Annotated in this window: 79 protein-coding genes and 2 riboswitches (1 of these 81 cut by a window edge); of the genes, 27 read left to right on the forward strand and 52 right to left on the reverse strand. The window is 72.4% G+C overall.

The genetic code is table 11. The features are described 5' to 3' along the window. Nucleotides 1–97, reverse strand: partial view of an urease subunit gamma gene (gene ureA / locus AC07FV_RS29910; protein WP_479090538.1) — the start only. The gene continues 611 nt to the left of window position 1, outside the view; the window shows 97 of its 708 coding nt (coding positions 1–97); its start codon is at nt 95–97; its stop codon lies off the left edge, out of view. Between the two features lie 146 nt (nt 98–243). On the opposite strand from ureA, the gene AC07FV_RS29915 reads away from it, so the two are divergent. Beyond that, complete coding sequence (locus AC07FV_RS29915; RefSeq protein WP_479090539.1) at nt 244–1,704, forward strand: cytosine permease; 1,461 nt, start codon at nt 244–246, stop codon at nt 1,702–1,704. 275 nt (nt 1,705–1,979) lie between these two features. Here AC07FV_RS29915 and AC07FV_RS29920 read toward each other — a convergent pair whose 3' ends face one another. From AC07FV_RS29920 to AC07FV_RS29945, 6 genes are all read right to left on the reverse strand, one after another. Continuing rightward, nucleotides 1,980–3,068, reverse strand: coding sequence for a branched-chain amino acid aminotransferase (locus AC07FV_RS29920; protein ID WP_479090541.1), 1,089 nt, complete (start codon nt 3,066–3,068; stop codon nt 1,980–1,982). Between the two features lie 261 nt (nt 3,069–3,329). After that, nucleotides 3,330–4,382, reverse strand: coding sequence for a 3-isopropylmalate dehydrogenase (locus AC07FV_RS29925; RefSeq protein ID WP_479090542.1), 1,053 nt, complete (start codon nt 4,380–4,382; stop codon nt 3,330–3,332). Between the two features lie 97 nt (nt 4,383–4,479). Continuing rightward, complete coding sequence (locus AC07FV_RS29930) at nt 4,480–4,611, reverse strand: hypothetical protein (protein WP_079030417.1); 132 nt, start codon at nt 4,609–4,611, stop codon at nt 4,480–4,482. Between the two features lie 257 nt (nt 4,612–4,868). Further along, nucleotides 4,869–5,417 carry a GNAT family N-acetyltransferase gene (locus AC07FV_RS29935; protein WP_479090544.1) on the reverse strand — a complete coding sequence of 183 codons (549 nt, stop codon included), beginning with the start codon at nt 5,415–5,417 and terminating at the stop codon, nt 4,869–4,871. A gap of 78 nt (nt 5,418–5,495) precedes the next feature. Beyond that, nucleotides 5,496–7,136 carry an L-glutamate gamma-semialdehyde dehydrogenase gene (pruA, locus tag AC07FV_RS29940; protein WP_479090545.1) on the reverse strand — a complete coding sequence of 547 codons (1,641 nt, stop codon included), beginning with the start codon at nt 7,134–7,136 and terminating at the stop codon, nt 5,496–5,498. 49 nt (nt 7,137–7,185) lie between these two features. Further along, a complete protein-coding gene (locus AC07FV_RS29945; protein WP_479090547.1) occupies nt 7,186–8,112 on the reverse strand; it encodes a proline dehydrogenase family protein in 927 nt (308 codons plus the stop codon). Nucleotides 8,113–8,276: 164 nt separating this feature from the next. Between AC07FV_RS29945 and AC07FV_RS29950 the strand changes: the two genes are divergently transcribed. Continuing rightward, nucleotides 8,277–9,503: a PucR family transcriptional regulator gene (locus tag AC07FV_RS29950; RefSeq protein WP_479090549.1), complete on the forward strand. Its 1,227-nt coding sequence runs from the start codon at nt 8,277–8,279 to the stop codon at nt 9,501–9,503. Here AC07FV_RS29950 and AC07FV_RS29955 read toward each other — a convergent pair. Continuing rightward, on the reverse strand, nt 9,484–10,074 hold the full coding sequence (locus AC07FV_RS29955; protein ID WP_479090551.1) for a TetR/AcrR family transcriptional regulator: 591 nt from the start codon (nt 10,072–10,074) through the stop codon (nt 9,484–9,486). The two genes, AC07FV_RS29950 and AC07FV_RS29955, sit on opposite strands and share 20 nt — an antisense overlap. Nucleotides 10,075–10,171: 97 nt before the next feature. Here AC07FV_RS29955 and AC07FV_RS29960 point away from each other — a divergent pair, with 97 nt between their 5' ends. Next, nucleotides 10,172–11,719 carry an MFS transporter gene (locus AC07FV_RS29960; protein ID WP_479090553.1) on the forward strand — a complete coding sequence of 516 codons (1,548 nt, stop codon included), beginning with the start codon at nt 10,172–10,174 and terminating at the stop codon, nt 11,717–11,719. Nucleotides 11,720–11,778: 59 nt separating this feature from the next. Here the strand turns inward: AC07FV_RS29960 and serA are convergent, their stop codons facing one another. The 6 genes from serA to AC07FV_RS29990 all read right to left on the reverse strand — a co-directional run bounded on the left by serA (nt 11,779) and on the right by AC07FV_RS29990 (nt 21,799). Further along, a complete protein-coding gene (gene serA, locus AC07FV_RS29965; RefSeq protein WP_479090555.1) occupies nt 11,779–13,368 on the reverse strand; it encodes a phosphoglycerate dehydrogenase in 1,590 nt (529 codons plus the stop codon). A 267-nt stretch (nt 13,369–13,635) separates the two neighbouring features. Further along, complete coding sequence (gene ilvC / locus AC07FV_RS29970; protein WP_383645899.1) at nt 13,636–14,634, reverse strand: ketol-acid reductoisomerase; 999 nt, start codon at nt 14,632–14,634, stop codon at nt 13,636–13,638. 118 nt (nt 14,635–14,752) lie between these two features. Beyond that, entirely contained in the window at nt 14,753–15,277 is a 525-nt protein-coding gene (gene ilvN, locus AC07FV_RS29975) for an acetolactate synthase small subunit (RefSeq protein WP_053137484.1), read from the reverse strand. A gap of 21 nt (nt 15,278–15,298) precedes the next feature. Next, nucleotides 15,299–17,149, reverse strand: coding sequence for an acetolactate synthase large subunit (locus AC07FV_RS29980; RefSeq protein ID WP_479090557.1), 1,851 nt, complete (start codon nt 17,147–17,149; stop codon nt 15,299–15,301). A gap of 249 nt (nt 17,150–17,398) precedes the next feature. Next, nucleotides 17,399–20,446 (reverse strand): putative bifunctional diguanylate cyclase/phosphodiesterase, encoded by a 3,048-nt coding sequence (locus AC07FV_RS29985; RefSeq protein WP_479090559.1) that lies wholly within the window; start codon nt 20,444–20,446, stop codon nt 17,399–17,401. A 399-nt stretch (nt 20,447–20,845) separates the two neighbouring features. Next, a complete protein-coding gene (locus AC07FV_RS29990; protein ID WP_479090560.1) occupies nt 20,846–21,799 on the reverse strand; it encodes a 2-hydroxyacid dehydrogenase in 954 nt (317 codons plus the stop codon). A gap of 76 nt (nt 21,800–21,875) precedes the next feature. Here AC07FV_RS29990 and AC07FV_RS29995 point away from each other — a divergent pair, with 76 nt between their 5' ends. Both AC07FV_RS29995 and AC07FV_RS30000 read left to right on the forward strand, forming a co-directional pair. Further along, nucleotides 21,876–22,874 (forward strand): aldo/keto reductase, encoded by a 999-nt coding sequence (locus tag AC07FV_RS29995; protein ID WP_356610506.1) that lies wholly within the window; start codon nt 21,876–21,878, stop codon nt 22,872–22,874. A gap of 75 nt (nt 22,875–22,949) precedes the next feature. Next, nucleotides 22,950–24,152, forward strand: coding sequence for a PQQ-dependent sugar dehydrogenase (locus AC07FV_RS30000; protein WP_479090561.1), 1,203 nt, complete (start codon nt 22,950–22,952; stop codon nt 24,150–24,152). Nucleotides 24,153–24,161: 9 nt separating this feature from the next. Here the strand turns inward: AC07FV_RS30000 and AC07FV_RS30005 are convergent, their stop codons facing one another. The 15 genes from AC07FV_RS30005 to AC07FV_RS30075 form a co-directional block, all read right to left on the reverse strand. Next, nucleotides 24,162–24,362: a DUF6191 domain-containing protein gene (locus AC07FV_RS30005; RefSeq protein WP_479090562.1), complete on the reverse strand. Its 201-nt coding sequence runs from the start codon at nt 24,360–24,362 to the stop codon at nt 24,162–24,164. Nucleotides 24,363–24,399: 37 nt separating this feature from the next. Further along, nucleotides 24,400–27,495 carry a helix-turn-helix transcriptional regulator gene (locus AC07FV_RS30010; protein WP_479090563.1) on the reverse strand — a complete coding sequence of 1,032 codons (3,096 nt, stop codon included), beginning with the start codon at nt 27,493–27,495 and terminating at the stop codon, nt 24,400–24,402. A 104-nt stretch (nt 27,496–27,599) separates the two neighbouring features. Beyond that, complete coding sequence (locus tag AC07FV_RS30015; protein ID WP_479090565.1) at nt 27,600–27,785, reverse strand: hypothetical protein; 186 nt, start codon at nt 27,783–27,785, stop codon at nt 27,600–27,602. A gap of 197 nt (nt 27,786–27,982) precedes the next feature. Next, nucleotides 27,983–28,615 carry a hypothetical protein gene (locus AC07FV_RS30020; RefSeq protein WP_479090566.1) on the reverse strand — a complete coding sequence of 211 codons (633 nt, stop codon included), beginning with the start codon at nt 28,613–28,615 and terminating at the stop codon, nt 27,983–27,985. Between the two features lie 35 nt (nt 28,616–28,650). Next, nucleotides 28,651–29,235 carry a GNAT family N-acetyltransferase gene (locus AC07FV_RS30025; protein ID WP_479090568.1) on the reverse strand — a complete coding sequence of 195 codons (585 nt, stop codon included), beginning with the start codon at nt 29,233–29,235 and terminating at the stop codon, nt 28,651–28,653. After that, the gene (locus tag AC07FV_RS30030) at nt 29,213–31,459 is read right to left on the reverse strand and encodes an MMPL family transporter (RefSeq protein ID WP_479090569.1); all 2,247 of its coding nucleotides are present in this window, start codon (nt 31,457–31,459) and stop codon (nt 29,213–29,215) included. The genes AC07FV_RS30025 and AC07FV_RS30030 overlap by 23 nt, the downstream gene beginning before the upstream one ends. A gap of 217 nt (nt 31,460–31,676) precedes the next feature. Beyond that, nucleotides 31,677–33,188, reverse strand: coding sequence for an Asp-tRNA(Asn)/Glu-tRNA(Gln) amidotransferase subunit GatB (gene gatB, locus AC07FV_RS30035; RefSeq protein WP_479090571.1), 1,512 nt, complete (start codon nt 33,186–33,188; stop codon nt 31,677–31,679). Nucleotides 33,189–33,203: 15 nt separating this feature from the next. Then, nucleotides 33,204–33,446 carry a hypothetical protein gene (locus AC07FV_RS30040; RefSeq protein WP_479090572.1) on the reverse strand — a complete coding sequence of 81 codons (243 nt, stop codon included), beginning with the start codon at nt 33,444–33,446 and terminating at the stop codon, nt 33,204–33,206. Then, a complete protein-coding gene (gene gatA, locus AC07FV_RS30045; RefSeq protein WP_479090574.1) occupies nt 33,443–34,936 on the reverse strand; it encodes an Asp-tRNA(Asn)/Glu-tRNA(Gln) amidotransferase subunit GatA in 1,494 nt (497 codons plus the stop codon). Before gatA ends, AC07FV_RS30040 begins: the two co-directional genes overlap by 4 nt. Nucleotides 34,937–34,941: 5 nt before the next feature. After that, on the reverse strand, nt 34,942–35,238 hold the full coding sequence (gene gatC / locus AC07FV_RS30050; protein WP_003973500.1) for an Asp-tRNA(Asn)/Glu-tRNA(Gln) amidotransferase subunit GatC: 297 nt from the start codon (nt 35,236–35,238) through the stop codon (nt 34,942–34,944). A 268-nt stretch (nt 35,239–35,506) separates the two neighbouring features. After that, the gene (locus tag AC07FV_RS30055) at nt 35,507–37,741 is read right to left on the reverse strand and encodes a putative bifunctional diguanylate cyclase/phosphodiesterase (protein WP_479090576.1); all 2,235 of its coding nucleotides are present in this window, start codon (nt 37,739–37,741) and stop codon (nt 35,507–35,509) included. 259 nt (nt 37,742–38,000) lie between these two features. Beyond that, complete coding sequence (gene ligA / locus AC07FV_RS30060) at nt 38,001–40,196, reverse strand: NAD-dependent DNA ligase LigA (protein ID WP_479090578.1); 2,196 nt, start codon at nt 40,194–40,196, stop codon at nt 38,001–38,003. A 15-nt stretch (nt 40,197–40,211) separates the two neighbouring features. After that, nucleotides 40,212–41,219: a methionine synthase gene (locus AC07FV_RS30065; RefSeq protein ID WP_479090580.1), complete on the reverse strand. Its 1,008-nt coding sequence runs from the start codon at nt 41,217–41,219 to the stop codon at nt 40,212–40,214. A 51-nt stretch (nt 41,220–41,270) separates the two neighbouring features. Further along, nucleotides 41,271–41,969: an SDR family oxidoreductase gene (locus AC07FV_RS30070; RefSeq protein WP_479090582.1), complete on the reverse strand. Its 699-nt coding sequence runs from the start codon at nt 41,967–41,969 to the stop codon at nt 41,271–41,273. 18 nt (nt 41,970–41,987) lie between these two features. Then, nucleotides 41,988–42,527 (reverse strand): LOG family protein, encoded by a 540-nt coding sequence (locus tag AC07FV_RS30075; protein ID WP_479090584.1) that lies wholly within the window; start codon nt 42,525–42,527, stop codon nt 41,988–41,990. 93 nt (nt 42,528–42,620) lie between these two features. Here AC07FV_RS30075 and AC07FV_RS30080 point away from each other — a divergent pair, with 93 nt between their 5' ends. Both AC07FV_RS30080 and AC07FV_RS30085 read left to right on the forward strand, forming a co-directional pair. After that, a complete protein-coding gene (locus AC07FV_RS30080; RefSeq protein ID WP_479090586.1) occupies nt 42,621–42,944 on the forward strand; it encodes a DUF427 domain-containing protein in 324 nt (107 codons plus the stop codon). 53 nt (nt 42,945–42,997) lie between these two features. Further along, nucleotides 42,998–43,774 carry an alpha/beta fold hydrolase gene (locus AC07FV_RS30085; RefSeq protein WP_479090587.1) on the forward strand — a complete coding sequence of 259 codons (777 nt, stop codon included), beginning with the start codon at nt 42,998–43,000 and terminating at the stop codon, nt 43,772–43,774. Between the two features lie 24 nt (nt 43,775–43,798). Here AC07FV_RS30085 and mnmA read toward each other — a convergent pair whose 3' ends face one another. Next, nucleotides 43,799–44,929, reverse strand: a complete 1,131-nt coding sequence (gene mnmA / locus AC07FV_RS30090) for a tRNA 2-thiouridine(34) synthase MnmA (RefSeq protein ID WP_479090589.1) — start codon at nt 44,927–44,929, stop codon at nt 43,799–43,801. A gap of 60 nt (nt 44,930–44,989) precedes the next feature. On the opposite strand from mnmA, the gene AC07FV_RS30095 reads away from it, so the two are divergent. Further along, nucleotides 44,990–45,727, forward strand: a complete 738-nt coding sequence (locus AC07FV_RS30095; RefSeq protein ID WP_479090591.1) for an N-acetylmuramoyl-L-alanine amidase — start codon at nt 44,990–44,992, stop codon at nt 45,725–45,727. Nucleotides 45,728–45,752: 25 nt separating this feature from the next. On the opposite strand, the gene AC07FV_RS30100 is transcribed toward AC07FV_RS30095, so the two are convergent. The 3 genes from AC07FV_RS30100 to AC07FV_RS30110 all read right to left on the reverse strand — a co-directional run bounded on the left by AC07FV_RS30100 (nt 45,753) and on the right by AC07FV_RS30110 (nt 47,478). Beyond that, a complete protein-coding gene (locus tag AC07FV_RS30100) occupies nt 45,753–46,922 on the reverse strand; it encodes a cysteine desulfurase family protein (RefSeq protein ID WP_479090593.1) in 1,170 nt (389 codons plus the stop codon). A 65-nt stretch (nt 46,923–46,987) separates the two neighbouring features. Next, entirely contained in the window at nt 46,988–47,254 is a 267-nt protein-coding gene (locus AC07FV_RS30105; RefSeq protein WP_479090594.1) for a DUF4190 domain-containing protein, read from the reverse strand. Nucleotides 47,255–47,310: 56 nt separating this feature from the next. Continuing rightward, the gene (locus AC07FV_RS30110) at nt 47,311–47,478 is read right to left on the reverse strand and encodes a hypothetical protein (protein ID WP_479090596.1); all 168 of its coding nucleotides are present in this window, start codon (nt 47,476–47,478) and stop codon (nt 47,311–47,313) included. A 115-nt stretch (nt 47,479–47,593) separates the two neighbouring features. Here AC07FV_RS30110 and AC07FV_RS30115 point away from each other — a divergent pair, with 115 nt between their 5' ends. Beyond that, nucleotides 47,594–48,229: a TetR family transcriptional regulator gene (locus AC07FV_RS30115; protein WP_479090597.1), complete on the forward strand. Its 636-nt coding sequence runs from the start codon at nt 47,594–47,596 to the stop codon at nt 48,227–48,229. 69 nt (nt 48,230–48,298) lie between these two features. Here AC07FV_RS30115 and AC07FV_RS30120 read toward each other — a convergent pair whose 3' ends face one another. Both AC07FV_RS30120 and AC07FV_RS30125 read right to left on the reverse strand, forming a co-directional pair. Beyond that, the gene (locus AC07FV_RS30120) at nt 48,299–49,159 is read right to left on the reverse strand and encodes a thioesterase family protein (RefSeq protein ID WP_479090598.1); all 861 of its coding nucleotides are present in this window, start codon (nt 49,157–49,159) and stop codon (nt 48,299–48,301) included. Nucleotides 49,160–49,185: 26 nt separating this feature from the next. Beyond that, a complete protein-coding gene (locus tag AC07FV_RS30125; protein WP_479090599.1) occupies nt 49,186–49,971 on the reverse strand; it encodes a TioE family transcriptional regulator in 786 nt (261 codons plus the stop codon). A 58-nt stretch (nt 49,972–50,029) separates the two neighbouring features. Here AC07FV_RS30125 and AC07FV_RS30130 point away from each other — a divergent pair, with 58 nt between their 5' ends. Beyond that, nucleotides 50,030–51,235: an erythromycin esterase family protein gene (locus AC07FV_RS30130; RefSeq protein ID WP_479090601.1), complete on the forward strand. Its 1,206-nt coding sequence runs from the start codon at nt 50,030–50,032 to the stop codon at nt 51,233–51,235. Nucleotides 51,236–51,280: 45 nt separating this feature from the next. Here the strand turns inward: AC07FV_RS30130 and AC07FV_RS30135 are convergent, their stop codons facing one another. The 9 genes from AC07FV_RS30135 to AC07FV_RS30175 form a co-directional block, all read right to left on the reverse strand. Continuing rightward, on the reverse strand, nt 51,281–51,940 hold the full coding sequence (locus AC07FV_RS30135; protein ID WP_479090602.1) for a trimeric intracellular cation channel family protein: 660 nt from the start codon (nt 51,938–51,940) through the stop codon (nt 51,281–51,283). A gap of 70 nt (nt 51,941–52,010) precedes the next feature. Next, the gene (locus AC07FV_RS30140; protein WP_479090603.1) at nt 52,011–53,426 is read right to left on the reverse strand and encodes an ABC transporter ATP-binding protein; all 1,416 of its coding nucleotides are present in this window, start codon (nt 53,424–53,426) and stop codon (nt 52,011–52,013) included. Between the two features lie 23 nt (nt 53,427–53,449). Continuing rightward, the gene (locus tag AC07FV_RS30145; RefSeq protein WP_479090604.1) at nt 53,450–54,547 is read right to left on the reverse strand and encodes an ABC transporter ATP-binding protein; all 1,098 of its coding nucleotides are present in this window, start codon (nt 54,545–54,547) and stop codon (nt 53,450–53,452) included. Continuing rightward, nucleotides 54,544–55,542, reverse strand: coding sequence for an ABC transporter permease (locus tag AC07FV_RS30150; RefSeq protein ID WP_356610477.1), 999 nt, complete (start codon nt 55,540–55,542; stop codon nt 54,544–54,546). The genes AC07FV_RS30145 and AC07FV_RS30150 overlap by 4 nt, the downstream gene beginning before the upstream one ends. A gap of 108 nt (nt 55,543–55,650) precedes the next feature. Continuing rightward, the gene (locus AC07FV_RS30155) at nt 55,651–57,441 is read right to left on the reverse strand and encodes an ABC transporter substrate-binding protein (protein WP_384703560.1); all 1,791 of its coding nucleotides are present in this window, start codon (nt 57,439–57,441) and stop codon (nt 55,651–55,653) included. Nucleotides 57,442–57,511: 70 nt separating this feature from the next. Beyond that, nucleotides 57,512–58,519 carry an ABC transporter permease gene (locus tag AC07FV_RS30160; RefSeq protein WP_356610475.1) on the reverse strand — a complete coding sequence of 336 codons (1,008 nt, stop codon included), beginning with the start codon at nt 58,517–58,519 and terminating at the stop codon, nt 57,512–57,514. 315 nt (nt 58,520–58,834) lie between these two features. Then, nucleotides 58,835–59,632 (reverse strand): enhanced serine sensitivity protein SseB C-terminal domain-containing protein, encoded by a 798-nt coding sequence (locus tag AC07FV_RS30165; RefSeq protein WP_479090606.1) that lies wholly within the window; start codon nt 59,630–59,632, stop codon nt 58,835–58,837. 125 nt (nt 59,633–59,757) lie between these two features. Beyond that, nucleotides 59,758–60,561: an enhanced serine sensitivity protein SseB gene (locus tag AC07FV_RS30170; protein WP_479090608.1), complete on the reverse strand. Its 804-nt coding sequence runs from the start codon at nt 60,559–60,561 to the stop codon at nt 59,758–59,760. A gap of 75 nt (nt 60,562–60,636) precedes the next feature. Next, entirely contained in the window at nt 60,637–61,305 is a 669-nt protein-coding gene (locus AC07FV_RS30175) for an AAA family ATPase (protein ID WP_479090610.1), read from the reverse strand. A 179-nt stretch (nt 61,306–61,484) separates the two neighbouring features. Continuing rightward, nucleotides 61,485–61,579, forward strand: a riboswitch (glycine riboswitch). Next, nucleotides 61,580–61,696: riboswitch (glycine riboswitch) on the forward strand. A 39-nt stretch (nt 61,697–61,735) separates the two neighbouring features. On the opposite strand from AC07FV_RS30175, the gene gcvT reads away from it, so the two are divergent. From gcvT to AC07FV_RS30205, 6 genes are all read left to right on the forward strand, one after another. Continuing rightward, nucleotides 61,736–62,869 (forward strand): glycine cleavage system aminomethyltransferase GcvT, encoded by a 1,134-nt coding sequence (gcvT, locus tag AC07FV_RS30180; protein ID WP_479090612.1) that lies wholly within the window; start codon nt 61,736–61,738, stop codon nt 62,867–62,869. 131 nt (nt 62,870–63,000) lie between these two features. Further along, a complete protein-coding gene (gene gcvH, locus AC07FV_RS30185) occupies nt 63,001–63,378 on the forward strand; it encodes a glycine cleavage system protein GcvH (protein ID WP_479090614.1) in 378 nt (125 codons plus the stop codon). A 15-nt stretch (nt 63,379–63,393) separates the two neighbouring features. Then, the gene (gene glyA, locus AC07FV_RS30190) at nt 63,394–64,671 is read left to right on the forward strand and encodes a serine hydroxymethyltransferase (protein ID WP_479090616.1); all 1,278 of its coding nucleotides are present in this window, start codon (nt 63,394–63,396) and stop codon (nt 64,669–64,671) included. A gap of 94 nt (nt 64,672–64,765) precedes the next feature. Next, nucleotides 64,766–66,133: an L-serine ammonia-lyase gene (locus AC07FV_RS30195; RefSeq protein ID WP_479090617.1), complete on the forward strand. Its 1,368-nt coding sequence runs from the start codon at nt 64,766–64,768 to the stop codon at nt 66,131–66,133. A 122-nt stretch (nt 66,134–66,255) separates the two neighbouring features. Further along, a complete protein-coding gene (locus tag AC07FV_RS30200; protein ID WP_479090618.1) occupies nt 66,256–67,665 on the forward strand; it encodes an MFS transporter in 1,410 nt (469 codons plus the stop codon). Between the two features lie 128 nt (nt 67,666–67,793). Then, nucleotides 67,794–68,351 carry a glycoside hydrolase family 25 protein gene (locus tag AC07FV_RS30205; RefSeq protein ID WP_479090620.1) on the forward strand — a complete coding sequence of 186 codons (558 nt, stop codon included), beginning with the start codon at nt 67,794–67,796 and terminating at the stop codon, nt 68,349–68,351. 4 nt (nt 68,352–68,355) lie between these two features. Here AC07FV_RS30205 and AC07FV_RS30210 read toward each other — a convergent pair whose 3' ends face one another. Together AC07FV_RS30210 and AC07FV_RS30215 are read right to left on the reverse strand one after the other, a co-directional pair. Further along, nucleotides 68,356–69,093: an endonuclease domain-containing protein gene (locus AC07FV_RS30210; protein ID WP_479090621.1), complete on the reverse strand. Its 738-nt coding sequence runs from the start codon at nt 69,091–69,093 to the stop codon at nt 68,356–68,358. Nucleotides 69,094–69,261: 168 nt separating this feature from the next. Beyond that, on the reverse strand, nt 69,262–69,474 hold the full coding sequence (locus tag AC07FV_RS30215; RefSeq protein ID WP_053137345.1) for an EF-hand domain-containing protein: 213 nt from the start codon (nt 69,472–69,474) through the stop codon (nt 69,262–69,264). A gap of 140 nt (nt 69,475–69,614) precedes the next feature. Here AC07FV_RS30215 and AC07FV_RS30220 point away from each other — a divergent pair, with 140 nt between their 5' ends. Next, nucleotides 69,615–70,253, forward strand: a complete 639-nt coding sequence (locus AC07FV_RS30220) for an N-acetyltransferase family protein (RefSeq protein WP_479090623.1) — start codon at nt 69,615–69,617, stop codon at nt 70,251–70,253. A 31-nt stretch (nt 70,254–70,284) separates the two neighbouring features. On the opposite strand, the gene AC07FV_RS30225 is transcribed toward AC07FV_RS30220, so the two are convergent. From AC07FV_RS30225 to AC07FV_RS30245, 5 genes are all read right to left on the reverse strand, one after another. After that, nucleotides 70,285–70,893, reverse strand: a complete 609-nt coding sequence (locus AC07FV_RS30225; RefSeq protein WP_356610464.1) for an ADP-ribosyltransferase — start codon at nt 70,891–70,893, stop codon at nt 70,285–70,287. 97 nt (nt 70,894–70,990) lie between these two features. Then, entirely contained in the window at nt 70,991–71,494 is a 504-nt protein-coding gene (locus AC07FV_RS30230; RefSeq protein WP_479090625.1) for an ATP-binding protein, read from the reverse strand. Nucleotides 71,495–71,792: 298 nt separating this feature from the next. Then, the gene (locus AC07FV_RS30235; RefSeq protein ID WP_479090627.1) at nt 71,793–72,560 is read right to left on the reverse strand and encodes an enoyl-CoA hydratase/isomerase family protein; all 768 of its coding nucleotides are present in this window, start codon (nt 72,558–72,560) and stop codon (nt 71,793–71,795) included. A gap of 89 nt (nt 72,561–72,649) precedes the next feature. Continuing rightward, a complete protein-coding gene (locus tag AC07FV_RS30240) occupies nt 72,650–73,912 on the reverse strand; it encodes a L,D-transpeptidase (protein ID WP_479090629.1) in 1,263 nt (420 codons plus the stop codon). A 144-nt stretch (nt 73,913–74,056) separates the two neighbouring features. Beyond that, nucleotides 74,057–75,283 (reverse strand): L,D-transpeptidase, encoded by a 1,227-nt coding sequence (locus AC07FV_RS30245; protein ID WP_479090631.1) that lies wholly within the window; start codon nt 75,281–75,283, stop codon nt 74,057–74,059. Nucleotides 75,284–75,445: 162 nt separating this feature from the next. On the opposite strand from AC07FV_RS30245, the gene glgX reads away from it, so the two are divergent. The 9 genes from glgX to AC07FV_RS30290 all read left to right on the forward strand — a co-directional run bounded on the left by glgX (nt 75,446) and on the right by AC07FV_RS30290 (nt 89,980). Then, nucleotides 75,446–77,707 (forward strand): glycogen debranching protein GlgX, encoded by a 2,262-nt coding sequence (glgX, locus tag AC07FV_RS30250; protein ID WP_479090633.1) that lies wholly within the window; start codon nt 75,446–75,448, stop codon nt 77,705–77,707. 76 nt (nt 77,708–77,783) lie between these two features. Further along, entirely contained in the window at nt 77,784–77,879 is a 96-nt protein-coding gene (locus AC07FV_RS30255; protein ID WP_356610459.1) for a putative leader peptide, read from the forward strand. 69 nt (nt 77,880–77,948) lie between these two features. Next, entirely contained in the window at nt 77,949–79,355 is a 1,407-nt protein-coding gene (locus AC07FV_RS30260; RefSeq protein WP_479090635.1) for a sulfatase family protein, read from the forward strand. A 141-nt stretch (nt 79,356–79,496) separates the two neighbouring features. Next, a complete protein-coding gene (locus AC07FV_RS30265; RefSeq protein ID WP_479090637.1) occupies nt 79,497–81,377 on the forward strand; it encodes an ABC transporter ATP-binding protein in 1,881 nt (626 codons plus the stop codon). Next, nucleotides 81,374–83,251 carry an ABC transporter ATP-binding protein gene (locus tag AC07FV_RS30270; protein WP_479090639.1) on the forward strand — a complete coding sequence of 626 codons (1,878 nt, stop codon included), beginning with the start codon at nt 81,374–81,376 and terminating at the stop codon, nt 83,249–83,251. The genes AC07FV_RS30265 and AC07FV_RS30270 overlap by 4 nt, the downstream gene beginning before the upstream one ends. 76 nt (nt 83,252–83,327) lie before the next feature. Continuing rightward, complete coding sequence (locus AC07FV_RS30275; protein ID WP_479090641.1) at nt 83,328–85,136, forward strand: ABC transporter transmembrane domain-containing protein; 1,809 nt, start codon at nt 83,328–83,330, stop codon at nt 85,134–85,136. Continuing rightward, on the forward strand, nt 85,133–87,019 hold the full coding sequence (locus tag AC07FV_RS30280; RefSeq protein WP_479090643.1) for an ABC transporter ATP-binding protein: 1,887 nt from the start codon (nt 85,133–85,135) through the stop codon (nt 87,017–87,019). Before AC07FV_RS30275 ends, AC07FV_RS30280 begins: the two co-directional genes overlap by 4 nt. A 305-nt stretch (nt 87,020–87,324) precedes the next feature. Then, the gene (locus tag AC07FV_RS30285) at nt 87,325–89,367 is read left to right on the forward strand and encodes a M4 family metallopeptidase (protein ID WP_479090645.1); all 2,043 of its coding nucleotides are present in this window, start codon (nt 87,325–87,327) and stop codon (nt 89,365–89,367) included. A gap of 103 nt (nt 89,368–89,470) precedes the next feature. Then, complete coding sequence (locus AC07FV_RS30290; protein WP_479090647.1) at nt 89,471–89,980, forward strand: DUF1990 family protein; 510 nt, start codon at nt 89,471–89,473, stop codon at nt 89,978–89,980. Nucleotides 89,981–90,010: 30 nt separating this feature from the next. On the opposite strand, the gene AC07FV_RS30295 is transcribed toward AC07FV_RS30290, so the two are convergent. Continuing rightward, nucleotides 90,011–92,629 carry a glycosyltransferase family 1 protein gene (locus AC07FV_RS30295; RefSeq protein WP_479090649.1) on the reverse strand — a complete coding sequence of 873 codons (2,619 nt, stop codon included), beginning with the start codon at nt 92,627–92,629 and terminating at the stop codon, nt 90,011–90,013. Between the two features lie 310 nt (nt 92,630–92,939). On the opposite strand from AC07FV_RS30295, the gene AC07FV_RS30300 reads away from it, so the two are divergent. Continuing rightward, the coding region (locus AC07FV_RS30300; RefSeq protein WP_479090650.1) for a maltotransferase domain-containing protein at nt 92,940–93,656 on the forward strand (717 nt) is incomplete at its 3' end.

Genomic DNA, 93,656 nt, shown 5'->3' on the forward strand with positions numbered 1-93,656 from the left:
GCACGTTCAGCCTGAGCCCCCGGGCCCGGCGGGCCCGGGCCAGCTCGGCCGCCCCGAAGAGCAGCAGCCGGTCACGTTCCGTGGGAGTCAGTCTCACGACGCGGCACCTCCTTGCCTTCCGCAGATTAGAGCAACACTCTAAAGGTCGAAAACGTGCAACGGAACCGTTGACGAGCACGGGAGCCAGGCGTCACATTGAACGTCGCTCTAACCGCCCCGGGCAGCCGTCGAAGGAGACCAGCCATGCCGATGGAACAGCACGGAGTCGACACCATCCCCGAGGAGGAACGCACCAGCGGGCCGCGGGACCTCGTCTCGATCCTGCTCGGCTCCAACCTCTGCCTCGGCGTGATCGTCTTCGGCTGGCTCCCGCCCTCCTTCGGCCTGGGCTGGTGGGCGTCGGTCGGTGCCGTGCTGGCGGGCACGGTCGTCGGCACCGTGTTCACCGCCCCGCTGGCCCTGGTCTCCCTGCGGACCGGCACCAACCTGTCGACGTCGTCGGGCGCCCAGTTCGGGGTGCGCGGGCGCCTGGTCGGCTCGGTGGTCGGCCTGCTCCTCGCCCTCGGCTACACGGCGCTGACCGTGTGGATCGGCGGGGACGTGATGACGGGCGTCCTCGGCCGGCTCTTCGGCCTGCCGCAGGGCGGGGCCGCGTACGCCGTCGTGTACGGGCTGCTCGCCGCGGCCACGGTGGCGGGCGCGGTCTACGGCTACCGGGTGCTGCTCGCGATGTCCAAGGTGCTGGCGTACGGCATGACCGCCCTGCTGGTGCTGGGCGTGATCGCCTACGCCCCCGGCTTCACCACCGCCGCGCTGCCGGAGGCGGGCGGCTACCTGCTGGGCGGGTTCTGGCCGACGTGGCTGCTCGCGGTCGTGGCCGCCGGGCTGTCCGGGCCGATCGCCTTCATCACGCTGCTCGGCGACTACACCCGCTACATCTCGCCGGCCCGCTTCACCTCCCGCCGCGTGCTGCACGCGACCTGGCTCGGGCTGATGCTGGGGCTGCTGGTGCCGCAGCTCTTCGGCACCTTCACCTCGTACGCGGCCCGCGCGGCGCTGGACTACGCCGGGCCGCTGGTCGACGCCGCGCCCACCTGGTACCTGGTCCCGCTGCTGCTGGCCGCCTCCGCCGGCTCGGTCGGCAACGCGGGCCTGATGCTGTACTCCATGGGCCTCGACCTGGACGCCATCCTGCCGCGCGCCTCCCGCGCCCGGGCGACCTGCGCCGTCGCCGTCGTCGCCACGGCGTGTGTCTTCGCCGGGCACTACGCCTGGGACGCGCAGTCGGCGATGACGTCGTTCGTGCTGCTGCTGACGGCGATCGGCACCCCGTGGGCGGTGATCACGATGATCGGCTTCGTCCGCTGCGGCGGGCGGTACGACGCCGACGCGCTCCAGGTCTTCAACCGCCGGGCCCGGGGCGGCGCCTACTGGTACCGCGCGGGCTGGAACGTCCCGGCCGCGGCGGCCTGGGCGGCGGGCGCGGTCGTCGGTGTGCTGGCGGTGTCGCTGCCGTCGTACGAGGGCCCGCTGCTGTCGCTGACCGGCGGGGTGGATTGCAGCTTCCTGCTGTCGGGGCTGGTGGGCGGGGTGGTGTACCTGCTCGCCACCCCGGGCGCCGGCGTGGCGTCGGTACCGGTGGCCGAGGGCGCGGGGGCCGCGGCCACAGGACCGGCGGCCGGTCCGGGAGGCGGGCCCGCCTAGGGCCTGTCCGGCAGTTCCCGTCGTCGCCCGGAGGGCGGCCTCGCGGCGTCAGGTGCGTGCTCTGGGGGTCCCCCCGGCCGGAAGCTGGGGGAGTGCCGGGCGCCGAGCCTCGTACTGGATGTACTTGGCTCTGCGCCCGGTGCGGCGAGAGTGCGTGCATGGCGTCGCGAGGCAGGCGGGCATCGTCGGACAGGCCCTGGCGCCCCGGGGGCGGGGGCGCCCCTACGAGCCGGCGCGTCCCGCCTTCGTCACCTCTTACGGTGCCGGCACCGGCGTCAGGCCAGGCGGTGCATCCAGCCGTGCTTGTCCTCCGCGGTACCCCGCTGGATGTCCAGCAGGGCGTCCCGCAGCCGCTGCGTGACCGCACCGGTCTCGCCCCCGCTCTGCTGCCACTGCGCACCGGCGCGCTTGACCGTGCCGACCGGCGTGATCACGGCCGCCGTACCGCAGGCGAAGACCTCGGTGAGGGAGCCGTTCTCCGAGTCGCGCTGCCACTGCTCGACCGAGACGCGGCCCTCCTCGGCCTCGTACCCCAGGTCGCGGGCGACGGTGAGCAGGGAGTCGCGGGTGACGCCCTCCAGGATGGAGCCGGTGAGGGACGGGGTGACGATCCTGTCCCCGTACACGAAGTACAGGTTCATGCCGCCGAGCTCCTCGACCCACTGGTGCTCGACCGCGTCCAGGTAGCAGACCTGGTCGCAGCCCTTGGTGGCGGCCTCGGCCTGGGCGAGCAGGGACGCGGCGTAGTTGCCGCCGGTCTTGGCGTCGCCCATGCCGCCGGGGACGGCGCGGACGCGGTCCTCGGACACCCAGATGGAGACGGGCTTGACGCCGCCCGGGAAGTACGCGCCGGCCGGGGAGGCGATGACCAGGAACAGGTACTCGTTGGCCGGCTTCACGCCCAGGCCGACCTCGGTCGCGATCATGAAGGGGCGCAGGTAGAGGGACTCCTCGCCGCCGTGCGCCGGCACCCACTTCTCGTCCTGCCGCACCAGCGCGTCGCACGCCTCGATGAAGGTCTCCACCGGCAGCTCCGGCATGCCCAGGCGGCGCGAGGAGGCCTGGAAGCGCTGCGCGTTCTTCTCCGGCCGGAAGGTGGCGACGGAACCGTCGGGGCGGCGGTAGGCCTTCAGTCCCTCGAAGATCTCCTGCGCGTAGTGCAGGACCATGGTGGCCGGGTCGAGGGCGAGCGGGCCGTACGGGACGAGCTGCCCGTCGTGCCAGCCGCGGCCCTCGGTCCACTTGATCGTCACCATGTGGTCGGTGAAGTGGCGGCCGAACCCGGGGGCGGTCAGGATCGCCGCGCGCTCGGCGTCGGAGAGCGGGGTGGCGGAGGGCTTGAGCTCGATCGTGGGCGTCGTCATGGGTTGATGTCCTTCACCGGTTTGATTGTGACGGGCCGCTGTCACGCCCGTACGGCCGGTGGCCGGTGCTAGGACGTCCGAGCATTCCCTCAGGTCGCGGCTTCGCGTTCGATTATCGCGCGCGAGCGGCGACGGGTGAAACGGGGTGAATGCGGCCCAGGGCTCGATGGTCGCACCTGGCGGACGCAGGAGAAAGCCGCCGGGTGCCTTGTTTCTGGACCCGGCGGCTTCGAAAGGGTTTCGATCGAGTGGCGCGGCGGGTCAGCCGGCTACTCGTACGGCGAGCGCGTCGCCGATCTCCGAGGTGGAGCGGGCGGGCTTGCCGGCGCGCTCGCCGAGGTCGGCGGAGACCGCCTCCTCGATGCGGGTCGCCTCGGCCTCGTGGCCGAGGTGGCGCAGCAGCAGGGCGACGGACAGGACCGTGGCGGTGGGGTCGGCCTTGCCCTGGCCGGCGATGTCGGGCGCGGAGCCGTGGACCGGCTCGAACATCGAGGGGAAGTCGCCCGAGGGGTTGATGTTCCCGCTCGCGGCGACGCCGATGCCGCCGGAGACGGCCGCGGCGAGGTCGGTGATGATGTCACCGAACAGGTTGTCGGTGACGATGACGTCGAAGCGGCCGGGGTCGGTGACGAGGTAGATCGTCGCGGCGTCGACGTGGATGTAGTCGGTGGTGACCTGGGGGTACTCCTCGGCCACCTTGTTGAAGACGTTCGTCCACAGGTGGCCGGCGAAGGTCAGCACGTTGTTCTTGTGGACCAGCGTGAGCTTCTTGCGGGGGCGGGCCTGGGCGCGGGCGAAGGCGTCGCGGACGACGCGCTCGACACCGAAGGCGGTGTTGACGGAGACCTCGGTGGCGACCTCGTGCTCGGTGCCCTTGCGGATGGTGCCGCCGTTGCCCGTGTACGGGCCTTCGGTGCCCTCGCGGACGACGACGAAGTCGATCTCCGGCTGGCCGGCGAGCGGGGTGGCGACACCCGGCAGCAGCTTGGAGGGCCGCAGGTTGACGTGGTGGTCGAAGGCGAAGCGGAGCTTGAGCAGGAAACCGCGCTCCAGCACGCCCGACGGCACCGAGGGGTCGCCGATCGCGCCGAGGAGGATCGCGTCGTGGCCCTTGAGGGCGTCGAGGTCGGCGTCGGTGAGGGTCTCACCGGTGGCGTGGTAGCGCCGGGCGCCGAAGTCGAACTCCTTGGTCTCCAGCTTCACATCCTGCGGGAGGACGGCGGAGAGGACCTTGAGACCCTCGGCCACGACCTCCTGGCCGATGCCGTCACCGGGAATCACTGCGAGATTGAGGATGCGAGAGCTAGCCGACATGCGCAGCACCCTACTCCCCGTCCCACGGGATGACATGCGGCGTCCGGCATGCGGACACCCCCTGCCGTCGGGCCCGTCGGGCTCCCGCCGCGCCCGCTCAGTGGCCGGTGGAGCCGCCGTTGTCCCGGCGGTCGAGGGCGCGCTGGAGGGCGGCCGCTGCGTTCTTGCGGTCGGAGTCGGCGGTACGGGAGAGGTGGCGGACTCGGCGGCGGACGGTGGTCTCGGCCATGGGAATCGACTCCTTCGGCACAGCACACACGGGTGCGGAGAGAGGGGGGATCGCGAGAGGCCGGAAGGGGCGGGGAGCACGGTCCGCAGGGGTTGCCTGCACGGGGCCCGGCTCACGACCGCCATCCGCTCGATCGAGCGGGACGTTCGGCTCCTACCAAGCTAAGGGAGCGCTGAGCGTCTGTCTCCACAATTACTCGGACTTCCTACTATCTGAGACGGTGGAGTGGATCACACCCCCCCCACCTGCGGTGATGTCTACAGCACCGCTCCGTCCCGCCAGTCGAAGAGCAGTCCGTGCGCGGGGTCGAGGGGGCCGGCGAGGGCAGGCCGGACGTAGATGCCGCCCTCCTCCTCCGGCAGGTGCACGGCACCCTCCGGGCCGAGGGCCGAGACCCGGCCGGTCCACTGCCGCCGGCCCCGGCCGGTGTGGAGGCGGACCCCTTCGTCACTCGCGGAGAGCATTCCGGCGTCGTACGCCCCCTCGACGATGCGCTCCAGCTCGGCCGTCACCCGCCCGCCGAGCCCGGTGCGGCGGACGTCGGGGCGCACGGCGACGGCCTCCACGTAGCCGACGCGCAGCCAGCGGTGGCGGTGCCGCACCCGGCGCATGACGACCGCCCCGTGCGCGGCGAGCCCGGCGCCGTCGAGGACGAGCGCGTGCATGCCGCCGAGGGCGTGCTCCCAGTCCTCGTCCGCGAAGTCGCCGTCGAAGGCGAGGTCCAGGAGGGCGCGGGCGGCGCGCAGTTCCCCGGGCGTGAGGTCGGCGGTGTGGGCGCTGCGCAGGAGGGGGCCGGGAGCGGTCATGGGCCCAGTCTCCGGCGGCCGGACACGCGGACGGGCCAGGTCCGGGGAGGACCTGGCCCGTGCGGCGCGGGGCGGGCGTCAGCCCATGTGCGGGTACGCGTAGTCGGTCGGGGCGACCAGCGTCTCCTTGATGGCGCGGGTCAGGGTCCAGCGCATCAGGTTCTGCGGGGCGCCGGCCTTGTCGTTGGTGCCGGAGGCGCGACCGCCGCCGAAGGGCTGCTGGCCGACCACGGCACCGGTCGACTTGTCGTTGATGTAGAAGTTGCCGGCCGCGTAGCGCAGCTTCTCCATCGTGTACGCCGCCGCCGCGCGGTCGTTCGAGATGACCGAACCGGTGAGGGCGTAGTCCGAGACCGCCTCCATCTGGGTCAGCATCTCGTCGTACGCGTCGTCGGTGCTGTCGTCGTACACGTGGACGGCGAGGAACGGGCCGAAGTACTCGGTGCGGAAGACCTCGTTCTCCGGGTCGGTGCACTCGACGACGGTCGGGCGGACGAAGTAGCCGACCGAGTCGTCGTAGGAGCCGCCCGCGACGATCGTGCAGGTGTCGTCGGCCTTGGCGCGGTCGATGGCGGCCTTGTTCTTGGCGAAGGACCGCTCGTCGATGACGGCGCCCATGAAGTTCGACAGGTCGGTGACGTCACCCATGGTGAGGTAGTCGACCTCGGCGGCGAACTCCTCCTTGAAGCCGTCGTTCCAGATGGACGCCGGGATGTAGGCGCGGGAGGTGGCGCTGCACTTCTGGCCCTGGTACTCGAAGGCGCCGCGGGTCAGGGCGGTCTTGAGGACGGCGCGGTCGGCCGAGGGGTGGGCGACCAGGAAGTCCTTGCCGCCGGTCTCGCCGACCAGGCGCGGGTAGGTGCGGTACTTCGCGATGTTGTTGCCGACCGTCTTCCACAGGTGCTGGAAGGTGGGGGTCGAGCCGGTGAAGTGGATGCCCGCGAGATCGCGGTGCTCCAGGGCGACCTCGGAGACCGCGATGCCGTCGCCGGTGACGAGGTTGATGACGCCCTTGGGCAGCCCGGCCTCCTCCAGCAGCTGCATCAGCAGCACGGCGGCGTGGGTCTGCGTCGGGGACGGCTTCCAGACCACCACGTTGCCCATGAGGGCGGGGGCGGTGGGCAGGTTGGCCGCGATGGCGCTGAAGTTGAAGGGCGTGATCGCGTAGACGAAGCCCTCCAGCGGACGGTGGTCCATGCGGTTCCACACGCCCGGGGAGTTGGCCGGGGGCTGCTCGGCCAGGATGTTCCGGGCGTAGTGCACGTTGAAGCGCCAGAAGTCGACCAGCTCGCAGGGGCTGTCGATCTCGGCCTGCTGGGCCGTCTTGGACTGGCCGAGCATGGTGGAGGCGGCGATGGTCTCGCGCCACGGGCCGGACAGCAGCTCGGCGGCGCGCAGGATGATCGCCGCGCGGTCGTCGAAGGACATCGCGCGCCACGCCGGGGCGGCGGCCAGGGCGGCGTCGATCGCGTCCTGGGCGTCCTGCTGGGTGGCGTTCGCGTAGGTGCCCAGGCGGGCCTTGTGGTTGTGCGGCTGCACGACGTCGAAGCGGTCGCCGCCGCCCATCCGCTTCTCGCCGCCGATGGTGCAGGGCAGGTCGATCGGGTTGTCGGCCAGCTCGCGGAGCTTGGCCTCCAGACGGGCGCGCTCGGGCGAACCGGGGGCGTAGCCGTGCACCGGCTCGTTGACGGGCGTGGGGACCTGGGTCACAGCGTCCATGGGTTCCGTAACTCCTTGACTTCAGCGGGTTGTGCGAGCGGGTGCGGGCTCAGCCCTTGGTGACCATCGAGCGGGCGAAGAACCGGAGGTTGGCCGGCTTCTCCGCGAGACGGCGCATGAAGTAGCCGTACCAGTCGGTGCCGTAGGCGGTGTACACGCGCATGCGGTGGCCCTCGGCGGCGAGCCGCAGGTGCTCGTCACCGCGGATGCCGTAGAGCATCTGGAACTCGTACTCGTCGAGCTTTCGCCCGGCGGTACGGGCCAGCTCCTGGGCGATGGAGATCAGGCGCGGGTCGTGGGACCCGATCATCGGGTAGCCCGCGCCCTCCATCAGGGTCCGCAGGATGCGCACGTACGCCTTGTCGATCTCGTGACGCTGCTGGTAGGCGACTTCGGCGGGCTCCTTGTAGGCGCCCTTCACCAACCGTACGCGAGAGCCGCTGTCGGCGAGCCGGCGCGCGTCGGCCTCGGTGCGGAAGAGGTAGGCCTGGATGACGCAGCCGGTCTGCGGGAAGTCCTTCCGCAGCTCGTCGTGGATCGCGAACATCGAGTCGAGGGTGGTGTGGTCCTCGGCGTCGAGGGTGACCGTGGTGCCGATCTCGGCGGCGGCCTCGACGACCGGTCGGACGTTCTTCAGCGCCAGCTCGTGGCCGCCGTCCAGCGCTTGGCCGAACATCGACAGCTTCACCGACATCTCGGCGCGGGTGCCCAGCTCCAGCGGCTTCAGCCGGTCGATCAGCTCCAGGTAGGCGTCACGGGCGGCCTCGGCCTGTGCGGGAGTGGTGATGTCCTCGCCGACGACGTCCATCGTCAGTTCCAGGCCCTGGTCGGTGAGGTCCCGGACGATCGGCACGATCTCGTCGACCGTCTCGCCGGGGATGAACCGGTCGACGACCGGCTTGGTCACCGGCGCGGCCGAGACCAGACGACGCATCCGGTCGCTGCGCGACGCGGCGAGAATCACGGGACCCAGCACGGGGCACCTCCACTTACCAACCAACACGAGGCCGCTGCCCGACGAACGGGGGACGGCACGGAGAACCACCGTGAAATCTAAGGATCCCCCCGATCGTCGGCCATCGACAGCTGTCACGCATCCGTGCCACGGATCTCAGACAGATGTATGAAGGGCGCGCGCAAATGCGGCAGAATGCCCGGGTGACGTCGGATTCCAGAGGTTCGGGAGGTACCAGTGGTGACTACCAGGAGCTGGTCGACGAGATCTCCGAGCTGCTGGGCGCGCCGGCGACCCTGGAGAACCGCGACTTCGAACTGATCGCCTTCGGCGCGTACGACAGCGAGGGCGACCTCGATCCGTCCGCCCTGGACCCGGTGCGCACCCGCTCGATCCTGACCAGGCGCTCCACCGCGGCCGTCCGGGCCTGGTTCGAGGGCTTCGGCATCACCCGCGCGACCGGGCCGGTCCACATCCCGCCGACACCGGAGGCGGGGGTCAACCGGGGGCGCACCTGCCTCCCGGTACGCCATCGGGGCGTCGTCCTCGGCTACGTCTGGCTCCTGGACACCGAACCGGGCCCGACCGCGACGCAGCTGGCGGCCGCCATGGCGGTCACCACCCGGATCGGCGCGCTGCTCGCCGACGAGGCGCAGCACGGCGCGGACCTGAGCCGGGAGCTGCGGGCGGTGCTGACCGCCGAGCGCGACTGGCAGCGGGACATGGCCGTGGCCGAGCTGCGCACCGCTCTGGGTGACCGCGCGCACCCTCCGCACGCGGTGGTGTGCGTGGCCCCCTGGCCCTCGGCCGATCCCGACGACGCGCCCTCGGTCCGCACGGTGCCGGGGGCGACGGCGCTGTGCACGGTGCCGTGGGGGGCGTCGGGCCAGTCACTGGCGCTGCTGGTGCGGCTGCGCTCGGTGGACGTGCCGACCCCGGCGACCTCGGCTGCGGGCCGCCTGCTGGAGCGGGCGCGGGGCGCGGGTGCGACCGGCGCCGCGAAGGCTGCCGCGGGGGTCTCCGCGCCGCGCACCGGGCTGGCCGAACTGGGCGCCGCCTGGCGCGAGGCGTCGGCCGCGGCGCGGGCGGCACGCGCCGAGGGCCGGTTCGGGCCGGTCGCCGAGTGGACCTCCATCGGCGCGTTCCGCCTGCTGACCGCGCTGCCCGAGCACGCGGCGCAGGACCCCGCCGTACGGGTGCTGCTGGCCCCCGCCCACGGCGAACTGGCCCGCACCGCCGAGGTCTACCTCGACTGCGCGGGGCAGGCCGGCCGCACCGCCGCCGAGCTGGGCATCCACCGCCAGACCCTGTACTACCGCCTGTCCCGCGTGGAGCAGCTCACGGGCCTGGACCTGGACGACGGGGAGGACCGGCTGCTGCTGCACATGGCGCTCAAGGCATACCGCCTGTAGCGGCCTCGATCACCCGGCGCAGGCCCTCGGTGAGCTGCTCCGCCTCGGGGGCGGACCGCGGATCGAAGGTCCACTGCGCGATGAGCCCCGTCATCAGGGTCACGTAGAACGCCCCGAGGGTGTCCGCCACCTCGTCCGAGACGTCCTCCTCCCGTCCCCCCATGAGCGAGGGGACGAGCCCGCGCCCGGCCTCCCGCTGGGCCCGCGCCAGATGGTCGCGCACCTCGGGCATCCGGTCACCCATGACCAGGATCTCCATGCTGAGGTGCCAGATCGACCCCGGGTCCCGCATGGTCCGGATGATGTTGGTCCACACCATCTGGAACCGCTCCGTCGAGCCGGGCGCGGTCCGGTCCAGGGCGGCCCGGTCGCCCTCGAAGGCGTCGCCCATCCCCTCGACCAGCGAGACGTAGGCCTGGGCGAGCAGCGCGTCCTTCGAGCCGTAGTGGTAGCCGATGGACGCCAGGTTGGTCCCCGACTCCTTGACGACGTCCCGCGCGGTCGTGCGCGCGAAGCCCTTCTCCAGCAGGCAGCGCTTGGCGCCTTCCAGCAGATCCTCGCGGTGTCCCATGGCGCCACCCTACCCGCCGATCCATACGAGCGTCCCATACAGACGTCCCATACAAACGTACTAGACACGCGTATAAGACGTCCGTACAGTCGCTGGCATGACAACGACCCCGCCCCGCGCCGGCCGCCGCGAATGGACCGCGCTGACCGTCCTGATGCTTCCGCTCCTCCTGGTCTCGATGGACGTCTCCGTCCTCTACTTCGCGATCCCGCAGATCAGCGCCGACCTGGAGCCGAGCGGCACCCAACAGCTGTGGATCTTCGACATCTACGGCTTCGTCCTGGCCGGCCTGCTGATGACGATGGGCGCCCTGGGCGACCGCGTCGGCCGCCGCAGGCTGCTGCTCGTCGGCGCGGCGGCCTTCGGCGCCGCCTCGCTCCTGGCGGCCTACGCGCACACCGCCGAGACCCTGATCGCGGCCCGCGCGGTCCTCGGCATCGGCGGCGCCACGCTGATGCCGACCACGATGGCGCTGGTACGCACGATGTTCACCGACCCCGCCCAGCGGGCCAGGGCGATCGGCCTGTGGTCCGGGGTGATGACGGCGGGGATCGCCCTCGGCTCGGTGATGAGCGGCGTGCTCGTCGAGCACTTCTGGTGGGGCTCGGTCTTCCTGGTCAACCTGCCCGCGATGGCCCTGCTCCTGGTCCTCGGCCCGATGCTGCTCCCCGAGTCGAGGAACCCCTCCCCCGGCCGCTTCGACCTGCTGAGCGTCCCCCTGTCGCTGGCCGCGGTCCTGCCCGTGATCTACGGCCTCAAGGAACTGGCCGCCGAGGGCTGGAACGTCCGCTACGTCGCCTCGCTCACCGTGGGCCTGCTGTTCGCGGCGCTCTTCGTGCGGCGGCAGCGCACCTCGGCCTCGCCGATGATCTCCCCGGCCCTCTTCCGCGGGCACGGCTTCACCCCGGCGCTCGTCCTCAACACCGTGTCGGCCCTCGGCATGATGGGCTCGGCGTTCTTCACCACCCAGTACCTCCAGTCGGTCCTCGGCAAGAGTCCGCTGGAGTCCGCGCTGTGGAGCCTGCTGCCGTCGGTCCTCATCGGCGCCGCCGCGCCGGTAGCCGCGCACCTGGTCCAGCGGGGCGTCGAGCGCGCGTACGTGGTGACGTCCGGCTTCCTGGTCGCGGCGACCGGTTACGGACTGCTGGCCCTGGCCGGCACGGACTCGCTGTGGCTGGTGCTGGCGGCGTGCGGTGTCCTGGCGGCGGGCATCGTCATCGTGATGTCCCAGCTCACCGACCTGGCCCTGAGTTCGGCCCCGGTCGAGAGGGCCGGGTCCGCGTCCTCGCTGCTGGAGACCGGCACCGAGTTCGGCGGCGCCCTGGGCATGGCGGCCCTCGGTTCCATCGGTACGGCCCTGTACCGCCACGGCATGCCGGCCGACGCACCGGCTCCGGCGCGGGAGACCCTGGGCGGCGCCCTGGCCGTCGCGGCCGAGACGCCGGGGCGCGCGGGAGACGCCCTGGCCACGGCGGCGCGCGAGGCGTTCACCGACGGGATGCGCGGCGCCGCGCTCGCGGCGGGGCTGCTGCTCCTGGCGGCGGCGGGGCTGGCCGCGCGGGGCCTGCGGCACATCCGGGTGCGCCCGGAAGCGGCAACGGAGAACGCCGGACGGGCTGAGTCGCTCAGCCCGTCCGGCGTGTGAGGACGAGTCCGTTCGGGGCGAACGGGGCTCCGGCGGCGTCAGCCCCCGGGCGCGGTCCCTCAGACCAGGTTCACCGACCGGGCGGACGTCGCGCCGATCTCCGCCGCGACCTCGGCCAGCACCCCGGTGGGCACCGTGTCGTCGACGGTCAGGACGGCCAGCGCCTCGCCGCCCACCGTGGCGCGGGCGACCTGCATGCCGGCGATGTTGATGCCGGCCTCGCCGATCACGCGGCCGACGGTGCCGACGACGCCGGGACGGTCCTCGTAGCGCAGGACCAGCATGTGGTCGGCGAGGGCGAGGTCCACGTCGTACTCGCCGACGGCGACGATCTTCTGGAGGTGCTTCGGGCCGGCCAGCGTGCCGGAGACCGACACCTCCTCGCCGTCCGAGAGGGTGCCGCGGACCGTGACGACGTTGCGGTGCTCCGGGGACTCCGAGCTGGTGGTCAGCCGGACCTCGACACCGCGCTCCTGGGCGAAGAGCGGGGCGTTGACGTAGGAGACGGTCTCGTCGACGACATCCTCGAAGACACCCTTGAGGGCGGAGAGCTCCAGCACCTTGACGTCGTGCTGGGTGATCTCGCCGTAGACCTCGACGTCGAGGCGGACGGCGACCTCGCCGGCGAGCGCGGTGAAGATGCGGCCGAGGCGCTCGGCGAGCGGCAGGCCGGGCTTGACGTCCTCGGCGATGACCCCGCCCTGCACGTTCACCGCGTCGGGGACCAGCTCGCCGGCGAGGGCGAGGCGGACCGACTTGGCGACGGCGATGCCGGCCTTCTCCTGGGCCTCGTCGGTGGAGGCGCCGAGGTGCGGGGTGGCGACGACCTGGTCGAACTCGAAGAGCGGCGAGTCGGTGCAGGGCTCCTTGGCGTACACGTCGAGGCCGGCGCCGGCGACGCGGCCCTCCTTGAGCGCCGCGTACAGCGCCTCCTCGTCGACGATGCCGCCGCGCGCGGCGTTGACGATGCGGACGCTCGGCTTGACCTTGCGCAGCGCCTCGTCGCCGATCAGGCCGAGGGTCTCGGGGGTCTTCGGGAGGTGGACGGTGATGAAGTCGGAGACCTCGAGCAGCTCGTCCAGCGTCAGGACCTTCACGCCCATCTGCGCGGCCCGCGCGGGCTGCACGTAGGGGTCGTAGGCGACGACCTTCATGCCGAAGGCCGACATGCGCTGCGCGACCAGGGCGCCGATGCGGCCCAGGCCCACGACACCGAGGGTCTTCTCGGCCAGCTCGACACCCGTGTACTTGCTGCGCTTCCACTCGCCGTTCTTCAGCGCGGCGTTGGCCTGCGGGATGTTGCGGGCGGTGGCGACGAGGAGGCCGCAGGCCAGCTCGGCGGCGGTCACGATGTTGGAGGTCGGGGCGTTGACCACCATCACGCCGGCCTTGGTGGCGGCGGAGACGTCCACGTTGTCCAGACCGACCCCGGCGCGGGCGACGACCTTGAGCTTCTTGGCGGCGGCGATGGCCTCGGCGTCGACCTTGGTCGCGGAGCGGACCAGGATCGCGTCCACGTCGGCGATGGCGGGGAGCAGTTCGGCCCGGTCCGCGCCGTTGCACTGGCGGATCTCGAAGTCGGGGCCAAGCGCGTCCACGGTCGCGGGCGACAGCTCTTCAGCGATGAGTACGACGGGTTTCGAGCTCACGTGAGTCCTCACAAGTCCAATGCGGACGGCCGTCCCGACGGCCGCAGGCGGTGGAGGTTGGCTACCGCGTGGAAGACGCACGACGCTGTGGGCCTGACGCGTATGTTGGGCAGCAGTCTAGTGGCGTGACGGGGGTCGTCCTGCGCCTCTTCGGAAGGATCACCCGTCCGTGGCTGGACGGGTTGGACAACGCCGTCGTGGACGACGTTACCCCGGGTTCGCCGAAGGGGCCGGAGCGGGATGCTCCGGCCCCTTCGGGCGGGCGGCTTACGCCTCCTCGTCGACCCAGCTCATCAGCTTGCGCAGCTGCTTGCCGGTGGTCTCCAGCAGGTGCTCGGAGTCCTGCTGCTTGTACTCGTTGTACTTCTTCAGGCCGCCGTGGTACTCGTCCATCCACTGCTGGGCGAAGGTGCCGTCCTGGATCTCGGCGAGGACCTTCTTCATCTCGGCCTTGGTGGCGTCGGTGATGATCCGCGGGCCGGTGACGTAGTCGCCCCACTCGGCGGTCTCGGAGATCGACCAGCGCATCTTCTCCAGGCCGCCCTCGTACATGAGGTCCACGATGAGCTTCAGCTCGTGCAGGCACTCGAAGTAGGCGATCTCCGGCTGGTAACCGGCCTCGGTGAGCGTCTCGAAGCCCGCCTTCACCAGCGCGGCGGTGCCGCCGCACAGCACGGCCTGCTCGCCGAAGAGGTCGGTCTCGGTCTCCTCGGTGAAGGTCGTCTTGATGACGCCGGCGCGGGTGCCGCCGATGCCCTTCGCGTACGACAGGGCCAGCGCGAAGGCGTTGCCCGAGGCGTCCTGCTCGACGGCGGCGATACAGGGAACGCCGCGGCCCTCCTCGTACTGCCGGCGCACCAGGTGGCCCGGGCCCTTGGGGGCGACCATGCAGACGTCCACGCCGGCCGGGGGCTTGATGAAGCCGAAGCGGATGTTCAGGCCGTGGCCGAAGAACAGCGCGTCGCCGTCCTTCAGGTTGTCCTTGATGTGCTCCTCGTAGACCTGGGCCTGGATCGGGTCCGGGACGAGGATCATGATGACGTCGGCCTCGGCGGCGGCCTCGGACGGGCTCACCACGCGCAGGCCCTGCTCCTCGGCCTTGGCCTTGGACTTGGAGCCCTCGTGCAGACCGACGCGCACGTCGACGCCGGAGTCGCGCAGCGACAGGGCGTGGGCGTGGCCCTGGCTGCCGTAGCCGATGACCGCGACCTTGCGGCCCTGGATGATGGACAGGTCGGCGTCGGCGTCGTAGAACAGCTCGGCCACTGGGTTCACTCCTTGTGTGCGGGTGTTGCGTCCCACCGTATGCCGGTGGGGGGAAGGGAAGTTTCGGGGTCTCGGCATGCGGGCGGCCGGTGGTGTCCGTGGCCGCCCGTTTCCGTCGTTATGCGGACCGGTCGAGTGCGCGCAGCGAGCGGTCCGTGATCGAACGGGCGCCGCGGCCGATGGCGATCGTGCCGGACTGGACGAGCTCCTTGATGCCGTACGGTTCCAGCATCCTGAGCATCGCGGACAGCTTGTCGCTGCTGCCGGTGGCCTCGATGGTGACGGCCTCCGGGGAGACGTCGACGGTCTTGGCGCGGAAGAGCTGCACGATCTCGACGATCTGGGAGCGCGTCTCGTTGTCGGAGCGCACCTTCACCAGGACGAGTTCACGCTGGACGGCGTGGGCCGGCTCCAGCTCGACGATCTTCAACACCTCGACCAGCTTGTTGAGCTGCTTGGTGACCTGCTCCAGCGGCAGCTCCTCCACGCCCACGACGATGGTGATGCGGGAGATGTCGGGGTGCTCGGTGACGCCCACCGCGAGCGAGTCGATGTTGAAGCCGCGGCGGGAGAAGAGGGCGGCGATCCGGGCGAGGATGCCCGGCTTGTTCTCCACCAGGACGGAGAGCGTGTGCTTGGACATGGGCTGCTTCCTTTACGGCTCTCAGTCGTCTTCGTTGTCGCCGAAGTCGGGGCGGACGTCCCGGGCGGCCAGGATCTCGTCGTTGGAGGTGCCGGCGGCGACCATCGGCCAGACCATCGCGTCCTCGTGGACGATGAAGTCGACGACGACGGGACGGTCGTTGACGGAGTTCGCCTCCTCGATGACCTTGTCGAGGTCGGCGGGGTCCTCGCAGCGGATGGCGTAGCAGCCCATGGCCTCCGACAGCTTCACGAAGTCGGGGATGCGGGTGCCGCGCGCCGCCGGGTCGACGTCCGCGGGGCCGGAGTGCAGGACCGTGTTGGAGTAGCGCTGGTTGTAGAACAGGGTCTGCCACTGGCGGACCATCCCGAGGGCGCCGTTGTTGATGATGGCGACCTTGATCGGGATGTTGTTCAGGGCGCAGGTGGCCAGTTCCTGATTGGTCATCTGGAAGCAGCCGTCACCGTCGATCGCCCAGACGGTCTGCCCGGGTGCGCCGGCCTTGGCGCCCATGGCGGCGGGGACGGCGTAGCCCATGGTCCCGGCGCCGCCGGAGTTGAGCCAGGTGGCGGGCTTGTCGTACTGGATGAAGTGCGCGGCCCACATCTGGTGCTGGCCGACGCCCGCGGTGAAGACGGTGTTCTCGGGGGCCAGCTGCCCGATCCGCTCGATGACCTGCTGCGGGGAGAGCGAACCGTCCTCGGGCTGCTCGTAGCCGAGGGGGTAGGTGTCGCGCCAGCGGCTGAGGTCCTTCCACCAGGCGCTGTAGTCGCCCCGGACGCCCTCGGCGTGCTCCTTCTGCACGGCCTGGATCAGGTCGGCGATGACCTCGCGGGCGTCGCCCACGATCGGCACGTCGGCGGCGCGGTTCTTGCCGATCTCGGCCGGGTCGATGTCGGCGTGGACGATCTTGGCGTGCGGGGCGAAGCTGTCCAGCTTGCCGGTGACGCGGTCGTCGAAGCGGGCGCCGAGGGCGACGATCAGGTCGGCCTTCTGCAACGCGGTGACGGCGGTGACCGCACCGTGCATGCCCGGCATCCCCACGTGCAGCGGGTGGCTGTCGGGGAACGCGCCGAGCGCCATCAGGGTGGTGGTGACGGGCGCGCCGGTGAGTTCGGCGAGGACCTTCAGCTCGGTGGTGGCCCGGGCCTTGAGGACGCCGCCGCCGACGTAGAGGACCGGCCGCTTGGCGGCGGTGATCAGCTTGGCGGCCTCGCGGATCTGCTTGGCGTGCGGCTTGGTCACCGGGCGGTAGCCGGGCAGGTCCATGACCGGCGGCCAGGAGAACGTCGTCTTCGCCTGGAGGGCGTCCTTGGCGATGTCGACGAGGACCGGGCCGGGGCGGCCGGTGGAGGCGATGTGGAACGCCTGCGCGATGACCCGGGGGATGTCGTCGGCCTTGGTGACCAGGAAGTTGTGCTTGGTGATCGGCATGCTGATGCCGACGATGTCCGCCTCCTGGAAGGCGTCCGTGCCGATGGCCGAGGACGCCACCTGACCGGTGATGGCGACCATCGGCACCGAGTCCATGTGGGCGTCGGCGAGCGGGGTGACCAGGTTGGTGGCGCCGGGGCCGGAGGTCGCCATGCAGACGCCGACCTTTCCGGTGGCCTGGGCGTACCCCTCGGCCGCGTGGCCGGCGCCCTGCTCGTGCCGGACCAGGACGTGGCGGACCTTGGTGGAGTCCATCAGCGGGTCGTACGCCGGGAGGATGCAACCGCCGGGAATGCCGAATACCGTGTCGGCGCCCACCTCCTCGAGCGAGCGGATGAGGGACTGCGCACCCGTGACGTGCTCGGGGGCGGACTGTCCTCCGGAACGGGGCCGCGGCTGCGGGTGAGGGGCCCCGGTGGCCTGCTCGGTCATCGGCATTCTCTTCTCGATGCTGAGGGTGGTGATGCTGGGGTTCTGCGGTGTTTCGGGCGGTGCGTGACTGCCGCCCGGCGGCACTGGTGCAACAAAAAACCCCTCGTGCCATAAGGCAAGCGAGGGGAGCGCGCCGGGTGTGGGTCGCTGGGAGTCCGGGTCGGTCCGGACATCACCAGCTCAGCCGACGCGCTTTCCAAGTACGAGAATTCGGGTGCGCATGGCACAGACCCTCCCCCCGGCACGCACCCACTGTCAAGTGGGTGGGACGGGAGTCTCATCATGTGAACGGAGGGTCGTGCCACCACCCAGAACGGCCGGCAGGCCCGCCGTGACCCCGCCCGCGAAGGCCGGCTCGGCCGGCCCGTGCGGTACCGAGTAGTGGCCGGTGCCGAGCGCCCTGCGCAGCCGGTACTCGTCCAGTGGCCCGGAGAACGCCATGCCCTGCCCGTGGGTGCAGCCCATCGCGCGCAGGGCGACGATCTGCTCGGGCAGGTCCACCCCGTCGGCCACGGACTTCAGTCCGAGGTCGGTGGCGATGCGCAGCAGACCACTGGTGATCTTGTGCAGCCGGGCCGACTCGACCACGCCCTCGACCAGGCCCCGGTCGAGCTTGAGGACGTCCACGGGGAGGCGCCGGAGCGCGGTGATCGCCGCGTACCCGCTGCCGAAGCCGTCCAGGGCGATGCGCACCCCCACCCGCCGCAGGGCGTTCAGCCTGCGGTCCAGCTCGTCCATGCCGACCCGTGGATCAATGTCCGACAGCTCGATCACAAGAGAGCCCGGAGGCAGCCCGTGCCGGGTCAGCAGGGCTTCCACGGAGCCGAGCGGCAGGGAGCGGTCCAGCAGCCGGCGGGCACCGATGCGTATGGCCACCGCCACCGGGAGGCCGGCGGCCGCGCGGTCGGCGGCCTGCTCCACCGCCTCCTGGAGCACCCAGCGGTCCAGTTCGGCCGTCTTGTCGCCCTCGTCGGCCACCCGCAGGAACTCGGCGGGGGTGAACAGCACCCCCTGCGAGGAGCGCCAGCGCGCCTGGGCGCAGACCGAGGAGATCCGGCCGTCCGTCAGGGAGACCACCGGCTGGTGCAGCAGCGCGAACTCGCCGTCGTGCAGCGCGGCCCGCAGGCGGGTGGCCAGCTCGGCCTTGCGCACGACGTCCTGCTGCATCTGCGGCCGGTACAGCTCGACGCGTCCCTTGCCGCCCGCCTTGGCGCGGTACATCGCGAGGTCGGCGTTGCGCAGCAGCTCCCCCGCGCCGAGGCCCGGCTCGGCGAAGGCGACACCGATGGAGGCGTTGACACGGACATCGTTGCCGTCGATGAGATAGGGCTGCGAGAGGGTGAGCCGCAGCCGGTCGGCTAGTTCCATGATGTGACCCTCGCGTGCGGTGCGGTCCCGGGCGCCGTCACCGACGATCAGGGCCGCGAACTCGTCGCCGCCGAGCCGGGAGGCGGTGTCCCCCTTGCGGACGGCCTCGTGGAGTCTGCGGGCCGCCTGGACGAGCAGCTCGTCCCCGGCCTGGTGCCCGATGGTGTCGTTGACGGCCTTGAAGCCGTCGAGGTCGATGAAGAGGACCGCCGTACCGCGCAGGGCGGCACCCCGGTCCGAGGCGCGGCGGCCGGACAGGGCCTGCTGGACGCGCCGGGTGAACAGGGCGCGGTTGGGCAGGTCGGTCAGCGGGTCGTGCTCGGCGTTGTGCTGGAGCTGCGCCTGGAGGCGCACCCTCTCCGTGACGTCCCGGCTGTTGAAGATGAGGCCGCCGTGGTGGCGGTTGACGGTGGACTCGACGTTGAGCCAGCCGCCGTCGCCGGAGCGGAAGCAGCACTCGATGCGCGTGGTGGGTTCCTCGACCGGGTTGGCGGCCAGGAAGCGGCGTACCTCGTGCACCACGCAGCCGAGGTCCTCCGGGTGGATGAGCCCGGCCAGTTCGCCGCCCACCAGCTCTTCCGCGGGGCGTCCGTAGACCCCGGCGGCGGCCGGCGAGACGTAGCGGAGGATGCCGTTGGGTGCGGCGATCATGATGACGTCGCTGGAGCCCTGCACCAGGGAGCGGAAGTGGTTCTCCTTCTGGGCCAGTTCCTGGGTGAGGGTGATGTTGTCGAGCAGCATGATGCCCTGGCGCACGACGAGCGCGAGCACCACGGTGCCGCCGGTCAGCAGCACCACGCGGTCGACGCTGCGCCCGTTGAGCACGTTGTAGAGGATGCCCAGGGTGCAGACCGCGGCGGCGAGGTACGGCGTGAGCGCGGCGAGGGAGCCCGCGATGGGCCGGGCCGTCGGATAGCGGCCGCGCTCCCCCGCGGACGGCGAGGGCAGGGACGTCGCCCCGGGCAGGGGCGCGGGCGGCTGGTGCGCGGCGGAGCGGGGGTGGTGCCCGGTGTCACGCTGGCCGGGCACGTGCTCGCGCACCACGCGGGTGTGGCCGCCGGACCCCTCGTCGCCCGTGGTCCGTCCGCGCCGGGACGCGGCCCAGGGGGCGTACGCGAGCAGCAGGGACCCCGCGAACCAGCCCGCGTCGAGCAACTGGCCGGACCGGTAGCTGCTCTGCATCAGCGGCGAGGTGAACAGGGCGTCGCACATCACGGTGAGCGCGAGCGCGCCGATGGCGGTGTTGATGGCCGACCTGCCGACCGGCGAACGCCTGAAGTGCAGGGCGAGCACCATGCTGACGAGGGCGATGTCGAGCAGGGGGTACGCCACCGAGAGCGCGCCGTGCGCCACGCTGGAATCGCCCCCGGCCTTCGCCGCCTGGGCGAGCGCCAGGCTCCACGCCAGCGTCAGCAGGGAGCCGCCGATCAGCCAGGCGTCCAGTCCCAGGCAGATCCAGCCGGCCTTGGTCACCGGCCGCTTGGCCAACACCAGCAGCCCCACGATGGCGGGCGGCGCGAAGCAGAGGAAGAACAGGTCGGCGTAGCTGGGGCTGGGGACGGGCTGCCGCAGGACGACCTCGTACCACCCCCACACCAGGTTGCCCAGGGACGCCATCGCCGAGGAGAGGGCGAACAGCAGCCACGCGGGCCGGAAGCGGACGCGGCGCCCGCGCGCGTAGAGGAAGCAGGAGACGGCGGCGGCGCCCGCCGCGGCGCTCAGCCCGAAGTCGCCCATGATCTTGGCGACGTGGTCCGAGCCCCAGCCGAGCGCGGACCCGACGGCGTAGGCCGCGCAGACCAGGGCCAGCACGAGCTGGCGGACGAGGGCCGGCCGGCCGACGGTGGCGGACGGCCGGGGCGGCAGCAGGCCGGGCGGGGGCTGCGTCCGCAGCCGTCCGTCCAGCGTGGGCATGGGGGACGGCGGCGGGCTCACGTCGGCCCCCCGGTCCGCGCCGCTTCCGTGGTGCGCGGGCTGTGGACCGGCCGGGTCCGGCTCCCGCGGCCCGGCCGATGCGGGTGAGGGTCGCGTGGACCGTCGGGGCCGCCGTGGTGGCCGGGGCGGCCGCGTCTGCGCGCCGTCGTGGTCGTGCGCCAGGGTCGTCGGCGGCGGCTCCGCCGCGTCGGGTCGTTCGTCCATAGGCCGTGCATCGCCCGTCGCCCCCCTCACAGTTGAGATGTTCGTCCCCGGCGCCGAACTGTCCCGGCGCGTCCCCTGTCGGACGATACACCAGGATCGTCACTCAGGGACATAGGTTCTCTACGCTCCGTGACGACCAGGGAATATGCGGGTACCCACCGCGCTCGAAAGGTTGCGGAGGGTACCGGGACCGGATCAGGCGCCTGTCGTCAGGATCACGTTGCGCAGCGGCTCCTGGTTCACGAACCGGGTCAACTGGTCCACCAGCAACCGCTTCGCGCGCGGCAGGAACGCGGAGGTCGGCCCTCCGGCGTGCGGGCTGACGAGTACGCCGGGAGCCTGCCACAGGGGATGGCCCGGCGGCAGCGGTTCGGGGTCGGTCACGTCGAGAGCGGCGGTCAGCCGCCCGCTCTCCAGTTCGGCGAGCAACGCCTTCGTGTCGACGACGGGGCCCCGGGCGACGTTGACGAGCAGGGCTCCGTCCTTCATCCGGGCCAGGAACTCCGCGTCGGCCAGACCCCGGGTGGCCTCGGTGAGCGGCGTGGAGAGGATCACGACGTCCGCGTCCGGGAGGAGGGCCGGGAGGTCGGTGAGCGGGTGCACCGGGCCGCGCGCCGTGGTGCGGGCGGAGCGCGCGACGCGCACCACCGGCGCGACCTCGAACGGCACGAGCCGGTCCTCGATCGCGGCGCCGATCGACCCGTAGCCGACGATGAGCACCTTCCGGTCGGCGAGTGCGGGCCGGAAGCCGCCGAGCCACTCGCCCCGGTCCTGGGCCCGGACGAAGTCGGGCACGCCCCGCAGCGATGCCAGTATCAGGGTCAGGGTGAGTTCCGCGGTGCTGGCCTCGTGCACTCCGCGCGCGTTGCACAGCCGTACGCCCGCGGGCAGGTGCTTCAGGCCGGGCTCCACGTGGTCGATCCCGGCGGAGAGGGTCTGGACGACCTGGACGGAGCGCATCCCGGGCAGCGGACGCACGCCGACCCCGCTGGGCTTCATGTAGGGGACGACGTAGTACGCGCAGTCGGCCGGGTCCGCGGGGAAGGCCTCCTCGCCGTTCCAGAAGCGGTAGGCGAAGCGGTAGGCGGGGCCCTCGGGGAGGCCCTCGATCTCGTCCGGCGGGATGGGCAGCCACACGTCAGCAGTCATGGTCAGGAGGCTATGTCAGGGGCGCGAAAGGCCAGAGGTTAGGTTGGGTGGCCTGACGAGGGAGGGTCACGACCAGGTGGAGCGCAGGACGATCGGCGCGACGGCGCTCGCGGTGGGGGCCGTCGGACTGGGATGCATGCCGATGAGCTGGGCCTACAGCGCGTCGCGGCAGCGGGGGGACCAGTCGATCAGGGCGGTGCACCGGGCCCTGGACCTGGGCGTCTCCCTGCTGGACACCGCGGACATGTACGGCCCGTTCACCAACGAGCTGCTGCTGGGGCGGGTGCTGAAGGAGCGGCGGTCCGACGCCTTCGTGTCGACCAAGGTCGGTCTGCTCGTGGGCGACCAGCACATCGTGGCCAACGGCCGCCCGGGGTATGTGCGGCGCGCCTGCGACGCCTCGCTGCGCCGGTTGCAGACGGACGTCATCGACCTCTACCAACTGCACCGCGCCGACCCCGAGATACCCGTCGAGGAGACCTGGGGCGCCATGGCGGAGCTGGTGCGGGCCGGCAAGGTGCGGGCGCTCGGGCTCTGCGCGGTCGGCGCGCGGTCGGCCCGGCGCCCGGGGGCGCGGCTGCACGACGCGACGGTCCGGCAGTTGGAGCGGGTGCAGCAGGTCTTCCCGGTGAGCGCGGTCGAGGCCGAGCTGTCGGTGTGGTCGCCGGAGGCGCTGCGGACGCTGCTGCCGTGGTGCGTCTCGCGCGGTGTCGGCTTCCTCGCCGCGATGCCGCTGGGCAACGGCTTCCTGACCGGCACGCTCACTCCCGGTCAGGGCTTCGAGCCGGAGGACCTGCGGGCCCGGCACCCCCGTTTCACCGCCGAGATGATGGCCGCCAACCAGCCGATCGTGGCCGGACTGCGCCGGATCGCCGCCCGGCACGGCGACGGGGTGACGCCGGCCCAGGTGGCGCTGGCCTGGGTGCTGGCGCAGGGGCGGCACGTGGTGCCGGTGCCGGGGACCAAGCGTGATCACTGGGTGACCGAGAACGCGGGGGCCGCGGAGCTGCTGCTGACCGAGCAGGATCTCGCCGAGGTGGGCCGGCTGCCCGCGGCCCAGGGGTCGTGGGAGTGAGGCGCACGGTCGTGCGGTGCCGGGCCGGCGGGTTCGGACTTCGCCGATCGGGAACTCGACGGGCGCGTCGGGGGTATGACAGGGAGAACCCGCCCCGTCGAAGGGAACAAGATCGTGCCACGTCGAGCCTTGCCGACCGCACTGGCCACCGCCGCCCTGCTGTTGGCGGCCGGTTGCTCCTCCGACGACGGGGAGGCGTCGGGCACCGAGGGCGCTTCCTCGCCCAGCAGTACGACGGCGCAGTCCTCGCCCTCGGGCTCGGCCACCGAGGAGACCCCACCCGCGAAGGGCTCTGTGAAGGTGACCCGCACGGTCGCCACGGGGCTGCGCAGCCCCTGGGGTCTGGCTCCGCTGCCGGGCGGTGGACTGCTGGTCTCCTCCCGCGACGACGCCACACTCACGCGGGTGGACGAGAAGACGGGCGAGAAGACCGAGCTGGGCGAGGTGCCCGGGGTCTCCGCGTCCGGCGAGGGCGGCCTCCTCGGCATCGCCCTCTCCCCCGACTACGCCTCGGACCGGATGGTCTACGCGTACTTCACCTCGGCCTCGGACAACCGCATCGTGCGCATGCGGTACGACGAGAAGAAACCGGCCGGTGAGCAGCTGAGCGCGCCGGACACGGTCTTCCGGGGCATCCCCAAGGGCGTCATCCACAACGGCGGCCGGATCGCCTTCGGCCCCGACAAGATGCTCTACGCGGGCACGGGCGAGAGCGGCGACACCGGCCTGTCCCAGGACAAGGAGTCGCTGGGCGGCAAGATCCTCCGGATGACGCCGGACGGCGAACCGGCGCCCGGCAACCCCTTCCCCGACTCCACGGTGTACTCGTACGGGCACCGGAACGTGCAGGGGCTGGCCTGGGACGACAAGCAGCGGCTCTTCGCCGCCGAGTTCGGCCAGGACACCTGGGACGAGCTGAACGCGATCAGTCCGGGCGCCAACTACGGCTGGCCCGAGGCCGAGGGCGAGGGCGGCGGCTCCGGCTTCCGCGACCCGCTCGCCCAGTGGAGCACCGACGAGGCCTCGCCCAGCGGTGTCGCGTACGCCGAGGGGTCCGCCTGGATGGCCGGGCTGCGCGGTGAGCGGCTGTGGCGCGTGCCGCTGAAGGGCACGGAGGCCGCGGCCGACCCGCAGGCCTTCCTCGACGGCGAGTACGGCCGGCTGCGCACGGTGGCGCCCGCGGGTGGTGGCAGGTTGTGGCTGGTGACCAGCAACACGGACGGCCGGGGCGACGCCAAGGGCGACGACGACCGGATCCTGGAGCTGGAGGTGCGGTGACCGCGCCGCTCAGTGCTCGTCGCCCTCGGTGTGGCCTGCGGTGTCCGCGGGCCGCGGCGGGTGGACGACGACCTTGCCCGAGGTGAGGTCTATCGGGCCGTGGCCGGGGTCGCCGTCGCCGACGTCCTCGCGGGTCAGTTCGAGCCGGTTCTGCTCGTCGCGGGTGTGCTTGCGGCCCGGGGAGAACAGTTCCTCGAATGCGTTGAACACCAAGCCTCCGTCGGTCGGCGTCCCTCCAGCGTAGACCTCACGGCGCGGAAGGGGACGTGAGCCGCCGCGCGGGGAAGAGCGCCAGCCGGTGGGCCACGGCCGCCGCCTCGCCGCGCCCGGAGACGCCGAGCTTGGCCAGGATGTTGGAGACGTGGACGCTGGCCGTCTTCGGGGAGATGAAGAGTTCCTCCGCTATCTGGCGGTTGGTGCGCCCCTCGGAGACCAGGCGCAGGACGTCGCGCTCCCGGCCGGTGAGTCCGAGGGCCTCGGCCGGGTCGGCGGGGGCGGCGGGGCCGGTCGCGCGGCCGAGGGTGAGGCGGGCGCGCTGGGCGAGCAGGCCGACCGCGTCGGCGAGGGGACGGGCCCCGAGGTGTTCGGCGACGGCGCGGGCCAGGCGGAGCAGTTCCACGGCGCGGGAGCGCTCGTCCTCGCCGCCGGAGTCCAGCAGGGCGGCGGCCAGCCGGTGCCGGACGCGGGCGAGCTCGTAGGGCCGCTCCAGTCGTTCGAAGGCGGTGACCGCCTCCGCCCACGTGTCGGGGGTGTCCCGGCCCTCGGCACGGCGGAGTTCGGCGCGGACCCACTTGTCGTGGGCGAGCCAGGTGGGGGCGCCGGTGGTGAGTGACGTGGCGGCCCGGGCGATGCGGTCGAGGACCTCGCCGCGCCCCTCCCGGGCGGCCGGCAGTGCGCGGGCGTCGGCCTCGGCCTCGGCGGCGGACAGCAGCAGGGGCCAGCCGTAGCGCTGGGTGCCGGGCGGGAAGCCGGCGCCCAGCCCCGGGTCCAGCTCCGTCCGGGCGTCGAGGACGCGGCCCTCGGCGGCGGCGAGGCCGAGCGTGAGGGTGGCCAGCGGCAGACGGTACTGCGGCATGGTGTCGTGGGTGCCGTACGCGGCGCGGGCCTCGGCGAGCTGCCGGGCGGTCTCGGCCGTCTCGCCCCGGGCGAGCGCGACGGCGGCCCGGCGGAGGGCGGCACCGGCGCGCGGTGCGGCGCCGCGGCCCGGGGCCCCGGAGATCACGGCGGCCTCGACCGCCTCGTCCCAGCGGCCCAGGGAGATGAGCGTCTCGGCGAGATTGCCCCACACGTAGGCCTCGGACTCCAGCAGGCCCATCCGGCGGGTCAGTTCGATGCCCTCGCGCAGGATGCCGAGCGCCTCCCCGGAGCGGCCGATGCTCTCCAGGACGGAGGGCAGGTTGATGTGGCTGCGGGCCACCACGGCGGCCCGGCCCTGCGCCACGACCAGGTCTCTCACCTGGTACATCTCAGCGAGGCCCGCGTCGACGTGCCCCGCGTCGACCATCAGGCCGCCGAGCGTGAGCCGGGCGTTCAGCTCGATGTCGTCGGCACCCACCATGCGCGCGTACTCGACGGCCCGCTCCGCGGCGGTCACGGCGTCGGGGCCGGGGGCGTGGAGCATCGACCAGCTGGCGGCCATGGACAGCACCTCGGCGTGCACCTTGGACGGCGGCAGGCCCCGGACCAGATCCTGGGCGATGCCCAGCTCCCGCCATCCGTCGCCGCGGCCCTGCGCCTGGACCAGCAGGGAACGCTGCGTCCAGAACCAGGCGGCGCGCTGGGGATCGCGCGTGCTCGCCCCGGCGCCCGTGTCCTGCTCGTCCTCCAGCAGACGCAGGGCCCGCTTGGCGATCTTCATGGCGCGTTCGCGCTCCCCGCACAGCCGTCCGGCGACCGCGGCCTCGGCCATCAGGTCCAGGTAGCGCAGCGGCTTGGTGGCCGGGTCGCAGCCGCAGGGAGGGTAGACCTCGGTGTAGTCGACGGGGCGCAGTGTGGCGCGTACGGCGTCGGGGGCGGAGTCCCACAGCTCCATCGCCCGCTCCAGCAGCCGCAGTTGTTCGGCGTAGGCGTGCCGGCGGCGGGCCTCGACGGAGGCGTCCAGTACGGCGGGCAGGGCCTTGGCGGGGTCGTGGGCGTGGTACCAGTAGCTCGCCAGGCGCATCACGCGTTCGGCGGCGGGGACCAGGGTGGGGTCGGCGTCGAGGGCCTCGGCGTAGCGGCGGTTGAGGCGGGAGCGTTCGCCGGGGAGCAGGTCGTCGGCGACGGCCTCGCGGACCAGGGAGTGGCGGAAGCGGTAGCCGTCGCCGTCGGGGGCCGGGAGCAGCAGGTGTGCGTTGACGGCGGCGCGCAGTGCCTCGATGAGGTCGTCCTCGGCGAGCCGGGCGACGGCGGCGAGCAGCCGGTACTCCACGGTGGAGCCGCCCTCGGCGACGATCCGGGCGACCCGCTGGGCGCTCTCGGGGAGCGCTTCGACCCGCACCAGGAGCAGGTCGCGCAGGGAGTCGGTGAGGCCGGCGCAGCAGCCCTCGTGGGCCGCGACGGCGAGTTCCTCGACGAAGAAGGCGTTGCCGTCGGAGCGGTCGAAGATCTCGTCGACCTGGAGCGGATCGGGTTCCCGGTCGAGGATGCCGGCGACCTGGCGGCCCACCTCCTCCCGTGTGAAGCGGCCGAGTTCGACGCGGCGGACGGTGCGCAGCCGGTCGAGTTCGGCGAGCAGGGGACGCAGGGGGTGCCGGCGGTGGATGTCGTCGGAGCGGTAGGTGGCCAGGACGACGAGGCGGCCGGTCCGCAGGGTGCGGACGAGGTAGGCGATCAGGTGGCGGGTGGAGGCGTCGGCCCAGTGCAGGTCCTCCAGGACGAGGACGACGGTGTGCCGGGCGGCGACGCGCTCCAGCAGGCGCGCGGTGAGCTCGAAGAGGCGGGCCGTGCTCTCCTCGTCGTGCCGGCCGCCACCGGTGTTCGGGGCGCTCTCGCCCAGTTCGGGCAGCAGCCGGGCCAGCTCCTCCTCCTGCCCGGCCGCCGCCGCGGCCAGCTCCGCGGGCAGGGCGCGGCGCAGGGCGCGCAGCGCGGTGGAGAAGGGCGCGAAGGGGAGTCCGTCCGCTCCTATCTCGACGCAACCGCCCAGCGCGACCACGGCGTCCTGCCGGCGGGCGGCGGCGGCGAACTCCTCGACGAGGCGGGTCTTGCCCACCCCCGCCTCACCGCCGAGCAGCAGCGCCTGCGGCTCTCCCCCGGCGTCGGCCCCGCCGCGGGCGCGGGTGAGCGCGTCGTTCAACGTGTCCAGTTCGCCGGCGCGGCCGACGAACACGGGACTGACGGACCTGGTCTCCACGGACCCGAGCATCGCACGCGGGTACGACAGCGCGGCGGGCTTTTCCGGGAGGGGGGCGACGGACGGAACGACGGCGGGGAGGGCGGCCGTGCGGCCGCCCTCCCCGGTCCCCCCGTTCACGCGGCCCGGGTGAACCCGGGCCGGCGCAGCCGCGGCGTATGGCTCTCCACCGGCGCGGCGTCGCGGCGGGCTGCCCGGCGGGCGGCGCGGCGGGCGCGGACGGCCTCGCGGACCAGCCGGGCCTCGTCGGCGCGGCGGATCAGTTCGGCGGAACGGGCCTGCTGGATCTCGTACTCGAACATGGTGTGCCCCTCGGTCGTTTCGGTGTCCGCATCGCTTGCTGCGATGGCTCAACCTTCGTCTCCAAGGGGGGCCCGCCGCATCGGGCAAGTTCCGCATCTTCGGGCGGGGGGCGGGGCCTTAGACGTGCGTGAGGGGTCTTAGGGCACCGGCGTGCGCGCACGCCGGTGCCCTAAGACCCCTCGGGGCCCGCGGGGGGTCAGCCCACGGACGGCACGCTCAGCATGACGTCGGTGTACTTGAGCACGGCCAGGATCAGGCCGATCACGCCCAGCGCGACGCCGGCCCAGGAGACCGACTTGATCCACGCGGCCTGCGGCCTGCCGGGCACGCCGAACGCGGGCCGGACCAGCACCACGACGCCGACGATCAGCGCGATCAGCGCGAACACGCCGCCCCAGAGCGCGGTGGCCTGCCAGGCCTCGCCGTAGCCCTTCTCCAGCATGGTCTGGACGTTCGAGGACGAGGTCGTCTCCAGCTGCCCGAAGACCGACTCGCGGGCGGAGGCGACGGTGCCGACCCAGCTGCCGGTCAGCGACACGATGCCGAGGCCCGCGGAGACCACGGCTCCCGCGCCCTGGCCGACGCCGGTGGCGCCCTGGTCGACCGCCGCACCGGGGGCGGCGGCGTCCGCGGCGTCGAGGTCCGCGTCGTCGGTGCCCTCAGCGGTGCCCTCGGAGCCGTCAGCGTCCGCGGCGTCCGCGGTGTCGTTCCGGGCGGCGGCGCCGTCGGCCGCGGTCTCGGGCCCGGTGGTCTCGGGAGACTCCGTGGCCTCGCCCGTCTTGTCCTTGTCGGTCTTCACGCCGGTCTCGTCCACTGTCTTCGTTCCCATGCCTCGCACCGTACGGACGCTGTCTGAGAGGTCCCTTAATGATCCTTGTGAGCGGCACGCGCGCGTGCCTCACGTGCCGCACGCCACTCGGGTGCGAGCACCGCCCACACCTCCATGTCCTGGCGGGCACCCCGGTAGGGGAAGCTCTCGCGCAACACGCCCTCCCGCATCATGCCGAGTCGCCGGGCGGCGTTGACACTCGGGGTGTTGGCCGAGGACGCGTGCCACTCGACGCGGTGCATGCCGCGCTCGTCGAAGGCCCAGTCGATCAGGACCCGGGCCCCGCGGGTCACCAGGCCCCGGCCCGTTCCGGCGGGCTCCAGCCAGCAGCCGATCTCGCAGACGCCGGTGGCGGCGTCGAAGACGCGGTAGAGCAGCCCTCCGACGAGCTTGCCGTCCAGCCACAGACCGTGCAGGAAGCCGCTGTCGGCGGCGTGCCGGTCGGCGTAGGACTGGAGGATCTCCCGGGCGGAGTCGACGTCGGTGGCCTTCGCCCCGAAGGGGATGTGCTCCGTGATGAACTCACGACCCCGCTCCAGGTGGGCCAGGAACTCCTCGGCGTGCCAGGTCTCCAGGGGGCGCAGCTCGGCTCCGTCGTCACCCAGTGGTATCGCGTACATCCCGCTGCCGTTCCTCCTCCGCAAGGACGACCGCCACTTCGGCGTCCGTCGCCGCGGCCAGCCTCTCATGGGCGGTGCGGGCCTCGGGCGGCTCGATGCTGATCCGCGGCAGGAAGCGGTCCACCCGGCGCGGCAGCCACCAGTTGGCGCTGCCCAGCAGGTGCATCAGGGCGGGCACCAGGAGCGTGCGCAGGACGAAGGCGTCCAGGGCGACGGCGGCGGCGAGCGCGATGCCGAACATGGCGATCACCCGGTCGCCGCTGAGCACGAAGGCGAGGAACACCGAGATCATGATGACCGCGGCCGAGTTGATCACCCGGCCGGTCTCGGCGAGGCCGACCCGGACGGCCCGGCGGTTGTCGCCGGTCTCCAGCCACTCCTCGTACATCCGGCTGACCAGGAAGACCTGGTAGTCCATCGAGAGCCCGAACAGCACCGACACCATGATGACGGGCAGGAAGGGTTCGATCGGGCCGGCGCTGCCGAGGCCCAGCAGCTCGCTCCCCCAGCCCCACTGGAAGATCGCGACGACGACGCCGAAGGAGGCGGCGACGGCGGCGACGTTCATAACGGCGGCCTTGACCGGGATGCCCACGGAGCGGAAGGCCAGCAGGAGCAGCAGGCAGCCGAGGCCCACGACGACGCCGACGAAGAGGGGAAGCTTGCCCACGATGATGCCGGCGAAGTCGTCGTAGCCGGCCGTCACCCCGCCGACGTGCACGTCGAGGGCGGTGCCGGCCTCGGCCCGCGGCAGCACCTCGTCGCGCAGCCGCTCGACGAGGTCGCTGGTCCGCTGGGACTGCGGTGCCGACTCGGGTACGAGGGTGAGGAACGCGGTGTCACCGGCCGAGTCGTACGCCACGGGTGTCACCGAGGAGACGCCCTCGGTGGTGCGCAGCGAGGCGTCGAGGTTGTCCAGGGCGAGCCGGTCCTCGGCTCCGCCGACCTCGGTGACCAGTGTGAGGGGGCCGTTCACACCGGGCCCGAAGCCCTCGGCGAGGAGGTCGTAGGCCTGTCGGGTGGTGGTGCCCTTGGGGTCGTTGCCCTGGTCGGAGGTGCCCAGGCGCAGGTCGAGGGTGGGCAGTGCGAGGACGGTGATGACGACCAGGGCGACGGCGCCGAGCAGCTTGGGCCGGCGTTCGACCAGCGCCGACCAGCGCGCGGCGAAACCGGTCGGTGGCTCGGGCTGCGGCCCGTGCTCGGCGAGGCGCCGTCGCTCGCGCCGGTTGAGGGCGCGCGGGCCGATGTACGACAGCAGCGCCGGGAGCAGGGTGACGGAGGCCGCGACGGTGAGGAGGACGGTCAGCGAGGCGGCGACGGCCACGCCGTTGAGGAAGCTGAGCCGCAGGATCAGCATGCCCAGCAGGGCGATGCAAACGGTGGCACCCGCGAAGACGACCGCGCGTCCCGTGGTAGCGACGGCGTTCTCGGCGGCCTCGGCCACCGACAGGCCCCGCTTCAGCCCGCGCCGGTGCCTGGTGACGATGAAGAGCGCGTAGTCGATGCCGACGCCGAGTCCGATGAGGGTGCCCAGCATGGGTGCGAAGTCGGCGACGGTCATGACGTGCCCGAGCAGGGTGATCCCCGCGTAGGCGGTGCCGACGGAGATCAACGCGGTCGCGATGGGCAGTACGGACGCGGCCAGGGAGCCGAAGGCGAGGAAGAGGACGACCGCCGCGACGGCCACTCCTACGGCCTCGGCGAGGTGGCCCCGCGGCGCCTCGGTGAGCGCGACGGCGCCGCCGCCGACCTCGACCTGGAGGCCGTCGGTCCCCGCTGCCCGCGCGGCGTCGACCACGGCCCGGGCCTCGGCCGCGTCGACGTCCCGGGAGGCGTCGGCGAAGGTGACGGAGGCGTACGCGGTGTCGTCGTCCTCGCTGATCAGGGGCGAGTCGGGGTCGTCGTACGGGTTGGTGACCGAGGCCACCGAGGGGAGGTCCGCTATGCGGTCCAGGGTGCGGGTCATGGTCTGTTCGACGTCGGCGGCGCGCACGGTGCCGGTCGTCGTGTGCCAGACGATCGTGTCCCGCTCGCCGTCGAGGCCGGGGAAGCCGGAGGCGAGCAGCCGGGAGGCGCGGTCGGAGTCGGTGCCGGGGACCGAGTAGTCGTTGGAGTACGCGGAACCCGTGAGCACGGCGGCCGTGGCGGTCCCGAGGAAGGCGACGAGCCAGAGCAGGACGGCGACGAGGCGGCGTCGGACACACCAGCGTGCAAGGGCTGCCACGAACGTGCTCCCAGGTGTTCTGATGGTGGATCTTTGACCGGGAACAGTCGTTCATGGAGGAACGGCCCGCAAAGAACGCATGAGCAATGCGATGTCACTCTTTCAGGCAGAAGTGATCGTTTGCGGAGTTCGTGGGCTTATTCACATGGCGGGCATGCCGAAGGGGGATGCATCGGCGACGATGCATCCCCCTTCGGTGCGCCTCGGCTTGCGGGTGTCAGCCCTCGACGCCCAGCTTCTGCAGGATCAGTTCCTTGACGCGGGCCGCGTCGGCCTGACCCCGGGTCGCCTTCATGACCGCGCCGACCAGGGCGCCGGCCGCGGCCACCTTGCCGCCGCGGATCTTGTCCGCGACGCCCGGGTTGCCGGCGATGGCCTCGTCCACGGCGGTGGTCAGCGCGCCCTCGTCGGAGACGACCTTGAGGCCGCGCTTGTCGACGACCTCGTCCGGCGTGCCCTCACCGGCGAGGACGCCCAGGATGACCTGGCGGGCGAGCTTGTCGTTCAGGTCGCCCTTGTTCACCAGCTCGGCGACCCGGGCCACCTGCTCCGGCGTGATCGCCAGCTCGTCCAGGGACTTCTGGGACTCGTTGGCGCTGCGGGCCAGCTCGCCCATCCACCACTTGCGGGCGGACGCCGCGTCCGCGCCGGCGTCGATCGTGGCGACGATCGGGTCCAGCGCGCCGGCGTTGAGGATCGACTGCATGTCGGTGCCGGAGATCCCCCACTCCTCGCGGAGCCGGTTGCGGCGCACCAGCGGCAGCTCGGGCAGGGCGGAGCGGATCTCCTCGACCCACTCGCGCGCGGGGGCCACCGGCACCAGGTCGGGCTCCGGGAAGTACCGGTAGTCCTCGGCCTCCTCCTTCACGCGGCCCGAGGTCGTGGACCCGGTGTCCTCGTGGAAGTGGCGGGTCTCCTGGATGATCGTGCCGCCGTCGTTCAGCACGGCGGCGTGCCGCTGGATCTCGAAGCGGGCCGCGCGCTCGACGGACCGCAGCGAGTTCACGTTCTTCGTCTCGGAGCGGGTGCCGAACTTGTCCCGGCCGTGCGGGCGCAGCGACAGGTTCACGTCGCAGCGCATCTGGCCCATCTCCATGCGGGCCTCGGACACACCGAGGGCACGGATGAGTTCGCGCAGCTCGCGGACGTAGGCCCGCGCGACCTCGGGGGCGCGCTCGCCCGCGCCCTCGATCGGCTTGGTGACGATCTCGATGAGCGGGATGCCGGCGCGGTTGTAGTCGAGGAGGGAGTGCGAGGCGCCGTGGATACGGCCCGTCGCGCCACCGACGTGCGTCGACTTGCCGGTGTCCTCCTCCATGTGGGCGCGCTCGATCTGCACCCGGAAGGTCTCCCCGTCCTCCAGCTGCACGTCGAGGTAGCCGTCGAAGGCGATCGGCTCGTCGTACTGGGAGGTCTGGAAGTTCTTCGGCATGTCCGGATAGAAGTAGTTCTTCCGGGCGAAGCGGCACCATTCGGCGATCTCGCAGTTCAGCGCGAGGCCGATCCGGATCGCGGACTCGACGCCGGTCGCGTTGACGACCGGCAGCGCGCCGGGCATGCCGAGGCAGACCGGGCAGGTCTGCGTGTTCGGGTCGGCGCCCAGCGCGGTCGAGCAGCCGCAGAACATCTTGGTCTTGGTGCCGAGTTCGACATGGACCTCGAGGCCCATGACGGGGTCGTACGACGCCAGAGCGTCCTCGTACGACACCAGGTCGGTCGTGGTGGTCACGGTGAAACTTCCCTCTCAGCCCAGCAGGACGTCGTCGTCGCCCAGCCGCTTCAGCTCGCGGTAGAGGATGGCGAGGCCGGTGGCGATGGCGGCGGCGGACACGGCGGCGTCGACCAGACGGAGCGTGTCGCTCTCGGTGCGGGCCAGCTTCGCCTGCTTGGCGACGCTGAACGCGCCGAACGCGGTGGTGGCCATGGACAGGTACAGGCCGTTCTTGGACTTCTTGAAGCCCTTGGCCTTCGACATTGCCTTGCTCACAGCGACGGTGCCTCCTCGATCAGCGGGTGACCCCACTTTTCCACGAAGGCGGCCTCGACGGCGGCGCCGACCTTGTACAGCCGGTCGTCCTTCATGGCGGGGGCGATGATCTGCAGACCCACCGGCAGGTTGTCCTCGGGGGCGAGGCCGCAGGGCAGCGACATGGCCGCGTTGCCCGCCAGGTTGGTGGGGATGGTGCACAGGTCGGCCAGGTACATCGCCATCGGGTCGTCGGCGCGCTCGCCGATCGCGAAGGCGGTGGTCGGGGTCGTCGGGGAGACGATCACGTCGACCTGCTCGAAGGACCGCTCGAACTCCTGCTTGATGAGGGTGCGGACCTTCTGGGCGCTGCCGTAGTACGCGTCGTAGTAGCCGCTCGACAGGGCGTACGTGCCGAGCATGATGCGCCGCTTGACCTCGGGGCCGAAGCCGGCCTCGCGGGTCAGGGAGGTGACCTCCTCCGCGGAGTGCGTGCCGTCGTCGCCGACGCGCGCGCCGTAGCGCAGGCCGTCGAAGCGGGCGAGGTTGGAGGAGCACTCCGAGGGGGCGATCAGGTAGTACGCGGAGAGCGCGAGGTCGAAGGACGGGCAGTCCAGCTCGACGATCTCGGCGCCCAGCTCCTTCAGCAGCGCGACGGACTCGTCGAAGCGCTGGATGACGCCGGCCTGGTAGCCCTCGCCGCGGAACTGCTTGACGACGCCCACGCGCATCCCGGCGACGCTGCCGTTGCGGGCGGCCTCGACGACGGCGGGGACCGGGGCGTCGATGGAGGTGGAGTCCATCGGGTCGTGTCCGGCGATCACCTCGTGCAGCAGGGCCGCGTCCAGGACCGTGCGGGCGCAGGGGCCGCCCTGGTCGAGGGAGGAGGAGAAGGCCACCATGCCGTAGCGGGAGACGCCGCCGTACGTCGGCTTGACGCCGACGGTGCCGGTGACGGCCGCGGGCTGGCGGATGGAGCCGCCGGTGTCGGTGCCGATGGCGAGCGGCGCCTGGAAGGCGGCCAGGGCCGCGGAGGAGCCGCCGCCGGAGCCGCCGGGGATCCTGGTGAGGTCCCAGGGGTTGCCGGTCGGGCCGTACGCGCTGTTCTCGGTGCTCGACCCCATGGCGAACTCGTCCATGTTGGTCTTGCCGAGGATGACGACGTCGGCGGCCTTGAGGCGCCGGGTGACGGTCGCGTCGTACGGCGGGATCCAGCCCTCGAGGATCTTCGAGCCGACGGTCGTCGGGACGCCCTCGGTGGTGAAGATGTCCTTCAGCGCGAGCGGCACGCCGGCCAGCGGGCCGAGCTTCTCGCCGCGCTCGCGCTTGGCGTCCACGGCACGGGCCTGGGCGAGCGCGCCCTCCCGGTCGACGTGCAGGAAGGCGTGCACCTTCTCGTCGACGGCCTCGATGCGGGCCAGGTGGGCCTCGGTGACCTCGACGGCGGTCAGCTCGCCGGAGGCGATCTTCGCGGCGATCTCGGCCGCGGTGAGCTTGATGATGTCGCTCATGGCGGTTACTCCTCCCCCAGGATCTGCGGCACCTTGAAACGCTGCTGCTCCTGGGCCGGGGCGCCGGAGAGCGCCTGCTCGGGCGTGAGCGACGGACGGACCTCGTCCGGCCGCATGACGTTCGTCAGCGGGAGCGGGTGCGAGGTCGGCGGTACGTCTTGGTCGGCGACCTCGCTGACGCGGGCGACCGCGCCGATGATGTCGTCCAGCTGTCCCGCGAAGTGCTCGAGCTCTTCGGGCTTCAGCTCCAGACGCGCCAGCCGGGCGAGGTGGGCGACCTCCTCGCGCGTGATGCCAGGCATGCAGCGTTCCTCTGGGGTGAGTGTGTGCGGTTCGGGCCAATCGGCTCGTGCCCAATCCTATGGGGCGCGGTGCCGTGGCCGTTAAACGGTTTCGCCGGGGTGCCTTCCGGGACGACGCGCCCCGGGCCGGGCGGGCCCTCGGGCGGGCTGGCGCCGGAGCCGGACGGAAGTCGCGGCCCGGGCCCTGTCGCGGCCCGGGGTCCGCCACCAGGCGCGACGGCGCGACGGCGCCTCGCCGGGGGGGCGGCCCCTCCCGGCGGGCGGCCGGTCACTCGTCGGTCGCCGCCACGGGCAGCGCGGCGGCCGGCCGCACCCAGCCGCGTGAGCCCCGCGCGCGCAGCCATGCCGTCGTCTCCTCCGGCGGCATCGCGGCCGCGACCAGCCAGCCCTGTACGGCGTCGCAGCCCAGGTCGCGCAGGCGTTCCCAGGTCTCGTCGTCCTCCACGCCCTCGGCGACGACGAGCAGGCCGAGGGAGTGGGCGAGGTCGACGGTGCAGCGCACGATCTCGGCGTCCTCGGTGTCGATGGCCAGCCGGGCCACGAACGAGCGGTCGATCTTCAGCTCGCTGACCGGGAGCCTGCGCAGGTGGACGAGGGAGGAGTAGCCGGTCCCGAAGTCGTCCAGGGACATCTTCACGCCGTGCCCGGTCAGCGCGTTCAGGGTGTCGGCGGCGCGCTGCGGGTCCTCCAGAAGGACGTGCTCCGTGATCTCGAGCTGGAGCGCTCCCGCCGGGACCCCGTGCCGGGCCAGCCGGGCGGCCACCGCGCCCGCGAAGCCGGGGGTGTGCACGTCGCGCGGGGAGACGTTCACCGCGACCGGCACGAACAGGCCCTGGGAGCGCCAGCGGGCGACCTGGGCCAGCGCCGTCTCCAGGACGTACTCGGTGAGGTGGGGCATGAGCCCGGAGGACTCGGCGATGGCTATGAACTCGTCCGGCGGCACCTTGCCGCGCTCGGGGTGCACCCAGCGGACCAGCGCCTCCAGGCCCGCGACCTGCCCGTCGAAGCGGACCTTGGGCTGGTAGTGCAGCTGGACCTCGTGCGCGTCCAGCGCCCGGCGCAGGTCGCCCAGGAGCCCGAGCCGGTCCGGGGTGTTGGAGTCCCGCTTGGACTCGTAGACCTCGACGCCCGTACGGTCCCGCTTCGCCTGGTACATCGCCACGTCCGCGCGGCGCAGCAGCCCCTCCGCGTCCAGCGCGTGGTCGGGGAAGACGGCGACCCCGGCGCTGGCCTCCAGGACGAGGGTGAGTCCGTCCAGGTCCAGCGGGGAGCTGAGCGCGGCCACCAGGCCCCGGGTGATCCGGGTCGCCGACGTGGTGGAGTCGGCGACGGGAAGTAAGACGGCGAACTCGTCGCCGCCGAGCCGCGCGGCCTCCGCCCCGCGCGGCAGCGCCTGCCGCAGCCGGTCGGCGGTCTGGAGCAGCAGCCGGTCGCCGGCCAGATGCCCGAGCGTGTCGTTGACCGACCGGAACCGGTCGAGGTCGATCAGCAGCAGGGCGGAGCGGGCGCCGATGCGCTCGGCGTCGTCCAGCGCGGCCCACGTCCGCTCCAGCAGCCACTGCCGGTTGGGCAGCCCGGTGAGCGGGTCGCGCAGCTGCTCCTCGGCCCGGGCGCGGGCGATCCACAGCGTGGAGTCCAGGGCGATCAGCGGGATGGAGAACAGCGGCAGCAGCAGCGGCTTGGCGACGGCGACCACGCAGATCAGCGGGGCGATGCCGAGCAGCGCGACGGCGACCAGTCCGTGTCTGACCAGGGCGCTGCGGGCGACGGTGGGCAGGCCGGCGCGCGGCGTCTGCAAGTACCACAGCAGGGCGCGGGTGACGGCGAGGTAGGCGACCGCCACGAGCACCACCTTGGGCACCGCGTACACCCCCCAGGTGTTCGGGTCCCAGGGGTGCTCCACGGACGGCACGGAGCCGCACACACCCAGCAGCAGGGCTCCGGCGGCGATGCCGAGGATGTCCACCGCGCCGTGCAGGACGCCCTGCCGCCAGCGGCCCCGGCGGGCCACACCGACCAGGACCACGACCGTGAGGCTGACCATGCCGGCCGGGACCCACCCGTAGAGCAGCAGCACGGAGAGGGTGAGGGCGGCGCCCGAGCCGGTGCCGCCCCACCAGCGGGAGCGGCCGAGCATGACCAGGTGGCCCACGACGATGCCGGTCAGCACGGCCAGCGACCAGCCGGCGACGCCGGACGGGAAGAGGGCCTGGCCGTCGGTGAAGGCCCGGTAGAAGCCGGCGCCCAGCACGAAGGCGGCGGCCGCGACGACCACCGAGGGCAACGCGGGCCAGGCCAGGTGCCGTTCGCCGTGGGGGTCGGCGGCGGTGTCGGACAGGGCGGAGGGGTGGTGGGCGGCGGGCGGCGCGGAGGTGCGGGCGTCCGCCGCGGGATGCGGTGCGCCACCACCGTGCTGCCCGAGCCACCGGCTCACGCGCCACGCGCCCACCCTGTGGCGCACGCGCGGCCGTGAGGCCGCGGCGGCGCTCTCGGTCGGTTCCATTCCCGTCCCTCTCACAGCCGGCGGTGCCCACGCCACGCGGCCCCCGCCTCGACCACCATCAACGGCTCCGTGTCGGACAACCCTTCCCCCTGTCCCTGCGGGGCAGGTGAATGCCCCGACCGCAGCTGGGCACGGCAGGCGCACATCTCAACAGTAGGCCGCGGAGGGCTTCCTGGGGCACCGGTCGCCGACGGTTGCCCGAATGCGACCCGGCCACCCGTATGCATCTGGTATGCGCCGAACGGGTGGCCTTCAACCGCTATTCCTCGGCCGAAAGCGCCGCTCCCGCCGCGGCGTCGGGCCCCTGTTCGAGCAGGACGGTGAAACCGTCCTCGTCCAGGACCGGCACCTTCAGTTGCATCGCCTTGTCGTACTTCGACCCGGGGCTGTCGCCGACCACGACGAACGAGGTCTTCTTGGAGACCGATCCGGTCACCTTGGCGCCCCTGCTCTGCAGGGCGTCCTTGGCTCCGTCCCGGGTGAAGTTCTCCAGGGTGCCGGTGACGACGACGGTGAGCCCTTCGAGCGGGCGCGGGCCCTCGTCCTCGCCGGTGGACCGGTCCTCCAGCGGGACTCCGGCCGCCTTCCACTTGCGGACGATCTCGCGGTGCCACTCCTCGGCGAACCACTCCTTGACGGCGGTGGCGATGGTGCCGCCCACCCCGTCCGTGGCCGCCAGCTCCGCTTCCGTCGCCTGCTCGATGCGGTCCATGGACCGGAACTCCCGGGCCAGCGCCTGCGCGGCGACAGGGCCCACGTACCGGATGGACAGGCCGTTGATGAAGCGCGCGAGGGGGCGGGTCCTGGCTTCCTCGATGTGCTTCAGCAGGGCGAGGGTGTTCTTCTTGGGCTCGCCCTCCTTGTTGGCGAAGACCGTGGCGATCTTCTCCTCGCCCGTCTTCGGGTCGCGCTTGGGCAGCCCGCTGTCCGGGTCGAGGACGTAGGCTCTGATGGGCAGCAGCTTCTCGACGGTGAGGTCGAAGACGTCGCCCTCGTCCACCAGCGGCGGGTCGGCCGGCTCCAGCGGCGCGGTCAGCGCGGCGGCCACCACGTCGCCGAAGTGCTCGATGTCCAGGCACTCGCGACCGGCGAGGTAGGAGAGGCGGCCGCGCAACTGGGCCGGGCACTTCTGGGCGTTGGGGCAGCGGAGGTCGATGTCGCCCTCCTTCATGGCCTTCAGCGGCGTCCCGCACTCGGGGCACTCGGCCGGCATCACGAACTCCCGCTCGCTGCCGTCCCTCAGGTCGGCGACCGGTCCGAGGATCTCCGGGATCACGTCACCGGCCTTGCGCAGCACGACGGTGTCGCCGATGAGCACGCCCTTGGCCTTGACGACCTCCTGGTTGTGCAGCGTGGCGAACTCCACCTCGCTGCCGGCCACGGTGACCGGCTCGACCTGCGCGTACGGCGTGACGCGGCCGGTGCGGCCGACGCCCACCTTGATGTCGACGAGCTTGGTGTTGACCTCCTCCGGCGCGTACTTGTAGGCGATGGCCCAGCGCGGTGCGCGCGCGGTCGAGCCGAGCCGCCCCTGGAGGCGGATCTCGTCGAGTTTGACGACGACGCCGTCGATCTCGTGCGCCACGGAGTGGCGGTTCTCGCCGTAGTACGCGATGAACTCGCGTACGCCGTCGAGGCCGTCGACCACCCGGTTGTGCGGGGAGGTGGGCAGGCCCCAGGTCTTGAGCAGGTCGTAGCCCTGGGAGAGGCGGGTCATGCCCCGGTAGCCCTCCAGGACGCCGATGCCGTGGACCACCATGTGCAGCGGGCGGGTGGCGGTGACGCGCGGGTCCTTCTGGCGCAGCGAACCGGCCGCCGCGTTGCGCGGGTTGGCGAAGGGCTTGTCCCCCGCCTCGTTCAACCGGGCGTTGAGTTCCTGGAACTTCTCCATCGGGAAGTAGACCTCGCCGCGGACCTCCACCAGGTCGGGGACCTCGTCGCCCCGCAGGCGCTCGGGGATGCCGGCGATGGTCCGGACGTTGGGCGTGATGTCCTCGCCGGTGCGGCCGTCGCCGCGGGTGGCCGCGCGCACCAGGCGGCCGCGCTCGTAGGTGAGGTTGACGGCGAGTCCGTCGACCTTCAGCTCGCACAGGAAGTGGTACTCCTGCTCGCCCAGCTCCTTGGCGATGCGCTCGGTCCAGGCGGCGAGCTCCTCGTCGTTGAAGGTGTTGTCGAGGGAGAGCATGCGGGAGCGGTGCTCCACTGCCGTGAACTCGGTCGCGTAGGACCCGGCGACCTTCTGGGTCGGGGAGTCCGGGGTGCGCAGCTCCGGGTACTCCTCCTCCAGCTCCTCCAGGGAGCGCAGCAGCCGGTCGAAGTCCGCGTCGCTGACGACGGGGGCGTCCTTCACGTAGTACCGGAAGCGGTGCTCCTCGATCTGCTCAGCGAGCTGCACGTGCTTCTCGCGCGCCTCGGCGGGCACGCTCGTCGTCTCCGCTTGCTTGTCGCCGGCCACCGTGTGGTCCTCCCGTTACTCTGGGTTGTCCGCGAGGGATCTCGCCGCCCGGACGCAGTGGGCGAGCGCCCGGCGGGCGTACTCGGGGGACGCACCCGCGAGTCCGCACGACGAGGTGACCGTCACCGCCTCCGCGAGCAGCCCCGGATGCAGCCCCAGCCTGCGCCACAGCGTCCTGACACCCATGACGCTACCGGCAGGGTCTGACAATGCGGTGTCCGTGCCGGGCACGACACCGGCGAACAGTCGGGTGCCTCCTTCGACCGCCTCGCCGATCGCCTCGTCGTCACGCTCGGTGAGGAGCGAGAAGTCGAAGGAGACGCCCGCGACGCCCGCCCGGCGCAGCAGGGCGAACGGCACGTCCGGTGCGCAGGAGTGGATCACGACGGGGCCGTCGCCGTGCACGGCGGCGGTGTCGCGCAGGGCGGCCTCGACGACCTGCCGGTCGACGGCCCGGTGGGTGCGGTAGCCGCTGGCGCTGCGCACCCGGCCGCTCAGGACGGCGGTGAGGGACGGCTCGTCGAGCTGGAGCACGGGCCGGGCGCCCGGGATGCGGCGGCGGACCTCGGCGAGGTGCTGGCGCAGTCCCTCGGCGAGCGAGGCGGCGAGGTCGCGGCAGGCACCGGGGTCGGAGAGGACGGCCTCGCCGTTCCTGAGTTCCAGTGCGGCGGCGAGCGTCCAGGGGCCCACCGCCTGGACCTTGACCGGCCCCTCGTAGCCCTGGGTGAACTCCTCCAGGGCGTCGAGGTCCTCCCCGAGCCAGGCACGGGCCCGTTTGGTGTCCCGGCCCGGCCGGTCGCCGAGCCGCCAGCCGCTGGGCTCCACGCGCGCGTACAGCTCGACGAGCATTCCGGCGGTGCGGCCGATCATGTCGGCGCCGGGGCCGCGGGCGGGCAGTTCGGGGAGGAACGGGAAGTCCTCGAAGGTGCCGGTGGCGGTCTTCACGGCCTCGCGGGCGTCCTGACCCGGCAGGGAGCCGATGCCGGTGGCGGGGCCGAAGGCGGGCTGGCTGTTTTCACTCACCGCAGCAGCCTACGGAGTCACCGCGGCAGCCTGCCGAACGGCCCGGCACCGTCACCGCCCCGGCCGCACCGTCAGGTCGTTGACCTCCGCGTCCCGGGGCAGGTCCAGGGCCATGAGGATGGTCGTGGCCACGGACTCGGGGTCGATCCACTTCGAGGGGTCGTACTCCTTGCCCTCCTGCTGGTGCACCTTGGCCTGCATGGGGCTGGCGGTGCGGCCGGGGTAGACCGAGGTGACGCGCACACCGTTCGCGTGCTCCTCCTGGCGCAGGGAGTCGGCCAGCGCCTTCAGGCCGTGCTTGGAGGCGGCGTAGGCGGACCAGCCGGCGTGCGCGTTGAGGCCGGAACCGGAGTTGACGAAGAGCACCCGGCCCTGGGCGACGCGCAGTTGCGGCAGGAAGAGGCGGGTCAGCTCGGCGGGGGCGACCAGGTTGACGTTGAGCTGGTGGCGCCACGTCTTGGGGGTGAGGTCGCCGACCGGACCGAGGTCGACGACCCCGGCGATGTGCAGCAGCGAGTCCACCCGCTCGGGCAGCGTCTGGTGCGAGAAGGCCCAGGAGAGCTTGTCGGGGTCCGCGAGGTCGCCGACCAGCGTCTTCGCACCGGGGAACGCGGCGGCCAGCTCCTTGGCGCGGCCCGCGTCGCGCGCGTGGAGCACGACCTCGTCGCCGCGCTCGTGGAGGCGGCGGGTGACGGCCGCGCCGATGCCGGAGCCCGCTCCGGTGATCACATGTGTAGCCATGTCCGCCATGCTCGCATCACCGCGGGCTCACTCGATGCCCTGGCTCTCCTCCAGGTAGGCCAGCGCCCCGACCGGCTCCTCGGCGAAGAACACCAGCTCGGTGAGGGGGCGCGGCAGGAAACCCTCGTCCTCCATGCGGCGGAACTGCTCCCTGAGTCCGTCGTAGAAGCCCGCCGTGTTGAGCAGGACGACCGGCTTGTCGGTGTGGCCGTGCTTCTTCAGCTCCAGGATCTCCGTCGCCTCGTCCAGGGTGCCGGTGCCGCCCACCATGATCACCACGGCGTCCGCCTTCTCCAGCAGCAGCCGCTTGCGCTCGGCGAGGTCCTTGGCGATCACCATCTCGTCGGCGCCCTGACGCGCCGTGGCCGCCAGGAAGTCGACCGAGACGCCGAGCAGCCGCCCTCCGGCCTCCTGCACGCCGTCGGCGACCACCTTCATCAGCCCGACGTCGGAGCCGCCCCAGACCAGGGTGTGGCCGCCCTTCCCGAGCAGTTCGGCGAACTCCCTCGCGGGGCGCGTGTAGCGCTCGTCGAGGTCGGCGGCGGAGAGGAAGACGCAGATGTTCATGGGGCCACGGTACGTTCGGCGCTCCGCCGGGAAGAACCCGGCTTCCGGGCGCGCTGTAGCGACCGGGGGCCACCGCCGACCGAGGAGGACGTCGTGACCAAGGGACACCGCATCACCGTCGAGCCGAGCGACCGACATGTACGCGCCGTCCACGGCGACCAGGTCCTGGCGGAGAGCGACGGGGCGCTGGTCCTGCGCGAGACGGGCTGTCCCGACCGCTACTACATCCCGGCCGACGACGTACGGTTCGACCTGCTGACGCCGTCCGCCACCCGCACCCACTGCCCGTTCAAGGGCGACGCGACCTACTGGTCGCTGCCGGACGCGGCGGATCTGGTCTGGGCGTACCCGGACCCGAAGCAGGACGTGGCGGAGATCAAGGACCACCTCTGCTTCTACGACGTCGAGGTGTCCTGACCGCCTCGTGTCCTGAGCGGTGAACCGCGTCCCGTAGGGCAGTCTGCTCAGGCATGGAGCACACTTCTTCGCGCGACGGCACGCGCATCGCGTACGCGCGCACCGGGCAGGGGCCCGCGGTCGTCCTGGTCAGCGGCGCGATGTCCACGGGAGCCACGGTCGCGCCGCTGGCCGCCGAGCTGGCGGACCGCTTCGACGTCACCGTGTACGACCGCCGGGGTCGCGGGGAGAGCGGCGACACGCGGCCCTATGCGGTGGAGCGCGAGGTCGAGGATCTGGCGGCGTTGATCGAGGCGGTGGGCGGCGAGGCCTCGCTGTACGGCGTCTCGTCGGGCGGCGCGCTGGTGCTCCGCGCGGCGGCGAGCGGCCTGCCGGTGCGCCGGGTCGCCGTGTACGAGGTGCCGTACGCCATGGACGACGAGGCCGCGCGGGCCGGGGCCGAGTACACCGAGCGGCTGACCGAGGCGCTGGGGCGGGGGCGGCGCGGGGAGGCGGTGGAGCTGTTCCTGCGCCTCACGGGCCTCGGCGAGGAGATGATCCGCAGCGCCCGCCAGTCCCCCATGTGGGCCGGCATGGAGTCGGTCGCGCCGAGTCTGGCGTACGACGACGCGGTGATGGGCGACCACCGGGCCCCCCGGTCCGTGCTCGCGTCGGTCACCGCGCCCGTGCTGTCGCTGGCGGGCGGCGCGAGCGCGGAGTGGATGCGCGAGGCCGCGAGGACGGTCGCCGAGGCGGCCGAGCGGGGCACGTGCCGCACGCTGGAGGGCCAGTCCCACATGGTGGAGCCGGGCGTGCTGGCGCCGGTCCTCGCGGAGTTCTTCGCGGGGTGAGCGGGGCGGGGGCGCCGCTCCGGCTCAGGCCACGCCGGCCGTCGCGCGCGTGGTGGACGCGATCGTCGCCGACCCCACCACGCGCGTGCCGTCGTAGAGCACGATCGCCTGGCCGGGGGCGACGCCGCGCACCGGCTCCGCGAACGTCACCTCCAGGGTCCCGCCCACCAGTTCCGCCCGCACCTCGGTCTCGCCGCCGTGGGCGCGGAGCTGGGCCGTGTAGGTGCCGGGGCCGGTCGGGGCGGCGCCGCACCAGCGGGGCTTGATCGCCCGCAGTCCGCTGACGTCCAGGGCGTCGGCCGGGCCCACCGTCACCGTGTTGGTCACCGGCGAGATGTCCAGGACGTAGCGCGGCTTGCCGTCGGGGGCCGGGGTGCCGATCCTGAGCCCCTTGCGCTGGCCGATGGTGTAGCCGTAGGCGCCCTCGTGGGTGCCGAGCCGGTTGCCCGCCTCGTCGACGATGTCGCCCTCGGCCTTTCCGAGCCGGTCGGCGAGGAAGCCCTGGGTGTCGCCGTCGGCGATGAAGCAGATGTCGTGCGAGTCGGGCTTCTTGGCCACCGCGAGTCCCCTGCGCTCGGCCTCCGCGCGGATCTCGTCCTTGGTGGTGAGGGTGTCGCCGAGCGGGAACAGGGCGTGGGCGAGCTGCCGGTCGTCGAGCACACCGAGGACGTAGCTCTGGTCCTTGGCCATGTCGGAGGCGCGGTGCAGCTCGCGGGTGCCGTCCTCGCGCAGGATCACCTTGGCGTAGTGGCCGGTGCACACGGCGTCGAAGCCGAGCGCCAGGGCCTTGTCGAGCAGCGCGGCGAACTTGATCTTCTCGTTGCAGCGCAGGCAGGGGTTGGGGGTGCGGCCGGCCTCGTACTCGGCGACGAAGTCCTCGACCACGTCCTCCCGGAAGCGGTCGGCGAGGTCCCACACGTAGAACGGGATGCCGATGACGTCGGCCGCGCGGCGGGCGTCCCGCGAGTCCTCGATGGTGCAACAGCCCCGGGCGCCCGTGCGGAAGGACTGCGGGTTCGCGGAGAGCGCGAGATGGACGCCGGTCACGTCGTGCCCCGCCTCGGCCGCACGGGCGGCGGCGACGGCGGAGTCGACTCCGCCCGACATGGCGGCGAGGACGCGGAGGGGACGGGTGCGCTGCGGGGTGTGAGTCATAACCCCTCCAGAGTACGGGGAGGCGGGAACCGGAGCCCGCGAGTATGCGTTGAAGATCGTATGGGGGCCAAGCACGAATCCAGTAGCCCGTCCGCGGGTGGACCCACCCGTGGACCCGCCGGCGCGTCCAAGGACGCCGACCGGCGCATCGGCCGGCGGGCGCTGCTCGTCGGCGGCACGGCGGCGGCCGTGGGCACCGCCGTGCTGGCGCGCGACGAGCTGGCCCGCCTGTGGTGGCGCGCTCCTGGGGTGGAGAAGCCCCGCGAGGAGGGCGCGGTCGACTACGCGGCGGCCCGCTGGGTGGCGGCGTCGGACGCGAACTGGCGGCGTGCCGACCGGCCCGACGACTTCGGCGTCGACATGGTGATCGTCCACGTCACGCAGGGCAGTTTCGCCAGCGCGGTGAAGGCGTTCCAGGACCCGGACCACCAGGCGGCCACGCATTACATCGTCGGGCAGGACGGCCGCGTCACCCAGATGATCCGCGAGCTGGACGTCGCCTACCACGCGGGCAACCGCGACTACAACGAACGCAGTGTCGGCATCGAGCACGAGGGCTTCGTGGACCGCCCGCAGGACTTCACCGACGCGATGTACGCGGCCTCCGCGCGGCTCACGGCCGGGATCTGCGCGCGGTACGACATACCCCTGGACCGCGAGCACATCCTCGGCCATGTCGAGGTGCCGGGCACCGACCACACCGATCCGGGGCCGCACTGGGACTGGGACCGGTACATGAAGCTGGTCCGGCGGGCGGCGACGAGCACCCCCTCCCCCGGCGCCTCGAAGAGCGCCTGACCGTCCGGCTCCCGCCGGGGCGGCCCTACGTCAGCCCGGCCGCCCGTGCCCGTTCCACCGCCGGGCCGATGGCCTCGGCCAGCGCCTCGACGTCGGCCTGCGTGGAGGTGTGGCCGAGGGAGAAGCGCAGGGTGCCGCGGGCCAGGTCCGGGTCGGTGCCGGTGGCCAGGAGGACGTGGCTGGGCTGGGCGACGCCCGCGGTGCAGGCGGAGCCGGTGGAGCACTCGATGCCCTGGGCGTCGAGGAGGAGCAGCAGGGAGTCGCCCTCGCAGCCGGGGAAGGTGAAGTGGGCGTTGGCCGGGAGGCGGCCCTCCGGTGCGGGATCGCCGCCGAGGATCGCGTCCGGGACCGCCGCGCGGACCGCTTCGACGAGGTCGTCGCGCAGGGCGCCGATCTCGCGGGCGAACCACTCGCGCTGCTCGGCGGCGAGGCGTCCGGCGACCGCGAAGGAGGCCACGGCGGGCACGTCGAGGGTGCCGGAGCGCACGTGGCGTTCCTGGCCGCCGCCGTGCAGGACCGGTACGGGGCTGTACTCGCGGCCGAGGAGCAGCGCGCCGATGCCGTAGGGGCCGCCGATCTTGTGTCCGGAGACCGTCATGGCGGCGAGCCCGGAGGCGGCGAAGTCGACCGGCAGCTGGCCGACGGCCTGGACCGCGTCGGAGTGCAACGGGACGTCGAACTCGGCGGCGACGTCGGCGAGTTCACGGATCGGCATGATCGTGCCGATCTCGTTGTTGGCCCACATGACGGTGGCGAGGGCCACGTCGGCGGGGTCGCGGGCGATGGCCTCGCGCAGCGCCTCGGGGTGGACGCGGCCGTGGGCGTCCACCGGCAGGTACTCGACCGTCGCGCCCTCGTGCTCGCCGAGCCAGTGGACCGCGTCGAGGACCGCGTGGTGCTCGACGGGGCCGGCCAGGACCCGGGTGCGGGCCGGGTCGGCGTCACGGCGGGCCCAGTACAGGCCCTTGACGGCGAGGTTGTCGGCCTCGGTGCCGCCGGAGGTGAACACCACCTCGCTGGGCCGGGCACCGAGGGCCTCGGCGAGGGTCTCGCGGGCCTCCTCGACGGTGCGCCGTGCGCGGCGGCCGGACGCGTGCAGGGAGGAGGCGTTGCCGGTGACGCTCAGGTGCGCGGTGAGTGCCTCGACTGCCTCGGGAAGCATCGGGGTGGTCGCGGCGTGGTCGAGGTAAGCCATGGTGACGCCGATTCTACGGGGCGGCCCCATCCGGCCTCGGACCAGAGCCGGTCCGACCCCTCGCCTCACAGGCTCCAGGACATCGTGCCGTCCGCGGCCATGAAGGCCACCAGGACCAGGAGGTCGGCGACGCCCAGGCCGAGGCCGAGGAGGGCCCGGCCGCGGCGGGCGGTGCCGCGCCACAGGGCGACGCTCGCCAGGGCGATGGCGATCGGGCCGAGGAAGACGTTGAGGACGAGCAGGCCGAGCAGACCGAGGACGAAGGCGGCGACGGCCATGCCGTCCGTGTCCCGGATTCCGGTCCGGCGGGTGGCCGGTGCGGTGAGCTGCATGGTGATCTCCCTACTGTGCTGCGGGTCCGTGCGTCACTGTGCTGCGGGTCCGTGCGTCAGGGGGCGGAGGTGCTCCGCCGGCGGCCGTGCCGCTCACGGAGCGCGAAGATGCCGAGCCAGACGGCGATGACCGCGCCGACGGCGACGGAGAAGGTGAGCGGCGCGTGAACGACGGTGCCCAGCATCACTCCGAGGAGCAGGAGGGTGGCGACGAGAAACAGCATGGAGCGGATCCCCCAACCTTCGGTGAACGGTTGTAGTTACAGTTGTTCACTGACTACCCAGTCTAACGCGTGCCACGACTTCCCCTTGACAGAGAACAGTTGTTAACTGCATGGCATGAGTCACATCTCCGGCGTCCGGCAGGCCCAGAAGCAGAAGACCCGGCAGGCGCTCCTGGACGCGGCTCTCGGACTGCTGGAGGAGCAGAGCCTGAGCAGTCTCGGTCTGCGGGAGGTCACCCGTGCCGTGGGCGTCGCCCCGACCGCCTTCTACCGGCACTTCCGTTCCACGGCCGACCTCGGTGTGGCGCTGGTCGAGGAGGCGCTGGGCAGCCTGCACCCGATGATCCGGACGACGGTGTCACCGGCCGAGGACAGCGACGAGCGCATCGCCCGCGCGATCGGGCTGATCGCCGGCCATGTGGCGGCGCACCCGGCCCACGTCCGCTTCATCGCCCGCGAGCGGCACGGCGGGGTGCAGCCGGTACGGGAGGCCATACGGGGGCAGCTGGCGCGGTTCGCCGAGGAGGTGCGGGCGGAGCTGGCCAAGGACCCCGCCTCGGCCCGGTGGAGCGACGCCGACCTGCGGATGCTGGCCGGCCTGTACGTCGACCAGATGCTGATCACGGCGTCGCTGTTCCTGGAGGCGCTGGAGGCACCGGAGGATCCGGAGGAGGAACGCCGGCGCGCCACCGACACGGCGACCCGCCAGATGCGGCTCATCAGCGCGGGCCGGCGGCACTGGCTCGACTGACGCGGCCCCCGGCGACCGGGGGCGGCAGGCGCACGCCGCCGCGACGCGGGACGGCGCGGCGACGGCGGGTCAGCCGAGCCGGACGCGGGCCAGCTGGCGGGACTGGGCCACCAGGCGGTCGGCGCTGTCCCAGACCTCGGCGTCCTCCTCCAGGAAGCCGCCGGCGAGGTTGCGCGTGGTGATGGCGACGCGCAGCGGGCCCGGCGCCGGACGGCACCGCACGTGCACGGTCAGCTCGACCGTCGGCACCCAGCCCTTGAGCCCCAGCTCGAAGGCGGTCGGGGGCAGCGCGTCCACCGCGAGGAGCAGTGACAACGGGTCGGCGTCGCGGCCGTCGGCGAGCCCGAACCAGGACCGCATCTCGCCCCTGCCCGAGGGCTGCCCGAGCGCCCAGCCCAGCGTGGCGGGGTCCAGCTTGAGCATCAGCCGGTCGGTGATGGCGGAGCTGCCGTCGACGGGGGCGGGGCCGTCCTCCGGACCGAAGCACTGGTCGGGCGGCGGGATCGCGGGCGGCTTCGCCGAGGTGCGGACGTCGTCGGGCAGCGCGCCGAGGTCGCCGTAGGAGGCGAGGACGCGGATGCGCTCGACCTCGTTGCCCTCGTCGTCGTACTGGAACAGCGAGGCCTGCCCCGTCGAGAGGGTGCGTCCCGCGCGGACGGTCTCGGTGCGCACGACAGCCGGGCCCGGCTGCGAGGCGGTGAGGTAGTGCGCCGAGACGGTGAAGGGGTCGGGGTGCGGAAGCGCGTCCGCGAGGGCGCGGCCCAGCACGGCCAGCAGATAGCCGCCGTTGACGGCGCTGATGATCGTCCAGCCGGCGGACAGGTCGATGTCGTAGACGCCCGGGGCGCGCCGGGAGAGGGCGGTGTCCCGGTCGAACTCGCTGTCGCCGATGGTGGCACGCGTGGCCGTTGCGGAGGCTGCTTCTGGCATGGCTGCACGGTACAACAGAGAGGCTACTAAGCGGTAGCTTTTGGCGACTCCGGCGACGGGACGTCGTCTTCCTCACGCTCGCGGAGGTACGCCGCCAGTTCGGCCGCCCCGGCCAGCATCGCCCGCCCGCGGGCGGAGACCCGGCCGTGCCAGTCGCCCAGGGTGGCCTCCAGGGCCTCGGGGCCGCCGGCCGTCCGCACCCGGTCGAGTACGGGCGCGATCCGGTCCAGCAGGTACCCGCCCCGTCTGAGCAGGTGGACCAGGCGGGCGTCCCGCACGTCGGCCTCGGCGTAGACGCGGTATCCGGTCAGCGGGTCCCGGCGCGGGCGCACCAGTCCGGCGCGTTCCCAGGTACGCAGCGTCGCGGGCCGGATGCCCAGCTCGGCCGCCAGCGCCCCGACGAAGGTGTGGCCCGCCCCGGTGCCGGGGGCCGGCGCGGGTGCCGCGCCGGGCTCCACGGCGGACGCCAGGTCGTGCAGCGCGTCCGCCACGGCCCGCAGGGTCCGCCGGTCGTCCAGGAGCCGGGCGTGGCTCTCGTCGACGAGCCGGAGCGCCTCGTCCGTGGCGCCCCGGTTCACGGCCCGCATGATCGACGCCGCGGACCGGTGGCCGTGTCCGGGCACCAGGGCGAGGAACGCCGCCAGCGCCCGCGCGTGCACCGGGGTGTAGGTCCGGTAGCCGTGGGCCGTGCGGCCGGCGGCGGGGAGGATGCCGTCCTCCTCGTAGTTCCTGACGGCCTGGGTGGACAGTCCGTGCCGACGCGCCAGGTCGATCGGCCGCATAGGGACCTCGCTTTGAAGGTTCGGGGCCATCAGCCCCATGGCATTCGGCGAAAGTCTCCACCGAAACTTCAACGATACCTTTGAAGGCATGGCTACCGACTTCATGGACGGCACCCAGGCCGTCGAGGCCTCCGCCGTCGTGGGACTGCTCCCGGCGCGGCCCCGCGTCCTCGCCCTGGGTGAGCCCACCCACGGCGAGGACGATCTGCTCGCCCTGCGCAACGACCTGTTCCGGCGGCTCGTCGAGGAGGAGGGCTACCGGACGATCGCCGTCGAGAGCGACTGCCTCAGGGGCCTGGTGGTGGACGCCCACGTCACGTCGGGCACGGGCACCCTCGACGAGGTCATGGAACGCGGCTTCAGCCACGAGTGGGGCGCGTACCCCGGCAACCGTGAACTGGTGCGGTGGATGCGCGCGTACAACGACGGCCGGCCGGCCGCCGACCGGCTCCGCTTCGCCGGGATCGACGGTCCGCTGGAGATCACCGGCGCCGAGAGCCCGCGGCGGGCCCTCACCGCGCTCCACGGCTGCCTCGCGGCCCGGGTCGACGCACACCTGCTGCCCTGCACCGCGGAGACGCTGGACCGCCTGCTGGGCCCCGACGAGCGGTGGACCGAGCCCGCCGCGATGACGGACCCGGCCCGGTCCTTCGGGCGGTCCGCCGAGGCCGCGGAGCTGCGGCTGCTCGCCGATGACCTGGTGTCGCTGCTCGAAGAGCAGGCACCGCGGCTGCTCGCGCCCGGTCCGCGGGACGACTGGGAGCGGGCCCGCCTGCACGGGCGCACGGCGACCGGCCTGCTCCGCTACCACCACTGGATGGCCGACGCCTCGCCCGCCCGCATGAACAGGCTGCTGAGCGTGCGGGACCACATGATGGCCGGCAACCTCCTCGCGCTCGCCGCCCGCGGCCCGGTGCTCGTCCACGCCCACAACTCCCACCTCCAGCGGGAGAAGAGCTCGATGCGGATGTGGCAGGGACCGGTGGAGTGGTGGAGCGCCGGTGCGCTGGTGAGCGCCCGGCTCGGCGAGGAGTACGCCTTCCTGGCCACCGCCCTCGGCACGCTCCGGCACCGGGGCGTGGACGCGCCGCCGCCGGACACCCTCGAAGGGCTGCTGTACGCGCTCCCGGAGGACCGCCGCCTCGTCGACCCCCGCCGGCTGGCCGACGCCCTGGGCGCACCGCGGCCCGCGCCCCGCGTCTCCCCCTGGTTCGGCTACGCCCCGCTCGACCCGGACCATCTGGCGGCCGTCGACGGGATCGTGTTCGTCAAGGACGTCACGCGGAACGGCTGAGGGGAACGCCCGGGGAGAGCGCCGGGGAGGTGCGCTGCCGGGCCCTCAGTCTCCTTCCACCACCGTCGACCGCCGGTTCCAGGCGCGCGGTGCCCGCCAGTGGAAACGCAGGGCGAGCAGGCGCAGGACGAAGGCGGTGACCACCGCGAGACCACTGGTGAACGGGGTGAGGGCCTCGTAGCGGATGCACAGGGCGACCATGGTGGCGCCGACGATGGCCGGGACGGCGTACAGGTCGCGGTCCCAGCGCAGCAGCGAGGGCACCTCGTTGGCGAGGACGTCCCGGAGCACGCCGCCGCCCACCGCGGTGGCCAGGCCCAGACAGGCGGAGGCGGTGAGGCCGAGGCCGTAGTCGTACGCCTTGGTGGTACCGGCGACGCAGAACAGGCCGAGGCCGGCCGCGTCGAAGACGTTCACGCCGGTCTGGAGGCGCTCCACGTGCGGGTGGAGGAAGAAGACCAGCACGGTGGCGAGCAGCGGCGTGACGAAGTACCCGAGGTCGGTGAAGGCCGCGGGCGGTACGGCCCCGATGACCAGGTCCCGGAACAGCCCGCCGCCCAGCGCGGTGACCTCGGCGAGGACGGCGATGCCGAAGACGTCGAAGTTCTTGCGTACGGCCAGCAGCGCGCCGGAGATGGCGAAGACGAAGATGCCGACCAGGTCGAGCGTGTGCTGGACGGTGGGGGTGAAGAGTTGCTCGTACACCCCGCCATTCTCACCTGACACCGAGCCCCCGCCTTCCGAACGAAGGCGGGGGCTCGGCGACGAGGCGGAATCACTTCTCCTTGGCGGGAGACTCCTCGTCGTCGCCCTTCGCGGGCTCGGCACCCTTCGCGACGGGCTCGGCGGCCTCGGCGCTCTCGCCGGCCGGCTCCGCGGCCTCTGCGACGGGTTCCGCGGTCTCCGCGACCGGCTCGGCAGCCTCCGCCACCGGCTCCGCAGACTTCGCGACCGGCTCGGCAGCCTCCGCCACCGGCTCCGCAGCCTCCGCCTCCGGCGCCTTCCCGGCGTGCTCGGCGATGGCCTCGACCTCCGCGGCCACCGCCGCCGAGGTCGCCGCGGACTCGGCCAGGGCCTCCTCCGACACCAGCTCCGCCGCCTCCTTGGCCGCGGTCAGCAGGACGACATCCTGCGGGGCCTGGTCCTCGAAGTTCTCCGGGTGGTGGCAGGCCACCTGCTGGCCCGGCCGCAGTTCCTTCAGCGGCGGCTCGGTGGTCGTGCAGATCTGCGTCGCCTTCCAGCACCGGGTGTGGAAGCGGCATCCGCTCGGCGGCGAGATCGGCGAGGGCACGTCACCCTTGAGCAGGATGCGCTCGCTCTTGGCCGACTTGCGGGACGGGTCCGGGATCGGCACCGCCGACAGCAGGGCCTTGGTGTACGGGTGCATCGGCGACTTGTAGAGCTGGTCGCGGTCGGCCAGCTCCATGATCTTGCCGAGGTACATCACCGCGATCCGGTCCGAGACGTGCCGGACGACGGACAGGTCGTGCGCGATGATCACGTACGTCAGGCCCAGCTCCTGCTGGAGGTCGTCGAGGAGGTTGACGACCTGGGCCTGGATCGAGACGTCGAGCGCGGAGACCGGCTCGTCGGCCACGACCAGCTTCGGGTTGAGCGCGAGCGCGCGGGCGATGCCGATGCGCTGGCGCTGGCCGCCGGAGAACTCGTGCGGGTAGCGGTTGTAGTGCTCGGGGTTGAGACCGACCACCGACAGCAGCCGCTGCACCTCCTTCTTGACCCCGCCCTCGGGCTCGACGCCCTGGAGCTTGAAGGGGGCGCTGATGATCGTGCCGATGGTGTGGCGCGGGTTCAGCGAGGAGTACGGGTCCTGGAAGATCATCTGCACGTCGCGGCGCAGCGGACGCATCCCGCCGACCCCGAGGTGGGTGATGTCCTTGCCCTCGAACTCGACCTTGCCTGCGGTCGGTTCGAGGAGCCGGGTGATCAGCCGGCCCATGGTCGACTTGCCGCAGCCCGACTCGCCCACGACGCCGAGGGTCTCGCCGGACCTGACCTCGAAGTCGATGCCGTCGACGGCGCGGACGGCGCCGACCTGGCGCTGCAGCAGGCCCTTCTTGATCGGGAAGTGCTTCTGCAGCCCGGTCACCTTCAGCAGGGTCTCGCCGGGGGCGGGGTCCTTGGTGAGGGTGGCGGCGCCCTCTGCGCTGCCGGTCTGTGCGGGGATCGTCACCGCTTTGTCCTCTGCCTTGTCGCTCACAGCTTCGGCGCAATCTCTTCGGTCCAGATACGCTCCCGCTGCTCCTGCGACATGTGGCAGGCGGCCCAGTGCTTGCTGCCGACCTCGGTCAGCTCGGGGCGGACCGTGCGGGTGACGTCGTCCTTGGGCACGTCGGCGTACGGGCAGCGCGGGTTGAAGGCGCAGCCGGACGGGAGGTTGATCAGGGAGGGCGGGGAGCCCTTGACCGGGATGAGGCGCTCCTGCTGGTCGCGGTCGAGCCGCGGCATCGAGCCGAGCAGGCCCCAGGTGTAGGGGTGCCGGGGCTCGTAGAACACCTTCTCCGCCGGGCCGCGCTCGACGCACCGGCCGCCGTACATCACCAGGAGGTCGTCGGCCAGCTCGGCGACGACGCCCAGGTCGTGGGTGATGACGATGACCGCGGAGCCGAACTCCTTCTGAAGGTCGCGGATGAGGTCGAGGATCTGCGCCTGGACGGTCACGTCCAGCGCGGTGGTCGGCTCGTCCGCGATGAGCAGCTCGGGGTTGTTGACCAGCGACATCGCGATCATCGCGCGCTGGCGCATACCGCCGGAGAACTCGTGCGGGTAGCTGTCCACGCGCTTGTCCGGCTGCGGGATGCCGACGCGGTCGAGCATCTCCACGGCACGGCGCTTGGCGGTCTTCTTGTCCACGTCGTGGTGGATGCGGTACGCCTCCACGATCTGCTGCCCGATCGTGTAGTACGGGTGCAGCGCGGACAGCGGGTCCTGGAAGATCATCGCCATCTGCCGGCCGCGCAGCTTGCGCACGTGGTCCGGGTCGGCGCCGAGCAGCTCGGTGCCGTCCAGCCAGATCTCGCCCGTGATCTGCGCCTTGCGCTTGCCGTACTGGCCGGCGGTGTGCAGGCCCATGATGCCGAGCGAGGTGACCGACTTGCCGGAACCGGACTCGCCGACGATGCCGAGGGTCTTGCCCTTCTCCAGCTGGAAGCTGAGTCCGTCGACGGACTTGACCAGGCCGTCGTCGGTCGGGAAGTGCACCTTGAGGTCGCGCACCTCCAGGAAGGCCTTCGGCGCGGGCGAGGTGCCGGTGGGCTCGCCCACGGCTGCTCCGCTCTTGCTCAGGTCGGTCATGTGAGCCTCACTCGGGGGTCGATCACGGCGTACAGGATGTCCACCACGAGGTTGGCGATCAGCACCGCGAGGGAAGTGATCAGGACGACGCCCAGGATGAAGGGCAGGTCCTGGGTCTGGATCGCGTCCAGCACCTTCTGGCCGAGGCCGGGGAGGCTGAACGTGGTCTCGGTCAGGATCGCGCCGCCCATGAGGGCGCCGAGGTCCATGCCGAGCATGGTGAGCAGCGGGGTCAGGGTCGACCGCATGGCGTGCTTGCGGATGACGACCTGCTCCTTGAGGCCCTTGGCGCGCGCGGTGCGGATGTAGTCCTCGCCGAGGATCTCCATCATGGTCGCCCGGGTGATCCGGGCGTACATCGCGGCGTACAGGAAGGCCAGGGTGACCCACGGCAGGATCATGCCGCCGAGCCAGCCGGTGAAGCTCTCCTCCAGGGGCACGAACTGACCGTCGATCCAGCCCAGTCCGTAGGAGAAGACGGCCAGGCTGACCAGGCCGGTGAAGTAGATGGGGAGGGAGACGCCCGCGAGCGCGACGACCATCGCGCCGCGGTCCCACAGGGTGCCCCGCTTGAGCGCGGAGAGCACGCCCGCGGCGAGTCCGAAGATCAGCCACAGCACGGCCGCACCGAGCGCGAGAGCCAGGGTCACCGGGAAACGCTCGGTCAGGACGGGCCAGACGGACTGCTCGGTACGGAAGGAGTACCCGAAGCACGGCGCGGAGCACTGGGTGACGTCACCGCCGGCCGCGTAGGTGCGGCCCACGAAGATGCCCTTGAAGAACTCCCAGGCCTGGACGAAGACCGGGTCGGACAGACCCAGCTTCTGTCGCACACCCTCGACGGCGGCGGGGTCCGCCTGCTTGCCCACGAAGCTCAGGGCGACGTCGACGCCCGCCCACTTGGGGACGAGGAAGAAGATGCCGAAGACCACCAGAATGATGACCACCAGCATCACTGCGGCGGCGAACAGCCGCCTGATGAGATAAGCGAGCACGGGTTGCGGCCCGCTGCGGACCACGGGCCGCCGGAGATCATCCGGCGGCCCACGGTCACGCCGCGCCGGCCTTCACCTGCCTTTCGTGCCGTACGGCGGGTGTACCGGTTACTTCTTCAGGCCGATGTTGACGAAGTCGTACATACCGCTGTAGCCGTCGGTGGTGTACACGTTCGCCAGTCGGCTGGAGCGCCAGTTGATGAACTTCTCGAAGACGAAGGGCAGGTAGTACGCGCCCTCCATGACCTTGTGGTTGATCTCGGTGGCGATCTTCGCCTTGCCGGAGTCGTCCAGCTCGGTCAGGTAGTCGGCGAACAGACCGTCGATCGCCTTGTCCTTGATCATCGCGAAGTTGTTGTTCGCGCTGTCGAGGATGTAGTCGCTGTGCCACAGCGGCAGGCCGTAGCCCTGCACGGACGGGAAGTCCGGGCCCCAGCCCATGATGATGATGCCGTAGCCCTTCTTGGCCACGTTGGTCGGGCTGCCGATGACGCTGGCGTACTGGGCACCGTCGTACTGGTAGATCTCGAGGTCGATGCCGACCTTCTTCAGCGACGCCTGGAGCGACTCGGCCGTGGCGACCTCGACCGGCTTGTTGTTGCGGACCGCGACGGTGGTCTTGAAGCCGTTCGGCTTGCCGCAGGCCTTCAGCTCTTCCTTGGCCTTGGCGACGTTGCCCTTCTTGTTCTCACCGGCCATGCCGTACGGGTCGTACTTCTGGCCCTCGGAGCCCGGGACGGACGGCGGCAGCATGTTGGTGCCGATGTCGCCACCGGCGACCGGGCCGCCGCGCGCGGTCTGCAGGGAGACGTGGTCGGCCCCGTAGAGCACGGCCTTGCGGCAGTGGATGTTGTCGAAGGGCTTCACGTTCTGCGGGAAGGACGCGTACCGGATGTAACCCGAGACCGGGTTGTCCAGGTTGCCCTTGTGCTCCTGCAGGGCGGTGGTGCGGCCCTGCGGGGACAGACCGGTCTGGGCCAGGTCGATGTCGTAGTCACCGGCCAGCAGGCGGGCGTCCAGGTCGTTGGCGTTGGAGAAGAACTTGATGGAGATCTTGTCCGGGTACGCCTTGCGGACCGGGTCCGACTCCTGCTTCCACTCGGTGTTGCGGACCAGCTTGAGGTCCTTGCCCGGGCTGTAGGACTCGAACTTGTACGGACCCGAGGAGAACGGACGCAGGCCGTACTTCGCCTTGGTGTCCTTGTCCTGGCGGACCGGGGACGCCGAGGTCAGCGCGAGCATCTCCTCGAAGTCCGAGTTGGCCTGCGGGAGCTTGAAGACGATGGTCTTGTCGTCCGGCGTCTCGATCGACTTCAGGCCGAGCTTGTCCGCGGACTTGTCCTTGTACGGGCCCTTGTACTCGTCCTTCGGGTCGAGCACCTCCTTGAGGTACGTCGGACCGCCGGACAGCACGTCCTGCGCCCAGACGCGCTCGATGCCGTACTTGACGTCCTTGGAGGTGATCGGCTTGCCGTCCTCCCAGGTGACGCCGTCACGCAGGGTGTACGTGTACGTCTTGCCGTCGTCGGAGACCTTGGCGACGTCGGTGGCGAGGTCGGGGGTGACCTCCGCGCCCGCCTTGCCCGGCTCGGTCTTGTTCGTGACGAGCTGGCGGCTGTAGTAGCGCGAGAAGTTCCACATGAAGCCGTAGTAACCGCGGGTGGTGTCCCACGAGTCGGCGTCCTGCGCGCTGGCGAACTTCAGCTCGCCGCCCTTCTTGGCCTCGGCGGCCTGAAGGACCTTGTTGTTGGCCGCGTCGAACTGGGGCGCGCCGTTCTTCGAACCGCCGCTGCTGTCGTCTCCGCCGCCGCCGCACGCCGCTGTGGTCAGCAGCGCGGCGACCACTGCGGCAGCGGCCAAAGCCTGCTTGCGCCGCCCTGAGGTGCGTTGGGTAGTCACGATCTCGGATCCTCCGGATTAGATGAGAGACCCCGTGCAGGTACCACGGGTCGCTTGCCGGTACGGCAGGTCAGCGGGAGCCCTTCGGGTCCAGCGCATCGCGTACGCCGTCGCCGAAGAGGTTGAAGGCAAGAACGGTGATGAAGATCGCCACACCGGGGACCACCATGTACATGGGGTCCGACTTGTAGTAGTCGATCGCGCTCGAGAGCATCTGCCCCCACGACGAGGTGGGCGGCTTGACGCCCACGCCCAGGAAGCTGAGCGCCGCCTCGGTGAGGATGTTGGTGGGGATCATCATCGTCGTGTAGACGATGATCGGCGCCACCAGGTTGGGCAGCAGTTCCTTGAACAGGATGTAGAACCGTCCGGCTCCCAGGGACCGGGCCGCCTCGACGTACTCCCGCTCACGCATGGAGAGTGTCTGACCGCGGACCACGCGGCCGATGTAGGGCCAGCCGAAGAAGCCGATGACCAGGATCATCATGAGCAGACGGACGCCCGTGCCGCTCAGTCCCAGCATGTTGTCGGGCATGACGGAGACCAGCGCGATGATGAACAGCAGCTGCGGGAAGGCGAGCAGACCGTCCATGACCCGGCTGATGAGGGCGTCGACCCAGCCGCCGAAGAAGCCGGCCAGGATGCCCAGGACGGTGCCGAGGACGACCGCGACGAGCGCGGAGAGGAAGCCGACCAGCAGCGAGATCTGGGCGCCGTGCACGATACGGGCGAAGATGTCGCGGCCGTTGACCGGCTCGACGCCCAGCCAGTGCTCGCCGCTGATGCCGCCCAGGGACCCCACCGGGGTGCCGAAGAGCGGGTCGATCCGGTCCTCGTTGAAGGCGTTGGGGTCCTGCCCGTAGAGGGAGGTGATCACGGGGGCGAGCACCGCGATCAGGATGAGGACGAGCACCACCACGCCGCCCCCGAGGGCCAGCTTGTCCCGTTTCAGGCGCTCCCAGGCGATCCTGCCCAGGGAACGTCCCTGTACCGCCTTGGCTTCGGCGCCGGCAACCGCCGCTTCCTCGGCAGCACTCGGGGCCGCTTCCGCGGTCGGCTCGTGCAATGGTGCCGTCATCTGGCAGGGACCCCTCTCAACCGGCGGTAGCCGGCCCGCACTTGCCGCTGTAGCGGCGTGATCAGTCCGTCGTACACAGGGGCGAACAATCACCCCCTGTTGCGGGAGTCTTCAACGCTTTGGCGATCTGTAGCCAGACTTGGCGGGGAATGGATGCGTAACCGTGATGCTGTTTGAGGTGTTCCGTTATCCGGACACTGGGTAACGGGGTCCGGACGCGGACGAGTTGGGACATCCGGGACACGGGGGTTTCTTACGCCCTCGTCTACGCGCGAAGATGTCCGCCCACCGCCGGGACGGCGGCCCCCGCGACGGTCAGTACCCGCCCCCGGCCGGAGGGTACCCGTAGCCCCCCGCCGGAGCCTGGGCGGGGGCCGCCGCGTGGGCTTCGCGGTCGTAGAAGGGGCGGGCGTTGGCACGCAGCCACATAGCGACCGGGTCGTGGAGGTCGGTCATCGCCACCGTCGACACCGGCAGCCCCTCCGGCACCGCGCCGACGGACTGCTGCATCATGGCGCGCACCGCGTCCACGGCGGGCGGCGAGGTGTCGTACACGTCGAGGCCGATCGCGAGGTACGGCGCCCCGAGGGCCGGCTGCACCCAGGCGCGGCGCAGGGCGCGGACCGCCGGGGTGCGGTGGGCGTTCTGCGCGAGCAGCGCGTAGAACTGCGGAACCTCGATGGCCGGTTCGGACAGGCGCAGCGGCCCGGCGGGCTGGCGGTCCAGGCCGGAGGCGATGCGGCGCAGGTCGAGCCACGGGATGCCGACGCCGCCGCCCCGGGCGTGCGGGTTCAGCCAGAGGCCGTAGTGGTCCGGATAGAGGGCGCGGGCCACTTCGAGCCCGTCGACCACCTCGTACGACCGGTTCCAGCCGCTGGCCGACAGCTCCTGGGCGGAGGTGACACAGGGCGCGTAGCCGAAGCCCTCGACCTCCATGTTCCCGTACTGCGCGTCCGGGGAGCCGGCCTGGCCGTGCCAGAGGAGCATCCACACCTGGCCGGAGGTGGGAGTGGCGAGCGCGCGCAGCAGGGCCTCGTAGGCGTCGTAGCGCCCGGGCGTCACCTGGCGCAGCATGTGCTCGACCTGTCCGGTCGTGGTGCCGCTGGCGCTCACGCGTATCGCCCCTTCGAGAAGTTCCCCGGTTGTGGCACCAGCTTAAGGCTCCGCCGGGCAGGGGTCCCCTGCGCTCGGGGTGCTGTGCCCGTTCCCGGGGCGGGCTCCTCGTCGCGGGCCGCTCCCTACAGGTCCCGGTCGTAGAACGGGCGGACGTGCGCGCGCATCCAGTCGCAGACCGGGTCCTGGACCGCCTCCAGGAGGACCAGGTTGACCTGCGTCTTCAGGGGGGCCGTGGCGAGGGCGCGGCCCAGGGCGTCCAGGGGCAGGGCGCGGGCGTCGCCCTCCCAGTGGGTCAGCTCGACGCCGACGAACATGACCGGGTCGGCGGTCTCGACGGCGGCCAGGCAGCGGCGGGCGGTGCGCACGACGCCGATGGCGGCGAACTCCGCGGAGGCCGCCGCGAGGAAGTCCACCGGGTCGTCCTGCCAGTCCGGCTCGAAGAGGCGGACCCGGCCGCCGGACGCGGGCCCGTCGAGCGGGGTGCGGCCGGCCCGGCACAGCTCGGCCACGGCCTGGGGCGGCAGCGGGATGCCGACCACACCGTCCGGGTTCACGGCGATGCCGATCTGCGGAGGCAGGCCGCGGGCGAACTCCGCGGCGGGGGCGACGGTGTACGCCATCTGCGCGCCGGCCACCTGGCGCAGTTGCTCCTCGGAGCTGAAGACCGGCACGTAGGCCTGGCCCTCGATCTCCAGCGAGGGCAGGTCGAGGGGGCCACTGTCCGGTCCGCCTCCGTTCGGCAGGGGTATCCACAGGAAGCTGCGGCCGAGGACCTCCACGATCCGGCCGCCGGCGCCCGGCACGCCGAGGGAGGCGGACAGCACCTCCTCCAGCTCGTTGCCGGGCCACCCGCCGTGCGGGTGGGGGTGCGCCTGGGCCGGGAAGCCGGCGGAGAAGTCCGCCGGGAGGCCCCCTGGGATGTCCATCTGCCTACCGCCTGCCTGGTACCGCTGCTGTGGCTGAAAAGGCTAACCCGTTCGGTACGGAGGGCCTACGGGGTGTCACCCCGTGAAGGCGATCCGGCGGAGCGCGCCCGCGGCCTCCCGGTCCAGGAGGATCGCCGAGGTGCAGCCGACGGGCAGGGTGCCCTCGGTGACCGCGCGCAGCAGCCGGGCGTTGGCCGCGCGGTGCCGCAGGAACGCGTACCGCGAGACGCCCCGGCCGCGCTCGCGCTGGCCGGCCAGCGCCTCGTCGGCGCCGACGTCGATCAGCAGTAGGTGCAGGGTGCCCTCGCGGCGCCGCGCCTCGCGGGCCAGCCAGGCGCGCACCCAGGCCTGGGTGCCGCAGTCGTGCACGACCACGCCCTCGCCGGAGCGCAGGGCGCGGCGCAGTCCGGCGTAGTGGGAGAGGCGGACGAGGGGGCGGTAGAGCGCGTACGGCAGGAAACGGGGCATGCGGCGGTCCCAGCGGTCGCGGGTGTCCTGGGAGTCGATGCGCGGGCCGCGCACGGTGCGCTGCATCAGCGTGGACTTCCCGCTGCCGGGCAGGCCGGTGATCACCACCAGGTCCCGGGGTCCGAAGAGCAGGGCGTGCGGGCTGTGGCCGCCGCGGTCCCGCAGGTCGCGGACGACGGGTGCGGGCAGTTCGGCGCACTTCTCCGGGGCCGGGGCGGCGGGCTGCTCGGGCAGCGCCAGACCCGTGGTGGTGGCGTACGCCGTGGTCCTGTTCACCGTGATCGTCCTCCCCTGGGGCGGTTCACGAAGTCCCCTCCCCGTCGAGTGTAAAGAGAAGGTAATGCGCAGGTCTCGCGTTTTCGTTCGCTTACTGCCACAAGCCGGTTACAGATCACGGTCTGCCACGGATCGGCCGGGCGTGCAATGATGGCGGCGCCAACTGCATACCGGCCGTTTGAATCCGCGCGGGAGAGTCCCCGGCCGTCGCCGGGGCGCCGAAGGAGCAAGTCCCTCCCTTGAATCTCTCAGGCACCGTTACCGCGCGGGCGAGGCACATCTGAAAAGCGGGCCGCCGCGCGCCGGCTGCCCCACCCAAGGTGCAAGTCCTGACCGCCGCGCTCCGGTGGTCATGGCGAACCTCTCAGGTTCCGATGACAGATGGGGAGGATCGACCTCGCCCCGTCCTGTCCTGGGAGACGACCGACCGATGAGCAGCACCGAACTCCGCCGTACCGCGCTCGACGCCACGCACCGGGCGCTGGGCGCGACGATGACCGACTTCGCCGGCTGGGACATGCCCCTGCGCTACGGCTCCGAGCGCGACGAGCACCTCGCGGTGCGCACCCGCGCGGGCCTCTTCGACCTCTCGCACATGGGCGAGATCACGGTCACCGGGCCGGCCGCCGCCGACCTGCTGGACTTCGCGCTGGTCGGCAACATCGGCAGCGTGAAGCCGGGCCGCGCCCGCTACACCATGATCTGCCGCGAGGACGGCGGCATCCTGGACGACCTGATCGTCTACCGGCTGGGCGACGCCGAGGCCGCTTCCTCGCACTACATGGTGGTCGCCAACGCCTCCAACGCCCAGGTCGTGCTCGACGCGCTGACCGAGCGGGCGGCCGGCTTCGACGCCGAGGTCCGCGACGACCGTGACGCGTACGCGCTGCTCGCCGTCCAGGGCCCCGAGTCCCCGGCCATCCTGAAGAGCCTCACCGACGCCGACCTGGACGGCCTGAAGTACTACGCCGGCCTGCCCGGCACCGTGGCCGGCGTCCCGGCCCTCATCGCGCGCACCGGCTACACCGGCGAGGACGGCTTCGAGCTGTTCGTGAAGCCGGAGCACGCCCCCGGGCTGTGGCAGGCGCTGACCGAGGCGGGCGCGGGCGCCGGACTGGCCCCCTGCGGCCTGTCGTGCCGGGACACGCTCCGCCTGGAGGCCGGCATGCCGCTGTACGGGCACGAGCTGACGACGGCGCTGACGCCCTTCGACGCCGGGCTCGGCCGGGTGGTGAAGTTCGAGAAGGAGGGCGACTTCGTGGGCCGCGCGGCGCTCACCGAGGCCGCTGCCCTGGCGGAGCGGAAGCCGCCCCGCGTCCTGGTCGGCCTGGTCGCCGAGGGCCGCCGCGTCCCGCGCGCCGGGTACCGGGTCGTCGCCGGCGGCGAGGTGGTCGGCGAGGTCACCTCCGGCGCCCCCTCGCCGACGCTGGGCAAGCCGATCGCCATGGCGTACGTCGACCCGGCGCACGCGGCTCCGGGGACGCCGGGTGTCGGCGTGGACATCCGGGGCAGCCACGAGCCGTACGAGGTCGTGGCGCTGCCGTTCTACAAGCGGCAGAAGTAGACACTGGGCGGCGGGGCCCGGGGCTCCGCACGCGCCCGCTGCCCGCTCTCGACGCCCACCAGCGGTTTCAGCATCCCCCCTCGCATCACCCCCTTCAGCAGCACTCCCCCGCGTACAGGAGAATTCAGGCCATGAGCAACCCCCAGCAGCTGCGCTACAGCAAGGAGCACGAGTGGCTGTCGGGCGCCGAGGACGGCGCCTCGACGGTCGGCATCACGGAGCACGCGGCCAACGCGCTCGGTGACGTGGTCTTCGTCCAGCTCCCCGAGGTCGGCGACTCCGTCACCGCGGGCGAGACCTGCGGCGAACTGGAGTCCACCAAGTCGGTCTCCGACCTGTACTCCCCCGTCTCCGGTGAGGTCACCGAGGTCAACGAGGACGTCGTCAACGACCCGTCCCTGGTGAACTCGGCCCCCTTCGAGGGCGGCTGGCTCTTCAAGGTGCGGATCACGGACGAGCCGGTCGACCTGCTCTCCGCCGACGAGTACACCGCCTTCACCGCCGGCTGAGGAGTCACGGACCGCATGTCGCTTCTGAACACACCCCTGCACGAGCTCGACCCGGACGTCGCCGCCGCCGTCGACGCCGAGCTGGAACGCCAGCAGTCCACCCTGGAGATGATCGCCTCGGAGAACTTCGCTCCGGTCGCGGTCATGGAGGCCCAGGGCTCGGTCCTCACCAACAAGTACGCCGAGGGCTACCCCGGCCGCCGCTACTACGGCGGCTGCGAGCACGTCGATGTCGTCGAGCAGATCGCGATCGACCGGGTCAAGGCGCTCTTCGGCGCGGAGCACGCCAACGTGCAGCCGCACTCGGGCGCCCAGGCCAACGCGGCCGCGATGTTCGCGCTGCTCAAGCCCGGCGACACGATCATGGGTCTCAACCTCGCCCACGGCGGGCACCTGACCCACGGCATGAAGATCAACTTCTCCGGCAAGCTCTACGACGTCGTGCCCTACCACGTCGGCGACGACGGCCAGGTCGACATGGCCGAGGTGGAGCGCCTCGCCAAGGAGCACCAGCCGAAGCTGATCGTGGCCGGCTGGTCGGCCTACCCCCGGCAGCTGGACTTCGCCGCGTTCCGCAAGGTCGCGGACGAGGTCGGCGCGTACCTGATGGTCGACATGGCGCACTTCGCCGGTCTGGTCGCGGCGGGCCTGCACCCGAACCCGGTCCCGCACGCCCACGTCGTGACCACCACCACCCACAAGACGCTGGGCGGCCCGCGCGGCGGTGTGATCCTCTCCACGGCCGAACTGGCCAAGAAGATCAACTCCGCCGTCTTCCCCGGTCAGCAGGGTGGCCCGCTGGAGCACGTGGTGGCCGCCAAGGCCGTCGCCTTCAAGGTCGCCGCGAGCGAGGACTTCAAGGAGCGCCAGCGTCGTACGCTGGAAGGCGCCCGCATCCTGGCCGAGCGCCTGGTGAAGGACGACGCGAAGGCGGCGGGCGTGTCGGTCCTGACCGGCGGCACGGACGTCCACCTGGTCCTCGTCGACCTGCGCGACTCCGAGCTGGACGGGCAGCAGGCCGAGGACCGCCTCCACGAGGTCGGCATCACGGTCAACCGCAACGCCGTCCCGAACGACCCGCGTCCCCCGATGGTGACCTCCGGTCTGCGCATCGGTACGCCGGCCCTGGCGACCCGCGGCTTCACCGCCGAGGACTTCGCCGAGGTCGCGGACGTGATCGCCGAGGCGCTGAAGGCACCCTCTCCCTTCGGGGCCGCCGACGCCGAAGCCCTCAAGGCCCGGGTGAAGACCCTGGCCGACAAGCACCCGCTGTACCCCGGTCTGAACAAGTAGACACCGCGCATCCGGGGCGCCGGGCCCGCCACAAGCAGGCCCGGCGCCCCACCCCGCACCGCCCTCTGCACCACCCCCGTTCTGAGGAGTCCCCGTGGCCATCTCGGTCTTCGACCTGTTCTCGATCGGCATCGGTCCGTCGAGCTCGCACACGGTCGGCCCGATGCGCGCGGCCCGCATGTTCGCCCGCCGACTGCGCGGCGAGGAGCTGCTGGGCTCCGTCGCCTCGGTCCGCGCCGAGCTGTACGGCTCGCTCGGCGCCACCGGCCACGGCCACGGCACCCCCAAGGCCGTGCTGCTCGGCCTGGAGGGCGAATCCCCGCGCACGGTGGACGTCGAGACGGCCGACGACCGCGTGGAGACGATCAGGTCCTCGGGCCGCCTGAGCCTCCTGGGCGAGCACGAGATCGCCTTCTCCTACGACGACGACATGGTCCTGCACCGCCGCAAGGCGCTCCCCTACCACGCCAACGGCATGACGCTGTGGGCGTACGACGCGCAGGGCGCCGAGGTGCTGACCAAGACCTACTACTCGGTCGGCGGCGGCTTCGTCGTCGACGAGGACGCGGTGGGCGCCGACCGCATCGTGCTCGACGACACCGTGCTGAAGTACCCCTTCCGCACCGGCGACGAGCTGCTGCGGCTGGCCCGTGAGACGGGCCTGTCCATCTCCGCCCTGATGCTGGAGAACGAGCGGGCCTGGCGCGACGAGGACGAGATCCGCGAGGGCCTGCTGGAGATCTGGCGCGTCATGCAGGCCTGCGTGGAGCGCGGCATGTCCCGCGAGGGCATACTCCCCGGCGGCCTCAAGGTCCGCCGCCGCGCCGCCAACACCGCGCGCAAGCTCCGCTCCGAGGGCGACCCGCTGGCCCTGTCGATGGAGTGGATCACGCTCTACGCCATGGCCGTGAACGAGGAGAACGCGGCCGGCGGCCGGGTCGTCACCGCCCCCACCAACGGCGCGGCCGGCATCATCCCGGCGGTCCTGCACTACTACATGAACTTCGTCCCCGGCGCCGACGAGGACGGCGTGGTCCGCTTCCTCCTCGCGGCCGGCGCGATCGGCATGCTCTTCAAGGAGAACGCCTCCATCTCCGGCGCCGAGGTCGGCTGCCAGGGCGAGGTCGGCTCCGCCTGCTCCATGGCGGCCGGCGCGCTCGCCGAGGTGCTGGGCGGCAGCCCCGAGCAGGTGGAGAACGCGGCGGAGATCGGCATGGAGCACAACCTCGGTCTCACCTGCGACCCGGTCGGCGGCCTGGTCCAGATCCCGTGCATCGAGCGCAACGGCATGGCCGCGGTGAAGGCCGTCACGGCCGCGCGGATGGCGATGCGCGGCGACGGCTCCCACAAGGTGTCCCTCGACAAGGTCATCAAGACCATGAAGGACACCGGCGCCGACATGTCGGTGAAGTACAAGGAGACGGCGCGGGGCGGGCTGGCGGTCAACATCATCGAGTGCTGAGCGGCGCCGGGCACGCGGAGGGGCACACTCGCGCGTCTCACATCGTGACATGGGACAACTGAAAAATGAGACGCCTGAGATCGTGGCGGGGCCAGCACCTTTCGCACGTGAAAGACCGAGACATGCCCGCACCAGCCTCAGGACCGTCCCCGGCGCCCGTCAATCCGCGCTCCCGCGTCCTCGTCGCCAGCCTCATGGGCACGACGATCGAGTTCTACGACTTCTACATCTACGCGACCGCGGCCGTACTGGTCTTCCCGAAGCTCTTCTTCCCGAGCAGCGACCCGACCACCGCCCTGCTCTCCTCCTTCGCGGTCTTCGGCGCCGCGATGGTGGCCCGCCCGATCGGGGCCGTCGTCTTCGGCCACCTCGGCGACCGGCTCGGCCGCAAGAAGACGCTGGTGGTCTCGCTCCTCACCATGGGCATCGCCACGTTCCTGATCGGCGTCCTGCCCACCTACGCCCAGGCCGGCTGGGTCGCCACCGCGCTGCTGGTGCTGATGCGGATCGCGCAGGGCTTCGCGCTCGGCGGTGAGTGGAGCGGCGCGGCCCTGGTCGCCACCGAGAACGCCCCCCGCGGCAAGCGCGCCCTGTACGGGACCTTCCCGCAGCTGGGCGCCCCGCTCGGCTTCATCATCGGCAACGGCCTGTTCCTGATCATCGGGGCGCTGCTGCCCTCCACGGCCGGCGCCGACCCCACCCAGCCCTCCGACGCCTTCGTCGAGTGGGGCTGGCGCATCCCGTTCCTGTTCTCGGCCGTGATGGTCGCGATCGGCCTGTGGGTGCGCTCGCGCCTGGTCGAGTCGGCGGTCTTCGCCAAGACCCAGGAGGCCGGCCGGGTGCGCAAGCTGCCGCTGGCCACCGTGGTGCAGGGCCACTGGAAGCAGCTGGTCCTGGGCACCTTCATCATGCTGGCGACGTACGTGCTCTTCTACCTGATGACCACGTTCTCGCTGAGCTACGGGCGGGCCGCCGAGGACGCCGCCGTGCCCGGTCTGGGGTACGGCTACACGACCTTCGTCCTGATGATGATCTTCGGGGTGCTGTTCTTCGCCGCGTTCACGCTCGTCTCCGGCCCGCTGGCCGACAAGTACGGCCGCCGTTCCACCCTGATCTGGATCACCGCGGCGATCGTGGTCTTCGGGCTGGTCTGGGTGCCGCTGATCGGCCTGGGCACGCTCGGCGTGGTGCTCTGGCTGGTGCTCGGCTTCACGCTGATGGGCATGACCTTCGGCCCGATGGGCGCGCTGCTGCCCGAGCTGTTCCCCACCAGCGTGCGCTACACCGGCTCCGGCATCTCGTACAACGTCAGCTCGATCCTCGGGGCGGCCGTCGCCCCGTTCATCGCGGTGGCGCTGTGGGAGGCCGGTGACGGCTCGCCGTGGCTCGTCGGTGTCTACCTCTCGGCGATGGCGGTGCTGACGCTGGTCGCGCTGCTCCTCTCCAAGGAGACCAAGGACGTCTCCCTGGACGACGGCGAGGCGGCCCCCGCCGACGCCGACCGGGCCGCGGTCGCCTCCTCCGCCCCCTGATACGACCGGCGTTCACCCCTCCCGTACGCCGAGCGTCCTCACGCCCGGCGTACGGCCGCCGATCCCGGGCATAACAACAACCTCCGTCCACAAGGCACTTCAGCCTCACAGGCTACGAGGGAGTTCTCATGCTGCGCGGCATCGACGTGAGCGCGTACCAGTCCTCCACCTACGGCACGGACGGCCTCTCCTTCGTCTTCGTCAAGGCGACGGAGGGCCGTTCGTACGTCAACCCCAAGCTCGCCGCCCAGACGGAACGGGCCCGCGACGCCGGACTCGTCGTCGGCTTCTACCACTTCCTGTGGCCGGGCAACCTCACCGCACAGGCCGAGTACTTCGTCTCCAAGGCCCCCGACCGGCCCGGCGACATCCTCGCCGTCGACTGGGAGACGACGGGCGACGGCACCCACGCGAGCAACGCGGAGAAGGACAGCTTCATCCGCAAGGTGAAGGCGCTGCGGCCGGACAACCGGGTGATCTTGTATGCAAACAGGCACTTCTGGCTCAACGTCGACACCACCTCGTACGCCGGCGACGGTCTCTGGATCGCCGACTACGTGGCGGCCGGCAAGCCCCGCATCCAGGCCACCTGGCGCTTCCACCAGTACACCGACGACCCGGTCGACACGAACGTGGCGGACTTCGCGAGCAAGGCGGCGCTGAGGAAGTGGGCTGACGACGCTTGATCGACTACGCCACTAAGGGCGGAGCATGTTCCGCCCGCATCTGGTGCGCCGGGGGATTCGACAGATACCTGTTCAGCAGCTCGAAGGTCCTGAGATCCGCGGGCAGGGCTTCATACCAGCCCAAGCCGTACAGGTTGCAGCGAGTGCACAGCAAACCGCGTACGCAGGACCCGCAGCTTCGTCTTCCCGGACAGCACGCGTGGTCGTGGTCGATATGCATGGCTGGCTGATTCGACTCTGCCGCCCCGCAGATTGCGCACATGCCTCGTTGGTGCTGAAGCAGGTGGCCGAGGAACTCCTCGGTGACGTTGTAATGCCCCAGGCGGACCCGCTCCGCATTGCACGGCTTGCAATACGGTCTCGGAACGCCCGAGGCGTTGAGTGTCGAGTACGCCGACACCGGTTTGTGCTCATGGCATTGGAGACACTCGATGGCGCCGAGTTGGACCATGTCACGAACGGCGCCGTTGTACCTCTTCTTCTTCAGTGGCGCAAGCTGCTGCCCTTGCTGCTGCTGTTGGTAGTGCCCTGTACACAGTCCCCTGGCCGACACCGCTCTGCCGCACTCGCGAAACGCACAACTGCGGCCTTCCGCCGACGCTCGGGCAGGGTTGATGGGTGCGAGACAGCCGCGCCTTCGGAATTGCGCGTAGTGCGTCCTGCACAGCCCTTGCACCAACGGGTACCGGTCGGAGGACCGCTGACAGGTCCACCCATCCCCTCCGGCACGACATCGCTTCATCGATTCCCCCAACGCCCCGAGTCGTACTGGTCTTTCATCGGAACAACGAGGGAGGTGAACATGCGTAACGCCATCGTGCAGACGAGCGATGCGCTCGGTCAAGCACGCCGGGACATGCCGCAGGGGCGCCCTCCGGGTGACCGGAGGGCGCCCCTGTGCACGGCGTCGTCACTTGTTCAGGTGGGCCCGGAACTCGTCGAACGACAGCAGCTTGTCCCCGTCGAGGTCGCGGCCGGCGATGATGGCCTCGGCCACCGACTCGGTGACGTTCCAGTCGCCGCCCTGGGCGAGCGCGGTCTTGAACTCGGCCGCGGTGATGAAGCCGTCACCGTCCGTGTCGATCCGGTCGAACTGCTTGCGTGCTTCCTCGATGTCCGCCACCGATCCGCCCCTCATTCCGTGCTCCGCCCGTACGCTGGTCACCCCAGCGGACGCGTCTGACGCAGGTCAGATTAGCTGCCCCCGCACGCCCGCCACGCGGCGACCACCCCCGCGGGGGGGCGAGACACGAGGAGCACGGTGTGACGGGGAGCCTGCGCGGCATTCTGGGCGCGGCGGCGCGGGGCGTCTTCCCGGCGGCCGACGGCACCACCACCGTGGTCCCCCAGCACGGCGCCCGGGACGCGGGCGTGATCGCCTTCACGGCGCACTCGGTGGTCTTCACGGACGAGGACCCGGGGTGGGTGCGCAACACGCTGGACGGGCTCGGCTGCGATCCCCTCGCCGCGACGATGAACGCCCGGTTCCTGACCGCCTTCGCGGAGCGCACGGGACGGACGACGGACACGATCGACGTGCTGCTGACCGGCGCTCCGCTGCCGGGCGTGCCGGGCACCGCGCTGACGGAGGTCGCCGATCCCGGGCATCCCCGGGTGGTGTCCGCCCGCAGGCGGCGCGACGAGGTGCGGGTGTGGGCGGCGGACGGCGGGGTGCTGGTGCTGGGCCGGGGGGTCGCCGGGCGGCTGGAGGTCGCCGTGGAGGTGGCGGAGGGGGCCCGGCACCGGGGGCTGGGGCGGCGCCTGGTGACGGCGGCGCGGCAGTTGGCGGCGGGTGAGCCGGTGTGGGCGCAGGTGTCGGCGGGGAACGCCCGCAGCCTGCGGGCGTTCCAGGCGGCGGGCTACGCGCCGGTGGGGTCGGAGGCGCTGTTCCTGCGGCCCTGAGCGGGGGCCGGGGCGGGTCAGTGCCAGGGCATCAGTGCCAGGGCTTGTAGTGCGGGTTGCTCTCGCACTCGCTCATGATCTCGGTCTTGGTCTGCCGGTCGACCGGGCAGACGCCGATGATGTACTGCCGCTGGATGCCGCCGGGGAAGGCGACCTCGAGCTGGTCGGCCCACCGGTGCGTGTCGCCGATGGTCTTGTTGACGTCGATGCCGCCGGGAGCGTCGACGTAGTAGTTGTAGCCGGACTTGTACCAGGTCTTGTACAGGTCGTGGTCGTAGGTGGTGGAGACGTACGGCGAGGGCTGGTTGACCAGGACGTACTTCTCGATGTCGTACTGGCCGTTCTTGACGTCCTTGGCGTGGAAGCCCTCTTCGAAGACGACCTGCGGGCCGCGGCTGTCGCTGCGGTAGAGGGTGCCGCAGGAGGTGCGCCAGACCGGCTCGGGGGTGATGCGGTCGACGTCGACCGTGCGGTCGGTGGCGGCCTCGATGCGGTCGTCGAGCAGGGGGCAGGCGGGGGCGGCCTTCGCGGGCGCCGTCGTGGGGGCCGCCTCGGGCACGGTGGCGGCCGAAGTGGCGAGGACGGCGGAGAGGGAGAGGACGGCGGCGGCGGCCCGGCGCCGCAGGCGAGTCGTGATCATGCGGGTACGATCCCGGTTGCCCGGCGCCGGAGTGCGGATCGTCACCCGTGGGCGGCGTGTTGGGCGAACGGGGTTGCGCGCGGCGGCAGATGGGTCGTCAGCGGTCCAGGACCCGCATCTCGAACCAGGTGGTCTTGCCGCGCGGCAGCAGGTCGACGCCCCACCGGTCGGACAGCTTGTCGACGAGGAAGAGGCCGCGCCCGCTGATGTCCGTCTCCTGCACCGGCATCAGACAGGGCAGGCCGCGGGAGGGGTCGCGGACCTCGACGCGGATCCAGCCGGGGCGGCGCCGCATGCGCAGGCCGAAGATCCGGGCGCCGGTGTGGCGTACGGCGTTGCCCACCAGTTCGGAGACGAGCAGGACGGCGTCCTCCGTGATCTTGGGGCCGAGGTTCCACTGGCGCAGGGCGACGACCTGGGCCAGCCGGCGGGCGGTGGCCGCGGACTCCGGGCGGGACAGCAGCGGAACCTCGCACTCCGTGGGGTTGCCGAACAGTTCGAGGGCCTTCAGTGCGCGTTCGTCCTCCACCGCCGGCGACCAGCGCGCCGCGGTCGCACGTCCGGCTCCCCGCGGCTGTTCCGTGTCCTCCAGCCCCGCCATATCCCCATCATGGCCGCCCCCGGGGGCCACCGGGGGCGTTCCCGGCGAATACGCACCCGCGGGGGCCGGGGCCGACGGCGTCCGTCCGGCATATGCCAAAGGCAGTTCGGGGACCGAAACGGCCCCACTGACCTGCGCGGACGACTGGACCGGTAACAAGCTGCGGGCTCCCTCGATGCGACGCGCTTAATGGTGCGTTAAGGCTGCCATAAACCGCCCCATCGAGGGACCCGGATCAGACACCGCGTCAATTACCGGGGGTGAAGCGCGACTTCGCGGGCCGGGGGCCGGGGGTCCCTCAGAGGAACTTCGCCTTCCCCGGGCCCTCCTCCACGAAGCTGCGCATCCCGCGCTCGCGGTCCTCGGTGGCGAACAGACCGGCGAACCAGTTCCGCTCGACGGCGAGACCGGTCTCGATGTCCGTCTCCAGGCCCGCGTCGATCGACTCCTTCGCCGCGCGCAGCGCGATCGCGGGCCCCTTGGCGAGCCGGGCGGCCCAGGCGTGCGCCTGCTCGTACACCTCGCCGGCCGGCACCACCCGGTCCACCAAGCCGAGGGTGAGCGCCTCGTCGGCCCTGACCTGGCGGCCCGTGAAGATGAGGTCCTTGGCCTTGGAGGGGCCGATCAGCCGGGACAGCCGCTGGGTGCCGCCGGCGCCGGGGATCAGGCCGAGCAGGATCTCGGGCTGGCCGAGCTTGGCGTTCTCGCCGGCGATGCGGAAGTCGGCGCAGAGCGCGAGTTCGCAGCCGCCGCCGAGGGCGTAGCCGGTGACGGCCGCGACCACGGGCTTGGGGATGCGGGCGACCGCCGTGAAGGAGTCCTGGAGGGCACGGGCGCGCACGATCATCGCCGCGTGGTCCATCACCTGCATCTCCTTGATGTCCGCGCCGGCGGCGAACACCTTCTCGCCGCCGTACAGCACGACGGCGCGTACGTCCTCGCGGCGGGTGGCCTCCTCGGCCAGCTCCTTGAGCCGGTCCTGGGTGGCGATGTCCAGCGCGTTCATGGGCGGGCGGTCCAGGCGCAGCGTGCCGACGCCGTCGGCGACTTCGAGATTCACGGTCATGCCCAGCAGGTTAACGGGGACTAACGGCATCGGCCCCGGTGCCGTACCTCACACGGAGGCCGGTACCGGGGCCGCGGGCCGGTGCGGGCTCAGGCCTTCCACTTCTCCCAGGACATGTTCCAGCCGTTGAGGCCGTTGTCCGGGGCGATGGTGGCGTCGTCGGAGTTCTTCACCACGACCACGTCGCCGATGAGCGAGTTCTCGAAGAACCAGGCGGCCGGTGCCTTCTCGTCCCAGCCGCCGCGGACGTCGCGCAGGCCGATGCAGCCGTGGCTGGCGTTGCGGTTGCCGAAGGCGTCGCCGCCCCAGTAGTTGCCGTGGATGAAGGTGCCGGAGGTGGACAGGCGCATGGCGTGCGGGACGTCCTTGATGTCGTACTCGCCGCCGTAGCCGACGGTCTCGCCGTTCATGCGGGTCACGGGGAGCCGCTCGGTGATGACCATCTGGCCGTTCCAGGTCTCGTAGCCGGGCGCGCCGGTGGTGACCGGGATGGTCCTGACGGTCTTGCCGTCGCGCACGACCTTCATGGTGAGCTTCTTGGCGTCGACGACGGAGACCTGGCTGCGGCCGACGGTGAAGGAGACGGTCTTGGCCTGTTCGCCGTAGACGCCGTCGCGGCCCTCGACGCCGTCGAGGGCGAGGTCGACGGTGACCTCGGTGCCGGGCTTCCAGTACTTCTCCGGGCGGAAGTCGAGGCGGTCGTTGCCGAACCAGTGGCCCTCGACCTCGACGGCAGGTTCGGTCCTGATGCGGATCGCCTTCTCGACGTCCTCCGGGTTGGTGATGCCCCGGGAGAAGCGGATCGAGAACGGCATGCCGACGCCGACCTTCGAGCCATCCTCCGGTGTGAAGGTGCCGGTGAAGGTGTTCTCCGGTGTCAGGGTGGTGAAGCGGGAGTCCTCGGCGGCCGTGCGGCCCTCGGAGTCCTTGGCGACCGCGTGCACGGTGTAGGTGGTGGAGGCGGCCAGGTGGGTGGACGGCGTCCAGGTGGCGCCGTCGCCGGCTATCTTCCCGTCGACCCTGCCGCCGTCGGCGTCCTTGACGACGACCTCGGTCAGCTTGCCCTTGGCGGCGCCTATCTTCAGGTCACCGCTGGTGTCCACGGCCTTCGCCCCGTCCTTCGGGGCGATTGTGACCACGGCCTCGGACTGCTTGCCCTGCGCCGCGGTGGAGTCCTTGGCGTTCTTGCCGCCGTCCCCGGACCCGGCGCCCGAGCCCGATCCGCCCCCGCCGCAGGCGGTGACCGTGAGCAGTACGCCCAGTGCCAGCGCCGGCAGTGCCCTGCCGCGTCCCTTGCCGCCCCGTCCCCGGATGCCCGCCGGCGACGCCCCCGATATCGGACGCACGTTCAACTCGTCTCCCCTCGCCGGGCCCGGTCCGGGGCCCGCACCCCAGTGCGCCCGCGCGCACCGGCGCATCGTAACCGCAGGCCAGGGGCGCCGGGGACCGTGCAAATGTCACTGTTCCGTACCGAGTTGCGGGGGCGCGTGTCAGGGTCACTTCACCGCGGTGCCCGCCTTCCACTTCTTCCAGTTCATGTTCCAGCCACCGAGCCCGTTGTCGGGGGCGACGGTCCTGTCCTTGCTGTGGACCACCTCGACGACGTCGCCGATCAGACTGCGGTCGAAGAACCACCCGGCCGGGGTGTCGGCACCGCCGCCCTTGTCGTCGCGCAGGCCCACGCAGCCGTGGCTGACGTTGGCCCGGCCGAAGGTGTCGGCGGGCGCCCAGTAGTTGCCGTGCAGGAAGGTGCCGGAGCTGGTCAGGCGGATGGCGTGCGGGACGTCGGGGATGTCGTACTCGCCGCCGAAGCCGACCGTGCGGCTGTTCATGCGGGTGACGTCGAGCATCTCGGTGATCACCATCTTGCCGTTGTAGGTGGGGGTGGCCGGCGCTCCGGCGGTGATCGGCACGGTGGTCAGCAGGGTGCCGTCGCGGCGCACCTGCATGGTCCGCTCGGCCGCGTCGACGAGGGAGACCTGGCTGCGGCCGACGGTGAAGGAGAACGACTTGCGCTGGAGCCCGTACACCCCCGGCGCGCCCTCGACGTCCCGCAGCCGCAGGTCGACGGTGACCTCGGTGCCGGGTTTCCAGTACTCCTCGGGGCGGAAGTCGAGGCGGTCCTTGCCGAACCAGTGGGGGCGGATCTCGGTGGCGGGCTTGGCGGTGACCGAGACGGCGCGCTCGACGGCGGCGCGGTCGGTGATCTCCCGGCTGAAGGACAGCGAGACGATCATGCCGGTGCCGACGACCGAGCGGTTCTCGGGAGCGGCGTACGCGATGAAGCGTTCCTCGGGGACGTAGGTGGTGAAGGTGGTGTGCCGGGCCGCGCGGCGCGCGTGGCCGTCCAGGGCCACCACGTCGACGGTGTACTTCGCGGCGAGTGCCAGCCGGTCGTCGTCGGGCCGCCAGCTCAGGCCGTCCTCGGAGATCCGGCCCGGTACCGGGGTCTCCCGTGCGTCCTGCGACCTGACCACCTTCACCGACTCCAGGCGCCCGCCGGGCACCCGGACCGACAGCTTCCGGTCCGGCCGGACGGCCTTGCTGCCGTCGTCCGGGGTCACCCGGATGACGTCCTCGGCTGCGGGGGGCTTGCCGAAGACCTCGCCGATCCCACCCCCGTCCGAGGTGCATCCGGCGGCCCCGGCCAGCAGTCCTGCCCATGTCAGTACGGCGGCCAGAGCGGCCCCCGCGCGCCGTGCGCGCCCATGTACGTGCCTCACATCCACCCGTAACGACCGGTCCGCCCTGGGGAAACGTGAGTGCGAGCCATGCGGTGGGCAGAACAGTGGGGAGGACGACGCGACGGGGAGCAGCGGTCGGGACACCGCGCGCCCTTCTCCCCGTCTCCGCACGTCGTTCCACGAGCCGCAGGAGGCTGACAGGTGTCCAGCGCAGCCGAGCAGGAGGCGGTGGCCGGGAAGCCGGCCGCCGAGGACGGGCGCCCCGCCGTCGTGGTGAACGGCTCGCGGCGTGCCGCGCCGCCCACCGCCGTGCCGGCCCGGCCGGGCACACCCGTGCCGCTGGGCGCCCGGTTCCGGACCGGACCGGACCAGGTGGCGGGCACCAACTTCGCGCTGTGGGCGGGTGGGGCGGAGGCGGTGGAGCTGTGCCTGTTCGACGAACGGGGCCCCGGGGGCGGGGAGCGCCGGGTGCGGCTGACGGAGCTGACGCACGAGATCTGGCACGGCTTCGTGCCGGGCGTGGGCCCCGGGCAGCGGTACGGCTTCCGGGTGCACGGCCGCTGGGACCCGTGGACCGGCGCCCGCTGGAACCCGGCGAAGCTGCTGCTCGACCCGTACGCCCGTGCGGTGGACGGCGACTTCGCGCTGCCGCCCGAGGTGTACGGGCACGTGCGGGACTGGCCGGAGCAGCACGTGGCGGACACCGTGCGCGACGACCGGGACTCGGCGCCGTACGTCCCGAAGGGCGTGGTCGTCCATGACGACGACGACTGGTCGGACGACCGGCGGCCGAAGACGCCGTGGGCCGACTCGGTGATCTACGAGCTGCACGTGCGGGGCTTCACGAAGCTGCACCCCGGCATCCCCGAGGAGCTGCGCGGGACGTACGCCGGTCTGGCGCATCCGGCGGCGATCGAGCACCTGGTGCGCCTCGGCGTGACGGCGGTGGAGCTGCTGCCGGTGCACCAGTTCGCCCACGAGGACCATCTGCTGAAGCGCGGCCTGAAGAACTACTGGGGGTACAACTCGATCGGCTACTTCGCCCCGCACGCGGCCTACGCCGCCGCCGGCACCCGGGGTGAGCAGGTCGGCGAGTTCAAGCGGATGGTGCGCGCCCTGCACGCGGCCGGGATCGAGGTCATCCTCGACGTGGTCTACAACCACACGGCCGAGGCGGGCGAGCTGGGCCCGACGCTCTCCCTGAAGGGCGTCGACAACCGCGGCTACTACCGCCTCCAGCCGGACGCCCGCCGCTACGCCGACTACACGGGCTGCGGCAACACCCTGCACGTCGTGCAGCCGCACGTCCTGCGCCTGATCACCGACTCCCTGCGGTACTGGGTGACGGAGATGGGGGTGGACGGCTTCCGCTTCGACCTGGCGGCGGCGCTGGCCCGCTCCATGCACGACGTCGACATGCTGTCCCCGTTCCTCGCGGTGATCGCGCAGGACCCGGTGCTGCGGCGGGTGAAGCTGATCGCCGAGCCCTGGGACGTCGGCTCGGGCGGCTACCAGGTGGGTGCCTTCCCGCCCCTGTGGACGGAGTGGAACGACCGCTACCGCGACACCGTGCGGGACTTCTGGCGACACGCCCTGCCGGACGTGCGGGAGATGGGCTACCGGCTGTCGGGCTCCAGCGACCTGTACGCGTGGGGCGGGCGGCGGCCGTACGCGTCGGTCAACTTCGTCACCGCGCACGACGGCTTCACGCTGCGCGACCTGGTCTCCTACGGGCGCAAGCACAACGAGGCCAACGGCGAGGGCAACCGGGACGGCACGGACGACAACCGGTCCTGGAACTGCGGCACGGAGGGGGAGACGGACGACGAGGCGGTACGGGCGCTGCGGCGGCGCCAGCTGCGCAACCTGCTGACGACGCTGCTGCTGTCGACCGGGGTGCCGATGCTGGTCGCGGGCGACGAGCTGGGCCGCACCCAGCGCGGCAGCAACAACGCCTACTGCCAGGACAACGCGATCAGCTGGGTCGACTGGAGCCTGCTGGACGACCCCGAGTGGCGGCCCCTGTTCGAGCTGACCTCCCGGCTGATCGCACTGCGCCACCGGCATCCGGTGCTGCGCCGCCGGGCGTTCTTCTCCGGCCGCGCGCACTCCGCGGACGGCCTGCGCGACCTGGCCTGGTTCACCCCGCGGGGCACGGAGATGACGGAACGGGACTGGTACGCGCCCGCCGCCACCCTCGGCATGTACCTGTCCGGGCGGGACATCCCGGGCCGCGACGAGCGCGGGGACGCCATCGTGGACGACAGCTTCCTCGCGGTGCTGCACGCCGGGGAGCGCCCCGCGGCCTTCGTCCTGCCGGCCGCGCCGTGGGCGGAGCGGTACGAGGTGGTCGTCGACACCAGCGGGGAGGAGCAGGCCGAGGCGCCGGGCGGGACCCACCCGGCGGGCGCGGAGGTCCCGGTCCCGGCGCGGTCGGTGCTGCTGTTGCGGGTCGTCGGCTGAGCTGTCGTTTCGGCTCCGTGAACTATGCGGTGATCTTCTTGACCGGGGCACCGGCCTGCTGGGAGCGTCCCTGCCCATGAGGTCTTCCGCTGCCCGCCGGTGCGTGGGCGTCGCGCTCGTGGCGCGACGCCACGTCGACCTGTGCCGGCACGCCGGCGCCGTCTGTCGCTGACCCGGGCGCCTCCCCCTCTTCCCGCTCTCCCCTTCCTCTTCTCCTCCCTTCTCCTCCCTGGGATCACGCATGTCCGAGATGTCCCGTCGTGTCTTCGGCGGCCTGCTCGGCGGTGGTGCGGTGACGGCCGTGGCCGGTCCGTCCGCGTCCGCCGCCCCCGCCGCTCCCGCCCCCGCCGAACGCCCCTTCCGGGCCCGCCCCGGCGCCGGACCACGCAGACGCCCCAACGTCCTGTTCATCCTCGGCGACGACCTCGGCTGGGCCGACCTGTCCTCCTACGGCGCGCCGCACATCCGCACGCCCCACCTGGACCGGCTGGCGGCGCAGGGCGTCCGGTTCACGCAGGCCTACGCGGGGTCGGCGACCTGCTCCCCGACCCGGTTCAGCCTGTACACCGGCCGCTTCCCGGGGCGTACGGAGGGCGGACTGGCCGAGCCGCTCGGCGACCGGTCCCAGGGCCTGCACCCGGACCACCCGACGCTCGCGTCGCTGCTGAAGGGGGCGGGGTACGCCACCGCCCTGATCGGCAAGTGGCACTGCGGCTGGCTGCCGGACCACAGCCCCACCAAGTCCGGCTGGGACGAGTTCTTCGGCAACTTCGGCGGGGCGCTGGAGTACTTCTCCAAGCTGGGGCAGCTGGGCGACTACGACCTGTACGAGGGCGACACCACCTACCAGGACCTGCGCTACTACACGACCGTCCTCACCGAGCGCGCCGTCGAGTACGTCGGCCGCGACCACGACCGCCCCTGGCTGCTCAACCTCAACTACACCACCCCGCACTGGCCGTGGCTCACCGAGGAAGACGAGCGCGAGGGCGCGGAGATCGCCGCCGAGATCCGCACCGGGAACGTGCTGGGCGCGCTGCTGCACCGCGACGGCGGCTCGGTGGAGAAGTACAAGGAGATGGTCGAGAACCTGGACGCCTCGGTCGGCAAGGTGCTCGCCGCGCTGCGCCGCTCCGGCCAGGAGGAGAACACCGTCGTGGTCTTCGCCAGCGACAACGGTGGCGAGCGCTTCTCGTACCAGTGGCCGCTCAGCGGCGGCAAGTCCGAGCTGCTGGAGGGCGGCATCCGCATACCTACCGTGCTGCGCTGGCCGGCCCGCGTCGACGGCCGGCAGGTCAGCCACCAGCCGGTGTACTCGCCGGACTGGACGGCGACCCTGCTGGAGCTGGGCGGCGCCCGGCCCGACCCGGAGTACCCGCTGGACGGCCGGAGCCTGGCCGGCTACCTCCTGCGCGGCGAGGAGCTGCCCGAGCGCGACCTGTTCTGGCGGGTGCGCGGAAACCGGGCGCTGCGCCGGGGCGACTGGAAGTACTACCGGGACGCGGACGGCAGGGACCACCTGTACGACCTGGGTGCCGACGCCCGCGAGCAGGCGGACCTGGCCGCCGAACGGCCCCGGCTGCTCGCCGAACTGCGGGCGGCCTGGGAGAAGGTGGACGGCGGTCTGCTGCCGTACCCCGCGGCCTGAGCCCCGCGGGGACCCGTGGCGGGGGGGGCGGCCGTCGTGTCCGGCGGGCGCACCGGCCGGTCGGCCGGTGCGCCCGTACGACCCCGGGTGCCGCGGAAACTCGGTGGGCAGTGTCAGTGGTGAACCGTAGGCTCGCTGCTGATGTCCACGACACCCGCCTCCGCCGAGCCCCCCGCCCAGGACCGGTCCACCGTTCGCGCGCTGCTGCGGCTGTGGCCCTACGTGCGGCCCGTGCGGGCGCGGTTGGCGACCGCCGCGGGGGTGGCGATCCTCGCCTCCTGCCTGGGCCTGGTGATCCCGCTCGTCCTGAAGTGGATGGTGGACGGTCCGGTCGCCGACCGCGATCCGGCCGGTGTGTGGCTCGGGGCGCTGTACCTGCTGCTGCTCGGGCTCGCGGAGGCCCTGCTGTTCGGGCTGCGGCGGTGGCTGGTGGCCCGGCCGCTGTCCTCGGTCGAGGCGGGGATGCGGGCGGACCTGTACCGGCACCTGCAACGGCTTCCGGTGGCCTTCCACGACCGGTGGGCTTCGGGCCAGTTGCTCTCGCGCGGCACGACGGACCTGATGCTGCTGCGCATGTTCCTCGCCTTTCCGCTGACGTTCCTGCTGGTCAACGGTGTGACGATCCTCGTCGGCGTGGGCATCATGCTGGTCCAGGACTGGACGCTGGGCCTGGTGATCCTCGGGCCGGCCATCCCCGTGATGATCATGTGCGGGATCTTCGAGAAGCAGTACTCGCAGGTCGCGCGGCGGGCGCAGGACCAGGTCGGGGATCTGACGACCGTGGTCGAGGAGAGCGTCCTCGGCATCCGCATCATCAAGGGCTTCGGACGGCACCGCAGCCAGGCCCGCGCCTTCCACGAGCTGTCGCACCGGCTGCGGGGGACGGAGCTGCGCAAGGCACGGCTGCTGGCGGCGATCTGGGCGGTCATCGTCGCGCTGCCGGAGGTGGCGATCGGGGCGGCGCTGGTCGTCGGGACGGTCCAGGTGGCGGACGGCTCGCTGTCGGCGGGGACGCTGGTGGCGTTCCTGTCCACGGCGCTGGCCCTGCGGTGGCCCGTCGAGTCGATCGGCTTCCTGCTGGCGATGAGCCAGGAGGCGGCGACGGCCACGGACCGGTACTTCGAGGTGATGGACGCGCCGGTCGAGGAGGACGGTCCGTCCGCGCGGGTCGAGAGGAAGGCGCCGTCCGCTCCGGCGTCGCGGGGCGGCATCGCGCGGGGGGACGGCCTGCGCTTCGAGGGCGTCCGCTTCCGCTACCCCGACGCGCCCCCGGGCTCCCCGCCCGTCCTCGACCGCGTCGACCTGCACATCCGGTCCGGTGAGTCCATGGCCCTGGTCGGGGCCACCGGCAGCGGCAAGACGACGCTGACCGCGCTCGTCCCCCGGCTGCACGAGGCGACCGCCGGACGGATCACGCTGGACGGCGAGGACATCACCGACCTGCCCCGCGAGGAGCTGCGCTCCCTGGTCGCCGTGGCCTTCGAGGAGCCCACCCTCTTCTCGGCGACCGTCGGGGAGAACGTGCTGATGGGGGCCGCGGAGGGCGCCGGCGAGAAGGAGCTGGGGCGGGCGCTGGACGTGGCGCAGGCCGGCTTCGCGCACGACCTCCCCCAGGGCACCGGCACCCAGGTCGGGGAGCAGGGCCTGAGCCTCTCCGGCGGCCAGCGCCAACGCCTCGCGCTCGCCCGGGCGGTGGTCGGCGGGCCGAGGTTCCTCGTCCTGGACGACCCGCTCTCCGCGCTGGACGTGCACACCGAGGCCGCCGTGGAGGCCGCCCTGCGGCAGGTCCTCGCGGACACCACCGCCCTGATCGTGGCGCACCGCCCGTCCACGGTGCTGCTCGCCGACCGCGTCGCCCTGCTCTCGGACGGCCGCATCACCGCCGTCGGCACCCACCAGGAACTGCTGCGCGCCAGCGCCGAGTACGCCCACCTGATGTCCGGGCTCGACGGGCACGACGACCGCCCGGCGCTCCGGGGACACCGGGAACACCGGGAACACCGGGAAGGAGAGGGCCGATGACCGCACCCACGGCCACGGACCGGGGACGACCGCGAGACGGGGACGAGGCCGCCGAGGCCGCCGAGGCCGAGACGCGCGCGGCCGACGACCTCTTCGACCGGGACGTCCTGCCGAGCCCGCCGGGCGCCACCGCCGCCCTGCTCCGCTCCCTGCTGGCCCCCCTGAAGGCACGCGTCGCCCTCACCACCTTCCTCCTGCTCCTCCAGCAGGCGGCCGTGCAGGCGGGCCCGCTGCTGGTGGCGTACGCCATCGACCGGGCGGTGCCGGCCCTGCGGCACGACGACCAGGGCCCGCTGATCGCGGTCGGCGCCGGGTACCTGCTGTGCTCGCTGGCCGCGGGCGGACTGCAGTACGCGTTCGTGGCCGCCGCGGCCCGGGTCAGCCAGGACGTGCTCCTGGACCTCAGGGGCCGGATCTTCCGGCACGCGCAGGCGCTGAGCGTCGACTTCCACGAGCGGTACACCTCGGGCCGGCTCATCTCCCGCTCCACCACGGACGTGGAGTCGCTGCGCGAACTGCTCGACGAGGGCCTCCAGGAACTCGTGACGGTCATCCTCTCCTTCGTCTACATCGCGGCGCTGCTGCTCTGGCTGGACCTGGGGCTGGGCGGCGTCGCGGTGGCCTCGTTCGTGCCGCTGTACGCGCTGGTGCGGCTGTACCAGCGGCGCGCGGGACGGGTGTACCGGCAGCGGTCCACGGCGATCGCGGCGGTGATCGTGAAGTTCGTGGAGACGATGAACGGCATCCGGCCGGTGCGCGCCTTCCGCCGGGAGGCCGCCAACGACGCCGAGTTCGCGGCCCTGAACCGGCGCCACGAGCGGACCAACGGCGACGCGCTCCTGGAGATGGCCCGTTACGTCGTCGGCTCGCGGGTGGTCGCCAACACGGCCGTCGCGGGCATCGTGCTGTGGGGCGCCCACCGGGTCGCGGACCGCACGCTGGCGCTGGGTGTCCTGGCGGCGGCCGTGCTGTACCTGCGGCGGCTGTACGACCCGATCGACCGGCTCGGCATGTTCCTGAACTCCTACCAGTCGGCGGCGGCCTCCCTGGAGAAGATCGCCGGCCTGCTGGCGCAGACGCCGTCCGTGCCCGAGCCGAGCGCGCCGAAGGAGCTGCCCGCGCGGGAGTCGGAGCACCCCGGCCGCGAGGTGGTCTTCGACGGGGTCCGCTTCGCCTACCGCACCGGCGGCGAGGTGCTGCCCCGCTTCGACCTGACGATCCCGGCGGGCCAGACCGTCGCCGTCGTGGGCTCCACCGGCGCGGGCAAGTCGACGCTGGCCAAGCTGCTCGCCCGGTTCTACGACGCCTCCGACGGGCGGGTCCTGCTGGACGGCACCGACCTGCGCGACCTGGCCGTGCCGGAACTGCGGCGGGGGGTGGTGATGGTGACGCAGGAGGCGTTCCTGTTCTCCGGCACGGTCGCCGAGAACATCGCCATCGGCCGCCCGGAGGCGACCCGGGAGGAGATCGAGCGGGCCGCGAAGGCGATCGGCGCCCACGACTTCGTCGCCGCCCTGCCCGACGGCTACGACACCGACGTGCGCAAGCGGGGCGGCCGGATCTCCGCCGGGCAGCGGCAGCTCGTGGCGTTCGCGCGGGCGCTGCTCGCGGACCCGGCGGTGCTGATCCTGGACGAGGCGACCAGCTCGCTGGACGTGCCCGGTGAGCGCGCGGTGCAGCGGGCGATGGCGACGGTGCTGAAGGGCCGTACGGCGGTGGTGATCGCGCACCGGCTGTCCACCGTGGAGATCGCCGACCGGGTGCTGGTGATGGAGCACGGCCGGATCGTGGAGGACGGCGCGCCGGCGGAACTGATCGCCGGCACCGGCAGGTTCGCGGACCTCCACCGGGCGTGGCGGGACAGTCTGGCGTGAGGCCGGGACCGCGCCGGCCCGGTGCGCCGGACGGACCGCGCCGGCCCGGTGTGCCGGACAGTGGGGGGAGCCACCGGTGATCGACGCGTACGAGGACCCCGGCACGCCGGACCGCCGGGGCGGCTGGCGGTACCTGGGGTGGCTGGTCCGGCGGCAGTGGCCGCGCTGCCTGGCGGGGGCCGTGCTCGCCAGTGTCTGGATGGTGCTGCTGGCGGCGACGCCGTACCTGATGGCGCGGGCGGTCGACCACGGCCTGGTCCCCGGCGACCTGGGCGCGCTGGCGCTGTGGACGGGGGCACTGGTCGCCGTTGGGGCGTTCAACGCCTGGCTGGGCATCATGCGGCACCGCACGATGACCCGGGTGCGGATGGACGCCAACTTCCGGACGGTCAAGGTGGTCGTCGGGCACTCCGCACGGCTCGGTGCGGCGCTGCGCCGGCAGGTCGGGACCGGGGAGGTCGTCACCATCGGCGTGGGTGACGTGCAGACGATCAGCACGTCCCTGACGGCCGTGGGGCCGGGCGTCGGAGCGGTCGTCGCCTACGCGGCCGTCGGGACGCTCATGCTGTCGGTGTCGACCCGGCTCGCCCTGGTGGTGCTGCTCGGCGTGCCGGTGCTCGGCGTGCTGCTGGGCCCGATCATGGGGCGGTTGCAGGGCAGGGAGGCCGAGTACCGGGAGCGGCAGTCGGTGCTGACCGCGCGGATCGGGGACCTCGCGGGCGGGCTGCGGGTGCTCAACGGGCTGGGCGGCAAGGGCCTGGTCGCGGACGCGTTCCGCCGGGACTCGGGGCGGCTGCGCGAGCAGGGCTACCGGGTGGGCGCGGTGACCAGCTGGATCCAGGCCCTCGGCGTCGGCCTGCCGATGCTGTTCCTGGCCCTGGTGACCTGGATGGGCGCCCGGCTGGCCGCGCAGGGCCGGATCAGCGTGGGTGAACTGGTGGCGGTGTACGGCTACGTGGTGGCCCTGGGCTGGCCGGTGGCGTTCCTGATCGAGATGGCGCACCAGCTCAGCCGGGGTGTGGTGGCCGCCCGCCGGGTCGTCGCGTTCCTGCGGCTGGAGCCCGACCCGGACCCCGGCACCCGGGACGCCCCGGCCGAGGCCTCGCCGCTGTACGACCCCGCCTCCGGGGTGCGGGTCCTCCCCGGCCGCCTGACCGCGCTGGCCGGGGCTCGTCCCGCGGACGCCGCCGAGGTCGTCGACCGCCTCGGCCGGTACGCCCCCTCCGAGGTCAGGTGGGGCGAGGTCCCGTTGGCCGACGTGCCGCTCGCCCAGGTCCGGGCCCGCATCCTGGTCGCCGACGCGGAGGCCGACCTCTTCGCGGGCACCCTGCGCGAGGTGGTCGGCGAGGCGGTGACGGGCGCGGACGACGCGGACGGGGCGGGTGGGACGGGCGCGGCAGCGCGCCGCGGGAGTGGGGCCGGCCGCGAGGCGTCGGCCGACGGGCGCCGGCGTGCCGGGGCGCTCCACGAGGGTGACCTGGCCCGGTCCCTGCACGCGGCCGCCGCCGAGGACGTGGTCCAGTCCCTCCCCGAGGGACTGGACGGCCCCGTCTCGGCCCAGGGCCGCAGTCTCTCCGGTGGCCAGCGCCAACGCGTCCGGCTGGCCCGAGCACTGTTCGCCGACCCCGAGGTGCTGCTCGCCGTGGAGCCGACGTCCGCGCTGGACGCCCACACCGAGGCCGCGGTGGCGGACCGGCTGCGGGACGCCCGCGAGGGCCGTACGACCGTGGTGGCCTGCACCTCTCCCCTGCTGCTCGACCGGGCGGACGTCGTGCACCTCCTGGTCGACGGCAAGGTCGTCGCCACCGGCACGCACCGCGAACTGATCGCCGCCGAGCCGGGGTACCGGGCGCTGGTCGCCCGGGACGACGAGGGGGACCGATGACGTCCACGTCCGCATCCACGCCGGCGTCCGGGGCCGCGTCGTCGTCCGCGGGGCAGCTCCCCGTCGCCGGGCGCGGCGACGTCCGCCGGGCGGCGGCCGGACTGGTCGGCGCCGACCGGCGGGCCTTCGCGCTCGTCCTCGGCCTGAACGCGCTGGCCGCCCTGGCCGGGCTCGCGGGTCCGTGGCTGCTCGGCCGGATCGTCGACGAGGTCCGCGCGGGGGGCGGGGTCGGCGCGGTGGACCGGATGGCGCTCGCCATCCTGCTGTGCTCGCTGGCCCAGTTGCTGCTGGCCCGCTGGGCGCGGTACGTGGGCCACCGGTTCGGGGAGCGGACGCTCGCCCGGGTACGGGAGCGGTTCGTGGACCGCACGCTGGCCCTCCCGGCGTCCGTGGTGGAGCGGGCGGGCACCGGGGACCTGACGACGCGCGGCACCGCCGACGTGACCACCGTCGGCACGACGCTGCGGGACGCCGGACCGGAACTGCTGATCAACTCCGTGCAGGCGCTGTTCCTGGCCGGTGCGGTGTTCGTGCTCGACCCGCTGCTCGGCGTGGTGGGCGTGCTGGGCCTGACGCCGGTGTGGGGCGCGCTGCGCTGGTACCTGCGCCGGGCGCGGGCCGCCTACCTCGCCGAGGGCGCGGCCACCTCGGAGGTCGCCGAGAGCCTCGCCGCCACGGTGGCCGGGGCGCGCACGGTGGAGGCGTTCCGGCTGGCCGACCGGCGTGTGCGGAGCAACCGGGACACGCTGGAGGTCTCCCGGCGCACCCGCCTCCACACCCTGTATCTGCGCAGCGTGTTCTTTCCGGCGGTGGAGGTCTCCTACGTCGTCCCGGTGGCGTGCGTGCTGCTCCTCGGCGGGGTCCTGCACGCGCACGGCTCGGTGAGCCTGGGCGCGGTGGTGGCGGGCGCCGTGTACCTCCAGCAGCTGGCCGGGCCGCTCGACGAGGTGCTGATGCGGATCGAGCAGCTCCAGGCGGGCGGTGCCTCCTTCGCCCGGGTGGAGGGGCTCGCGCGGGCCCCGCGGGCGGTGGCGGGCGACTCCCCGGTCCCGGCGGACGACCGGATCGAGGTGTCCGGGGTGCGGTACGCCTACGAGCGGGGCGGCGAGGTGCTGCGCGGGGTGGACCTGACCGTGCGGCCGGGCGAACGGCTGGCGGTCGTCGGTCCGTCGGGGGCCGGCAAGACCACGCTGAGCCGGCTGCTGGCGGGCGTCGACGCGCCGACCGAGGGCTCGGTGACGGTGGGCGGGGTGCCCGTGGTCGGCCTCGGGCCGGAGCGGCTGCGCCGTCAGGTCGTGCTGGTCACCCAGGAGCACCACGTGTTCCTCGGCACGGTCCGCGACAACCTGCTCATCGCCGAACCGGCGGCCCCGGACGAGCGGTTGTGGGCCGCGCTCGCCTCGGTGGGCGCCGAGGAGTGGGTACGGGAGCTGCCGGACGGCCTCGACACCGAGCTGGGCGCCGACGGCCGACGGGCGGACGGTGCGCAGGCCCAGCAGCTCGCGCTGGCCCGCGTGGTGCTGGCCGACCCGCACACGCTGATCCTCGACGAGGCCACCGCCCTGCTGGACCCGACGACGGCCCGGCACACCGAGCGCGCGCTGGCCGCCGTGCTGGAGGGCCGTACGGTCATCGCCGTCGCGCACCGCCTGCACACCGCGCACGACGCCGACCGGGTGGCCGTGATGGAGGACGGCCTGCTGACCGAGCTGGGCACGCACGACGAACTGGTGGCGTCCGGCGGGGCGTACGCGGCGCTGTGGGGGTCCTGGCACGGGGAGCCGCCCCGGCCCGGGCCCGGGCACGGGGAGCCCTCGGGGCCAGGAGCGGGCCTGCCTCCCGAGCCCGTGCGGGGCCGGCCGTCCGCACCCGCAGCCGACTGAGCGAACAGTCAGTACGACCGGTCGGTGCCGCCCTCCGGCAACCGATCCGTATATCGAACATGAACGCCCGGACAACGAACCGTTTCCGGCCAACTTCCTGACGCGCTCCTGACAGAAGGCGCGTTCTCCTGCCACTCTTCCCACGGCCGCTCCACAGCGCCCCCACAGCTTCCTCACCGTGCGCTGTGCCGTGGCCCGCTCCTAGCACGTGGTTTCTGCGTACCGCCCAGTACCGCCCGGCCGGCCCACCCGCCGACCGGTCTCCCCTGGCCGCGCGACCCGCGGCCACGCAGAAGGAGTCAGTGTTGAGCAGCAGTTCTCCCCACAGACGCACCTCCCACGCCACGTCCCGCCGCACCACCCACCGCCGCGCCGCCGCCGTTGCCCTGGCCGGTGTCGCCGCGCTGATCGCCACGGCGGTCCAGTCCGGTGCCGCCACCGCGGCACCCCGGCAGGCCCCCGTCCCGGGCGCCGAGTCCGTCAAGCTCACCCCGGCCCAGCGCGCCGAACTGATCCGCGACGCCGACGCCGCCAAGGCGCGGACCGCGGGCGAACTCGGCCTGGGCGCGAAGGAGAAGCTGGTCGTCCGCGACGTCCTCAAGGACCGCGACGGCACCGTGCACACCCGCTACGAGCGCACCTACGACGGGCTGCCCGTCCTCGGCGGCGACCTGGTCGTCACCGTCGACGGCGGGAAGACCGAGCGGGTCGTCAAGGCCACGTCGAAGGCGATCGCTCCGGCCACCCTGACGCCGAAGATCTCCGCCGGCAAGGCAGAGGCGCAGGCCGTGTCCGTCGCGAAGGCCGCCGGCGCCGAGCAGGCGGAGGCGGACCGCGCCCCGCGCAAGGTGGTCTGGGCGGCGAACGGCACCCCGGTCCTCGCCTACGAGACGGTCGTGGGCGGCCTCCAGGAGGACGGCACCCCGAACGAGCTGCACGTGGTCACCGACGCGGCCACCGGCGCCAAGCTCTTCGAGTACCAGGCGATCCACAACGGCACCGGCAACACGATGTACAGCGGCACGGTGCCGCTGGGCACCGCGCAGTCCGGGTCGTCGTACACGCTGACCGACACCACGCGCGGCAACCACAGGACGTACAACCTCAACCGGGGCACCTCCGGCACCGGCACGCTCTTCTCCGGCCCCGACGACGTCTGGGGCAACGGCCAGGCCTCCAACGCCGAGACCGCCGGCGCCGACGCCCACTACGGGGCCGCGCTGACCTGGGACTACTACAAGAACGTCCAGGGCCGATCCGGCATCCGCGGCGACGGGGTGGGCGCGTACTCCCGCGTCCACTACGGCAACAACTACGTCAACGCCTTCTGGTCGGACAGCTGCTTCTGCATGACGTACGGCGACGGCTCGGGCAACGCCAACCCGCTGACCTCGATCGACGTGGCCGCGCACGAGATGACCCACGGCGTCACCTCCAACACCGCGGGCCTGGTCTACAGCGGCGAGTCCGGCGGCCTCAACGAGGCGACCTCCGACATCTTCGGCGCGGCCGTCGAGTTCCACGCCAACAACTCCTCCGACGTCGGTGACTACCTCATCGGCGAGGAGATCGACATCAACGGCGACGGCACCCCGCTGCGCTACATGGACAAGCCCAGCAAGGACGGCGCGTCCAAGGACGCCTGGTACTCGGGCATCGGCGGGATCGACGTGCACTACTCGTCGGGCCCGGCCAACCACTTCTTCTACCTGCTGAGCGAGGGCAGCGGCACCAAGACCATCAACGGTGTCACCTACGACTCGCCCACCTCGGACGGCCTCCCGGTCACCGGCATCGGCCGCGACAAGGCCGCGAAGATCTGGTTCCGCGCGCTCACCACCAAGTTCACCTCCACCACCAACTACGCGGCGGCCCGCACCGGCACCCTCGCGGCGGCCGGCGAGCTGTACGGCACCGACAGCGACGAGTACAAGCGGGTGCAGGACGCGTGGGCGGGCATCAACGTGGGCGCCCGCTCCGGCGGCGGCGGTGGCGGCGGCACCTCCTTCGAGAACGCCGCCGACGTGGCGATCCCGGACAACGGAGCGGCGGTCACCTCCTCGGTCACGGTGACCGGACGGGCCGGCAACGCGCCCGCCAACCTCCAGGCCGCGGTGGACGTCGTGCACACCTGGCGCGGTGACCTGGTGATCGACCTGCTGGCCCCGGACGGGACCGCGTACCGCCTGAAGAACAGCAGTTCGTCGGACTCGGCGGACAACGTGAACCAGACGTACACGGTGAACGCCTCCTCGGAGACCGCCAACGGCACCTGGAAACTGCGCGTCCAGGACGTGGCGGCCCGGGACACCGGCTACATCAACTCCTTCAAGCTCACCTTCCCGTAGATCCGTCCGCCCCGGTGGTCCACGCCCCGGGGCGGCTCGGCGCAACACGGCGGGCGGCACCCGGAACCAGCGCTTTCCGGGTGCCGCCCTAGTCTTGGTGCCCATGTCCTTCACGTACGACGACGTCGGCGCCACCCGCGAGCAGGGCCACTGCCCGCCCGGCTTCCGCTCCATGCACGTACGCACGCGCCTCGGGGAGGGCGAACCGGTGTTCCGGCGGGCGGCCGAGGCCGTCCTCACCTGGGAGATGCACCGGGAGATGGGCGTCGGCATCGACGCGAGCGCGGAGCGCGCCGCGCCCGGCGTCGACGTCGTCGTCACCCTCGCCGGAATGATCAAGGCGCCCTGCCGGGTGGTGTGGACCCTGGAGGAGCACCGCCGGGCCGGGTGGGCCTACGGCACGCTGCCCGGTCACCCCGAGTCCGGCGAGGAGGCCTTCGTGGTCGACCGCACGGGCGACGGCACGGTCTGGCTGACCGTGACCGCCTTCAGCCGCCCCGCCAAGTGGTACGCCAAGGCCGGCGGACCGGCCGCCCGCGCCTTCCAGCACGCCTACGCCCGCCGCTGCGGCACGGTGCTGCGACGGCTGAGCGGCGGCGACGAGGAGGACTGACGGCCCCCGCGCCACCGCCGCCCGCGACGCTCACCTCATCAGCAGCCCGGCCGCCTGGAGCACGTCGTCCGACGGCACCGCGACCAGCCCCGCCTCCGCGCCGGAGGCCAGCAGCCGGTGCGCGGGCAGGATGCGGACGGTGTAGCCGAAGGGCCCGGTGCGGTCCAGGGCCAGCGGGCCCTCGTAGGCCCAGCGGCCCTCCAGGTCGGGACCGCCCACCGGCTTCAGCGGGACGGTGGCCGCGTCCGTGATCCGGTCCTCGGAGTCCACCCGGCCGGAGACCGCCTGCACCTCGACGTCGTCCGGGGCGAGGTCGCCGAGGTTCACCCGCACCCGCAGCCCGAGCGTCGAGCCCAGCTCCGCCGTGGCACCGGCCGCGGACGTCTCCACGTGGTCGACGCTCACCCCCGGCCAGGCCGCCCGCACCCGGGCCTTCCACTCGGCCAGGGACCGGGCGGAGTCCGGGTCCATCGCGCGGTGCGCCTCGGCCGCCGGGGCGTACAGCCGCTCCACGTACTCCCGGACCATGCGCCCGGCCAGCACCTTCGGGCCGAGCAGGCTCAGGGTGCGGCGGACCATCTCGATCCACCGGTCGGGCAGCCCGCTCGCGCCCCGCTCGTAGAAACGCGGGGTGATCCGCTGCTCCAGCAGGTCGTAGAGGGCGGAGGCCTCTATGGCGTCGCGCCGGTCCGGGTCGGTACCCGCGCCGTCGGCGGTGGGGATCGCCCAGCCGAAGTCCGGCTGGAACCACTCGTCCCACCAGCCGTCCAGCACCGAGAGGTTGAGGCAGCCGTTGAGCGCCGCCTTCATGCCCGAGGTGCCGCACGCCTCCAGGGGCCGCAGCGGGTTGTTCAGCCAGATGTCGCAGCCCGGGTAGAGCTTCTGCGCCATCGCCATGCCGTAGTCCGGCAGGAACACGATCCGGTGCCGCACCCGCGGATCGTCCGCGAACCGCACCAGCTCCTGCACCAGCCGCTTGCCGCCGTCGTCCGCCGGATGCGCCTTGCCCGCGACGACGATCTGGATCGGCCGCTCGGCGTGCAGCAGCAGGTCCGTCAGCCGGTTCCGGTCGCGCAGCATCAGCGTCAGGCGCTTGTACGACGGGACGCGCCGCGCGAAGCCGATGGTGAGCACGTCCGGGTCGAGGACGTCGTCGATCCAGCCCAGCTCGGCGGTCCCGGCCCCGCGCTGCCGCCAGGAGGCGCGCAGCCGCTCCCGCACCTCCTCGACGAGCTGCTCGCGCAGGGTGCGGCGCAGCTCCCAGATGTCCTGGTCGGGGATGTCGGCGACCGAGTCCCAGCGCTCCGAGCCGCCGACGGTCAGCGCGTCCTCGGCCCGCTGGACACCGATCTGCCGGGCGCCGAGCCGGAGCACCTCCGGCGCGACCCAGGTCGGGGCGTGCACTCCGTTGGTGACCGAGGTGATCGGCACCTCCTCGGCGTCGAAGCCGGGCCACAGTCCGGCGAACATCTCCCGGCTGACCCCGCCGTGCAGCAGGGAGACGCCGTTGGCGCGCTGGGCCAGCCGCAGGCCCATCACGGCCATGTTGAAGAGGTTCGGCTCGCCGCCGGGGTAGGTCTCCATGCCGAGCCGCAGGACGCGTTCCACGTCGATGCGCGGGAGTTCCGCGTCGGGGCCGAAGTGTCGGGCGACCAGCTCGCGGTCGAAGCGGTCGATGCCGGCCGGCACGGGGGTGTGGGTGGTGAAGACGGTGCCGGCCCGCACCGCCTCCAGCGCCGACCCGAACTCCAGGCCCTCGTCGCACAGTTCCGAGATGCGCTCCAGGCCGAGGAAGCCGGCGTGGCCCTCGTTGGTGTGGAACACCTCGGGCGCGTCGTGCCCGGTGAGCCGGCAGTACGAGCGCACCGCCCGGACACCTCCTATGCCCAGGAGCATCTCCTGGAGGAGCCGGTGCTCGCTGCCGCCGCCGTAGAGCCGGTCGGTGACCCCGCGTTCGCCGAGGTCGTTCTCCTCGACGTCCGAGTCCAGCAGCAGCAGCGGGACGCGGCCGACCTGGGCCAGCCAGATCCGGGCCCGCAGCTCCCGGCCGCCGGGCAGGGCGAGGGCCACGTGCGCGGGGGTGCCGTCGGCCTCCTTCATCAGGGCGAGCGGCAGCTCGTGCGGGTCGAGGACGGGGTAGTGCTCCTGCTGCCAGCCGTCCCGGGACAGGGACTGGCGGAAGTAGCCGTGGCGGTAGAGCAGGCCGACGCCGATGAGCGGCACGCCCAGGTCGCTGGCCGCCTTGAGGTGGTCGCCGGCCAGGATGCCGAGGCCGCCGGAGTACTGGGGCAGCGCGGCGGTGATGCCGAACTCGGGCGAGAAGTAGGCGACGGCGGCGGGCAGTCGGCCCGACTGGGCCTGGTACCAGCGGTCGCCGGACATGTAGTGATCGAGGTCGTCGGCCACCGCGGTCAGCCGGCGCAGGAAGCGCCGGTCCTCGGCCAGCTCCGCCAGGCGCCCGGGCGGAACGGTGCCGAGCAGCCGTACCGGGTCGCGGCCGGAGGCGGCCCAGCACTCGGGGTCGACGGACTGGAAGAGGTCGCGGGTCTCCGGGTGCCAGGACCAGCGCAGGTTGCGGGCCAGGTCACTGAGCGGCCGGAGGGGGTCGGGGAGGACGGGACGGACGGTCAGTCGACGGATCGCCTTCACCCCCACGACGTTACCGGGGTGATGTGTCCCTCGCCGGGGGCTTCGCCCACAGTCCTCCGATTCGGCCTGAACGGCGTCGTTCCCGGTCTCCGGACGGGCTAATAACCACCGGCGTGACGATCTTCCGGCGGGGAAGGTGTCCGGTCAGGGTCGTCGCGTGTGCCGACATACGCGTGAGTAGTTGACAAAGTGCCGGATTGCCCACCCGAGGAGTGGGGGAAGGCTCCTGCGGTAAGCCCACACGCACCTCCGCAGGACCCACCTCCCCAGAGTCATCCGCCCACCCACGTTGACGCGGACAGGAGCGGTCATGCCCGCCACGCACCACTCGTCAGTGCCCCCCGCGGAGCCACCGGAGCAGTCGTCCGGGGCGCCGCCCGCGGACGGCACCACCGTCGTCGGACGGATACCCGTCCTGGACGTCCGCCCGGTGGTCCGCCAGGGGCGCAGGCCCGCCAAGGCCGTCACCGGCGAGTCCTTCGAGATATCGGCCACCGTGTTCCGCGAGGGGCACGACGCGGTCGCGGCCGACGTGGTCCTGAGAGATCCGCGGGGCCGCCCGGGCCCGTGGACGCCGATGCGGGAGCTGGCCCCCGGCACCGACCGCTGGGGAGCCACCGTCACCGCCGGTGAGCCCGGACTCTGGACCTACACCGTGGAGGCCTGGAGCGACCCGGTCACCACCTGGCGGCACCACGCGCGGATCAAGGTCCCGGCGGGCATCGACACGGAGCTGGTCCTGGAGGAGGGCGCCCGGCTGTACGAGCGCGCGGCCGCCGGCGTGCCGGGCGCCGAGGGGCGGCGCGAGCTGCTCGCCGCCGTCGACGCGCTGCGGGACGAGTCCCGGCCCGCCGCGTCACGGCTGGCGGCGGCGTTGACGCCGCAGGTGGACGCGGTGCTGGCCCGGCACCCCCTGCGGGAACTGGTCACCGGCTCCGACCCGCTGCCGCTGCTGGTGGAACGCGAACGCGCCCTGTACGGCGCCTGGTACGAGTTCTTCCCCCGCTCCGAGGGCACCCCCGAGCGG

It is taken from the genome of Streptomyces sp. NPDC045956 (genome assembly GCF_056430705.1).

What these genes read in the sequence shown, in the direction of transcription:
- AC07FV_RS30290 (WP_479090647.1), top strand. Translation starts at nt 89,471, where the DNA reads ATGTCCTTCACGTACGACGACGTCGGCGCCACCCGCGAGCAGGGCCAC.
- AC07FV_RS30170 (WP_479090608.1), bottom strand. Translation starts at nt 60,561, where the DNA reads ATGGACATCCCAGGGGGCCTCCCGGCGGACTTCTCCGCCGGCTTCCCG.
- AC07FV_RS29955 (WP_479090551.1), bottom strand. Translation starts at nt 10,074, where the DNA reads ATGGGACACCGCGAGGATCTGCTGGAAGGCGCCAAGCGCTGCCTGCTG.
- ilvN (WP_053137484.1), bottom strand. Translation starts at nt 15,277, where the DNA reads ATGTCCAAGCACACGCTCTCCGTCCTGGTGGAGAACAAGCCGGGCATC.
- AC07FV_RS30265 (WP_479090637.1), top strand. Translation starts at nt 79,497, where the DNA reads ATGTCCACGACACCCGCCTCCGCCGAGCCCCCCGCCCAGGACCGGTCC.
- AC07FV_RS30235 (WP_479090627.1), bottom strand. Translation starts at nt 72,560, where the DNA reads ATGACCGTGAATCTCGAAGTCGCCGACGGCGTCGGCACGCTGCGCCTG.
- AC07FV_RS30070 (WP_479090582.1), bottom strand. Translation starts at nt 41,969, where the DNA reads ATGGCGGACATGGCTACACATGTGATCACCGGAGCGGGCTCCGGCATC.
- AC07FV_RS30270 (WP_479090639.1), top strand. Translation starts at nt 81,374, where the DNA reads ATGACCGCACCCACGGCCACGGACCGGGGACGACCGCGAGACGGGGAC.
- AC07FV_RS30145 (WP_479090604.1), bottom strand. Translation starts at nt 54,547, where the DNA reads ATGACCGACCTGAGCAAGAGCGGAGCAGCCGTGGGCGAGCCCACCGGC.
- AC07FV_RS29950 (WP_479090549.1), top strand. Translation starts at nt 8,277, where the DNA reads ATGCGGCAGAATGCCCGGGTGACGTCGGATTCCAGAGGTTCGGGAGGT.
- AC07FV_RS30260 (WP_479090635.1), top strand. Translation starts at nt 77,949, where the DNA reads ATGTCCGAGATGTCCCGTCGTGTCTTCGGCGGCCTGCTCGGCGGTGGT.
- AC07FV_RS30000 (WP_479090561.1), top strand. Translation starts at nt 22,950, where the DNA reads ATGACAGGGAGAACCCGCCCCGTCGAAGGGAACAAGATCGTGCCACGT.
- AC07FV_RS30280 (WP_479090643.1), top strand. Translation starts at nt 85,133, where the DNA reads ATGACGTCCACGTCCGCATCCACGCCGGCGTCCGGGGCCGCGTCGTCG.
- AC07FV_RS30255 (WP_356610459.1), top strand. Translation starts at nt 77,784, where the DNA reads ATGAGGTCTTCCGCTGCCCGCCGGTGCGTGGGCGTCGCGCTCGTGGCG.
- AC07FV_RS30075 (WP_479090584.1), bottom strand. Translation starts at nt 42,527, where the DNA reads ATGAACATCTGCGTCTTCCTCTCCGCCGCCGACCTCGACGAGCGCTAC.
- AC07FV_RS30115 (WP_479090597.1), top strand. Translation starts at nt 47,594, where the DNA reads ATGAGTCACATCTCCGGCGTCCGGCAGGCCCAGAAGCAGAAGACCCGG.
- AC07FV_RS29920 (WP_479090541.1), bottom strand. Translation starts at nt 3,068, where the DNA reads ATGACGACGCCCACGATCGAGCTCAAGCCCTCCGCCACCCCGCTCTCC.
- glyA (WP_479090616.1), top strand. Translation starts at nt 63,394, where the DNA reads ATGTCGCTTCTGAACACACCCCTGCACGAGCTCGACCCGGACGTCGCC.
- AC07FV_RS29960 (WP_479090553.1), top strand. Translation starts at nt 10,172, where the DNA reads ATGACAACGACCCCGCCCCGCGCCGGCCGCCGCGAATGGACCGCGCTG.
- AC07FV_RS30120 (WP_479090598.1), bottom strand. Translation starts at nt 49,159, where the DNA reads ATGCCAGAAGCAGCCTCCGCAACGGCCACGCGTGCCACCATCGGCGAC.
- gatA (WP_479090574.1), bottom strand. Translation starts at nt 34,936, where the DNA reads ATGAGCGACATCATCAAGCTCACCGCGGCCGAGATCGCCGCGAAGATC.
- AC07FV_RS30110 (WP_479090596.1), bottom strand. Translation starts at nt 47,478, where the DNA reads ATGCTGTTTCTCGTCGCCACCCTCCTGCTCCTCGGAGTGATGCTGGGC.
- AC07FV_RS29980 (WP_479090557.1), bottom strand. Translation starts at nt 17,149, where the DNA reads ATGCCGATGACCGAGCAGGCCACCGGGGCCCCTCACCCGCAGCCGCGG.
- AC07FV_RS30230 (WP_479090625.1), bottom strand. Translation starts at nt 71,494, where the DNA reads ATGGCGGGGCTGGAGGACACGGAACAGCCGCGGGGAGCCGGACGTGCG.
- AC07FV_RS30010 (WP_479090563.1), bottom strand. Translation starts at nt 27,495, where the DNA reads ATGCTCGGGTCCGTGGAGACCAGGTCCGTCAGTCCCGTGTTCGTCGGC.
- AC07FV_RS29925 (WP_479090542.1), bottom strand. Translation starts at nt 4,382, where the DNA reads ATGTCGGCTAGCTCTCGCATCCTCAATCTCGCAGTGATTCCCGGTGAC.
- AC07FV_RS30210 (WP_479090621.1), bottom strand. Translation starts at nt 69,093, where the DNA reads ATGAAGCGATGTCGTGCCGGAGGGGATGGGTGGACCTGTCAGCGGTCC.
- mnmA (WP_479090589.1), bottom strand. Translation starts at nt 44,929, where the DNA reads ATGACTCACACCCCGCAGCGCACCCGTCCCCTCCGCGTCCTCGCCGCC.
- AC07FV_RS29935 (WP_479090544.1), bottom strand. Translation starts at nt 5,417, where the DNA reads ATGACCGCTCCCGGCCCCCTCCTGCGCAGCGCCCACACCGCCGACCTC.
- AC07FV_RS30085 (WP_479090587.1), top strand. Translation starts at nt 42,998, where the DNA reads ATGGAGCACACTTCTTCGCGCGACGGCACGCGCATCGCGTACGCGCGC.
- AC07FV_RS29915 (WP_479090539.1), top strand. Translation starts at nt 244, where the DNA reads ATGCCGATGGAACAGCACGGAGTCGACACCATCCCCGAGGAGGAACGC.
- AC07FV_RS30105 (WP_479090594.1), bottom strand. Translation starts at nt 47,254, where the DNA reads ATGCAGCTCACCGCACCGGCCACCCGCCGGACCGGAATCCGGGACACG.
- AC07FV_RS30020 (WP_479090566.1), bottom strand. Translation starts at nt 28,615, where the DNA reads ATGGGAACGAAGACAGTGGACGAGACCGGCGTGAAGACCGACAAGGAC.
- AC07FV_RS29990 (WP_479090560.1), bottom strand. Translation starts at nt 21,799, where the DNA reads ATGACTGCTGACGTGTGGCTGCCCATCCCGCCGGACGAGATCGAGGGC.
- gcvH (WP_479090614.1), top strand. Translation starts at nt 63,001, where the DNA reads ATGAGCAACCCCCAGCAGCTGCGCTACAGCAAGGAGCACGAGTGGCTG.
- gatC (WP_003973500.1), bottom strand. Translation starts at nt 35,238, where the DNA reads ATGCCTGGCATCACGCGCGAGGAGGTCGCCCACCTCGCCCGGCTGGCG.
- gcvT (WP_479090612.1), top strand. Translation starts at nt 61,736, where the DNA reads ATGAGCAGCACCGAACTCCGCCGTACCGCGCTCGACGCCACGCACCGG.
- AC07FV_RS29930 (WP_079030417.1), bottom strand. Translation starts at nt 4,611, where the DNA reads ATGGCCGAGACCACCGTCCGCCGCCGAGTCCGCCACCTCTCCCGTACC.
- AC07FV_RS30095 (WP_479090591.1), top strand. Translation starts at nt 44,990, where the DNA reads ATGGGGGCCAAGCACGAATCCAGTAGCCCGTCCGCGGGTGGACCCACC.
- AC07FV_RS30160 (WP_356610475.1), bottom strand. Translation starts at nt 58,519, where the DNA reads ATGACGGCACCATTGCACGAGCCGACCGCGGAAGCGGCCCCGAGTGCT.
- AC07FV_RS30205 (WP_479090620.1), top strand. Translation starts at nt 67,794, where the DNA reads ATGCTGCGCGGCATCGACGTGAGCGCGTACCAGTCCTCCACCTACGGC.
- AC07FV_RS30055 (WP_479090576.1), bottom strand. Translation starts at nt 37,741, where the DNA reads ATGGAACCGACCGAGAGCGCCGCCGCGGCCTCACGGCCGCGCGTGCGC.
- AC07FV_RS30130 (WP_479090601.1), top strand. Translation starts at nt 50,030, where the DNA reads ATGGCTACCGACTTCATGGACGGCACCCAGGCCGTCGAGGCCTCCGCC.
- AC07FV_RS30125 (WP_479090599.1), bottom strand. Translation starts at nt 49,971, where the DNA reads ATGGCCCCGAACCTTCAAAGCGAGGTCCCTATGCGGCCGATCGACCTG.
- AC07FV_RS30100 (WP_479090593.1), bottom strand. Translation starts at nt 46,922, where the DNA reads ATGGCTTACCTCGACCACGCCGCGACCACCCCGATGCTTCCCGAGGCA.
- pruA (WP_479090545.1), bottom strand. Translation starts at nt 7,136, where the DNA reads ATGGACGCTGTGACCCAGGTCCCCACGCCCGTCAACGAGCCGGTGCAC.
- AC07FV_RS30025 (WP_479090568.1), bottom strand. Translation starts at nt 29,235, where the DNA reads ATGTACGCGATACCACTGGGTGACGACGGAGCCGAGCTGCGCCCCCTG.
- AC07FV_RS30200 (WP_479090618.1), top strand. Translation starts at nt 66,256, where the DNA reads ATGCCCGCACCAGCCTCAGGACCGTCCCCGGCGCCCGTCAATCCGCGC.
- AC07FV_RS30225 (WP_356610464.1), bottom strand. Translation starts at nt 70,893, where the DNA reads ATGATCACGACTCGCCTGCGGCGCCGGGCCGCCGCCGCCGTCCTCTCC.
- AC07FV_RS30015 (WP_479090565.1), bottom strand. Translation starts at nt 27,785, where the DNA reads ATGTTCGAGTACGAGATCCAGCAGGCCCGTTCCGCCGAACTGATCCGC.